This is a genomic window from Hydrocarboniphaga effusa AP103, assembly GCF_000271305.1.
Taxonomy (GTDB): domain Bacteria; phylum Pseudomonadota; class Gammaproteobacteria; order Nevskiales; family Nevskiaceae; genus Hydrocarboniphaga; species Hydrocarboniphaga effusa.
The window spans coordinates 452,679-568,021 of record NZ_AKGD01000004.1; the positions used below are offsets into that span (position 1 = coordinate 452,679).

The following is a 115,343-nucleotide window of genomic DNA, read 5'->3' on the forward strand; positions in this document are numbered from 1 at the left end:
CCAGCACCAGCCGGCTGCCGGCCGCGAGTCTGGCGCTGACGAAGCGCTCGCTCTTGAACGCGAGCTGCTGGCGTTCGCCGGCGCGCAGCATGTGGCGGTGCACGCGATCCTTCGCATAGCTCGCGCGGAATTCGTAGGGCTCGGCGAGCAGTCGGTATTCGCCGCCCGCGAGCTGCTCGAACAAGCTGAGGTTCAAGTCCACGTCCATCTTGTTGAGTTCGAAATCGAGCGTGCCCGACGGCAGGCCGTTGATCTCCACGGCTTGCGCCAACGGCTCGCCGACGAAGGCCAGCGCATGGCGCAGGCGCAGCTGCCTGCCGTCGGCGACCGTCGTCCACGGCCGTGCCGTATCGCGGCGGTCGGCGAGCTGCACGCTCTGCTCGATGTAGCCGTCACCGGGCGCGGCGGCATCGGTGAGCCGATGGCGCTCCGCGTTCTCGCCCGGGCTCAGATGCAGGCTCAGCTTCGACGTCGCGAGCGCTTCGATCGACGCCGCATGCCGCCAATCGCCGTTCGCATTGCCGCCGTCGAGCTGCACGTTGACGCGGTCCCTGATCGCCGACGGCTCGCCGGCGTTCTTGAACACGTGATCGAACCACTGCAACCGCAACTCGCTCTGGTCGAGGCTCTGGCTCGCGATCACGAGGCTGTGATCGGCATCGGGCCGGTAGCGGAGATGTTCGCCGAAGTAATAGAGCGCCGCGATGCCGTCGCCGCGCTCGCTCACCGAGCTCAGTACCGGTACGCCGATCTGGGCGAACTGCCTGGCGTACGGCAGGCGGTTCTGCCAGTAGCCGTCGTAGCTCGGATGCGTGATCCAGGTGCGGAACACGTCGCTGCGCAGCTTCGCGAGTCGATCGAAGACCCAGTACGAGCGGCCCTTCCGATACCAGTTCAACTCGATTTCGTCCCAGCGCGCGGGCTGCTGTGCGATCACCGCCGCCGGCTGCGTGTGCTCGATGATCCAGCGCAAGGCATCGGTGTGCGCGATGCGTCCCTGGGTCGGGAAATCGATGCCCGGCGCCATCGCGTCAGTCGTCGCGATCGCCTTGACCGCCGCCGGCAGCTTCTTGGCGACCGACCAGGCCGCGAAGCCCGAATAGCCGCTGCCGACGAGGCCGACGCGGCCATCGCTCCAGGGCTGCTGCGTGATCCAGTCGATCACCTTGCGCGCATCGGCGCCGTCGTGCTGGAACGGCACGACCTCGGCCGGCATCGCCTTCGCATCGGCAGGGCCTCCGCGTCCGCGCGTGTAGGCCACCACGCCGACATAGCCGCGCGCCGCGCGGGCACGCGCATCGTCGTAGCCCGGATCGAGCGTGAATTCGAGCAGGGCCGGCAAGGGCCTCTTCGGCGTCTTCGGGCGCACGAGCCGGGCGTAGATCGTCACGCCCGCCGCGCTCCTGATCGGCACCGAATCCTCGATCACATAACGCCGCGCATCGTCCTCGGCCATCAATGCCGGGGCCAGCGTGACGAAGCTGCGCTGCGAGTCGTAGGCCAGATAGAGGCGCACCAGGTCGATGGCCGTGGCCAGATCGAGCTCATGCTCCTTTCGCGTGCGGGCGAATGCATTCTCGAGATCGCTTCGGGGCGCGGTGAGCGGCGCTGCGATCCAATTGCCGAGCACGAAAGCATCGCGATCGCCGAGCGGGGCCGCCACTTCGCGATAGGCCTTCGAAAACGCTTCGTTGAACGCAGGCCTGTCGTCGACCTCCTTGGCTCTGGCGAGTGCATAGAGATCGAGCACCACACTACGCGCCATCGGTTTGCCGGCGTCGAGCTTGCGGCGACGATCGAGCAGCGCCTTGCGCGACTCGTAAGCCGCAGGATAGTTGGCCGCGACCAGTTGCAGCATCGAGATCGTCGACAGATAACGATCGATGCTTTTTTCCTGGTACACCGGCAGCACGCGTACCGCGAGGTCGCGCATGGTCTCGCGCAGCTTCGGGTCGGTGACACCGGACGGGGTCTGAAACTCGAAGCTCTGCGGCTGCGCGTTGAGCTGGGCCTGCATCTGCAAGCGCATCTGCTCCTGCGCCTGCTGTTGCTGCGATTGCATCTGCGACCACGTCGGCATCGCCAGCGCGAGCAGGCCCATGGCCAGCCCAGCCCTGGTCCGGGCGAGAGGCCCAAGGCTCACGGTGCTTCTTCCACGGTGATCGCCGGCCCCGGCATCTTGACCAGATGCAGGCTGCGATCGAACAGGGTCTCGTGCCCCTGCACGGAGCCGCCGATGTGGATCAGGCCGGTGGCCTTGAGCTCATTGCGCAGCACGTCGACCACGCGCGCGAGCGAATCTTCTTCGAGCACCGAGAACGCGTCGTCGATGAGCACCCAGGCCGGGGCCTGCAGCAGCATGCGTGCGAATGCCACGCAGAGTTGCTCGTCCTGGCCGAGTTCGCGGTCCCAGCGCCGCGATTCGTCGAGCAAAGGGACGAGCCGATCGAGCCCGAGCCGTTCGAGCGCCTGCGCATAGCGCTGAGCTTCGAAGCTCTGGGCGTCATCCGGATAGGCGAGCGCCTCGCGCAGGCTGCCGGCGGGCAGATACGGAGTGCCGCGCGGCACGTAGAAGATCGTCTCCACGCTCGGCATCTCGATGCGCCCGGAACCCCACGGCCAGAGCCCGGCGAGCGCGCGGAACAGCATGGTCTTGCTGGTACCCGGAGCGCTGATCACCATCACGCGCTGCCCCGCCTCGATGCGCACCGGGCTTTCCTCGACACGCTCGCGGCCGCTCTGCGCTTCGACCTGCAGGCTCTCGATGCGCAGGCTTTCATCCGTGCTTTGCGTATAGGCGATGCGCCGCTCGATCTGATCGAGCCCTTGCTCCGTCAGCAGCGCCTGGCGAAAGCTCGCCACGCGCAGCAGGCCCGCGCGCCAGTCCGCGATGGTGCTGAAGTTGTCGACGAACCAGCGCAGCGAGGACTGCGCCTGCGTGAACGCCGCAGCGGCCATCATCAGGCCGCCGAACGAAATCTTGCCGGTGAAGTACAGCGGCACCGCCACCAGCGTCGGCGCGATGTTGGTGATCCAGCCGAATCCAGAGGTCACCCAGGTCAGGTTGGTGTGCTCGGTCGCGAGTCTGCGCATCGATCGCAGCGTGTCGTCGAGATAGCGGTTGATGCGCCGGCCTTCGTCGGGCTCGCCGCGCGCGAGCGAAACCCCATCGAGATGTTCGTTGACGCGCACCAGCGCAAAGCGCAGATCGGCCTCGCGCGCATAGCGCTCGGCATTGCTGCCGATCAGGCTGCGGCCGACCCAGTAGCTCAGCAGCGAACCAATCAGTGCGTAGGCGATCGCGGCCCACAGCATGAAGCCCGGTACCGCGTAGTCGGCGTCGCCGATGCGGAACGAAAAGTCCGTCGACAAGCCCCAGAGCACGCCCGCGAAAGTCACGAACAGAATCGTCGCCTGCAGCAGACCCACGCCGAGATCGGCCGACAGCTCGGTGAACTTGCGCGCGTCTTCCTGCATGCGCTGATCGGGGTTGACGCCCATCGAACCCGAATTGGCAAGCCAGAACGCGCGTCGAGGCTGCATCCAGCGGTTGATCAGATCGCGCGTGAGCCCTTCGCGCAGGCGCAGTTTCAGGTGCTCGACGATCCAGCGCTGGATCACGTTGAGCACGAGCAGGCAGCCGACGATGATGAAGAACACGCCGAGCTGCGTCATGAAATCCTTGAGATCACGACGCGACAGCGCGTCGTAGAACGGCTGGTTCCAGCGGTTCAGATGCACTTGTCCATAAGCCGTCGCGAGCACGACGACGACCAGCGCGACGATCAGCCCGAGCAGAATCCTGGCAACCGCCGAACTGCGCAGCGCCTGCATGACCAGACCGATCTGCCTGCCGAGCCTGGTCTCGGCGACCGTGCCCATCTCGGCCGCGACGAGATCGTCGGCATCGTCCCTGGACTTTCGTTTGGCTTTCGCCATCAGCGGGCGGCCAGTGCGGCGCGGCGCGCGGCAACCGTCGAGATCAGCGCGGCATAGCTCCAGGCCAGATGCTTGGCCGAGGTCTGTTCGCCGCTGTTCTGATCGAACTGCTCGGAGAGTTCACCCTGCGCTCCGGTGTAGGCGCGGACCATCTGCAGAAAGGCATCGCCGCGCTCGATCCAGCCTTGCGCCTTGGGCGAGCCCCGCGCCGCCTTGAAGCAAAACTCGGCAGCGCCGAGCGTCGAAAAGAAATAGGCGCCGCCCGAATAGTAGACGTCGCCTTCGTAGCGGCCCATCGCCACGCCTTGCCCTGCGGGCCGCCCCCGATTGATCGCATAAAGCCGGTCGAACAAGGCTTCGAGCTGCGCGAACGTCGATTGCATGCGACCGTCGTGCACCGAATGCGCTTGCGCTCCGTCGGAGCCGTGAATAGCGGACAGGATGATCGCGATGTCGAGTTCCTTGTCCGATCGCCCTCCCGAACTCAGAACGCGCGAACGGAAGTGCTGCGCGTCTTCGAGCCAATAGCCGTCGAGCAGGGTTCGAATGGCCGCGCTCTCGGTTGCGCAGGCCAGCGCGAATTCATGCTCGTTGCGGCTGCGCAGCCAGGCCGCACCCTGCTCCAGCGCGGCGGCCGAGACGCGCAGCGTGTAGTAATGCAGGCCGCGCTCTTCCTCCCAGATGTCGTACGAGGGCGTGCGCCAGTGGCGCATCGTGAAATCGAGATCGCCGGTGATCAGCGCGGCGAGATCGGCCGCGAGCCTGTCGTCGAGACGGTGCGCGCTCACCCAGCCGAGCAGCGCGAGTGCGCGCAGCGGCGGACCATCGTGCTGCGGACGCGCCCACTTCGAAATATCGAGCGTGCCATCCGGATTCACGCGCGTTTCGCCGACCACGGCTTCGCCGTGCGCCTGCGCGAGGTCTTCGTCGTCGCGCAAGAACTTCACGAAATCGGCGGCGGCTTTGCCACGCCAGCTTTTATCGTCGACGAGCCTGCGTCCGTCGAGCGTGTTCAAAGACAGGTTGAAGGCGGCGAAATCGCGCAGATGCGCGATCGCCTCGTCGCCGATGCTGCCATCCTCGTACAACAGGCGCAGCGATTCGATCACGACGGCCGAATCGCGGAACCAGTGGAAGAAGTAGTCCGGATCGGGGTCGTAGGCACCGAGCACCGGCGAGGCGATGATCGAACCCTTCGCGGCACGAACCTGCGTGCCGAAGCCCGGCCGCGACTTGACCAGATCGATGGCCGAGAAGCTGCGCAGCATCGCGCTCGCCGAGTCGCGATACTGGCGCTCGATCCACCGCTCCAGAAAAGGTTCAGGCGATGCGCCGCTCATGCTCATGAGCCCCTCACGAACCCAGATGCGGGCTGCTGAAGCCGAGCCGGCGCAAACCGGTCTGCACTTCGGGCACGCTCATGAACAGCTTCCACAGCAGGCCCGTGCGATGGTTTTCCATCATCACCACGATCGGTCCCTGGTCGATCGCGAGGAAGGTGTCGGCGAACCAGTCGCGTCCTTCGTTGAACGCATCGACGAAGCCGTAGCGCTGCCAGACCTTGTCGCCGTGCTTGCTTAAAAAGCCGCGCAAGCTCTGCACGACTTCGGCCGGTGCGTACGGCAGGCTCGAGAGCGCGGCGGTCGGCGAGATCGTGCCGTTGTCGTTGTCGGGCGCATGCGCCGAATAGCCGTCCGGATCGTCGCTCGCCGTGAGGCCCCAGCAGTCCGCGCCGTAGCCCTTGAACTGCCCTGGGTTGATCACGCAGTGCTCGCGGTTGATGCGCACGTGGCGCGAGCACAAGTCCCAATAGTCCGCGTAGCGATCACGCAGGCCGTGCGGATCGAGCCCGCAGAACGAGTAATGCGCGAAGAACAGCGGGCCGCCATAAGGCTGTCCGAGCGGCAGCTGGATGCCATGGTAAGTCTTGCCGTTGACGAAATCGCGTCCGCTCGCATAGCCGCGGTGATAGACGACCGGGTCGATCGGATAACGATTCGAGCCCGCCGCGAGTACGTAGGCGATCAGGCATTCGTTCCAGCCGTGGATCTCGTGATCCATGCCCCAGCCGTTGTTGGGGCTCCAATGCCAGTACAGCAGCTTGCGGCCATCCTGCTGGTACCAGGTCCACTCCATATCGTCCCAGATCCAGTTGATGCGATTGCGGATCGAGGCTTCGGCCGGTATGTCCTGCGTGAAGTACTGGCGCGCGCACAGCAGGCCTTGCAGCAGCAGCGCGGTTTCAACGAGATCGCCGCCGTCGTCCTTGCGACTGAACGGGATCGTCGCGCCGGTCGCCCCATTCATGAAATGTGGATAGGCGCCGTGGTAGCAGGTGGCGCGCACGAGCACGTCGAGCATCGCATTGAGGCGCTGCACGGCCGCTTCGCGCGATATCCAATGACGCTCGACCGCAACGATGATCGCCATGACGCCGAAGCCCGAGCCGCCGATGGCCACCAGATCGTCGAAGGGCTCGCGACCATCCGCGGCGCGGATCCTGCGCCGGTCCGGCGCGAGGCCGCTCTGCGGATGCGAGCCCTCCCAGAAGAAGCGAAAGGTCTGCCTCTGCACCGCTTCGACGAGCGCTTCGTCGTCGAGTGCGAGCAAGCTTTCGACGCTGGTCTGCTGATCCGCTGGGCTCAATGGCTACTCCTTGTCGTTCGGTCAGCCGGCCCGCGGATGGCTCCGGGCGCGACTCGATTCGGCGAATATTAATGCAGAGCACATGATCTCTACGCGATCCTCATGAGCCTGGGCTGTCTGCACCACATGCAAATGACGACGGCCTATCATGGGCAAAACATCGGACGACACTCTCAAGGACGCTGCGCGCATGAGCCGAATCGAACAGTTGCTGAGCCAGATGACGCTGACCGAAAAACTCGGGCAGCTCACCATGACCGCCTCGGGTTATGCGGTCACCGGGCCGATCATCGTCGGTGACTCCACCGATTCGATCAAGGACGGCAGCGTCGGCAACCTGCTCAACATGGTCGGCCCCGGCCCGACGCACGAAATGCAGAAGATCGCGGTCGAGCAGACGCGGCTCGGCATTCCCTTGCTGATCGGGCTCGACATCATTCATGGCCATCGCATCCTGTTTCCGCTGCCGATCGCCGAAGCCGCGAGCTTCGATCCGCGGCTCTGGGAACGCACCGCACGCGAAGCCGCCAAGGAAGGCGCGGCCGACGGCCTGGCGATGACCTTCGCGCCGATGCTCGACGTCTCGCGCGATCCGCGTTGGGGTCGCACGGCCGAAGGCGGCGGCGAAGACGGCTGGCTCAATTCGCGCATCGCCGAGGCCAAGGTGCGCGGATTCCAGGGCGATGATCTGTCGTCCAAGGACGCGCTCGCGGCTTGTGCGAAGCACTTCGCCGCTTACGGCCCGGTCAACGCGGGCCGCGAGTACGCCCCGGTCGACATTTCCGAGCGCACGCTGCGCGAGGTGCACCTGCCTCCGTTCGAAGCGGCCGTGAAGGCCGGCGTCGAAACCATCATGCCCGCGTTCACCGATCTCAACGGCATTCCGATGACCGCGCACGTGCCCTTGCTGCGCGATTACCTGCGCAGCGAACTCGGCTTCGACGGCGTGCTCGTGAGCGACTACAACGCCATCGGCGAGCTGATCAAGCACGGCGTCGCCGCCGATCTCGTCGAAGCCGCGACGCTCGCGCTCAAGGCCGGCGTCGACATCGACATGATGGCCGACGCCTATCGCAAGGGCCTGCCGGTCGCGCTCGAACGCGGACTCGTGACGATGGACGAGATCGACGCCTGCGTGCGCCGCGTGCTCAGGCTCAAGGAAAAGCTCGGCCTGTTCGACGACCCGTATCGTCGCGGCTCGACGCCCGAAGCGCCGCAGGCACTCGTCGACCGGCGCGCGCTTGCGCGCGAGGTCGCCACGCGCTCGGTCGTGATGCTCAAGAACGAGCACGACACCCTGCCCTTGCCGGCTTCGACGCAGCGCATCGCGGTGATCGGCCCGCTCGCCGATGCGGCCTACGACATGTGCGGCTGCTGGTGGGCGGCCGGCGAGCATGAGCCGAACACGACAGTGCTCGCGGGCCTGCGCGCTGCGCTGCCAGCCGCGCAAATCGAACATGCGGCGGGCGTTCCGATCCTCGAAGACGAGCGCAGCGGCATCGCCGCCGCGGCGGCGCTCGTCGATAACGCGAACGCCGTCGTGCTCTGCATCGGCGAAGGCGTACGCCAGAGCGGCGAAGCCGCGAGCCGTGCGTATCCCGAGCTCGCCGCGCATCAGCGCGCGCTCGCGCAGGCCGTGTTCGAGCGTGCGAGCGCGCGCGGCGTGCCGGTCATCGTCGTGCTGTTCTCGGGCCGTCCGCTCGTGATTCCGGAACTCGACGCCAAGGCCGATGCGATCCTCGCGGCCTGGTTCCTCGGCACCGAGGCCGGCCATGCGATCGCCGACCTGATCAGCGGCAAGGCCTCGCCGAGCGGCCGCACGCCGATGACCTGGCCACGCGCGCTCGGCCAGGTGCCGATCTTCTTCGGCCAGCGCCCGAGTGGCCGGCCGATGAACGCCGACGATTTTTACACGAGCAAGTATCTCGACGTGAGCAACGAGCCGCTGTACGCGTTCGGACACGGGCTCGGATATGGACGCTTCGCTTACAGCGATCTGCGCGTGATCCCCGAGCGCGTCACAGAAAACGACACGATTCGCGTGACGGTCGATCTGGTTAACGAGGGCAAGCGCGCGGCGGAAGAGACGGTGTTCCTGTTCATGCGCGACAAGATCGCGAGCGTGGCGAGACCGCTGCTGGAGTTGCGTGGATTCACCAAGATCGCCCTGGCCGCACGCCGATGACCTGGCCACGCGCGCTCGGCCAGGTGCCGATCTTCTTCGGCCAGCGCCCGAGTGGCCGGCCGATGAACGCCGACGATTTTTACACGAGCAAGTATCTCGACGTGAGCAACGAGCCGCTGTACGCGTTCGGACACGGGCTCGGATATGGACGCTTCGCTTACAGCGATCTGCGCGTGATCCCCGAGCGCGTCACAGAAAACGACACGATTCGCGTGACGGTCGATCTGGTTAACGAGGGCAAGCGCGCGGCGGAAGAGACGGTGTTCCTGTTCATGCGCGACAAGATCGCGAGCGTGGCGAGACCGCTGCTGGAGTTGCGTGGATTCACCAAGATCGCCCTGCAACCCGGAGAACGCGGCAGCGTGGAAATCGAAGTGGCTGCAAGCGATCTGCGGTTTCTCGACGCGGGCTTGAAGCCGGTGTTCGAGAAGGGCGAAGTCGAGATTCTGGTGGGGCCGAGTGCGGAGCGGGAGAAGCTGTTGGTGCAGACGGTGCGGTTGGTTTAAGCGTTCGAGCAGTGCTCCCTCGCTACGCGAGGGACTCTCTCCCGCACGTGGGAGAGAGGAACATCAACAGCCGCCGGTAGCGCGTCTTGCCAGACGGTTTTTGAGCTGCCGTCAGCGGTCCCCTCTCCCGCGTGCGGGAGAGGGTGGTCCGAAGGACCGGGAGAGGGGAAGCCTGGAAAGTGTGCTCTCCCGTCGAGCAGCCCCTCTCTCCCCGCCTGCGGCGGGACTCTCTCCCGCAAGCGGGAGAGAGGAACATCAACAGCCCGCCGGTAAGCGCGTCTTGCCAGACGGTTTTTGAGCTGCCGTCAGCGGTCCCCTCTCCCGCGTGCGGGAGAGGGTGGCGCGACAGCGCCGGGTGAGGGAACGCCCCCGAGCGCAGCTTCCAGGCAGTGCTCCCTCACTCCCCTCGCTACGCGAGGGACTCTCTCCCGCACGCGGGAGAGAGGAACATCAACAACACGTCCGTGCCACCTTGAGTGCGCTGCTCTCAACCCGGCAAGGCATACGCGATCACATAGTCCCCGGCCGGCGTCTCCATGAAGTGATGGCCGGCTGCGACGATGACGAGGTATTGCTTGCCGCCGATCTCGTAGACCATCGGATTCGCCTGCCCGCCCGCCGGCAGCGCGTCCTGCCACACGGTTTCGCCGGTCTCGATATCGATCGCGCGAATCAGGTCGTCCGTCGCGGCGGCGATGAAGATCAGGCCGCCCGCGGTGACGACCGAGCCGCCATTGTTCGGCGTGCCGATTTCGATCGGCAATCCGGAGCGGATGCCGAACGGCCCGTTGCCGCGCGCGCTGCCGAAGGGCCGATCCCACAGCGTCTTGCCGGTCGCGAGATCGACCGCGCGAATGCCGCCGTAAGGCGGCTGCTTGCACAGCAGCTTGGTGAACTTGAGCCGCCAGCCCGCGTTGACGTCGATCGCGTACGGCGTGCCGGCCTGCGGATCACCCTGGCCTTCGGCGCCGCCGGTGTCCGGATGCGGCAGTTCCTCGCGCGGCTTCCAGCCGTTGCGATCGGCTTCTTCGCGCGGAACCAGGCGGTTGTAGTTCGGCATGTCGTTGTAGTTCGCGATCATCACGCCGCGGTTCGGATCGATCGCCACGCCGCCCCAGTCGGAGCCGCCGTTGTAGCCCGGATATTCGATCGAATGCCGATCGCTGGTCGGTGGCGTGTAGATGCCCTGGTAGCTCGCGCTGCGAAACTGGATGCGACATACCAGCTGATCGAGCGGCGTCATGCCCCACATGTCGGCTTCGCTCAAATCGCGTCGCGCGAGCGTGTGATAAGTCGAAAACGGCTGCGTCTTGCTGCGCTTCTCGGGCTCGACACCACCGCCCGGAACTGCGCGCTCTTCGACACCCACGAGCGGCTCGCCCGTGCGCCGATCGAGTATGTAGACATCACCCTGCTTGCTCGGCAGGAGCACCGCCGGCACCTTGCTGTCGTTGACCGGGAAATCGATCAGCGCGGGCTGCGAGCCGAGGTCGTAATCCCAGACATCGATATGCGTGGTCTGGAAATTCCACACGGGCTTGCCGGTGGTGACGTCGAGCGCGACGAGCGAGGTGGCGTACTGGCTTTCGGCCGGCGTGCGCGAACTGCTCCAGTAATCGCCCGCCGAATTGCCCATCGGCAGATAGACGTAGCCGAGCTGCTCGTCGGCCGATGCGATCGTCCACATGTTGGGCGTTCCGCGCGTATAGGTTTCGCCGGCCGGCGGCGCACCGGTCCAGTCCGGATGCGTCATGTCCCAGGCCCAGCGCAGCTCTCCCGTCACGGCATCGAAGCCCTTGATGACGCCCGACGGCGCATCGCGGCGCTGGCCATCGAGCACCTGATGGCCGGTCACGATCACACCGCGCACGATGGTCGGCGGCGAATTGATCGACACGTAGCCGGCCGGCGTGCTGCCCATGCCTTCCTTGATGTCGACCTGCCCGCCCTTGCCGAAGCCGGTGCATGGCAGGCCGGTCCTGGCATCGACTTCGATGATGCGTCCGTCGAGCGTGCCCGAGACGAGGCGGGTGGCGCAGGCTTCGCCGCTCGCTGCAAGCGAAGTCGCCGAAGCCGGCTGTGCTTCCTGCCCCGGCGCGGGAACGGGCGTCGCGAGCAGCATCGTGTTTTCGGCGCTGGGCCCTGTAGACGCTTCGCTCGTGTTCGTCGCCGCCTGCGCAGGCGGCGTGACGTAATACGACACACCGCGACAGGCCGCGGTGTACGGAATCGCGGACTCGGGCACCTTCGGGTCGTAGCGCCAGCGCTGTTTGCCGGTGCTCGCGTCGAGGCTGATCAGGATGTTGTGCGGCGTGCACAAATACACGCTGTCGCCGATCTTGAGCGGCGTGGTTTCCGCGCCCCAGCGATGTTCGGGAAGATCGCCGGTGCGATAAGTCCATGCGCGCCGCAACTGCTTGACGTTGTCCTTGGTGATCTGCGACAGCGGCGAATAGCGCGTGGCCTGATTGCTTCCGCCATAGGCGGCCCAATCCTGCGCTGCGGCCTGCGTCGCAGGCTGCGCGAATCCACCCGGCATCGCATCATCGCTGATCACCGATTGCCCCGCCGATGCACTCGGCACCACTTGGCCCTTGGTCACGCCGTAAGGCAGGAACGCAAGCCCGAACGCGGCGATGAACACGATGACGAAGACGCCCGCGAGCGGCCATGCGGAGCGCAGCCTCGGGCCGTTGCGCAGCCATGGAGCGAGCAAGGCCACGACGATGCCCAGGCCAAGCAGCAAGCCCAGGCGCGGAACCCAGCGCCAGTAATCCAGCCCCGATTCCCAAGCGCTCCAGACCGCCGTCGCCGCGAGTACGATCCAGTAGACCCAGGCACCGGCCCGATGCCGACGCATGAGCAGCACGCCGGAAACCATCAGTCCGAGGCCGGCCGGCAGGTAGTACGCGGAGCCTTCGAGCGCGAGCAGCCAGACTCCACCTACCCCCATCGCCAGACCTACGAGGAAGACGAGCAAACCCAGCACGAAATTCATGGCATGCAACTCCTGCAGTCCCTGCGCGAACGCTTGCGGTGATCAAGCGGTGGCGCTTGCCTGCGCCGAGGCGGCGAATGTTGGACCCGCAGCGTGAGCGATGGCTGAAGCCCTCGTTCAGCTCGTCATGTTCAGCTTGTCATGCGCACTCGATGGCAATTCGATAGCGACCTGCCACGCAACAAGGCCGCTCAGCCCGCGACGGGCGTGCGCATCGTCACGAATTCCTCGGCCGTGGTCGGATGGATGCCGATGGTGTCGTCGAAGATCGCCTTGGTGGCACCGGCCTTGAGCGCGACCGCGAGCCCTTGGATCACCTCTCCCGCATCGGGCCCGACCATGTGGCAGCCGAGCACGCGATCACTGCGCGCATCGACGACGAGCTTCAGGAAGGTGCTTTCCTTCGAATCGGTCAGCGTGAGCTTGAGCGGCTTGAAGCGGCTTTCGAAGACCCGCAGCTCGAAGCCCGCCTTGCGCGCCGCGGCCTCGGTGAGCCCCACCGTGCCGATGTTCGGCAGGCTGAAAACGGCCGTTGGAATCAGCGTGTAATCGAGCGGCCGATAATCTTCCGGCTTGAACAGCAAGCGCGCGAGCGCCATGCCTTCGGCGAGTGCGACGGGCGTGAGCTGCACACGGCCGATCACATCGCCGACCGCATGAATCGAAGGCTCGTGCGTGCGGAATCGCTCGTCGACGGCGATGAAGCCGCGCTCGTCGAGCTGCACGCGGGTGGCTTCGAGCCCGAGCCCGCCGAGCCGCGGGCGCCGGCCGGTCGCGAACAGCACGCAATCCGCGTCGAGCACACGGCCATCTTTCAGCTGCACCGCCAGACTCGAGTCGGCTCGCTTCTCGATGCGCACGATGTCGGCGTTGAATTGCAGGTCCAGGCCCTTGAGCGTGAGCTGCTCGCGCAGATGCCGGCGCACGCTGTCGTCGAAACCGCGCAGGAACAAATCACCGCGATACAGCTGGCTGACCCGCGCACCGAGTCCGTGAAAAACACCCGAGAACTCGGTGGCGATGTAACCGCCACCCGCGACGATCACGCGCTCGGGCAAGCGCGGCAGATGAAAGGCCTGATCGGAACTGATCGCATGCTCGATGCCCGGAATATCGGGCAGCTGCGGCTCGCAACCCGTCGCGATCAGGATATGTTCGGCGCTATAGCGTCGTGGCCCATCCGCGGTGTCGACTTCCACCGTATGCGCATCGAGCAGGCGCGCGGTTCCCTGCACGGTTCGCACGCCGGCCTTGTCGAGCAGTTCGCCGTAGACGCGATTGAGCCGCGCGATCTCGCGGTTCTTGTTGGCCAGCAGCGTGGGCCAATCGAAGCGCGGCTCAGTGGCCGACCAGCCATAGGCGCTCGCCTGCTCGAAGTCGTCCGCATACGAGGCCGAGTAAACGAGCATCTTCTTCGGCACGCAGCCGAGGTTCACGCAGGTGCCTCCGAGCTGCTGGTTCTCGGCCACCATCACGCGAGCGCCGAGCTGGGCCGCGATGCGCGATGCGCGCACCCCGCCCGAGCCCGCACCGATCACGAACAGGTCGACGTCGTAAGCCACGAGAAAGCTCCGGCCATGAATAACGCATTGTCACCGAAGACGAGGTCGACGGTGACAATGCGCTGATCCAGCTGCCGCTCTTCGAGCGGCTCAGAGGTTGGTCGGAGTTCCAGGTCCGGAGTCCGGCGGACCCGTCCGGCGCCCGGAGCCTACGAGCCCCGGTTGCCGAAGTCGATGTCGCGGCTGCGCTCGGCACGTTCGAGGCCGCTGCGGTCGCTGCTGCTGGTGCGCGTGAACCCGAAACTGTTTCGGTTGGAGCGGTCGATGTCGCGGCTGTCGCTGCCGTTTCCATCGATCTTGAGGCTGCTCTCGCCCGAGCTGTTCATCGCCAGGCGATTCTCGACCGAGCGGCTGCGCGGAGAGTCTTCGGTACGGCTTCGAACCTCACCGTTGCGCTCGAAATTCATCGAAGACGTGCGCTTGAAACTCGAGCGGGTGTCGCGCTGGGCGATCGCATTGTCGCCGGATTCGCGGCTGCCTTCGATGGTGTTCTCGATGTTGAGCGTGCGATCGAGCGAACGCTCACCCGAATTGCGATCCGAGGCGTCGGGACGCTTGGCTTCGACGACGTTGGTGAGCTTGAAATCCCCATTCTGACCTTCGACCTTGAGCGAGCGCGTGCGGGTATCGCCATCGCGATCGCTGTCCGTGCTCACCTTCGGAAGCCGGTCGCGCAGTGCACTCGCATCGGCCTGCTCGAGGCCCGGCAGGGATGCACGGCGATCCTGGACTCGATCGCGCAGCGCGCTGCCGTCGTTGTCGGCGGCATTCAGCAGCGCGATATCGCGGCCCACTGCGCGGCGGTCCTCGCGACGTTCTTCACGGCGCTCCTGCGCATTCTCGCGGCGGTCACGCGCGGCCTCGCGAACATTGTCGAGACGATCGCCATCGAACAGCTCACGCGCACGGCTGTTGTCCATGCGCTCTTCGCGCGCGTCGGCGCGGGCCTCGGCGCGATCGGTGATGCGTTCGCGCAGGTTGGCGCGTGCGCTCGTCAACGAATCGGCCCGCGATGCGCTGATCGCGGCCGCGCGGTTGGCGCGCAGCGCGCTCAAGTTGTTGTTGTCGCCGCTGCGCGAACCCAAGCCTTGAAGGCCGAGCGCGTTGTCGGCCTGGGCGCTGAACGCCGTCATCGAAGCGGCGATCAGCGGGGCGAGTAGAAACTTGCGATTCATGGTGAGCGTCTCCGTTCCTGAGTTGAACCTTGTTGGTCTCGAACCTTGTGGGTCCGCGACTCTTCGGTGTGTCGCTGGAAACGGATGCTGCGCGTTGCTGCCTGAATGCTCCCTAAAAATTCGTCATTGAAGTTCAACGAGTTAGACGAATTTCACGTTCATTGGCGGTCCAGATTCCGATGCTCGCGCACCTCGGTTTCGGATACCGGGCGACCGTGGTTGCCCCAACTCGCGCGAATGAAAGTCAGCACATCGGCGATCTCGTCGTCGCCGAGCCGGGTGCCGAACGGCGGCATGCCGAAAGGCCGTGGATTGCCTTCGGTGCCGGGCTCGTAGCCACCGAAACGAATGATGCGAATGCTGTTGACCGCCGAGCTCATCGACAGCGCACGATTGCCGGCCAGCGCCGGTGCGACCGGCGCATGGCCTTCGCCCGCATCGCCGTGGCAATCGGCGCAATGCCTGCGGTACAGATCGGCGCCGCGTTCCATCATCGGCTTGAGGCTGGCCTGCGGCACACGCACATAGGCTTTCTGCGGCGGCACGGGCTGCTTCGGCAGGGCGCGCAAGTAAGTCGCCATCGCCCGCAGATCGGCCTCGCTGGCGTGCTGCAGGCTCTCGAAGACGACTTCGGCCATCGGCCCCGATACGCTCGCGTCACGCGACTTTCCGGCGCCGAGCAATGCGATCACGTCTTGCTCGCTCCAGTCCGCCACACTGCCCTCTTCGACCGAATGCAGCGACGGCGCATACCACGACAGCACCAGGCCGCCCGATGGATTGTCCGACGAGCGCACGGCCCCGAGCGCGTTGCGCGCCTCGTGGCAGGCGCTGCAATGACCGAGCCCCTGCACGAGATACGCGCCGCGATTCCATAGCTCGCTTTGCCGATCGTCGGCCTCGAAAACGCCCGGGCGGAAGAACAGTCCACGCCAGGCGATCAGCAACGCGCGATACCGGTAAGGAAAGCGCAGCTCGTGCTCGCGAGCCGGAGCGCGCACCGCGGGCAGCGAACGCAGATACGCGAACAGCGCATCGGAATCGGCGCGCGTGATCTTGGTGTAGTTGGTGTACGGAAACACCGGGTACAGCAGCTTGCCGTTCTTCGAGCGGCCCTCATGCAGCGCCAGCCAGAAATCGTCCGCGCTCCAGTTGCCGAGCCCGGTTTCGGCGTCGGGTGTGAGGTTCGGCGAGTAGAAGGTTCCGAATGGCGTGGGCGTTCCGCGACCGCCCGCGTAGGCCTGGCCTCCGCGCAGCGTGTGGCAGGCCTGGCAATCGCCGAGCACGGCCAGATAGCGGCCGCGTTCGATCTGCGCGACCGCGTCGCTGGTCGGCTGCGAGGCGTGGACTTCGTCGTGACGCAAGCCGAGGTAAAAGAGCACTGCCGCCGCAACGAAGGTGAGCGCGACGACGACGGCGATCGCCAGCTTCGTCGAGCGCCTCATTGCAGGCTCACGCTGCCGCAGCGCTCGGGCAGCGCCTGGCTCTGCGTTTGGGGATGCGAGTCGGCCGGCACCGGCGTGGTGGCCAGAAACGCCGCCACGGCCGCGACATCGGCCTGCGTGAGGCTGTGCGTGATCGTGCTCATGCAATCGGGCGCGACGGTGCGGCGGCTGCTGGTCTGCCAGGCGCCGAACTGGGCAACCAGGTAGTCGTAAGGCAGGCCCACGAGCCCGGGCACATCGGGCGCGAGCCCGGTCAGGCGCTCGCCATGGCAGGCCTGACAGGACGGGATGTCGCGTGACGCGTCGCCTTCGCGCACGAGCTTGCGACCGCGTTCGAGCACGGCCGCATCGCGCTCGACATGCGTGGGAGCCGGATACGGCAATTCCTGCGCGGCGAAGTGATCGGCGAGTTCGCGCAGGAATTCTTCGCGCTGGAAATCGACCATGTAGGCCATCGCCGCGTTGTGCCGGCGACCATCGCGAAAGTTGAGCAGCTGGTTGAACAGATAACCCGCCGGCTTGCCCGCGATGCGCGGATACCAGCCATCCGGCGTCGCCCTGCCCTCGGGCCCATGGCAGGCCTCGCAGGGCTTGGCGCGCTGGGCGGTGCTGTCGAGCTGCAGGCTCTGCGCTTGCGCGACGCCCATGCAAAGCGCGAACAGGAGAACAGCGATCAGCTGGCGATGGCTAGGCATGGCCACATGATCGCAACTGCCGCTGCCCTGACTCAAGCTGAACGCCGCCGATGAGGACTACAGGCCTGTCCGCCTTGCGATGACTTCCCATATGGCGACGGCCTACCCATACTCGGGCGAAAGTGCGTAGCAGCACTGCAGCGACGCGCGAGCAAGGATGCTCCAGCGACTCGATTACCGATCGATCCGCACGCGCTGCCGGGAGGCCAGGAACTGGCGACCGATCGGCCACGGCCGACTCCCGCACAACGGAACATCTACCGGGAAAGGAGATCCGGATATGTCATGCCCAGGCCATCACGGCCGCCCAGGCGCCAGCAGCGCACAGGTCAAATCCGTCGCCACCGCTTCGGCTGCCGCTCTACTGCTCTCACTGCTGCCGCGTCATGCGCTCGCGCAGCTCGAAGCCCCGACTCCGCAAGCGCAGCCAGCGCCCGCTGCAACGCCGGCTGCCGAGCCGAGCTTGGAGGCGGATTCACAAGCGCAGCCTTCCGACGAATCGGCAACCGAAGCGCCTGTCGAAGCCGCGCAGCAGATCCTACGCGCGGGCGACGACGGCATCGCCGAAGTGGTCGTCACCGGCATTCGCGGAAGCCTCGGCCGCGCGATGGACATCAAGCGCGAGAACAAGCAGCTCGTCGATGCGATCGTCGCGGTCGACATCGGCAAGTTTCCTGACAACAACACGGTCGAGGCCCTGCAGCGCGTGACCGGCATCCAGGTCGGCGGTCGCGACAGCGGTGAAGCCAACAACGTCACCATCCGCGGGCTCAACGACATCAGCACCACGCTCAACGGACGCCAGGTGTTCACGGCCACCGATCGCTCGATTGCGCTGGCCGACATTCCGGCGAGCCTGCTCGGCGGCGTGAACGTCTACAAGACGCGCTCGCCCGACATGATCGAAGGCGGCGTCGCCGGCCAGATCGACGTGCGCACGCAGCGCCCGTTCGACTTCGACGGCAGCAAGCTCGTGCTGTCGGCGCGCGGCATCCACAGCGAGGAAGGCGACACCACCGATCCGACCGTCAGCGCACTACTGAGCGATCGCTGGAACACCGGCATCGGTGAAGTCGGTGCGCTGCTCAACGTGTCGTACCAGCGCCTGCGCTTTCGTGACCAGACCACGTGGGCGGGTTCGCTCGATCCCTACGACGCGGCGACGGGCGAGCGCATTCCGGAGTTCAACAACGACGGCACGCGCATCATCAACCGCGGCACCGCGCTATCGACCACGCCGGGATCGACGATCGACGTCGACGGCACGCCGACCGAGTACCTGCTGCTGCGCGACGCCATGGGCGGCTTCGACAAATACGGCGAGCGCGAACGCCCGGCCGGCAACATCGCGCTGCAATGGGCGCCGAACGAGAAGTCGAAGTATCTGCTCGAGGCCTTCTACTTCGGACTGCGCGGCAAGGACGCGAACTCGCAGCTGTTCGCGTTCACCAATGGCGATCGGTACCAGGACTTCGACACCTACGACGGCACCAACGTCGTCAGCCGCAACTATCTCGATGCACCGAACATCTACACCAACGTCAACGCCAGCAAGCCCAAGACCGACAACTATATGTACGCGCTCGGCGGCGAATGGCAGCTCGCCGAGACCTTCACGCTGAAATCCGAAACCATCTACCAGACGACCAAGTACACGCAGCTGTCGCAAGGCATGAATCTCGACGGCACACGGTATCGGGCCGACGTGGCCTTCAACGCCGACGGCAAAGGCACGCCTTCGCTCGAGTTCCTCGACGATCCCGCGACGGAAGGCATCGACGAATCCGACCTGAGCGATCCGAATCAATGGCGCTACACCTGGTACTACGACAGCATCACCAAAAACAAAGGCGATGCCTGGACCTGGACCGCCGACGGTGACTGGCGCGTCGACTACGGCGTGCTCGAAAAGATTCGCTTCGGCGTTCGCTACGATCGTCACGACGCGAAGTCGCGTATCGGCAATCAGCAGGCCAATTGCGAGGCCATCGCGGGCTGCGATACCTCGCTCGCATCGAATCCCGATCGCTACGAGACCACGCCCGGAAATTTCTTCTCCGGTGAAGCGACCTACCCTTCGCAATGGCTCACGGGCGACTACCGCTACCTGCTCGCCAACGTCGCCGCGAGCCGCGCCATGTACGGCTTCACCGGCGCACCGGCCTTCGATCCGGCGAACTACTTCGACATTCGCGAGAACACCTACGCGGGTTACGTGATGGGTGATTTCGACGTGCAGACCGACATCGGCGGCTTCGACGGCCAGGCCGGCGTTCGCGTGATCCGCGCCGAATCCGATCTGGGCTACAACACGCTGCAGCAGGACTGGGAGCCCAGTGAACTCAAGACCAGCCGCACCGATGCGCTGCCGAGCGCGGTGATTCGCTACAAGCCGCGCCCCGACGTGATCGCGCGACTGGCTTACGGCAAGACCATCGGCCGGCCCGGCTTCGCGCAGCTCAATCCGGCAATGGTGCTCAACCCGGCGACTTCCACGGGCGCGACTTTCGGTTATGCGGCGAGCGGCAATCCCGATCTCGACCCTGTCGAAGCGCAGACGCTGGACCTGAGCCTGGAGTGGTATTTCAGCAAGAGCTCGAGCATTTTCGGCACGCTGTTCTGGCGCGACGTGGACGGCTTCATCACCAACGTCAATCGCAGCATCCAGGTCAGCGATCGCACGCCCGAACTCAACGGCAACTACGTGCTGACGACGCCCGAGAACGCCGGCAAGGGCAAGCTCAACGGGGCCGAACTCGGATTCCAGTGGTTCCCGGATCGTCTGCCGAATGTGCTCAAGGGCTTCGGCGTGCAGGCCAACTACACCTGGATCGACAGCGAATCGCGCGATCCGGTCTACGGCAATCCCGACGACACCACCGAAGTCACCGGCACACGCAACAGCCGCGTCGCCGGCGTATCCGATTGGGCCTACAGCGTCACGCTTGCCTACGAGCGCTATGGCGTGAGCTCGCGGCTGTCGTGGGTCGATCGCGGCAAGTTCCTGACTGGCTACAACTACTGCTGCTCGATGCCGAGCGAAACCTATTCGTCGGGCGAAGCCTCGATGGACCTGCAGCTGGCCTACGACATCAACCCGAACTTCTCGGTCACCTTCGACGCGACCAACCTGACCAACGAAATCTATCGCACGTACTACGGCGACAGCCGGCTGTTCAACCAGGATTCGCAGCTCTACAGCCGGACTTTCGCGCTGGGGTTGCGGTATCGGCTGTAACCCGGAGTACGCCGCCCCGAACTCTGGCGTCGATGCTTGTTTGGCTTTTTATCTGATGCATCGCCCAGTGCTTTCTGCGAGAAGGTCTGCAGCGAAATGAAAAGGAGGTCAGCCACGTGCCAGAAGCGGCCGGTGAAATCCCTTTAAGTGATCGGGTTCTGTCAGTAAAGTGACTAGATGACTATTCCGGCACGGTCGAGTGTAAACATATCCGTCAAGAGCTTAGGGCAACCTCGCAGCTGTCTGACGTTGCCGAAGGCTGTCCGCCCAGGCCCCTAAGGCATCAATCTCTGCCATCAGTGCTTCTGGCCTCGGCAGAGGACGGTTCAACGCAGCGGCTGCGCTATGCAGCAGTTCGGAGCAGCGACCAAATCCGTCACGCATGACCTCGCAGTCGGGGACCGTGATCGCGGTCAGCTTGACCAAGCCTGGCGTCTTTACTTCGTTTGACAGTCGCCGGATGACGTGCCCAACAACTTCTTCAACCGCGATCTCCCACGTATCGCGCAATGTCGCGGCGATGGATTTGACGGACTTTCGCCACTCGTCTTGATTGCCTTGGTCGAAATGGTAGCGTTCCCCGGCAAGCTGATTGCTCAGACTTGTGGTGATGTCACTGACCCGACGCGCTTTGAATGGCGGCTCGCTGCGGCAGAAGCCTGCCTTGTCAGCCCCTCGGCTGATCGAGCTAATCGCCACCTGCGGCTTGGGCTGGGCATCATCCGCCGCGCGATTCAGCTCGAACAGGAACGCAAGATCATGCGTGAAGACGATGACCTGGCGATGCGCAGCCTCAGCCACCAGGCGCTTAGCTACGGCCTACCGGTGCATGTGGTCGAGTGAAGAAACGGGATCGTCAAAGACGATGCCGGACTTGTTTTCGGTAGTGGCGAGTTCGGCCATGAACGCGGCCAAGGCAACGCAGCGATGCTCGCCTTCGCTCAAGACCTGTCCCACCGTAGCCGTGGGCTTCCGTGTAAGTGCGACCTTGAAGCGAGGGACGCCCTGAACGCTGTTTTGCTGTCGAAGCTCCACAACGAGGCCGGCAATCTCGAAGCTCGCCACCTCGCGAGCAAATTGCGCACGTAGCGCGTCCGTCACTAAAGCCTGAGCGATCTCCGTGCTCTTTGTCGTAACGCGGTTGGTAGCGGTGTCCCGCTGAGCCGCCTCAAGCCGTGCAATTTTTTTCTGGCGTTCGATTTCGGCGAGAACATCGGCCTTGATACCACCAAGCCATTGCCGATCCGCAAGCTCGGCCTTCTCGGCAACCAAGGCGGCGCGAGCTGCAGAGCCAGCCTCCGCGACAAGGCCGTTCGCCCGAGCCTCAATGCCCGCAGCTTGATCGACCAGCGGCTGACGCGAATATTCCGGAACGGGCACGTCAATAGCAGCGCTTGGATTTGCATGGCGTCGCCGGATTTGGCGATGCCGCCACAGGGCGCGCAGGGTCGCACCCCTGATTTCCAGCGCCAAGGCGTCCTGACGCAGTTCGTCGCGGACGGTTGCCACAATGTTCGCAAGCTCGGCCAACGAAATAGCCTCCCCCTTGAACGTTGCCAGTGCCCGGTCGTAGGCGAGGCGCGCAGCCTCGGCACGTTGCTGGCTGTCGTCGCGCACAAAAGCCTCGAAGCGATTGAGACGATCAGCGGCGACGGGCGTCAATTCCTGCTGGCAAAGCACGCATACGCTGCCGAAATCTGTGACGGGGAAGCGCCGTTCGGGATAGGCCTCCGCGTCAGAGAATGCTCGGGCACTGGCCCATAGCGTCTGCCAAATCTCCGACCCGATCTGCGGCAACGGTTCGTCGCGGAAAAGCGCACTGGAAGCAGCTTCTGCCGCCCGGCGCGCGACATCGCTATCAACGGCAAGGCGGCGCAGGTTATTGGCGGTATCATCGCTTATTGAAGTAAATAGCCTATCCAGACGTGCAACGTTCGCGTCAACCTTGGTCTTCAACGCAACAAGCTGACGCGCCGCACGAGCCGGATCTCCAGCCAGGTCCGCCGTGAGCTGCGCCAATCGATCTTGCTCTGCTTGCGTGAGCGTGGCCAACGCTTCGACCGCCGCCGGCGCAGTGTTGGAGGCGAGCCGGGTCATGAGCTTGCCGACTGTTGTGTCCCTGCTGCATGCCGGCGTCCTGATCGCTTCGGGCGTTTGCTCCTTTATCTGCACAATCTCGGCTGCCAGCTTGTCCTTGACCGACTTGCAGAGCTGCGCCAGCGCTCCCAGCAATTTGAGCGGAAACGGCGTGTAAGCCACATCATTCGTGTCATCAACGTGGACGTTCGCGGTGCGGGAATCGAATACGCTAATGCCTGAAAGCGCAGTATCGGCAGCCTGTCCAAGCTGCCAAGCGCAAGTGCGGTTCTGGCCGTTGATCGCGTATTCAATCGTGGCGCTCGGCGTGCCTGGTGAAGCGTCATAGATGTCTGGGGCGATTTCCTCGGCTCGGCCAAGCATACGGGCGCGACACACCTTCTTGAGAATCCGCGCATAGCCGGATTTTCCCGATCCGTTATCGCCATAGATGATCGTCAAACCGACTCGATGGAGTGTCAACCGTTGATCGGGAGCCAAGGCATTGACATGCCGGACTCCATGCACCTGCCGCAGATAGACTTCCCCCTGATCGCGGTTTTGGCCACGAAGGTGCCCCGCTTCCAGCGGGACCGCCGGAATGTCACCCTTGCAGATAGACGCCAGTTCATCGATCTCGGCCGGCTCCAGAGCCACTTGCGTTGCAAGTCGGCGCAGCGCATCACGCTGCCAGCCGGGGCTATCAGCAGACCACGCAAAGATGTTGGCGAGCGCCTCGGCTTCCGTCGTCATACACCTTTCCTCCCAGCGTTCACCCTGGCCGGTGGCCAGGGCTGTTCATGTATTTGGTCTGCCCTATGCCTTCACCAGCTTCGCGGCGCTGGGATCGTAGATGTAGCCTGTGATGCTGCCATCCTTGATGCGTGCTACGGCCTCGTCGACGACGAACAGCGGAACGAGAAACCATTCCTCAGGCTGCACAGGATGACCGAAGCGGTCGTTGATGGTGATGTTCAACCGCGCGGGCGCGAACAGCCTATGAAACAGGTTCTCCATCCGGGTGCGGTTGATGCCGGCGAGCTTGTAGGTCGCCACCACTTCGACCTTCGCCAGCAGATAAGTAGAGTCGTGTTCGGCGTTGGCAATGCGCGTTTCAACCCTGCCGCCGGTCACGCCCATCTTGTGGATGATGTCGCGGTGCTTCACGACATAGGGATGATCGGAGAGGGAGCGCAGGACGTAGATTGTGCCGCTTTCGACATCATCAGCCTCAAGCTCTCCGCCGAAGGAGAGTTGTCCGCTCTCGGGCGAGGCCAGCCGCCGCGCGGCGGAGTCGTTGTAGAACGCGCGCTGGAGCGAGCGCAGCAGCAGATTGCTTTCGGTGCCGTTGGAGAAGATGAGGCGCAGGCGACGGTCCACTTCCCCGGCGGTGGTTTTCAGTGGTTCGCCGACCTCGGCAACGTAGAGCGTGATGCCATCGAGAACGAAAAAGTCCCCGGCCTCAATCGCGCGGCGGCCTGCCTCTATGGGCTGAGACTGGCGCAAGCCGGTCTTGATTTCCGCTTGCACGCGCTCGAACAAGGGCCGGAAGGTCTCGAAGTCCTCGCAGGGCTTGCGATCCGCGACCTCCTCGGCGACGCGCTTTTCGGCACTGGTACGGACATGGCGCAAGACCGTGATGTCGTCCGAGCCGGCAGCATCCGCCAGTTCGGCAGCCAGATCGTCGATGTCGATAGTTTCCTCCCCCGAAGCAGCAATGGTCGGCGCCCCAGCAAGCAAGCCCTGATGGTCTAGCGGCTCAAGCAAGACACGGCAGTCCGGGAGCGCGCGTAGACGGTCGAGCCGCACTGCATACAGGCGCTCGAATATGTCGCGGTCTTCGCCATGCTGCGGCGCACGGCCGTGCTGGTCGGTGAAGCGTTGGATTTCCTCGAAGCCAGCGATGACACGCTCCTCGCCGGCTGGTCGTCCATTTTTCTTTTCGGGCGGGGCGAACTCGGCCAGTTCCGCCGCCAGGTCGTCAAGATCAGAGTTACTCATAGCGCCCCTCCGCCCTGAAGCGCATGAAGGCGGCCGCGCCTTCGGCAAGGTGCTTTTCCCAAGCGTCCTGCGAGGTCACCGACGGAGCCCGGCCACGCTCGCGTTTGAACTCCACAGCGCGCTTGGCGATCACTTTGGCATCCTCAGGCGTGATCGCGGTGCGCTTGGCCGAGATGGCCGCCGCGACCTGCTTCAAGCTGTCCTCGCTCATGGTCTTGGCAAGGATGGCGTAGGCTTCGCCGAAGGGATTGATGCGGTCGATCAAGTCGATGTCCAACTCGCGCACGTCCATCGCGAAGCGGCGCACGCCGTCGATCAGCGCGGTGTTGGGCGACCCATCGCTCTCGCCTTCGGTGACAAGCCGCTTGGCCTGCTGCGTGAGGTTGAGGGCGGCGATGGCGTGCTGGCGCACGGCCTCCTGATCTTCAGCGTCGAGCTCGGGATACTTGTCCTTGATGATCTTGCCCATGCGAACCTGCGTCAGCTCCTCGGGCACCAACTCCTCATCAAACAGGCCACGCTCGATGGTGGGCTTGTCCTGCACGAAAGCCGCGATGACTTCGTTCAAGTCTTCCTGGCAGATACGCGCCGCCTCCTTGCTCTTGGGCTCGGCGATGCCCTTGATCTCGATTTGGTACGCCCCTGTCTGCTCATTGACACCGACATTGCAGCGGTCCGAGTCGTAGCCCCCCTCGCCGTAGTTAAATCCCGGCATCGGGCCGCTGTCGGGGTTCTTGGGCTTGAACTCGAAGCGCGGAGCAAGAACCTGCTCCATCAGCAGGCTCGCCGCGATGGCCTTTAACGTATCGTTAACGGCCTCGGTGACAGCTTCCTCGGCTGCGTCCGGCTCGGCGATCAGGTTGGTGAACCTCGCGCGGGTCTTACCTGGCGCGTCGCGGGTTGCACGGCCGATGATCTGAACGATCTCGGTCAGGCTGGCGCGGTAGCCGACGGTAAGGGCGTGTTCGCACCAAATCCAGTCGAAGCCCTCCTTCGCCATGCCCAACGCAATGATGATGTCCACATAGTCCCGGTTGTTCTTCTGCGCCGGGTCTTTGAGCGCGGCGGACACGCGGTCACGCTTGGCAGCATCATCATCTACAAGATCAGCGATCCGCAGCACGCGGCCATCGGGGCGTTTGACGAGCTGGAAGCCGGTGGCGGCGTCAATGCCCTGCCACTCCCCCAGCGCCTCGATGATGTGTTCCACTTCCCGCATCTTGTCCTTCGTGCTCTCGCGCGAATTGACATTCGGGATGTGGATGATGGTCTTCTCGGCGGGATCGAGGACATTGAGGATGTCATCGACGTAAGGCCCGCTATAGAAGAAGTAGCCGATGTCGAGTTGCTTGAGGTACTCGTAGCCGTTGAGCTGTTCGTAGTAGGTGTAGGTGACGGTATCGAACTTCGACTCATCCTGCGGTGCGAGCACGGCCTCGGCGTCGCCACGGAAGTAGGAGCCGGTCATGGCAACGATGTGCGTCTTGCCCCGCGCGAAGAACTGCCCCAGGTGCAAGCCGAGCTTGTTGTCCGGGTTGGCCGAAACGTGGTGGAACTCATCGACGGCGATCAGTCGGTCGTCGAACGCCTCCACGCCGTAGGCATCGACCGCGAAGCGAAAGGTTGCATGGGTGCAGACCAGCACCTTGTCGTCGCCTTCAAGGAATGCACCCAGCGACTTGACCTTCCCGCCGTTGTCGTTGCCTGGCGCATTGCACAGGTTCCACTTGGGTTCGACCTGCCAGTCGGACCAGAAGCCGTACTTAGACAGCGGCTCGTCGTTGAAGCTGGCACCGATGGACTTCTCCGGCACAACGATGATGGCCTGCTTCAAGCCTTGGTTCCTGAGCTTGTCGAGTGCCACGAACATCAGCGCACGACTCTTGCCCGATGCGGGCGGCGACTTGATGAGCAGGTATTGCTCGCCCCGCTTCTCGTAGGCCCGCTCCTGCATGGGCCGCATCCCAAGCGCATTGGCCTTGGTCGATGCGCCGTTGCGGGCGTAGGTGACGGAAACGGACGGTACGGACTTGATCTTGTCGCTCATGCGTTGGCTCCCGCCTTGCGCCTCTTGCCCTTAGCCGGTGCAACCGAAGCGGTCATCTTGGTATAGAGGTCAAGCAGCTTTTCCAGCCGCTCGGTGTCATTCTTGAAGCGACGGCCGATGTAGATGCGCTCCAGCACTTCGTCGTTGCGCTCATGCGCGGCGCGCAGGTCGGCCGGCATGCTCTCGGGATCGTAGAGGTCGGCGATGGTGGCTGGGAAGTGATGCTCCCGCGCTAGCAGGATGCCCTCGGCGCAGCACGTGAGATCGGCCTTGTTCTTCTCGGTAAGAGTTGGGAGCGGGAAGGAGTGCCAACCAAGGGTCGAAGAGTACCGAAGTCGCGTTTCTAACTTGCCACAAACTGTGGCGATCCACGCCATGTGCAACCTCGACGCCACAATGGCCAGCTCCCAAACAGAGGCACCATAGATTGCATATGCAGCATTGGTGATGATGTTGGTTGGGCCTAGCAGATCCGCCGGGATGTACTCGCGTTCCTCGGACGAAGTTGCAGCAACGATTATAGCTAGAGAGTCTCTATGCGCCCTCTGCGCAAACTTGTGGGGAATCGCGGCATATCCCCTAGTGGTCTTGGCTGACGAAGAGCTGCGAAACGCTCTGACCGCTTCAATTCGTTTAAGTACCTCTGGAATCTCGGTTGCAAACTTCAGATGGTCATCCTCGATCCACAGACATTTGCGATTGCGCACGTGAATTAGTTCTTGAGAACCGAGCAGACCGCGGAGCAGCTGCTCAGCAGCAGGTTGGCACTCGATCAGCCTCGCCGCTTCATCGACGGTAAGGATTAGGTTGCCGTCGTCGCGCGCCATGCTGCCCATGACCATCGGATGCAAGTCACGGGACAGCGGCACGTCCTCCGCGCGAACGTATCGTTCGGCTCCCGAAATCAGATACGGTGAAATTGAATCAACTTCCCGTTTGGTTTCGCCCTGATACAGGGCACATCGCGTGGGCTTTGCGGCCCCCACGCCAATTATCACGCATTGGACAACAGCATTATTCGCAGCATTGTTTCTCCACTTGAACCCTTGATGCGCAAATTGAATGTGAAGGCCGTAGCCATATAGCCGCGACCAAAGGTGTGCTACTTGTTCACCCTCGCAAACTGAGCTCGTGGATACAAAGGCGAAGGCGGCGTCGGTGTTTTTTACGTACTCCGCAGCCTTCAGATACCATGCCGTGACATAGTCGCAGTCTTTGAAATCATTACCCTGCTCGAAGACTAGAGCCATGTCTTGCTTCTGCGACTTCGACTGCTTTCGTGCACCTTTAAATTGCGGATTGCCGCAAATGTACGTTTCACCGCCTTCGTTCGCGAAGTCAATCTCGGCTTGATTGAGAGGCGTGCCGAACAGGTCATCCGATTGAACTTTGACACCTGTTCCTGTCGGTGGGCAGAGCTTCAGCCAATCAAGGCGAAGCGAATTGCCGCTGACGATCCAGTTCTCGTTGCGCAGGGGCAGGAACTCGGCCAAGGCCAGCTTCTGCCCCCGATAGAGTACGTCGCACTGGTACTCGGCGATAACCAGCGCAAGGCGCGCAATCTCCGCCGGGAAGTCGCGTAGCTCGATCCCGCGAAAGTTGGTGAGCGGGATTTCTGATGCGAGATCCGGCTCGCCGCGCCGCCGGTTGATCTCGGCCTCGATGGCGCGCATCTCCTTGTAGGCAATGACCAGGAAATTGCCCGAACCGCAGGCCGGATCGAAGACCCTGATCTTGGCGATGCGCTTGCGCAGGTTGAGCAGCATGCGAGGGTTGTCGCCCGCCTCTTCCAGCTTGGAACGCAGGTCGTCGAGGAACAGCGGGTTCAGCACCTTCAGGATGTTGGGGACACTGGTGTAGTGCATCCCCAGCTCGCCGCGCTCCTCGTCCTCGGCGACGGCCTGGATCATCGAGCCGAAGATGTCAGGGTTGATCTTGGTCCAGTCCAACCCGCCGACGTGTAACAGGTAGGACCGGGCGATCTTGCTGAATCGCGGCACCTCGTCGCCACCAGAGAACAACTGCCCGTTAACGTAGGGGAAGTCTTCGGCCCATCGGGGAATCTTGGTGGCGGCCCGGTCCTCGCGCTTGGTGTTCATGGCACGGAACAACGTGGTGATGACCTCGTGCGTGTTGGACGAGTCCTTCGCGCTCATCTGCGCGACGGTTTCGGTGAAGCGGCCCTTGCCGACAAAGATGTCGGTGTCCTCGGCAAAGAAGCAGAAGATCAGCCGCGCCATGAGGTTGTTCATGTCGTGGCGGCGCTCCGCCGTGCCCCATTCAGGGTTGTCTTTCAGCAGTTCGACGTACAGACGGTTCAGGCGGCTGGTGGCCCGAATGTCGAAGGCGTTTTCGCTGATCTGGCGGACGGTACTGATGCCCGCCAGCGGCAGGAAGAAGCCGAAGTGGTCGGGAAAGTCCTTGAAGGCACAGGCGACGGTCTCGCCGCTGGTCAGGTCTTCGGCCTCGAAGTCCGCGCCATCCGTGGCGAGGATGAACTTCGCCTTCGCCTTGGCCGTCGCTGGGCTGGCCTTGAGGGCGGCCAGCGTCTGGGTCACCCGCCCTGCGTCACAGGTCAGGATGTGGATGTTGCTGGTCTGAAGAACACCGCCAAGGTCGGACTTGTTCGACGCACCCGCGCGCAAGCGCTTGATGGTCGTCGCCTTGTTCCCGAAGGCCTCAAGGAAGGCGTATGGGAACTCAGCGGGGTCAAAGGGCCTCTCCGCGAGGAGTGTGATTGCTTGCTCGATTTCAACTGCGTTCAACTCTAGCCCCTCGGACCATCGGGTTTACCGCAAAATATCGAAGGTGAACGGTGATTTGGACATCGGTTCTTCCCAACCGATGTATTTCGCCTTCATGCGGAGGTCAATGATATCCGCGTCGCTGTATTGGGGGAGCCGAGCCAACGAAAGACCGCTTCCAGCTGTTATCGGTCGACTGAGGACCGCTAACAGCCAATCGCCTCGCTACCAAGCAAGCTCCGGCACTGGAATTGGCAACGCATTACCAAATACCTGCGCATCCGCGGGCGATCCGGTCATGTCCGCTGCCCGATTCCACTCAGGAGCTGCAAACTTTTCCGTAGAGCTCCCCACCTGCAGCGCTGCACTTTCCAGGTACCCCCATAGAGCTCGGGAACCGTATCGATGCACCATATAACTGCACGCTGGCAGGTCCTGACCTGTACGGCGAAGGTCCAGACCTCAGTGCTTGGAGCCCGAAACCTGTTCCACAACAGTTCTCAAGCTTCCAGCGTGCAGCTCAATGGGGCATAGCCAGAGCCCAGAGGGTCTGTCGTAAAGCTGATGTGCTCAACCGATTCAGCTCCGAGGTGCATGGAAACAGGTCCAGGACTCTGTCGCCGCGGTCAAGGCGCAGGCTGCGGGTGCAGCCCGGCTGCTCCCAAGCTACGATGCGCGCCCGTTTTTCACGCAGCTCCCATGCAACTCGCTCTCGCGCCGATGGAAGGCCTCGTCGACGACATTCTGCGCGACGTGCTCACGCAGGTTGGCGGCATCGACTGGTGCGTGACCGAGTTCGTGCGCGTGAACGAGCAGCTGCTGCCGCCTGCGGTGTTTCATCGCTTCGGACCCGAGCTCAAGCACGGCTCGCGCACGCGCGCCGGCACGCCGCTGCGCGTGCAGCTGCTCGGCAGCAATCCGAGCTGCCTCGGTGACAACGCGGCGCTCGCCTGCACGCTCGGCGCGCCGGTCATCGATCTCAATTTCGGCTGCCCGGCCAAGACCGTGAACAAGTCGCGCGGCGGCGCGGTGCTGCTCAAGGAGCCGGAACTGCTGCATGCGATCATGCGCGAGGTGCGGCGCAGCGTTCCGGCCGAAATCCCCGTTACCGCCAAGATGCGCCTCGGCTACGAAGACACCCGCCTGGCGCTCGACTGCGCGCATGCGCTCGCCGACGGCGGGGCCGCGCAGATCGTCGTGCATGCACGCACCAAGGCCGATGGCTACAAGCCGCCCGCGCATTGGGAGTGGGTCGCGCGCATCAGCGAGGCGATCGCGCGGCCGGTCTACGCCAATGGCGAAATCTGGAACCTGCATGACTGGCGACGCTGCCGGCAGGTGAGCGGCATGCAGGATTTCATGCTCGGCCGCGGGCTCGTCGCCTGCCCCGACCTCGCCCTGCAGATTCGTGCCGACCGCGAGGGCCGCGACTACGCGCCGATGCGCTGGAGCGAGCTGATTCCGCTGGTCCAGGACTTCTGGACGCAGCAGCGGCACAAGCTGCCGGCGGTGTATGCGCCCGGGCGCATCAAGCAGTGGCTCAACTGGCTGGCGCGCAATTACGTGGAGGCCGCCGAGCTGTTTGCGCGAGTGCGCCGCGAGACCGATTGCGTGGCGATCGATCGGATCGTGCTCGGCTTGGCTGATGGGATACGGGTGCGGGCGGCTTGAGAAAGGGCTCGTCTTTTCCAACCGAACCCTCTCTCCCCGCTACGCGGGACTCTCTCCCGCAAGCGGGAGAGAGGAAAGGCACAATTCCGGCTGCTTGTCCCCTCTCCCGCTCGCTTGTTTCCTCTCCCGCTTGCGGTGACGTCGTCTCGCGATGAAGTCGTCTTGCAGTGAGCTCGTCTTGAAGTGCTCATCTCGGGTGAGCTCATCTTGCGGTGAGGTCGTCAGAACCGGGGTGAGGGGCGGCCGGAAAGTGCGCATCCTCTTTCGAGTCACCCTCGGCTCCGTCTGCGCGGTCATCGATGGACGGCAATAACCCCCGGTTATGCGCCCCCGCTCGCATTTCATTTGCCGGTTATCGCCCCTCCCCCTATCTTCAAACTGGGATCAACGTGGCCTGACCGCGCGTCCAGGGAGGAAGCTTCGTAAGGGCTTGTGCGCCCACGAAAACTTGCTGACGACGCCGTAAGCTTTGTGTCAGGCCGAGGTCCATCGGGTTGCTTTACTTTTAGCCTCGCCGCAGCGTGCGGCGCCTCCTTCAGGATGAATCGATGACCGCCGCCCTGCGCAAGCGCTCCGTGTTGCTCGCCTGCGTGTTTCTCGCTCTGGCCGCTCTGGCATGGTGGTATTTCGGGGCCGGCAAGACCGAGCCCGCCGTCAAGCCGACCGTGATTCCGGTCGGGATCGAAACCGTGCAGCTGCGCGACGTTCCGCAATCAACCAGCGGCATCGGCTCGGTGCAGTCGCTGCACACCGTCACGCTGCGCTCGCAGGCCGAAGGCGTGCTCGCCGAAGTGCTGTTCCGCGAAGGCCAGATGGTCAAGCGTGGCGATCTGCTCGCCCGCATCGACGATCGCGAATACGCCGCCGCGCTGATGCAGGCCGAGGCCGAACTCGCGAGCAACCAGGCCCAGCTCAAGTCGGCCGAGCTTGATCAGGTGCGCTACGGCAACCTGCTCAAGGAAGAAGCGGTGTCGGTGCAGATCGTCGAGCAGCAGACCGCGACGGTCGAGCGCCTGCGCGCCGCCGTGCGCTCGAGCGAGGCCGCGGTCGCCACCGCCAGGGTGCAGCTCTCGTACACGCGCATCGTCTCGCCGATCGACGGCCGCGTGGGCCTGCGTCGCGTCGACGCCGGCAACCTGATTCGCGCCAACGATGCCGAAGGCCTGGTGACGGTGACCCAGATCACCCCGATCTCGGTCATCTTCAGCCTGCCGCAGGAGCTGCTGCCGACGCTGCGTCCGCTGCTCGAAGGCGCGGCCGCGCCGGTCAAGGCCTACACGCGCGAAGCCGGCACCCAGCTCGCCGAAGGCAGGCTCGCGACGGTCGACAACCAGGTCGACCCGACCACCGGCATGGTGCGCCTGCGCGCCGATTTCGCGAACACCGACGGCTCGCTGTGGCCGGGCCAGTTCGTCACCGTGCAGCTGCTCACGGGCCAGTTTCCGAAGGCGCTGGTGGTGCCGGTCCGCAGCGTGCGCCACGGCCTCAACGGCGCCTACGTGTTCCGCGTGAAGGACGGCAAGGCCGAGGTGGTTCCGGTGAAAACCTCGTTCCAGGACGACAGCATCGTCGTCGTCACCGAAGGGCTTGCGCAGGGCGATCGCATCGTCATCGACGGCTATTCGCGCATCAAGGCCGGCTCGCAGGTGCGCGAAGTCGAGGCGGCCGTGAACAAGGCGGCCGACTGAGGATGAGCCCAGACAATGAGTGATGCCCATCTGCAACCCAGCCGGGCTCAGCTGGGACTCACCAAGCCCGGTCTGTCGGGCTGGTTCATCGATCATCCGATCGCCACCGTGCTGCTCACGCTCGGCACGCTGTTTCTCGGCGTGCTGGCGTTTCCGCAGCTGCCGGTGGCCGCGGTGCCGGAGATCGATCTGCCGACGATCCAGATCAGCGCCAAGCTGCCCGGCGCGAGCCCGGAGACCATGGCCTCGTCGGTCGCCACGCCGCTGGAGGTAGAGCTGTCGGGCGTGCCGGGCATCACCGACATGACCTCGAGCAGCTCGCTCGGCAGCACCAGCATCACGCTGCAGTTCACGCTCGACAAAAGCATCGACGTGGCCGCGCAGGAAGTGCAGGCCGCCATCAACGCCGCCACCGCGCGACTGCCCGCCGAGCTGCCGAGCCTGCCGACCTGGAAGAAGGTCAATCCCAACGATGGCCCGATCCTGCTGCTGCGCATGCAATCCGAGCTGCTCACGCCGATCGAGCTGTCGGATCTCGCGGAGACGCTGATCGCGCGCCAGATCTCGCAGATCGAAGGCGTCGCCGTCGTGGATCTCAACGGCCTGCGCAAGCCGGCGCTGCGCATCCAGGCCGCGCCGGAGAAGCTCGCCGCCTTCGGCCTCACGCTGGCCGACGTGCGCACCGCCATCCGCAACGCGAGCGTCAACCAGGCCAAGGGCGCGCTGTACGGCTCGCAGCGCATCTCGACGATCGCCACCAACGACCAGATCTTCAAGCCCGACGACTACAAGGGCCTGGTCGTCACCTATCGCAACGGCGTACCGGTTTTCCTCGGCGACGTGGCGAAGGTCACCACGGGTTCGGAGGACGATTACCTCGCGGCCTGGATCAACGGCGAGCGCGGCGTGGGCGTGATCGTGCGCCGCCAGCCCGGCGCCAACCTGATCGAGACCGCCGACCGCATCATTGCCGAGCTGCCGCGCCTGCGCAGCCTGCTGCCGGCCGGCGTCGAGCTCGAACTGCTGTCCGATCGCACGCGCACCACGCGCGCCTCGCTGCACGAAGTCGAGCTCACGCTCGGCGTGACGATTGGCCTCGTGATCCTGGTCATGGGCCTGTTCCTGCGCCAGCTGTCGGCCACCGCGATCGTCGCCTCGGTGCTCAGCGTCGCGCTGGTGGCGACCGCCGCGGCGATGTACGCGCTGGGCTTTTCGCTCAACAACCTCACGCTCGTGGCGCTGATCGTCGGCGTGGGTTTCATCGTCGACGATGCGATCGTCGTCGTCGAAAACATTCATCGCCATCTCGAGGCCGGCGAGCCGATGCGCACGGCCGCGCTCAAGGGCGTGTCCGAGATCGGCTTCACGGTCGTCACGATCAGCTTTTCGCTGATCGCGGCGTTCATCCCGCTGCTGTTCATGGGCGGCACCATCGGCCGCCTGTTCCGCGAGTTCTCGCTGACCTTGACGGCCGCGATCCTCATCTCGGTAGTCGCCTCGCTGACGCTCGCGCCGATGCTCGCCTCGCGCTTCATGAAGTCGGCTCCGGAGCACAAGCCCGGCGGATTCTCCGAGCGCCTGATCGCGCTCTACGATCGCGGACTGGTGTGGACGCTCAATCACCAGCGCATCATGCTCGGCGTGTTCGCGATCACCGTCGGCATGGCGGTGGCGAGCTACGTGATGGTGCCCAAGGGCTTCTTCCCGATTCAGGACACCGGCTTCGTGCTCGGCACTTCGCAGGCCGCCGAAGACGTCTCCTACGAAGACATGCTCGTGAAGAACAAGATGCTCGAAGACATCCTGCTCGCCGACCCGGCCGTCGATGGCATGATCCAGGCGGTCGGCGCGGGCTTTTCGAGCACCTCGGTGTCCACCGGGCGCTTCTGGATTTCGCTCAAGAACATCAAGGACCGCGATGTGAATTCGGAAGAATTCATCGATCGCATTCGTCCGAAGGCCGCGCAGGTTCCGGGCATCCAGCTGTTCCTGCGCACCAACCAGGAAGTCAACGTCGGCAGCCGCGGCGGCCGCGCGCAGTTTCTCTACGCGCTCAAGGGCCCGGACAGCGACGGCCTCGCGCGCTGGGCCGACCTGCTCGTCGATCGCATGAAGTCCTCGCCGATGGTCCGCGATGTGTCGAGCGATCTGCAGCTCGGTGCCGCCGTCACCAAGCTCGTCATCGATCGCGCAGCGGCCGCTCGCTTCGGGCTGTCGACCGCCGATATCGACCAGGCGCTCTACGACGCCTTCGGCCAGCGCCAGATCAGCGAGTACCAGACCGAAACCAACCAGTACAAGGTCATCCTCGAAATCGATCCGGCGCTGCGCGGCCGCATCAACAGCCTCGACTACTTCCGCCTGCGCTCGCCGCTGACCGGCGAAATGGTGCCGCTGTCCGCGCTCGCGAGCGTGCAGCCCACCGCCGCAGGACCGCTGTCGATCGCGCACGACGGGCTGTTTCCGTCGGCGAACATCTCGTTCAACCTCGCGCCGGGTTATGCGCTCGGCGACGTCGTCAACATGGTGCAGGCGCTGCAGGCCGAGATCGGCATGCCGACCGAATACAGCGGCAGCTTCCGTGGCAATGCGCAGGCCTTCCAGGATTCGCTCGCCAGTCAGCCGGTGCTGATCCTCACGGCTTTGCTCGCGGTCTACATCATCCTCGGCGTTTTGTACGAGAGCTTCGTGCATCCGCTGACGATCCTGTCGACCTTGCCGTCCGCGGGCATCGGCGCGATCTGGATGCTGTCGGCCTTCGGCTTCGATTTCTCGATCATGGCGATGATCGGCATCGTGCTGCTGATCGGCATCGTCAAGAAGAACGGCATCCTGATGGTCGATTTCGCCCTGCATGCGCAGCGCGAGGAAGGTCTTTCGCCGCGCGAGGCCGTGCACAAGGCCTGCCTGGTGCGCTTCCGCCCGATCATGATGACCACGCTCGCCGCGCTGCTCGGCGCGGTGCCGCTGATGTTCAGCCTCGGCATGGGCTCGGAGCTGCGCCAGCCGCTCGGCTTCGCGATCGTCGGCGGCCTGCTGCTGAGCCAGCTGCTCACGCTGTTCACGACGCCGGTGGTCTACCTGGCACTCGACAGGCTGTTCCATCGCGAAACGCCCAGCACGCATGGCATCGCGACCCCCATGCCGGAGACCGCGCGATGAGCGCCGCGTACCATCGGCTTACGGGTGTCGTCCCTCTCGCCCTCCAGGGCACCGGTGGATCGGGGATGTCCGGAGCCGACGCACAGCCGCGCCTGCCCTGCCGCTCCTCTCTCCCGCTTGCGGGAGAGAGTCCCCGCACAGCGGGGGATACAGGGGGCGTCTCCACAGGGAGCGCAGTTTCCTGGCAGCCCCTCTCCCGGCCCTTCGGACCACCCTCTCCTACAAGTGGCAGAGAGGCTTGGGCAAGACTCCTGCAAAGCGGCCGGGGCAGCCGCTCTTCAAATCGATCGAACATGAAACTCCGTCGCTCCGCCTTGCTTTGCCTCGCCGCAGCCGCGGTACTGCTCGCGGGTTGCGCGAGCACGCCCAAGCCATTGCCGACCGCGGAGCTGCAAGCCTCGTGGAGCGAAGCTCCGGCCGGCGACGTCACGCAGCTCACCGCCGATGGCTCGGCCGCGTGGTGGACGCTGTTCGGCGATCCGGTGCTCGACGAGCTGATCAAGCGCGCCGAAGCGCGCAACCTCGATCTGCGCAGCGCCGAGGCCAGCGTGCAGGAGGCGCGCGCCTCGCGGGCCGGAGCGCGTTCCGCCCTGCTTCCGCAACTCAATCTCGACGCCGACTTCACGCGCGGCCGTCCGCTGCAGCTCGGCGGCAGCCTGCGCGAATCGGCCAGCATCGGCCCGACCGTGAACTGGGAGCTCGACCTGTTCGGTCGCCTGCGTTCGCAGCAGCGCGCCGAAGTAGCCAGCCTGCTCGCGAGCGAAGCCGATCGCGATGCGGTGCGCCTGACCGTGCTCGCCGAAGTGGCGCGCAGCTACCTCGAATACCGGCTCTTTCGCGTGCAGCAGTCGCTGGCCGAAAAGACCGTCGAAGCGCAGGCGCGCACCGCGCGCATCACCCAGGCCCGCTTCGGCCAGGGCATGGGCTCGCGGCTCGACGTGGAGCGCGCCAACTCCCTGCTCGCGACCATCCGCGCCGCGGTTCCGCAGGCGCACGAGCAGGCCGAATCGGCGTTTCATCGTCTGGTGCGACTGACCGCTTCGACGCCCGAGGCGCTCGAAGCCCTGCTGCCGCGCGAGGTGTCGTCCGACAGCCTGCCGACCACCGACGCGCTGTCGGTGCTGCTGACACCGACACAGGTGCTCGGCCAGCGTCCCGACGTGCGCGCGGCCGAACGCCGGCTCGTCGCGGCGGCGGCCACGCTCGATGCGACGCGCACGCTGCGCTATCCGCAGCTCACGCTGTCGTCGCTGATCGGCATCGGCGTGACCGACGCCAGCGACATCTTCAAGAGCTCGACCAACACCTGGTCGATCAGCGCCGGCCTGCTGACGCCGCTGTTCGATTTCGGCCGCATCCGCGCCGCGATCGACGTCGCCGATGCGCGCCAGGAGCAGGCCTACCTGGCCTACGAATCGTCGGTGCGCACCGCGCTGCAGGAAACGCAGACCGCGATCGTGCTGTACACGCAGGGCCAGCTGCGCCAGACCGAGCTCGGGCACGCGGCCGATGCGGCGCGCAAGGCGGCGGCGATCGCGCGCACGCAGTACGCGCAGGGCCTGCTGTCGATGATCGACGTGCTCGACGCCGAACGCAGCCTCTACGACGCCGAGCGCGACTGGTCGTCGGCCTCGGCCGATGTGTCGCTGCGGCTGGTGACGCTGTACCAGACCATGGGCGTGGTGCCGTCGCGCCCGCCGGCACAGTCCTGAGTCCAGGCATACTCGCAGGCGTATGAAGATCCTGATCGTCGAAGACGAACCCAAGACTTCCGCCTATTTGCAGCGCGGCCTGAGCGAGCAGGGTTACTCGGTCGATCTCGCCACCGACGGCGTCAGCGGCCTTCATCTGGCGATCGAGATCGATTACGACGTGATCGTGCTCGACGTCATGCTGCCGGGTCTGGACGGCCTGTCGGTGCTGCGCGAGCTGCGCCTGCGCAAACAGACGCCGGTGATCATGCTGACCGCACGCGATCGCATCGACGATCGCGTGCTCGGCCTGCAGGCCGGCGCCGACGACTACCTGGTCAAGCCGTTCTCGTTCCTCGAACTGATCGCGCGCCTGCAGGCGCTCACGCGGCGCGGTCGCCAGGCGGCGGTGTCGCAGCTGCGCATCGGCGACCTCGAGATCGACCTGTTCGCGCGCAAGGCCTGGCGCGCGGGGCAGCGGCTCGACCTGACCGCCAAGGAATTCGCCCTGCTCGCCGCGCTCGCGCGCCGCCAGGGCGAGATCATGTCCAAGACCGTCATCGCCGAGCTGGTCTGGGACGTCAATTTCGACAGCGACGCGAACGTCGTCGAAGTGGCGGTGCGCCGCCTGCGCGGCAAGCTCGACGATCCGTTCAAGCAGAAGCTGCTGCACACCATCCGCGGCATGGGCTACGTGCTCGAGGTTCGCGAGCCGCAGGAGCGGTCCGCGTGAGGCTGTCGATCTCGCGGCGCCTCGCGATCATGTTCGCGGCGACCGGCTTTCTGGTGTTCGTGCTGTTCGGCGTGGTGCTGCACGGCGTGCTGCAGCGCGAGCTCGATCGCAGCGAGCGCGCGGAGCTCACGCGGCGCATGGATCTCTACACCCCGCTCGTGCTACGCAACGGCGAGCCCGCGCGCTGGCATCTGGTGGTGACGCGGCTCGATGCGGTGACGCCCGACAACGGCAGCGCCCGCTACTGGGTGCTCGGCGACGATCCGGGCTTTCACTACGGCAGCCCCACGCCCGAGCTCATGGCAGTCGCGCGAAACGAAGGCTATGGCGAGATCCATCTCGAGGGCCACGAGGCGCCGCTGAGCATCCTCACGCGCAAACTCACGCTCGTCGACGGCAAGACGGTGGTGCGCTTCGTCTCGGCGGTCGACAAGGGCCGCTACATCGAGACGATGAACTCGTTCACCTATGCGCTGATCGGCGTGTCGATCGCCGGCATGCTGCTGGTGGCGGTGCTCGGTCACTGGATCGCGCATTTCTCGCTGCGTCCGCTCGAGCGCCTGGCGCAGGAGGCGCGAGGCCTGAGCCCGAGCAAGCTGTCGCAGCGCCTGCACAGCGCCGGTCTGCCACCCGAGCTGTCCGAGCTCACCGCTTCGTTCAACGGCGCGCTCGATCGTCTCGAATCGGCGTATCAGCAGCTCGAAGGCTTCAACGCCGATGCGGCGCACGAGTTGCGCACGCCGCTGACGAATCTGATCGGCCAGACCCAGGTCGCGCTGTCACGCGAGCGCGAGGCCGGCGATCTCGAAGAAACCCTGCAGTCGAACCTCGAGGAGCTCGAACGCCTGCGCGCCATCGTCAACGACATGCTGTTTCTCGCGCGCGCCGACCAGGGCCAGCGCGCGCGCGACCGCGTCCAGGTCTCGCTTGCGCAGGAGATCGCCAAGACCGTCGAGTATCTCGACTTCGTGCTCGACGATGCCGGCGTGCAGGTGCGCATCGACGGCGACGCGACCATCGCGGTCGAGACCGCCCTGCTCGGCCGGGCGATGACCAACCTGCTGATCAATGCGGTGCAGCACTCGGAGCGCAGCTCCGAGATCGTCGCCGAGATCGCCAGCGACGCCAACGGCGTACGCGTGGCCGTGCACAACTCCGGCCCGCGTATCGCCGACGATCACCTGGCGCGGCTGTTCGACCGCTTCTACCGCCTCGACAGCGCGCGCAGCGGCAGCCGCGACAACCATGGCCTCGGGCTCGCGATCGTGCGTGCGATCGCCAACATGCACGGCGGCTCGGTGTTCGCGCGCAGCGCGAGCGGCATCAACACCTTCGGCTTCACGCTCGCGGCGAGCTGATACCGGGCTTGGGCTCCAACAGCTCGCGGATGCGCGCGATCGTGCGCTCGCATTCGGCGCGCGCGACCGTCGCCGCGGCGCCGGCCTCCGAGAAGGCGCCCACGCTGTCGAGCCGCTGGTAATAGCCTTCGAGCTCGCGCGTCGAGGTGATGAGCCCGTTGCGCTGCAGCCATCGCAGCGGTACGCGCAGCAGCGCGTTGTGCTCGGCGAGCGCGTTCCATCCCGAGACGAAGCGGTAGCGCCAGTCGGGCTCGCGCGGCAGGCGGAACACTTCGACCGGCCTGGCGGTCGACAAGGCCTCGGCCACCATCAGCGCGCTGTCGCTGGTGACGATGAAGCGGTCGGCCCGGTCGAGCAGCGCCAGGTACGGGTTATCGTCGCGCTGCGGCTGGTAGACGTAATGCGGCCCGCGCAGGCGCCCGGCGATCAGCTGCGCGCAGGCTTCCGGCGTTCGCGGGCTGCGCAGGAACAGCAGGCTGCCGCCTTCGACCTGCGCGAGTTCGTTGGCGCGGTCGGCCAGCGCGCGCGCGACATCCGCTCCGAAGCGATACGGCCGGCTGTTGCCCCCGGCGAGCAGCACCGTCCATGGCCTCGGCAAGGCTTCGAGCCGTTCATGCAGCGCGCCCGGCAAGGCCGTGCGCTCGCGCTCGCGCAAAAACGGCAGCACGTTGCAGATGACGTTGGGCGCCGGTTCGAGCCCGTATTGCGCGGTGGTGACGACCAGGTCGAACCACTGCGCCCTTCCCCACGGCCGGCCGAAATGCACGAGCTTCGTGACTCCGCCCGAGCGCTTGCGAATCCAGCGCGCCACCGCGGGCGAGCGTCGGCCGATGCTGAGCACCAGGCGCGGCGAGCCGGCCGGAATCGCCTCGGGGTTCGCCAGCGAATGCAGGCTGGCTCCGAGCAGCACGTTCGGCAGCGCCGGCCCCTTGAACTTGAGCGAAATCATCTCGAACGGCAGGCCCAGGGCCAGCGCCGCCGCGATCAGCTGATTGTTGTCGCCGGTTCGGCGGCCGAGCAGCACCCAGACCGGGTGCGCGCTGGTGCCGCTCAAGCCGCCCCCTGGAGCGCCGGTTTTCGCCCGGCCTTGCGCACCAGTTCGAAAGCATCCGCGCGCACATGCTCGCGCTTGATCTCGGCTTCGAGCAGCGCAGGGCTGATGCTGCCGTTGTCCAGGCATTCGCCGAGCAGGCCGAAGAAGAAGCGCTCCTGCGCCGGGTCCGGGTGCGCCGAGTAATAGCCGGTCGGGCTGCCGCCCGTGATCGCGGCGAGCGCCTTGCGCGCCTTGATGCCGAGGCGCTTGCCGAAAGTGGTGCCGCGCGAGGTGAAATCGGCGCGCAGGCCGGTCTTCCACGGCTGCGTGCGGCGGTGCGTGTTGTGCAGCAGCTTGGTGTTCTGGTCCAGGTGGTCGAAGTCGTTCCACTCGTCGCCGAAGGTTCCGATCGAGCCCGCGGGCTGCGTGAGCAGCCACATCCAGTCGCGATAGTCGACCGTGCCGTCGAAAGTCTTCTGGAAATCGGCCTCGGCGTCCCAGTGCCTGAGCCGGGCGCAGTCGAGCAGCATGACGCTCGAGGCGTAATGCAGCGGACGCCGGCCGTCGGCCGCCATGCGGCGCGCGAGCAGCGAAGCCTGGCCCATGTCGGCATCGAGCAGCTCGTTGATGTCACCGACCGCGAAGATGTCGGGGTCCATGAGCACGGCGCGGCCCTGGTAGCCGCGCAGCGCCGGCACCGCGAAGCGCAACGGCGTGAACGACTGCAGGTCGTCGTTGGTCCAGATGACGCGCTTGCCTTCACGCAGATAGGTCTTGCCCTCCTGCCTGCGCAGGAACTCGAAATCCTCGGCCATGATGATTTCGACGTCGAAGCGCCCGGGCGCGGCGCTGTTGCGGCGCAAGGAATGCTGGGCCACCAGCGCGCCGATCAGCTGCTTGGCATTGCTGTGGATGTATACCGCGCGGTCGACCATGGGTCCGGTCCCTGAAGGCTAATCAAATCATTATAAATCCGGCCGCTACGGCGCCGCTGAGGGCCGGGCTCACGAGGCCGAAAGCTTTTCGTAAGCGAGTCGAAAGGGATTCGTCAGTCCGCGTTTCTAGCATCGCGGTCATGAACGACATCGGCTTCCTGCCCCCTCCGACCGCCCGCCGGCTCGTGCTGCGCCGCCACGGCCTGTACGCGGCCCAGCCCGCCCCATATGCGAGCCTGCAGTCGAGGCCCTGCCTGCTCGAGGACCATTACGCCGAACTCGCCGCAAGCTTTCCGCGGCTCGATCAGTTCGCTCCCGGCGCGGAGGCGCTCGACAACCGCGTGCTGCGCATCGCCTCCTCGCGCGTGATCGCGGAGCCGGGTTTCTCGGGGGCCTGGCGCTGGTTCGTGCAGCAGCACACCTCGCAGGCGTTCTGGGAGCAGATCGTGCGCGAATTCGGCGGGCAGATTCAGGCCCGCTATCCCGGACTCGAACAGCGCTTCGGCAAGCCCATGCAGGATTGGCGCGCGGTGCGACGCGGGTCGGGCGAGGTCGGCGAAGTGACGCTGGAATGCCAGATCGTCGTCAACACGCCGGTGCGCACGGCCTCGTCGGTGAAGGCTCCGCATGTCGACCACGTGCGCAAGCTCTGGACCGGGCTGCTGTATTTCCGCTCGCCCGAAGACGACACGCCGGGCGGCGAGCTGCAGCTGTTCTCGTCCCCGCCCGGCCTGCGCTTCGACGCGCACCAGGCCTCGCGGCGCGAGGTGACGCTGGACCGCAGCCTGGCGTATCAGCCCAACAGCTTCATCGGCTTCGTCAACGGCCCCGACGCGATTCACGCGGTCGCCCCGAGGCCGCCGACGCCGCAGGTGCGCCGCTATGTCGATTTCGTGGTCGAACTCGCCGAGCCGGTGTTCAAACTGCCGCAGATGAACCCGCTGCGCCGCGGCTGGTATCGCCTGCGCGAGCGCCAGGCGAGCCGCTGAGACGGGAGACGGGAGACGGGAGACGGGAGACGGGAGACGGGAGACGGGAGACGGGAGACGCAAAAGGAGAAATCCGGCCGGCTCGGCACGCAAGCGATTTCGCCGCAGCTGCCGCTTCTACGTCTCCCGTCTCCGGTTCCCCAGCTCCCGGCCCAAAAGCAGGCGCACGGTCAGGCCCTTGCCCCGCGGACCGTCTTCGAGAAGCAGCTCGCCGCCGTGCGCATGTGCGATCTCCTGCGCGATCGCCAGTCCCAGGCCGCTGCCTTCGCCCCGGGTTCCGCGCACGAAGCGGCGCAGCATGGTGTCGCGCTGATCGGCCTCAATACCCGGACCGTCATCCTCGACAAGGATCTCGGGCTGCGGTCGGCGCCGCAGAGCGAGTCTCAAGGTTCCCGGGCCCGGGTGATAGTTGATCGCGTTGTCGATCAAATTGTTGAGCGCATCGCGGATCAGATCGGCGTCGCCGTCGATCCACAGCGGCCGATGCTCGTCCTCGCAGGCGAACTGCATGTCGAGCCCACGCGCGAAGGCGCGCGGAGCCCAGTCGGCGCCGGTTTCCTGCACCAGGGCGACGAGGTCGATGCGCCGGAACGGCCGGTCGCCGCTGCTGTCGGGTTCGGCGCGGGCCAGCGAGAGCAGCTGGTTGGTCAGCCGCGCAGCGCGCTCGATCGAGGCACGCAGGGCGCCGAGCAGCGGCGCGATCTCGTCCTGCCGGCTTTCGCGAATCACCGCCTCGGCCTGCAGCTTGATCGCGGTCAGCGGGGTGCGCAGCTGGTGCGCCGCATGCGCGATGAAGCGCTGCTGCGCGGTCACCGCCGATTGCAGGCGCGCGAGCAGATCGTTGAGCGAGCGCGTGAGCGGCAGCACTTCTTCGGGCACGCCCTCGTCGGCGATCGGCGAGAGCTCGCGATGGCTGCGCGCCTCCAGCCGCTGCGCGAGGCTGTGCAAAGGCCGCAGGCCGCGGCGGATCGCGCGCCGCACGACCGCGGCGGTGACGCCGATCAGCAGCAGCTGCGGAAGCAGCGTGCTCGCCAGGATCGCGCTCGCCAGGCCGCTGCGCTTGCGCATGGTCTCGGCCACTTCGACATGCACGATTTCACCGTAGCGGCTCGCCGGAAGCTCGATGCGGGCGATGCGCACGGGCTCGTCGTCGATCTCGCCGTCGTAGAGCAAGGCGCCGTGGTAGTCGTCGACATCGCCGATGACGTCCGGCATCGGCTGTGTTCTGCCGGCGATGAGGCCCTTGCGTTCACCGCTGATGCGGAAGTACGTGGTATCGGTTTCGTCCCATTCGAACAGGCGCTGGGTCGGCGCCGGCAGATCGACGAAAGGCCCGTCGTCGGTGCGCTCCACTTCGAGCGCGAGCGCGCTGGCCGAATCGAACAGCCAGCCGTCGTAGACGCTGTCGGCGAAGTAGTTCGCGAGCCCGTAGGACACCGCGCCGCCGAGCACCAGCACGGCGCTCAGCGGGCCGACCAGCGCGAACAGCAGGCCCGAGCGCAGGCTGTGGCGAGGCTCAGGACGGCTCATCGACCTGCAGCAGATAACCGAAGCCGCGCAGCGTCTGGATGCCCGATCCGGATTGCTCGATCTTCTTGCGCACGCGATGCACGTAGAGCTCGACCGCGTTCTCGGACATGCCGCTGTCCCAGCCGTCCACCGATTCGAGCAGCTGGCGTTTGCTGACGACGCGACCGTGGCGCAGCATCAGGCATTCGAGAATCGCGAATTCGCGCGGTGAAAGCTCCACCGGATCGGCATCGATGAAGACCCGGCGCTCGACCATCGACAGCCGCAGCCGGCCGATCTCGACGTCGCCTCCACGCCGGGCCAGGCCGCGTCGGGTCACCGCGCGAATGCGCGCTTCGAGCTCGTCGAGATCGAAGGGCTTGACCACGTAGTCGTCGGCCCCGAGATCGAGCCCGAGCACGCGATCGGGCGGATCGTCTCGCGCGCTCAGGATCACCACCGGCGTGTGCTGGCGCTGCTTGCGCAGCCGGCGCAGCAGCTCGGTGCCATCGATGTCGGGCAGACCCAGATCGAGCACGATGCAGTCGTAACTGCCGTCGACGAGCGCGCCCAGCGCGGACTGGCCGTCGTGGCTCAGGTCGACGATGTTGCCGTCGCGCTGCAGCGCGCGCTGCAGGCTCAGGGCGATCGGCCGGTCATCTTCGACGACGAGCAGGCGCATGGGAGAACCATTGAAAGAAGACGGTATTTTCGACGCCGGGGCGGACGAACGCAAAAGCCCATAAAATCACGCCCTTCTCGTTCAGGCAGGTGCGGTCACGGTGCATTCGCTGCAGCAAAATTCGATCGGCGCGGCATCCGAGGCCGTGTCTCGTCCGGCCCATCGGCTCTCGGTCGCGCCGATGATGGACTGGACCGACACGCATTGCCGGTCATTCCATCGCCTGCTCGCCCCACATGCGCTGCTCTACACCGAAATGGTCACCACCGGCGCGCTGCTGCATGGCGATGTCGAGCGCCACCTGCGCTTCGACGCGAGCGAACATCCGCTCGCGCTGCAGCTCGGCGGTTCGGAGCCCGACGCGCTCGCCCGCTGTGCCGCACTCGCCGAGCAGTGGCAGTACGACGAGGTCAATCTCAATTGCGGCTGTCCGTCCGATCGCGTCCAGGAAGGCCGCTTCGGCGCCTGCCTGATGCGCGAGGCCGATCGTGTCGCCGATTGCGTACGCGCGATGCGCTCCGCGACCGACCTGCCGGTGACGGTCAAGCATCGCGTCGGTATCGATGACAGCGAGGATTACGCCTTCATGCGCGGCTTCGTCGAAACCGTCGCCGCAGCCGGCTGCACGACCTTCATCGTGCATGCGCGCAAGGCCTGGCTGCAGGGCTTGTCTCCGCGCGAGAACCGCGAGATCCCGCCGCTGACCTACGAGCACGTCTACCGGCTCAAGCAGGAGTTTCCGCAGCTGACCGTGCTGATCAACGGCGGCATCCGCACGCTCGATCAGTGCCGCCAGCACCTGCGATACGTCGATGGCGTGATGCTCGGTCGCGAGGCTTACGAAAACCCTTATGCGCTCGCCGGGCTCGATCGCGAGCTGTTCGAAACCGACGGCGACATACCGACACGCGAAGAGATCATGAACGCTTATCTGCCCTACGTGCAGCGCGAGCTCGACCGCGGCACCGCGCTCAACCGCATCACTCGCCATATCCTGGGGCTCTATCGCGGCCAGAACGGCGGACGTGCTTTCCGCCGCCATCTGTCCGAACACGCACACAAGCCCGGAGCCGGCCTGCGCGTCCTTCAGCAAGCGATCGGGCTCGCGAATCCGCGGCGCAATGCGGAGGCCGCCTGATGAGCCGCCTTGTCCGCAGGCTGTGCCTGTCGGCGCTGCTGAGCCTTTTCGCCTGCGGTGACGCGCTCGCGACCGAATATCCACGCGTGAAGCTCGAGACGACGATGGGCGACATCGTCTTCACGCTCGATGCTTCGAAGGCGCCCAAGACGGTTGCCAACTTCCTCGGCTACGTCAAGAGCGGCTATTACAACGGCATGGTGTTTCACCGCGTCGTTCCGGGCTACCTGATCCAGGGCGGCGGCTTCGACGCCAACATGAAGCGGCGCCCGTGGAAAGCGGCCATTTCGAACGAATCAAAGAACGGTTTGCATAATGTGGCCGGCAGCGTTGCAATGGCACGTGCCGAGGATCCGAACTCGGCCACCACCGAGTTCTTCATCAATCTGCGCGACAATCCCGAGTTCGATTATCCCAGCCACGACGGCTGGGGCTATGCGGTATTCGGCCAGGTGACCGAAGGCTTCGATACCGTTGGCAAGATCATGCGCAGCCCCAGAGGCGATCCTCAAAATCTCGTCCTCATCAACAAGGCGGTGATACTGAAACCCGCCACCCAAAACCCGCTAGAAGAGAGCACACCACAATGACCGATTCGACCCAGCCCGTGAAGGTTCTTCTCGAAACCTCGCTCGGCAACATCACGCTCGAACTCGACGCCGAGAAGGCGCCGAAGACCGTCGCCAATTTCGTCGACTACGTGAACAGCGGCCACTTCGACGGCCTGGTGTTCCACCGCGTGATTCGCGGCTTCATGATCCAGGGCGGCGGCTACGACGAGCAATACGCGCAGAAGCGCACCAAGGCGCCGATCGAGAACGAAGCCAAGAACGGCCTCAAGAACAAGCGCGGCAGCATCGCGATGGCGCGCACCAACGATCCGCATTCGGCGAGCTCGCAGTTCTTCATCAACCACGGCGACAACGATTTCCTCGACTACCCGGGCCAGGACGGCTGGGGCTACGCGGTATTCGGCAATGTGACCGAAGGCCTCGACGTGGTCGACAAGATCGCCGAGACGCCCACCGGCGCGATCCGTCCGTTCGGCCGCGACGTTCCGGTAACGCCGGTGGTCATCAAGTCGGCCAAGCTCGCTTAAGTCTTCGCTGTTGAAAGTCCTGTCACGGTGACGACGCTGCTGCTGTCGGATCTGCATCTGCCGGCAAGCGCGTCGACGCTGCGGCAGGACTTCCTGCGTTTTCTGCAAGGCCCGGCGCGCAAGGCCCGGGCCGTGTACCTGCTCGGCGATGTCTTCGAAGCCTGGATCGGTGACGAAGATGGCTTGGCGCATTACGGCGATGAGATCGCGGCGCTGCGCGCGCTGTCGGAAGCGGGCGTGCGCGTGTTCTTCCAGCACGGCAATCGCGACTTTCTCGTCGGCGAGCGCTTCGCCCAGGCCTCCGGCGCAAGCCTGCTGGCCGACCCGAGCGTGGTCGAGATCGAAGGCCGTCGCACGCTGCTCACGCATGGCGATCTGCTGTGTACCGACGATATCGGCTATCAGCGTTGGCGCCGTTTCTCGCGCAATGGCGTCGTGCAATGGCTGTTCATGCGCATTCCGGGTGGCCTCAAGCGTGCGATCGCCGATCGTCTGCGTCGCGGCAGCAAAAGCGCCAAGACGCGCAAGAGCATGGCGATCATGGACGTCAACGATACGGCCGTCAGCGCCTGCTTTCTGCGCCACGGTGTCGATCGCATCATCCACGGGCATACGCACAGGCCCGACGTGCATCACGAACTCATCGACGGGCGCACATGCGAACGCATCGTGCTCGCCGATTGGCGAGAACACAGCCGCGAGTATCTCGAAGTGACGCGCGAAGGCTGGAAGCGCGTCGACATCGCAGCGAGCTGAAACGCCTCAGAGCCCCGCGAGCAGTTCGGGCGGCAGTTCGTTGCGGCTGAAGCCGGCCGCCTGTCGCGCCGGCCAGTTCAAGGGCGGGCGAATTCGCGTATCGGATTCGGCGAGCAGCTTGCGGAAAGTCGCATCGGGTTCGAGCGAACGCTGCGCGCAAAGCCAGCGGAACCAATACGTGCCGATGGCGACGTGGCGCACTTCCTCATCGAGGATCACGCGCAGGATCGCGACGGTCTGCGCATCGCGCATTTCCGTGAGCCGATGGATCATGCCCGGTGTCACGTCGAGCCCGCGTGCTTCGAGTACGCGCGGAACCAGCGCCATGCGCGCGAGCACGTCGTACGCGGTTTTCTCGGCTGCCTCCCAAAGGCCGTTGTGTGCCGGAACATCGCCATAACGATGACCGAACGTGGCGAGCCGTTCGGCCAGCATCGTGAAATGACGCGCCTCGTCCTTGGCCACGCTGAGCCAATCTTCGTAGTACTGCGCCGGCATATCGGCGAAGCGCAGACAGGCATCGAGCGCGAGGTTGATCGCGTTGAACTCGATGTGCGCGATCGCATGCAGCAGGGCTGCGCGCCCCGCATCGCTGCCCAAACCGCGCACGGGTACCTCGCGCGGTGAAACCAGTTGCAGGCTTTGCGGACGCCCCGGCTGCCAGGTTTGCGGACGCGGCTGATGCGCGATATCCGCATCGAGCTTGCCGATGGCGCCGACCATCGCGCATTTGGCCTCGGGCTCGCGCTCGATCAGCGCAAGCCAGAGGGTTTCGATGGATGGCACATCGTTCATCGATCGGTCACGCGGCGAGTCGGTTCGAGCTCACTTTTCATACGGCGGGCAACAAAAAAGCGGACCTTGCGGCCCGCTTCAAAGACACCACGCTTACTTGGAAACGTGCTGGTTGACCAGTTTGGTCATCTCGAACATCGTCACCTGATCCTTGCCGCCGAAGATCGGCTTGAGCTTGGCATCGGCGTTGATCGCGCGACGGTTGGTGGCGTCCTGCAGGTTGTGCTTCTTGATGTATTCCCAAACCTTCTTGGTCAGGTCAGCGCGAGTGATCGGAGCGGAGCCGACGACCTCGGCGAGCTGGGCGCTCGGCGTCACGGTCTGCGAAATGCCACCACGAGGAGCAGCCTTCTTGGTGGCTTTGTCGTCGCCTTGCTTGGTGCTGGCCATTGAAATCTCCTTATTAGAGCGGGGTATCAAATTCTTGGGGGGGGGAACCGCGTAGCGGTGCGCAAGCTTACACGGGAGCGATGGCTTGCGCTAAAAAACACCCACTGGATAACGCATCCGGCCGCTTCCGCGCAAGTTTTTCAATGTTTCGCATACGCTCGAAGGGCGACAGCGGATCGCGGGTACGCAATATCCGATGCACAAATCCTTTTGCAAGGACAATGAGACTTCTCTTATCCGCCTTCGGCGCGCGAAAAAGCCCGCCGCAGATCGGCAATGAGGTCTTCGATGTCTTCGAGACCTACCGAGATACGGATCAAACCTTCGGTAATCCCCGCTTCTGTACGTTGCTGTTCGCTGATGCGTCCATGCGTGGTGGTCGCAGGATGCGTGATCGTGGTTCGCGCATCGCCGAGATTGCCCGTGATCGAGCAAAGCCGCGTTGCGTCGATCACGCTCCACGCCGCTTGGCGCCCGCCTCTGACTTCGAACGACACGATCGAACCAAAGCCACGTTGCTGGCGCTTTGCAAGTTCATGTTGCGGATGCGATGCGAGCGAAGGATGCAGGACACGGGACACGATCGGCTGCTGGCTGAGCCATTGAGCCAGCTGGCACGCACTCTGTTCGTGCGCCTTCATGCGCACCGACAGAGTCTCGAGGCCTTTCAGGAAAACCCAGGCGTTGAACGGCGAAAGGCAGGGCCCCGCCGTACGCATGAAACCGTAAACATCCTTGCCCACGCGTTGTGCATCGCCCACGATCGCGCCACCGAGGCAACGTCCCTGCCCGTCGATGAACTTGGTCGCCGAATGCACGACGTAATCGGCACCGAGCTTGAGCGGTTGCTGGAACACCGGCGTCAGAAAGCAGTTGTCGACCGCGAGCGCGGCGCCATGCTCGTGCGCGAGCGTCGCGAGCGCTTCGATATCGACGAGCTCGGTCAGCGGATTCGATGGCGTTTCGACGAAGACCAGCTTGGTGTTCGGCTTGAAACCGGCGCGCCAGGACTCAATGTCGCTCGGCGTCGCATAGCCGATCTCGATACCGAGCTTGGCGATGTAGTTGTTGAACAGATTGATTGTCGAGCCGAATAGACCCTTGGACGCGAGCAAATGATCGCCCGCCTTGAGCATGGTCAGCACCAGCGTGAGAATCGCCGCCATGCCACTCGCGGTGGCGACGCAGGCTTCGCCGCCTTCCATGCGTGCAAGCCGCTTTTCGAAGGCCTGTACGGTCGGATTCGTGAAGCGGCTGTAGACGTTGCCTTCGCGCTGGCCGAGGAACGTCGCCGCCGCTTCGGCGGCGCTGCGATAAACGTAGCTCGACGTCGGATAGATGGCCGGCGAATGTTCCATCTCGGGACTACGCAACTCCGCGTGGCGAATGCCGAGCGTGCCGAAGCCCCAGCTTTCACTGGGATCGATGGAGTCGATGGGGTCCTGATCGTCGATGCTCATGGCGGTTCTCTTCGCATGGGCACCGCAGTGCCCGCTGCTCAAAAAAGCAAAACGGGCCTGCTGTCCGTTTAGCCGAATTTATTCGCGATGAAGCTCTCTCGAACTTCGATCGCTGCGCCCGCAAGCAGGTTCAAATCGGCGCGAGGGTGAAGTCTAGGCCGCCCAAACTTAGGTCGCAACGGCTTCACTACGCTCCAGGGAAGTGCTGTCCAGGCGTAGCGAGCGACGGCAGGTCGGGTGAGGATGGAGCGCAGGAACCGGAGCGTGCGAGTAGTACGTGAGGATTCCGAGCACCGCCCGCGCCCGAGAGGCCGAGCGCAGTAGCCTGGACAGTGCTTCCTAGCCGACGCCCGCGTTCTGCAGCTCTATCACCGACTGCGGACCGCGCGAGCGCTTGAGCTTGGCCGCGTCGGAACGGAACAGTTCCAGCTGCGACAGGTATTCGGCGCTGATGTCCTGGGTGATGTATTCGCCCGTGAACACCGAGCAGTCGAAGCGCTCGATCTGCGAATGCTTGTGGCGCACCGCGTCGATGAGATCGTTCAGATCCTGGAAGATCAAACGATCGGCACCGAGCAGCTTTTCGAGCTCCGGCAGGGTGCGCCCGTGCGCGACCAGTTCACTCGCGGTCGGCATGTCGATGCCGTAGACATTCGGGTAACGAACGGGCGGCGAAGCCGAGGCGAAATAGACTTTCTTGGCGCCCGCATCGCGCGCCATCTGGATGATTTCCTGCGAGGTCGTGCCGCGCACGATCGAGTCGTCGACGAGCAGCACGTTCTTGCCGCGGAACTCGACGTCGACCGGATTGAGCTTCTGGCGCACGCCCTTCTTGCGCGCGGCCTGGCCCGGCATGATGAAGGTGCGGCCGATGTAGCGGTTCTTGATGAAGCCTTCGCGGTAATTCACACCGAGGCGCGCGGCCACTTCGGCACCGGCCACGCGCGAGGTGTCCGGAATCGGGATCACCACGTCGATATCGTGCTCGGGCCACTCGCGCAGGATCTTCTCGGCGAGCTTGATGCCCATGCGCAGGCGCGCTTTGTAGACGTAAATGTCGTCGATCACCGAGTCCGGACGTGCGAGATACACGTACTCGAAAATGCACGGCGAATAGATGGGGTTGTGCGAGCACTGGCGGCGATGCAGCTTGCCTTCCATGTCGATGTAGATCGCCTCGCCCGGCGCGATGTCGTCGAGGAAGTCGTAGCCGAGCGCATCGAGCGCGACCGACTCGGACGCGATCATGTATTCCTTGCCGTTGGGCGTGTCGCGCGAGCCGTAGCAGACCGGACGGATGCCGAAGGGATCGCGGAAGCCGACCAGGCCGTAGCCGCTGATCATTGCGACTACCGCATACGCGCCGCGGCAGCGACGATGCACGCCCGACACGGCGGCGAAGATGTCCTCGGCGGTGAGCTTCATGCGGCTCTGCACGAGCAGCTCGTGCGCGAACACGTTGAGCAGCACTTCGGAGTCGGATTCGGTGTTGAGGTGACGACGGTCCTCGGCGAACAGCTCCTGCTTGAGCTCTTCGGCGTTGGTCAGGTTGCCGTTGTGCGACAACGAAATGCCGAACGGCATGTTGGTGTAGAACGGCTGCGCCTCGGCGGAGCTGCTCGCGCCTGCGGTGGGATAGCGCACGTGGCCGATGCCCACCGGTCCGCGCAGCCGCATCATGTGCTCATCTTTGCTGAAGACGTCGCGCACCAGGCCGTTTTCCTTACGCAGGTGCAGGCGCGAGCCTTCGTTGGTGATGATGCCCGCCGCATCCTGACCGCGATGCTGGAGCATGGTCAGGGCGTCATAGAGTTCCTGATTGACGCTGTTGTGGCCGTAGATGCCGACGATGCCGCACATGATGACCTCGGGGATAAACCTAAAGGGATGTCGTACCGGAGACGGGCGCGCCCTCGCGCGAACCGTCCGTCTGCTCGTCCGGCAAGCCGGCGGGCAGTTCTGAATCTGTGGACTGAATCTGCAGAATCCAGCGCTCCGGAATCAGGGTCTGCAGGCCATCGGCGAGCCACGCGAAGCGCGGCATCAGCGTCGATTGCGACCACCAGGGATCCTGCTTGAGCGGGGTCAGCCCTCCGATCAGGATGAAGGCGCCGACGAGGAGCCCGCCGCGCAGCAGGCCGAAGCCGCCGCCGAGCGTGCGATCGATCGAGGAAATGCCGTCGTTGCTGCGCATCACCCGCACGATCAGGGCGGTGACGATGCCGCCGGCCAGCAGCCCGCCGAGGAACAGCAATGCGTAGGCGGTGATCTTGCGGACGGACGGAACACTGATGAAGGCTTCGAGCCAGTGCCCGAACGGGGCGGCGAAGCTCAGCGCGAGCCAGAACGCGAGTACCCAGGTCGCGAGCCCGAGAACCTCGCGGGCGAAGCCACGCACCAGCCCGACGATGACCGATACCAGCAACACCGCCAGGATGCCGTAATCCACCCAGATCATCACGCGTCCGACTTGCAGCGAAGACGCATTTTACACCGTGTTGAACTCAAACCGAGGTCACCGTCGCGAATCCGGCTCACACGGGCGTAGACAGCAACGCCGAAGCCCTGCCCTTCGGCGGCTGCCGAAGGGGCTGTGCGATTCGACATCGAAGCGAGTCCGTCGAAGGATCGGCGGCCGTGGGATCAGAGCAGCGGAGCCGTTCAGCCCAGGCGGGCGAGCAGGGCCTTTTCGACGGCCGAGCGTTCGGCCGGCACTTCGACCACGCCCTGGAGGCCGCCCTTGACGATGATGTCCGGGTCCTTGAGGCCGTTGCCGGTGAGCGTGCAGACCACAGTCGAGCCCGGCGCGATCCTGCCGGCCTTGATGTCGCGGATCGCGCCGCACAGCGAGGTCGCCGAGGCCGGCTCGCAGAACACGCCGTCGAGCTCGGCCAGGCGGCGCTGGACCGCGAGGATGTCAGCGTCGGCGCATTCGTCGAACCAGCCGCCCGACTCCTTCTGCACCGCCCAGGCCAGATCCCAGGACTGCGGATCGCCGATGCGGATCGCGGTGGCCACGGTTTCCGGATCGCGTACCGGCCCGCCGCGCATGAACGGGGCGCTGCCCGCGGCCTGATAGCCGACCATCTTCGGACGGTTGTCGACGAGCTTGCTGCGGTCGTAGCCGCGCAGCTCGGCGGTCAGCACATTGGCGGCGGTCTCGAAGCCGGAGACTTCGGAATAGCCGATCCAGTGCGCCGAGATGTTGCCGGCGTTGCCGACCGGGATGCAGTGGTAGTCCGGCGCGCGGCCGAGCGCTTCGACGATCTCGAAGGCGGCGGTCTTCTGGCCCTGCAGGCGGAACGGGTTGATCGAGTTGACAATGGCCACCGGCGAGGTTTCGGCCACTTCCTTGACCAGGCGCATGCCGTCGTCGAAGTTGCCGCGAATCTGCACGACCACCGCGCCGTGGACGACGGCCTGGGCGAGCTTGCCGAGCGCGATCTTGCCTTCCGGGATCAGCACGAACGCGGTGATGCCGGCGCGCGCGGCATAGGCCGCCGCGGCCGCCGAGGTGTTGCCGGTGGAGGCGCAGATGATGGCGCGGGCGCCCTCGTGCACGGCCTGCGTCACCGCCACGGTCATGCCGCGGTCCTTGAACGAGCCGGTGGGATTCAGGCCCTCGAACTTCACGTACAGCTCGCCCTCGAAGCCGATTTCCCTGGCCAGGTTCTCGAGCTTGATCAGTGGCGTACGCCCTTCGGCGAGGCTGATCGCGCGCGTGTCGGCGGTCAGCGGAAGGCGGGCACGGTAGTGTTCGACGAGGCCGCTGTAGCGGGTGATGGTGCGGGTCATGGGAGTTCTACTAGCAGACTGCTTGTTTTGAAAAACGAGGCCATGGATGGCCTCGGCTTGAACAGGAAGTTCAAAAATGCTCGACGCGAAAACGCGAAACGTCCTCGCGCACGAACGGCAGGCTGCGCACGCGCGCGACGGCCTGGTTGAAGCGCGATTCCGGAATCACCGAGGTGATGACGGCCACCGTTGCGTCTTCACCACCGCGCGGCTCCTTCTGCAGGATCGCTTCGATGCTGATGTCGAGTTCGGCGAGGATGGCGGTGATGGCCTTGAGCACGCCGGTTTCATCGGCGACGTTGATGCGCAGGTAATGCGCGCTCGCAACCTGGTCCAGCGGCAGCACCGGCAGCGCACGCACGGCATCGGGCTGGAAGGCCAGCGCCGGCACGAGGTGCCTGGCTTCGGCGCCGATCGAGCGCGCCACGTCGACGAGATCGGCGACCACGGCCGAAGCCGTCGCATCGCCTCCCGCGCCACGGCCGTAAAGCCCCATCTGGCCGACCGCATCGCCCTGCAGCAGCACGGTGTTGAGCACGCCGTCGACCTTGGCGATGAGCTTGTCTTCCGGAATCAGCGTCGCATGCACGCGCAGCTCCGCGCCGCTGTCGGTGCGCTTGGCGATGCCCAGATGCTTGATGCGATAGCCCAGCGCCTGCGCGATCTTGATGTCCTGCGGCGTCACCTTGGTGATGCCCTCGACCGCCACCGCATCGAAATTCAGCGGCATGCCGAAGGCGATGCTCGCGAGGATCGTCAGCTTGTGCGCGGCGTCGACGCCTTCGACGTCGAAGGTCGGATCGGCTTCGGCGTAGCCGAGGCGCTGCGCATCGGCGAGCGCATCGGCGAAGGCCTGACCCTTCTCGGTCATCTGCGTGAGGATGTAGTTGCAGGTGCCGTTGATGATGCCGGCGAGCGCTTCGATGCGATTGCCGGCAAGGCCTTCGCGTATGGCCTTGATGACCGGAATGCCGCCGGCCACCGCGGCTTCGAAGCCCACCAGCACGCCTTTTTCGCGCGCGGCGCTGAACACCGCGTTGCCTTCGAGCGCGAGCAGCGCCTTGTTGGCGGTGACCACCGGCTTGCCGCGCGCGATCGCGGCGAGCACGAGGTCGCGCGCATACGTGGTGCCGCCGATCAGTTCGACGACCACATCGACATCGGCCTTGGCCGCGATGTCCATCGGATCGGTGAGGATCGTGATGCCTTCGAGCGAGACCTCGCGCGCCTTGCTGGTATCGCGGGCCGAAGCGTGCGTGACGACGACCGGGCGACCGACGCGACGCGTGATTTCATCGGCGTTGCGCTGCAGGACGCGAATGACGCCCTGCCCGACCGTGCCCAGACCCAGCAGACCGACACGCAGCGGCGCAACGCTCACGAAGCTTTCTCCACGACAGGTTCAGCGGCGGGCGCCGGAGCCGGCGCGCCCTTCTGCAACAGTTTGCGAATGCCGCGCACGGCCTGGCGCGTGCGGTGCTCGTTCTCGATCAGCGCGAAGCGCACGTGGTCGTCGCCGTACTCGCCGAAGCCGATGCCCGGCGAAACCGCGACCTTGGCTTCGCTCAGCAGCAGCTTGGAGAATTCGATCGAGCCGAGATGGCGGAAAGCCTCCGGAATCTTGGCCCAGACGAACATCGTCGCCTTCGGGCGCTCGACCTGCCAGCCCGCCGCGTTGAGCGCATCGCAGAGCACGTCGCGGCGCTTGCGGTACATCTCGCAGATCTCGGCGACGCAATCCTGCGGGCCTTCGAGCGCGGCGATCGCGGCGACCTGGATCGGCGTGAACATGCCGTAGTCGAGGTAGCTCTTGATGCGGGCCAGTGCATTGACGAGCGTCGGGTTGCCGACCATGAAGCCGACGCGCCAGCCCGGCATGTTGTAGCTCTTGGACAGCGTGAAGAACTCCACGGCCACGTCCTTGGCACCCGGCACCTGCATCACCGACGGCGCCTTGTAGCCGTCGAACACGATGTCGGCGTACGCGAGGTCGTGCACGAGCCAGATTTCATGCTCGCGGCAGAACGCCACGGCCTTCTCGAAGAAGGCCAGGTCGACGCACTGGGCGGTCGGGTTGCCCGGGAAATTCAGGATCAGCATCTTCGGCGCCGGCCAGGTTTCCTTGACCGCGCGCTCGAGTTCTTCGAAGAAATCGACTTCGGGCGTGAAGCGCACGTGGCGCACATCGGCACCGGCGAGCACGACGCCGTACGGGTGGATCGGATACGCCGGATTCGGCACCAGTACGACGTCGCCCTGGGCCAGCGTGGCGAAGGCCAGGTGCGCGAGGCCCTCCTTGGAGCCGATCGTCGCGATGACCTCGGAATCCGGGTTCAGATCGACGTCGTAACGCGTCTTGTACCAGCGCGCCATCGCCCGGCGCAGGCGCGGAACGCCCTTGGACAGCGAATAGCGATGCGTGTGCGTGCCGTCCTCGTCGATGAGCTCGGGACGCACGTAGTCGCTGTCGGTGCCGCGCACCGAAGCTTCCACCAGCTTGTCGACGATGTGCTTGGGCGTCGGCTGGTCCGGATTACCCATCGAGAAATCGATGATGTCCTCGCCACGAGCTCGGGCTGCGGCCTTCAGTTCTCCAACGATATTGAAGACATAGGGCGGCAGACGCTGAATGCGTGGGAAGTTGGTTTTCACGGCCTTGGGTGGGTGGTGGGTGAACTGGCTGCGCTCTGGGTGATAACCCGGGGCGGAAAATGAGGGCGCGTATTATCGAGTCGAGCGCCGCTCCTTTCAAATCAATCTTTTCCACCCCAGCGCGAGCGCAGTGGCACCCCGCTTCACTTGCCGGTGTAGCGCACCCGCCAGATGCGGTTGCCGAGGTCGTCGGAGATCAGCAGCGAGCCATCCGGGGTCTGCAGCACGTCCGCCGGGCGACCGCTGACGGACTCGCTTCCGTTCTGGACCTGCAGCCAGCCCTCGACGAACGGCTCCTGGCTCACCACGCGATCGCCGTCCAGGTGCACGCGCTGCACGCGATAGCCGTTCTTCTGGCTGCGGTTCCACGAGCCATGCAGGGCGACGAAGACATCGCCGCGGTATTGCGCCGGAAACTGCGTGCCCGTGTAGAACTCCAGCCCGAGTGGCGCGACGTGCGGCCCGAGCAGCGCCACCGGCGCGGTCGCGGCCGAGCAGCTGCGATCCTTGCCGAAATCCGGATCGGACACCGCGCCCGCGTGACAGTACGGGAAGCCGAAATCCTCGCCGGTCTTGCCGACTTTATTGAGCTCGCAGGACGGGGTGTCGTCGCCGAGCATGTCGCGACCGTTGTCGGTGAACCAGAGCTGCCGGGTCTTCGGATGCCAGCCGAAGCCGACCGAATTGCGCACTCCGCGAGCCACCACCTCCCAGTTGCGTCCGTCCGCGTCCATGCGCGTGATCGAGGCGAATTCGAGCTTGTCCGGCCCGGCCATGAACGCCTCGGGCTTGCAGACATTGCACGGAGCGCCGATCGCCAGATAGAGCTTGCCGTCGGGCCCGAAGTCGATGAAGCGCCAGCCGTGGTGCGTCTTGTCGGGCAGGTCGGCGCGGATCATCACCGGTTTGGGCGGCTGATCGAGCCTGGATTCGATACCCGGCAGCTTCCAGAGCTTGTCGATCTCGGCCACGTACAGATCGCCATTGCGGAACGCCAGGCCGGTCGGCCGGTTGAGGCCCTCGGCGAGCACGATCCTGCGATCGGGCCGGCCGTCGCCGTCGGTGTCGCTCAGCGCATAGAGCTTGCCGGCCTCGCGGGAGCCGACGAACAGGGTGCCCTTGTCGCCGAGCGCCAGCGTGCGCGCATTGGGCACCTCGTCGATCCAGACCTCGATCGAGAATCCGGGCGGCAGCTTGAGGTCGGCGATCGGGTTCTGCGAGTTCGCCGTGGCCGCGGTCTCGCTCCACGAGAACGCCAGGCCCAGGACGACGCCGGCGATGGCGGCGAGCGAGGAAGTCTTGCGCAACAGATTCATGGCCAATCCTATGTCTTGCTGTTCGAGAAACTCGTGGTCGTCCGCGGAGGCCGAAAACACCTCGCCCCCGGGCGGCAGCGACTAGAATGCGGGTCGATCCGGCGGCAAGACCGTCCGCTCGCAACAGTAACCGTATTTGCGGCCGCCGCGCCCATTGCGTTCGCGCTCCAAGCCCCCACATTCCGCAACACTCAACAATCGAACAAAGAAAGGCAAAAAAGATGAGCCAGCATCATCGCCTGATCATTCTCGGGTCCGGTCCGGCCGGTTATACGGCCGCCGTCTACGCCGCTCGCGCCAACCTCAAACCCGCGCTGATCACCGGCCTGGAACAGGGCGGCCAGCTCATGACCACCACGGAGGTCGACAACTGGCCCGGCGACGTCGAAGGCCTGCTCGGCCCGGACCTGATGGCGCGCATGCAGAAGCATGCCGAGCGCTTCGATACCCAGTTCATCTACGACCACATTCATGAGGTCGACCTGGCGAGCAAGCCGCTGAAGCTGCGCGGCGACGCCGGCGAGTACACGGCCGATGCGCTGATCATCGCCACCGGCGCGAGCGCCAAGTATCTCGGCATTCCGTCGGAGCAGGAATTCCGCGGCAAGGGCGTGAGCGCCTGCGCGACCTGCGACGGCTTCTTCTACAAGAATCAGGACGTGGCCGTGATCGGCGGCGGCAACACCGCGGTCGAAGAGGCGCTCTACCTCGCCAACATCGCCAGGAAAGTCACGGTCGTGCACCGTCGCGACAAGTTCAAGGGCGAAAAAATCTTGCACGACAAGCTCAACAAGCGCGTCGAAGAGGGCAAGGTCGAGATCATCTGGAACTCGACGCTCGACGAAGTGCTCGGCGACAGCTCCGGCGTCACCGGCATGCGCGTGCGCAACGTGCAGAACAACGAGACGCGAGACGTGGCGCTGAGCGGCGTGTTCATCGCCATCGGCCATTCGCCGAACACCGGCATCTTCGAAGGCCAGCTGAGCATGAACGGCGGCTACATCAAGGTTCACAGCGGCAGCGAAGGCGATGCGACCGCGACGAGCGTGGCGGGCGTGTTCGCGGCAGGCGACGTCATGGACCACATCTACCGCCAGGCCATCACGAGCGCCGGAACCGGCTGCCAGGCCGCGCTCGATGCCGAGCGTTACCTCGACAAGCTCGACGTCAAGTAAGCCGCCGCACGGCACCCTAGACGCCCCGGATTTCCGGGGCGTTTTCCTTTGCGCGCGAAACAAGCCATCCGCGCTACGCCCAAAAGAAGGCTTGTCAAAAATGCGCGCGCCGGTCAGCCTTCGGCTTTCGCCTATCGGACTTAGCGCATGAAGATGAAGCTCTACTGCAGCCCGACGTCGCCGTATGCGCGCAAGGTCCGGGTCATCGCAGCAGAGCTTGGGCTCTCCGACCTGATCGAAGAGATTCACGTCGACCCGCACTCCTCGCCCGAGGAGCTGCTGGCCGTCAATCCCTTGTCGAAGATTCCGGTGCTCGTCACCGAGCGCAATGAAGTGCTGCCCGATTCGGCGCTGATCGCCGAATACCTGCTCACGCGCGGCCGCGGGCTCACGGGCCTGCCGCGTGGAAGCAAGCGCTGGGCGGCGTTGCGCTGCCAGGTCACGGCTGACGGCATCATGGATGCGAGCGTGGCCACGGTGATGGAAAAACGCCGGCCCGAGAGCATCGTCTACATGGCTTCGCTCGATCGCCAGGCCGCACTGATCAGCCGCGCTCTCGATCTGCTCGAGCAACAGACTTCGACGTTCGAGACCGAAGCGCCGAGCACGGTCGAAGTGAGCATCGGCGTCGCGCTGGCGTATATCGACTTTCGCCTGCCCTACATCGAGTGGAGAACCGGTCGCGATGCGCTCGCCGCCTGGTACGCGAACTTCGCTCAGCGCCCGTCGATGCTGCTCACCGCACCGCCGGCTTGATGCAGAAGACCGGATGCATCTGGCTCTGCATCGCACTGACGATGCTGCTGGCGGGCTGCGCGGGCTTCGGGGGCGACATTCCGGCGCAGATCAGCGACACGCGGCAAACCATCGTGTTCGAAGCCACGGGACAGATCGGGCGGCCATATCGCTACGGCGGAACCACGCCGGACGGCTTCGACTGCAGCGGGCTCACGCGCTACGTCTACGCACAGGCCGGCGTGAGCCTGCCGCGTTCGACGCGCGAGCAGCACGACGCCGGCAGGACCATCAAGATCAGCCAGGCCCAGCCGGGCGATCTGCTGTTCTACCGATTCGGCCGCAGCGGCGGAAACGTCGATCACGTCGCCATTTATCTCGGCAACGGCGAGGCGGTGCATGCACCGGCAACCGGACGCACCGTGATCGTCGCGAGCGTCGGCGATCCGTGGTGGGAGAAGCGCTTCGTCAATGCGGTTCGCGTAATCCCCTAAAACGAAACCCCGAAGCGCGAGACTGCGGCAACACCCTTCAGGATGCTGCCGCCGTTCGACGACGGCTAAAGTCGCCCGATAGCCAGGCTGCGCCCGGACCTCACCATACCGTCGCCGTGTGACTGGGCGTGGCCAGGCGAATGTCGCCGAATTCCGCCTTGCCCTCTCCACGGCCGAACACGCTGTTGGCGATGAGCCAGACGCGAACCACACGCTTGGGCGGAGGACCGCCGACGGCCTTGGCATAGTCCTTCAGCAGCGAGCGTTCCTCACTGAGCCAGCGGCCGAGTTCGGCTTCGCCGCTGCGCGCCACGATGTGGGTCTCGCGATCCGCCCAGGCCTCGAGCGGACAGGCGAAGTGGGTTCCCGCCGGCAATTTACGGCTCCACAGATAGGTGAGATCGCGACCGTTGTCGAACTCCACCGCGATGCTCAGGTAGTCGTGCGTGGCGGCCGTGTCTTCCGCGGCAAGCCCGGGCAGCATGTCGACCTTCCAGCGCCAGGACAGCTTGAGATCGTCCGTCAGCGCCTGGTCCGTGGGACGCTGAAGGATGGCGACGTCCGCTTGCGTGTGTACGTCCATGCGTCTGCGCGGGCCGCCGTCACCGTTGGCCGAACGCTCGTGGAAGATTTCCGCCGGACCCAGCTCCCACAGGTAGGACCAGCCCGCCGGCACGGTGGGCGGATGCGCCAGGCGTTCCCGCTCGGCCTGCACCCAGGGCGCCGAAGCCGCATCCAGCGTGGCCAGTGCCTGCACCGGATCGGCCTGCCGTGCCCAGCGGATCAGCCCCACGCTGACGGTTCCGCCGCCATCGGCGTTGAAGGGCTGGGGCTGCGGCAGGTAACGTCCGTCGCGGCTCAGCCAGCGCGTCGGGAAAGTCTTGAGTTGCAGTGTGCCACCACGATCGGCGGTGAACGTATCGGTATGGCGCGTTCCGTGGAAAACCGGTCCCCGCGCACCGATACGCGCCCAGGCCACCAGCGGCTGATCCAGGCCGAGCTGGTAGGCACGCGACAGCCATACCGTGCCGCCGACGACGATCGTGACGCGGTCGCCCGCGTCGAGGGCCATTCCGGTGTCGAGCCAGCCATCGACGTCGGCGCTCAGTTGCAGCACTTTCGCATCACGCACGGATTTGCCCGCCAGCGGCGCGACGGCCTGCCTGAACTGGGTATCGAATGCCTCGACCGTGGTCTTGCTCAAGGGCACCGCCGCCTGCGCCGAACCCGCAGCGACCGCCAGCCAAACCGCCAGCCAAACTGCCCGCAACCGGCCGTGCCTTCCTCCTGAAACGAATGTCATCGCCCGCTCCTCCGTCTTGTCTTGGTGTCGGCACGATAGTGATCGCCGCCCGAAGGCCGCTACCGAAAACTGACTCCCGCATGCCGGGCAATTTGCCCGCGTGAAACCGATGTCGCGGCGGACGCGACATCACATGAAACAATGGCGCCGGGCGAGCGGGATCGCTGCATAAGAGGAAGCAGACATGAGCCTGAAGTGGCATCTACTGATACGCATGACGTTGCTCGGGCTGCTGTGCTGGGCCGCGGTCAGCCTCGCCGTGATCGCCAGTGCCGCGAGCCGCACCCGCAGCGAACTCGAGCAGCGCGCGGACCGACTGGCACAGCACATGGAGCTCGACCTGGCCTGGCAGATGACCGCCGCGGCGGCCGGCGAGCGTTCCCCGGAGCTTTCGCGCATCGCCGCCGCCATGCCGGAGCCCTTGTGCATCCGCTATGTCGCGATGAACGGGCGCGAAGACGAACATGGCTGCGAAACCGAGCCGGCCACCCGCGCGCATCACCGCCTGCCGCGCTGGCTTGCCGGGCTGATCCCGGTCGCGCCCACGCTCGAACGGCCGGTACGGCTTTGGGGCCAGACCGCCGGCACCGCACGCTTCACGCCGGACCCGCAGCGCCTGTTCGACGCCGAGTGGAACACCGTGCGCAAGCTCTCCGGCCTGGCAGCACTCACCATCATCGCATTGGACGCGCTGGTGTTCTGGATGATCGGCCACGCGCTGAGCCCGACCCGCCAGATCGTCGCGGCACTGGATCGCCTCGCCGGTAGCGGCGTGCCCGCGCCGGAGCAGCTGCCGCGCTATCAGGTTCGCGAGTTCCGCGACATTTCCGACGGCGTACGGCAGCTGGCACTGCGGTTGAAGCAGGCCTCGGACCTGCGCGACCAGCTCACCTCCAAACTGATCCGCATCCAGGAGGACGAGCGCCGCGAACTGACCCACGCACTGCACGAGGAAGTCGGCCAGTCCGTCGCCGCTACCGCGGTGGCGGTCGCGCTGCTGCGCATGCGCATCGGCGACGGCGAGGCCATGGACGAAAACGATCTGGAAGAAATCGATCAGACGGTGGAGCAGACCCAGGTGGCCCTGCGCAGCCTGCTGCTGCGCGTCCGGCCGCCGCTGTTCGAACAGCAGGGACTGGTCTCGGCGCTCAACGATCTCGTCACCGGCTGGCGCGCGCGTCTGCGCGGGCGTCCGCAGCTGCACTTGGCCACTGCCGGCCATGATCTGGCGGGCATTGGCGGCGAACAGGCGCTTTGCCTGTACCGGGTGATGCAGGAATGCCTGAGCAACATCGCGCGCCATGCGGGCGACAGCCAGCGCGCCGAGATCGCGCTGCACTGCGGTCCCCGTGGCGTGGAAGCCCGTGTCAGCAACGATGTCCCTGGCGACCGAATCGTCAGCCGTGGCAGCGGCATGGGCCTGCAGCTGCTGGAAGAACGCCTGCGCTCGCTCGGCGGTTGCCTGGAGATCGAGGCGACGGCGTCACGATTCGACGTCTGCGCCCGCCTGCCCGCCGGGAACCCGGCATGAGCGGCCCCGGAACCCCGCAACCCTGGCGCGTCCTGCTGGCGGACGATCACGCGGTGGTCCGTGCCGGCTACCGGCATCTGCTGGAACGCCACGGAAAAGTCAGCGTGGTCGCCGAAGCCGATCATGCGGACGAAGCCTATCGCCTGTATCGCGAGCACCGTCCCGACCTGTTCATCACCGACATCACCATGCCGGGCGCCAGCGGCCTGGATGCCATCCGGCGCGTGCTGCTGATAGAACCTTCGGCGCGCGTACTGGTGTTCAGCATGCATGTATCGCCGGACTTCGCGCTCGCGGCGCTGCGCTCGGGAGCCTGGGGCTACGTCACCAAGAACAGCACGCCCGACGTGCTGCTGCGCGCCATCGGTGACGTGATGGGCGGGCGCCAGGTGTTGAGCCCGGATATCGCGCAGGCGCTGGCCCTTGCCAGCGTATGCGGTGGACGCTCGCCACTCGAAGAACTGACGCCGCGCGAATTCGACGTGTTGCTGCTGATGGTGGACCTGCACAGCGTGGAACGCATCGCCCAGGCGCTGCATTTGAGTACCAAGACCGTGCAGAACCTGCACTACCAGATCAAGCGCAAGCTGCAGGTGAGCAACGATATAGAACTGGCCCAGCTCGCCATGTCCTGCGGCCTGGGGAATGCGCCGGCGCGCCCGTCACCATGAAAGCTGCCGATACGCGATAAGCCAATCGAAGCCCCGCTGCGATAAAAAAACGGGCGCATGCAGCGCCCGTTTTCAGTTTCAGGCCAAGCCAATCAACCCAGCAGGATGCGACCGCCGCCCTGGCCGAGAATCAGCTTGTTGAGACGTTTGACGAAGCCGGCCGGATCGTCGAGCTGACCGCCTTCGGCGAGCACTGCCTGGCCATGCAGCACTTCGGCCAGATCGGCAAAACCCACCTCGTCGCTGAGTGCGTCCTTGAGCCTGGCGACGAGCGGATGCTCGGCGTTGAGCTCGAGAATCGGTTTGATGTCCGGCGCATCCTGGCCGGCCTGCTTGAGGATTTCGAGCAACTGGCGCGACATGCCGTGCTCGGGCGCGACAAGGCAGGACGGCGATTCGGTCAGTCGAGCCGACACGCGCGCGCTGGCGATGCGATGGCCGAGCGCCTCAGGCAATTTGGCGAGCACCTCCTTGAACTCGGCCTCTTGCTTGGCCTGATCCGCAGTGTCGATCTTGCCGGCCGCTTCGACATTGCCACGCGCGGCCGATTCGAGCTTCTTGTCCTGATATTCGGTCAGATTGCCGACGACCCACTCGTCGATACGGTCGGCCAGCAGCAGCACTTCGAAGCCGGCCTTGCGAAAGCCCTCGAGATGCGGGCTGTTGCGGATCGCGCCGAGCGACTCGCCCGTGAGATACAGGATCTTTTCCTGCGTCTCGGGCATGCGCGCAATGTAGTCCTCGAGGCCCACGCTGGGCTTGTCCAGCGCCGTGGTCGAGTTGAAGCGCAGCAGCTTGGCGATGCGCTCGCGATTGGCGTGGTCATCGATGATGCCTTCCTTGAGCACCTTGCCGAACTGCTCGTAGAACCTGGCGTAATCGTCGGGCCTGTTGGCCGCCAGATCGTCGAGCAGATCGAGCACGCGCTTGACCAGCGCGGAGCGAATCTTGTCGACCGTGCGATTGCCCTGCAGGATCTCGCGCGAGACGTTGAGCGGCAGATCGGCCGTGTCGACCAGGCCGCGCACGAAGCGCAGATAGGGCGGCAACAACTCCGCCGCGCGATCCATGATGAAGACGCGCTTCACGTAGAGCTTGACGCCGCGCTGCTGATCGCGATCCCACAGATCGAACGGAGCGCGCGCCGGGATGTAAAGCAGCGAGGTATATTCGAGGTTGCCTTCGACCTTGTGATGCGCCCAGGCCAGCGGCGCTTCGAAGTCGTGCGTCAGGTGCTCGTAGAAGCTCTTGTAGTCGTCCTCGCCGATCTCGGACTTGGGCCGCGTCCACAGCGCGCGTGCCTGGTTGATCGCCTCCGGCTCGCCTTCGGCCGGGCGCAGCTTGATCGGCAGGCCGATGTGATCGGAATACTTGCGAACGATGTCCTGCAGGCGATGCGCTTCGAGAAATTCCTTCTCGTCATCGCGCAAGTGCAGGATCACTTCGGTGCCGCGCTCGGTCTTGTCGCCTGCTTCGAGCGTGTAGTCGCCCTCGCCCGTCGACTCCCAAACCGTCGCTTCACCATCGGCGCGCCTGGTCTTGACCGTGACCTTGTCGGCAACCAGAAATGCCGAGTAGAAGCCCACGCCGAACTGGCCGATCAGCTGTGCATCCTTGGCCTGGTCGCCCGACAGCGATTCCATGAATTTCTTGGTGCCCGAGCGGGCGATGGTGCCGAGATTGTCGAGCACCTCATCGCGCGACATGCCGATGCCGTTGTCGCGAATCGTCAGCGTGCCGGCGAACTTGTCGGCCTGCAGCTCGACGAACAGCTCACCGTCGATCAGGTCCGGCTGCTGGATCGCCGCGAAGCGCAGCTTGTCGCAGGCGTCGCTGGCATTGCTGATGAGCTCTCTGAGGAAGATTTCCTTGTTCGAGTACAGCGAGTGAATCATCAGGCGCAGCAACGAGCGCGTTTCGGTCTGGAACTCGTGACGTTCGGCAGTCATGACAGCGGGGCCTCCTCGGGGATTGTGTTCGCCCCTTCTACTGGGGATCGAATGCACGACTTCAAGACGGCCGCATCCGAGGGATGCCAAACCGGCCTAAACGTACGCAACGCAAAAAGCCCGCGCCGGGAACCCGGGCGGGCTTCATGACTTCAGTGCGGGAACCGCCGGCTTTTAGGCCAGCTTTTCCTTGATGCGAGCAGCACGGCCCTGCAGGTTGCGCAGGTAGTACAGCTTCGCACGGGCGACGTCGCCGCGACGCTTCACGATGATTTCGGCCACCTGCGGGCTGTAGGTCTGGAACACGCGCTCCACGCCTTCGCCATGGGCGACCTTGCGGACCGTGAACGCGGAGTTGATGCCGCGCGAACGCTTGGCGATCACCACGCCTTCATAGGCCTGCAGACGCTCGCGGTCGCCTTCCTTGACCTTGACCTTGACCTCGACCGTATCACCGGGATTGAACTCGGGGATCTTCTTGTTCATCTGCTCGGCGTCGATCGCCGCAATGATCTTGCTCATGCTCATCTGTGTGCTCCGTCCTGCTCGTGCAACTGCTCTATGACGATCTCACGGAGCAGTTTGAGCTGTTCCGCATCCAACTTCAGTTCATTCAACAGGTCGGGGCGCCGCAACAGCGTCCGCTCCAACCCCTGCTTGAGGCGCCAGCGGCGAATCGCCGCGTGGTCACCGCTCATCAACACTTCCGGCACTGATTCGCCGCGCCAGACTTCCGGCCGCGAATAGTGCGGGTGATCCAGCAAGCCGTTCGAGAACGAGTCACTGGCCGCCGATCCTTCATGCCCCAGCACGCCGGGCAACAAGCGCGCAATGCTGTCAACGATCAGCATCGCGGGCAGTTCACCACCGGAGAGCACGAAATCACCCACCGACAGCTCGAGGTCGATCTGCGGTGCGACCCGCTCGTCGATGCCCTCGTAGCGCCCGCAGATCAGGATCAGCCCCGGCTCTGCGCTCAAGCGTTCCGCCCATCGCTGGTCGAAGCGCTCGCCCTGCGGCGACAGACTCACGACCTTCGCAGGCCCCTGCTGATCATTGATAGCGGCTCTCGCCGCTTCGATCGCCTGGGTCAGCGGCTCGGCCTGGATCACCATGCCCGGACCACCACCGAAGGTTCGCTCGTCGACGCGTCTCCAGCGATTTCCGCTGTAGTCGCGCAACTGCCGCGTACTCAACTGCATCGCCCCACGTTCGACTGCAACGCGCGGCATCCCAAACCTGGCGACCTGTTCCACCAGCTCCGGAAACAAGGTCAGAACCTCGATCTTCATCGAAGCCCTCAATAATCCAGCTGCCAATCGGCAACGATGAGGCGTTCACTCATGTCGACCGACTTGATGATCGGCCCCTTGACGTAAGGAATCAGCCTCTCGACTTCGCCTTGCGACAACACCAGCACGTCCTGAGCGCCGTTGCTGGTCAGGCTGTCGACGATACCGAGCTCGACGCCGTCTTCATTCACCACCTTGCAACCGACCAGATCGGCCCAGTAATGCTCGCCTTCGTCGGGCTCGGGCATTTCGTCCCGATCCACCAGAATCTCCGCGCCGATCAATGCGGCGGCGACATCTCGATCGGTGATCGGCTTGCCTTCGGCATCACCGATCCGGGCGATCAGGCCTTTGTTCTGCACCTGCCCTTCGAGCAGGGTCACCTCGGACTCCTTACCGTGCTGGGACAACGTCCAACGCGGGTAATCCAGCAGGTTTTCGATAGGGCGCGTGTAGGAATGCAGCTTCACCCATCCGCGAACCCCGAAAACCCCGGCGACGCGGCCCAGCGTCAGCCGGCGAACCACAGCCGAACTCAGGCCGCGGCCGGAGCCGGAGCGGTCTTGACGAGGTAAGCCACGCGCTCGGAAATCTGCGCGCCGCTCTTGCTCCAGTGATCAACGCGAGCCAAGTCGAGCACGAGCTTCTGCTCGCCGCCACGGGCGTTCGGGTTGTAGTAGCCCAGACGTTCGATGAAACGGCCGTCGCGCGAGCTGCGGCTCTCGGTCGCAACCACGTGATAGAACGGGCGCTTCTTGGCGCCGGCGCGAGCCAGACGAATCTTGACCATGCTTAATCCAGTGAGTCCAAAAACCAATTGAATGCGGATCAACCGACCCAGGCGGGCCGTTGAAGGGCGCGTATTGTAGCGACTTCTTTGTAAATGTGAAGCTTATGAAACACCTGCGTGACGACCGCCCGTCGGTCATGCCAAGCTTGCCGAACGGCGCCGTCCGGGATTACCCCCCAGATGCGGCAGGCCGATTTCCAGCCGGTCTCGCATGCCTGGCCCATGGCAGGAGCGTCATCATCGGCATGCCCTTGTCGGATTCGGCCCAACGTAGCGGGCGCCGTTGGTGGGCATCGTTCCGGCAACCGTTCAACTGCTCACCTGAGTCGTGCGTTGGCACTCAGCTCAGTTCGCTCGCTTGATCAATGCCAGAACGCGCGTCTTGAGTTCGGCCGTATAACCCTTGCCGTAACCGGCGTAGATCATCTGTACGCGCCCGTTGCGGTCGATCAGGTAGGTCGCCGGCAAGCGCCAGAGCTTGTAGGTCTGCGGCGCGATGCCGATCTGATCGGCGACGACCGGGAAATCCACTTTCACGTGCTGCAGGAAAGCGCGCGGCTTCGCCACTTCGGGATCGGTGGCGACCGACAGCACCTCGAAATCGTCGACGTAGCCCTCGCGGTGCAAAGCATTGCGCATCGCGTTGAGCTCCGGCATCGATTCGTTACAGGGACCGCACCAGGTCGCCCAGAAATCGACCAGCACGACTTTTCCCTTGAGCCTGCTGAGCTTGATGCCGGCCGGTCCCTGCAGAACGATGCCGGCCGCCTCGGGGGCGACATCGCCGATGCCCACGACGTACGGGACGGTACCGGCACTGGCGACCAGGGGCGTCAACACCAGCCCGAGCACCAGGCCTCGCCACCCGCGGAGACCGGAGACGCCTCGGCTCATCTGCGCGGCATCATCCCGGGCGGAAGGCGGCCGGCGAGCCCGCGCATGAGCTTGGCCATGCCACCGTTGGCGACCTTCTTCATCATGTCGCGCGTGGTGTCGAACTGGCGCAGCAGCTTGTTGACCTCCTGCACCTCGACGCCGCTGCCGGCCGCGATGCGGCGCTTGCGCGAGGCCTTGATCAGATCCGGGAACTTGCGCTCCTGCGGGGTCATCGAGTTGATGATCGCGACGACCTTGCCCATTTCCTTGCCGGCATTGACGTTCTTCATCTGCGCCTGGATCTGCGCACCGCCCGGCAGCTTCTCGATCAGCGACTCGATGCTGCCCATGTTCTGCACCTGCAGCATCTGCTCGCGGAAGTCCTCGAGATCGAAGCCCTTCTTGCTCTTGAGCTTCTGCGCGAGCTTGGCGGCCTTCTCGGCATCGACCTTCTTCGCCGTCTCTTCGATCAGCGAGAGCATGTCGCCCTGGCCGATGATGCGGTTGGCGATGCGATCGGGATGGAAGACTTCGAGCTTGTCGCTCTTCTCGCCGACGCCGAGGAACTTGATCGGCTTGCCGGTGACGTGGCGCACCGACAGCGCCGCGCCACCGCGCGAATCGCCGTCGATCTTGGTCAGCACCACGCCCGTGAGCGGCACCGCGTCGGCGAAGGCGCGCGCGGTCTTGGCGGCGTCCTGGCCCGTCATCGAGTCGACCACGAACAGGGTTTCGACCGGGTTGACCGCCGCGTGCAGCTGGGCAATCTCGGCCATCATCTCCTGGTCGACGGTCGTGCGGCCGGCGGTGTCGACGATCAGCACGTCGGCGTACTGCTTGCGCGCATGCGCGAGCGCCGCGGTGGCGATCGCGACGGGCGACTCGCCGACCGCCGACGGGAACCATTCGACGCCGACCTGGCCGGCGACGATGCGCAGCTGCTCGATCGCAGCCGGACGGTAGACGTCCGCCGAGACGACGATGACGTTCTTCTTGTCCTCGGTCTTGAGCTTGCGCGCGAGCTTGCCGGTGGTGGTGGTCTTGCCCGAGCCCTGCAAGCCGGCCATCAGGATCACCGCGGGCGGCTGGGCGCGCAGGTTGATCGGCTCGGCGGTACCGCCGAGCGTGGTCGTGAGCTCCTGCTGGACGATGCGCAGAAACGCCTGGCCCGGGGTCAGCGACTGGGTGATCTCGACGCCGAGCGCGCGCGCCTTGACCTTGTCGATGAAGTCCTTGATGACCGGCAGGGCGACGTCGGCTTCGAGCAGGGCCATGCGCAGTTCGCGCGCAGCGGCGGAAATCTGCTCTTCGGTCAGGCGGCCCTGGCCCCGAATCGAATCGAGCACGCGGGTCAGTCGGGATGTCAGGTTCTCGAACACGAAGCGGTCCGTTGCAGAAGGTGACGCCTAGTGTAGGACACAGTCGGCGACCGAGTCGGCCCGCCGGCACGGCCGCGGTTCAGAGCTCGAAGACTTCGCCGCGCCGCAGGTGCCGATAGCGCCAGCCCGCGAACAGCTGCCGGCACTGCTGCTCGATGCGCAGCTCGCTGCCGGGCTTGTGGTGCGTGAGCAGCAACTCGGGCCGATGGCGCAGGCCGGCGAGTTCGGCCGCGAGCCGGCTCGGGGTGAAATGGCGCGAGGCCTCGCCGAGCTCGGAATCCTCGTCCGGAAACGCGGCCTCGATCATCAGCAGGTCGAGCCGCGGCAGGCCGTTCAGATACTCGATGAAGTTCGATCCGGCTCCGGTATCACCGCTGAAGGCGAAGACGCCGGCGGGCGATTCGAGTGAATAGCCAACTGCCGGCACCGTATGCGCGACCTCGAACGCGGTCAGCATCAGGCCGTCATGCAGTGCTTGCGGCTGCCGGGACTGCAGCGGCAACTCGACCAGCATGGCCCGATCGACGCTCGGCAGCTGGAAGAAATCGGGCCAGATCACCCAGTTGAACAGGTGCCTGCGGATCGCGGCGAGCGTGGCTTCGAGCGCGCTGATCCGGATCGGACGATCGATCAGGCCGAACAGATTGTCGGCCATGAACGCCAGGCCGCAGATGTGATCCAGATGCGAGTGCGTCAGAAAGATGCGTTCGATGCGGCGCATCTGGGCCAGCGACAAGTCCTCGACACCGGAGCCCGCATCGATGAGCAGGCGATCGTCGATGAGCAGGCTGGTCGTGCGCAGACCGGGGCCCACTCCGCCGCTGCAGCCGAGGATCTGGATACGCATTCGCCTCCGATGCTTGCGGACGCCGCGCCGCAATCCGGCCGATGCTAGCACGGCGATTTTCGGCTTCCGCCGAGGCGCATCGCGCGCTCGTGACGCGCTTCGAAGCCGATGCGCAGGCAAGCAGTCGCGAAATCGGCGCCCCTGCGCCTCGCCATGCGAATGCTATTCTTTCTCAGCTATGTCCAACCCCAACCTTCTGGTCGCGATCGCAGCTCTGGTCAGCTATGCGGTCGCCGGCGTGCTCGCCTGGCGCAACCGCGCCGAGCTGCCATGGGTGGCGCTGGCCGCGATCGCCCTTCACGCGGGCTCGCTGTTCGCGCAGCTGTTCCAGGACGGCTCGCTGCGCATCGGCGTCACCGAGGCACTATCGCTGTTCGCCTGGCAATCGGCCTCGCTGTTGTGGATGTTCAGCTGGCGCGAGCCGGTGTCGATCAATGGCGTGGTGGTCTATCCGCTCGCCGGCGCCTTCGCGGTCTGGGCGGCGCTGTTCCCGGCCCCGATCACCGATGTCGATCCGCTCAAGTGGCAGGTGGGGCTGCATATCCTGATTTCGCTGCTGTCGGCCGGCGTGTTGACGCTCGCGGCCGTTCAGGCGGTGGCGCTCGCGATCCAGGACCGGCTGCTGCACCAGCATGCGGTGGCTTCGCTGTCGCGCCTGCCGCCGCTGCAACTCATGGAGCGACTGCTGTTCCAGATGGTGGCGATCGGCTTCGTGCTGCTGTCGCTGACGCTGCTGTCGGGCTTCTGGTTCATCGACAACTGGCTGGCCCAGCATCTGGCGCACAAGACGGTGCTCTCGATCGTCGCCTGGCTGGTGTTCGGCGTGCTGCTCTGGGGCCGCTGGAAATACGGCTGGCGTGGGCGCATCGCCATCCGCTGGGCGCTGTCGGGCTACGGAATCCTGCTGCTCGCCTATTTCGGCACCAAGCTGATTCTCGAGCTTGTGCTGCAAAAACATTGGGTTCCCTAGCGTTCTTGAAGCACGCCGGGTTGACAGGGTCGCATTCGCCCCCGTAACTAGGCTTCGACTTTGGGAACACCGTCCTTCGCTTGAACGATCTCCCGCTGGCCGTCCTGATCGCGGCCCTTCTGGTTTGCATGCTCGTCTCGGGTTTCTTCTCGGGCTCCGAAACCGGCTTGATGACCCTCAACCGCTACCGGCTGCGCCACCGCGCCCAGCAGGGCGAGCGCGGAGCCCGCATGGCGCAGGATCTGCTGCGCCGGCCGGACCGGCTGATCGGGCTGATCCTGCTGCTCAACAATGTGGCGCAGGCGCTGATCCCGATGCTGCTCATGGCGATCACCCTGCGCGCCACCGGCGACGCCGAGACCGCGATCATCGTCGCCACCGCCGCGACGGCCCTGCTGATCTTCGTGTTCTCGGAATCGATGCCCAAGACGCTCGGCGCCCTGCACCCGGAGCGCATCGCGATTCCGGCGGCTTATCTGTACTGGCCGCTGCTGCGCGTGCTGGGCTGGTTCATCGACATCGTCAACATCGTCGGCAACCGCGTGCTGCGGATGTTCGGGGTCACACCAGAAGATGCGGCCCAGCATTCGCTGTCGGTGGAGGAACTGCGAACGGTCGTCGCCGAAGCCGGGGCGATGATCCCGCAGCGCCACCAGAAGATGCTGCTGTCGATCCTCGATCTCGAACACAGCACGGTCGAGGACATCATGGTGCCGAGACAGGACATCGTCGGCCTCGACCTGTCGGAACCCTGGGCGCTCGTACGCGCGCAGATCATCGAGTCCGAGCACACCCAGCTGCCGGTCTACCACGGCTCGGTCGACGACCTGCTCGGCATCGTGCACCTGCGCCGGCTCATGCGCCTGGCCGCCGAGGACCAGCTCGATCAGCAGACCCTGCAGCAGTTCGTCCGCGAGCCCTATTTCGTGCCCGAAGGCACGCCGCTGAACCAGCAGTTGCTCAACTTCCAGAGCCAGCGCCAGCGCATGGGCTTCGTCGTCGACGAATACGGCGACATTCGTGGCCTGGTCACGCTCGACGACATCCTCGAGGAAGTGATCGGTGAGTTCACTTCCGGCAACGGCCAGCGTGCGATCAATGTGCACGCCGAGTCCGGCGGCAGCTACCGCGTCGGCGGCTCGGTGACCCTGCGCAGCCTCAATCGCAGCCTGGGCTGGACGCTGCCGCTCGACGGCCCCAAGACCGTCAACGGCCTGGTCATGGAGCGGCTCGAGCAGATTCCCCAACCGGGCCGGCAGCTCGAAATCGACGGCTATCTGTTCGAGATCACCGAGATGCAGGCCAACGCGATCAAGAACGCCCGCATCACGCCGTGTGGCGGTCCATCGGTTTCGCCGATCGCCGCGTAAGGCAGCACCGATCAGGTGGCGGCAGAACGCGACAGCTGTAGCGCCCCTCGACCTTCGGAGGCGTGAACTGGGGTGGTGATTGAATTATCATTGCGAGCTAAGTCACTGACCTGACTTGCTCGGAGCCAGCACCATCCCAGCACCATAGAAGGGCTTGCACCTGCCCAGTGCCGCCCTTCATCCGTTCTTCCCTACACCGGACAAACTGAGACCATGTTGCAAGCCTATCGCCAACACCTTGCCGAGCGCGCCGCTCTCGGCATTCCGCCGCTGTCGCTGTCTGCCCAGCAGACCGCCGAAGTGATCGAACTGATCAAGAATCCGCCGGCCGGCGAAGAGGCTTTCCTCGTGGATCTGCTCACGCACCGCGTTCCGCCGGGCGTGGACGACGCGGCCAAGGTCAAGGCCTCGTTCCTGACCGCGGTCGCCGACGGCGAGCTCAAGGTCAGCCTGATCTCGCGCGCCAAAGCCACCGAACTGCTCGGCACGATGGTCGGCGGCTACAACGTCAAGCCGCTGATCGACCTGCTCGGCGACGCCGAAGTGGGCACCGTCGCGGCCGAGGCGCTCAAGAAGACGCTGCTGATGTTCGACTTCTTCCACGATGTCGCCGAACTCGCCAAGGCCGGCAACGCCAACGCCAAGTCGGTCATCCAGTCCTGGGCCGACGCCGAGTGGTTCACGAGCCGCCCGAAAGTCGCCGACAAGATCACCGTCACCGTGTTCAAGGTCCCCGGCGAAACCAACACCGACGACCTGTCCCCCGCCCCGGATGCCTGGAGCCGCCCGGACATCCCCCTGCACTACCTCGCCATGCTCAAGAACCTGCGTTCCGACGCGGCGTTCCAGCCCGAGGAAGACGGCAAGCGCGGCCCGATCCAGTTCATCGAAGACCTCAAGAAGAAGGGCAACCTCGTCGCCTACGTCGGTGACGTGGTCGGCACCGGCTCCTCGCGCAAGTCCGCCACCAACTCGGTGATCTGGGCCACCGGCGAAGACATTCCGTTCGTGCCGAACAAGCGCTTCGGCGGCGTGACGCTCGGCGGCAAGATCGCCCCCATCTTCTTCAACACGCAGGAAGATTCCGGCTCGCTGCCGATCGAAGTCGACGTCTCCAACTTCGAAATGGGCGATGTCATCGACGTCTATCCGTACCAGGGCAAGATCGAGAAGAACGGCGCGGTCGCCGCCACCTTCGAACTCAAGAGTCAGGTGCTGCTCGACGAAGTGCAGGCCGGCGGCCGCATCAACCTCATCATCGGCCGCTCGCTGACCGGCAAGGCCCGCGAATTCCTCGGCCTGCCCGCCTCGACGCTGTTCCGCCTGCCGCAGTCGCCGGCGGCTTCGACCAAGGGCTTCACGCTCGCGCAGAAGATGGTCGGCCGCGCGGTCGGCCTGCCGGAAGGCCAGGGCGTGCGCCCGGGCACCTACTGCGAACCGAAGATGACCACGGTCGGCAGCCAGGACACCACCGGCCCGATGACGCGCGACGAACTCAAGGACCTGGCCTGCCTGGGCTTTTCGGCCGACCTCGTCATGCAGTCGTTCTGCCACACCGCCGCCTATCCCAAGCCCGTCGACGTCAAGACGCATCGCGAACTGCCCGCCTTCATCAGCAACCGCGGCGGCGTCGCCCTGCGTCCGGGCGATGGCGTGATCCACTCCTGGCTCAACCGCCTGCTGCTGCCCGACACCGTCGGCACCGGCGGCGACTCGCACACGCGCTTCCCGATCGGCATCAGCTTCCCGGCCGGCTCGGGCCTGGTCGCCTTCGGCGCCGCCACCGGCGTGATGCCGCTCGACATGCCCGAATCGGTGCTGGTTCGCTTCAAGGGCCAGATGCAGCCCGGCGTGACCCTGCGCGACCTCGTCCACGCGATCCCGCTTTATGCGATCAAGGCCGGTCTGCTGACCGTCGCCAAGGCCGGCAAGAAGAACATCTTCTCGGGCCGCGTCCTCGAAATCGAAGGTCTGCCGGATCTCAAGGTCGAACAGGCGTTCGAACTGTCCGACGCCTCGGCCGAGCGCTCCGCCGCCGGCTGCACGATCAAGCTCAACCAGGCTCCGGTGATCGAGTACATGAACTCGAACATCGTGCTCATGAAGAACATGATCGCCGACGGTTACAAGGATGCGCGCACGCTCGAGCGCCGCATCAAGGCGATGGAAGCCTGGCTCGCCGCGCCGAACCTCATGGAAGCCGACAAGGACGCCGAATACGCGGCCGTCATCGAGATCGATCTCGCCGACATCAAGGAGCCGATCGTCTGCTGCCCGAACGATCCGGACGACGCCAAGTTCCTGTCCGAAGTGGCCGGCACCAAGATCGACGAAGCCTTCATCGGCTCGTGCATGACCAACATCGGCCACTTCCGTGCCGCCGGCAAGGTGCTCGAAGGCAAGAAGGACATTCCGGTTCGCCTGTGGGTCGCTCCGCCGACCAAGATGGATGCGGCCGAACTCACCAAGGAAGGCGTCTACAACACCTTCGGCACGGCCGGTGCGCGCACCGAAATGCCGGGCTGCTCGCTGTGCATGGGCAACCAGGCGCAGATCAAGGAAGGCAGCACCGCCATTTCGACCTCGACCCGCAACTTCCCCAATCGCCTGGGCAAGAACACCAACGTGTTCCTGGGCTCGGCGGAACTCGCGGCGGTGGCCTCCAAGCTCGGTCGCCTGCCGACCGTCGAGGAGTATCTGGCCGAGACCGGCGTGATCACCAAGAACGCCGACAAGATCTACAAGTACCTCAACTTCAACCAGATCGAGGAATACGCCGAGACGGCGAAGTCGGTGTCGGTCGCTTAAAAGGCCTTCGCCGAAATGACACTCCACCGGCACCGCGCAGTTCAGGCCGTGTCGGGACGGTGGAGTCATCATGCAGCCCGCCGGCGCGAGCCGGCGGGCTTTTTTTTGCCCGCGAGGTCCAGCGCAAGCGAGCCACCTTGCTTGCGTTCAAGACAACCTCATCGTAATCGGGCCAGGATTCGCCCCGTTCCATCTGCCACCGCGCCTCGGGCCGTGCTCGCCGCGCCGCGGAAGCCACAAGGAGATTTGCCATGACGGACAGCTTCAAGACCAAGGCCCAGCTCAAGGTCGGTTCCAAGACCTACACGTACTACAACCTCAAGGCACTGGAGCCGCAGTTCAAGCTGTCGCGTCTGCCGTATTCGATCAAGGTGCTGCTCGAACAGCTGCTGCGCCACGAGGACGGCGTCAACACCACCAAGACCGACATCGAGGCGCTCGCCGGCGCCGACTTCAAGGCGCTGCCGAACAAGGACATCAATTTCACGCCCGCGCGCGTGGTGCTGCAGGACTTCACGGGCGTTCCATGCGTGGTCGATCTCGCGGCGATGCGCGATGCGATGAAGTCGCTCGGCGGCGACATGGGCAAGGTCAACCCGCTGTGCCCGGTCGAACTCGTGATCGACCACTCGGTCATGATCGACCACTACGGCAGCAAGGAAGCGCTCGACCTCAACGCCAAGATCGAATTCAAGCGCAACGAGGAACGCTACAACTTCCTGCGCTGGGGCCAGGAAGCGCTGCAGAACTTCAAGGCGGTGCCGCCCGACACGGGCATCGTCCATCAGGTCAACATCGAATATCTCGCGCGCGTCGTCTTCGAAAACGACGACGGCGTGCTCTACCCGGACAGCTGCTTCGGCACCGACAGCCACACGACGATGGTCAACGGCATCGGCGTGCTCGGCTGGGGCGTCGGCGGCATCGAAGCCGAGGCCGCGATGCTCGGCCAGCCCTCGTCGATGCTGATCCCCGAAGTGATCGGCGTACGCGTGACCGGCAAGCTCGCCGAAGGCGCGACCGCGACCGACCTCGTGCTGACCGTCACCGAGCTGCTGCGCAAGCGCGGCGTGGTCGAGAAGTTCGTCGAATTCTTCGGCCCGGCGATCGCGAACCTGTCGGCCTCCGACCGCAACACCATCGGCAACATGGCGCCCGAGTACGGCGCCACCTGCGGCATCTTCCCGATCGACGTCGAGACCCTGAACTACCTGCGCCTGACCGGCCGCAGCGAAGAGCACATCGCCGTCGTCGAGGCCTACGCCAAGGCGCAGGGCATGTGGTGGACGCCCGAGCAGCCCGAGGCCGAATACACCGACGTGCTGCACCTGGACCTCGGCAGCATCAAGCCCAGCCTCGCAGGACCGAAGCGGCCGCAGGACCGCGTGCTGCTGACCGACGTGAAGGCCAACTTCCGCAAGGCTTTCGAGGCCGAGCAGAAGGCGCGTCCGTCCAAGGGACCGGCCAAGGTCCACCACAAGGACCAGGACTTCGAGCTCAAGGACGGCGCGGTGGTGATCGCGGCGATCACGTCCTGCACCAACACGTCGAACCCGAACGTGCTGATCGGCGCCGGCCTGCTCGCCCAGAAGGCGCGCGCGCTGGGCCTGAAGAGCAAGCCCTGGGTCAAGACTTCGCTCGCCCCAGGCTCGCTCGCGGTGACCGAATACCTCAAGAAAGCCAATCTGCTCGAAGACCTCGAACACCTGGGCTTCTTCGTGAGCGCCTACGGCTGCACGACCTGCATCGGCAACTCGGGCCCGCTCGACGAGCCGATCGGCAAGGCGATCAACGACAACACGCTGAGCGTGTCGGCGGTGCTGTCGGGCAACCGCAACTTCGAAGGCCGCGTCCACCAGGACGTGCGCATGAACTACCTCGCCTCGCCGCCGCTGGTCGTCGCCTACGCGATCGCCGGCAGCACCGACATCGATCTCTCGTCCGAGCCGCTCGGCAAGGGCAGCAATGGCCAGGACGTGTTCCTCAAGGACATCTGGCCGAGCAACGCGGAGATCCAGGCGGTGGTCGCCAAGGCCGTCACGAGCGAGCTGTTCAAGAAGAGCTATGCCGACGTGCTCAAGGGCGACGAGCGCTGGCAGTCGATCCGCGTCACCCGGTCCGAGACCTACCCGTGGAATCCGAAGTCCACCTACATCGCCAACCCGCCCTACTTCGTCGGCATGACCAAGACGCCGCCGGGCATTCCGACCATCCAGGGGGCGCGCGTGCTCGCGGTGCTCGGCGACTCGATCACCACCGACCACATCAGCCCGGCCGGTGACATCAAGAAGGACGGCCCCGCCGGCAAGTTCCTCGAAGCGCACGGCGTCGCCAAGGCCGATTTCAACAGCTTCGGCAGCCGCCGCGGCAACCACGAGATCATGATGCGCGGGACCTTCGCCAATACCCGCATCAGGAACCAGATGACGCCCGGCGTGGAAGGCGGCGTCTCGAAGTACATCGGCAAGGACGGCCAGGCCGGCCCGGTCGAGCCGATCTACGACGTGGCGATGAAGCACGTCGCCGACGGTACGCCGCAGGTGGTGCTGGCCGGCAAGGAATACGGCACGGGCTCGTCGCGCGACTGGGCCGCCAAGGGCACCATCCTGCTTGGCGTCAAGGCGGTGATTTCGGAGAGCTTCGAGCGCATCCACCGCTCCAACCTGGTCGGCATGGGCGTACTGCCGCTGAACTTCGTCAACGGCGAATCGGCGCAGAGCCTGGGCCTGGACGGCACCGAAGTGTTCGATTTCGACGGTCTGGTCAATGGCGCCACCGAAGTCTCGGTCACCGCGACCAAGGCCGACGGCAGCAAGGTCCAGTTCAAGGCCAAGGTCCGCATCAACACGCCCAAGGAATGGGAGTACTACGAAAACGGCGGCGTGCTGCAGTACATGCTCAGGCAGATGGCAGCCTGAGCCCCCGACGAGGGGCGACGCGCGCGGGGATCGGAGGGATCAGCGAAGGCTGCCAGCGAGCGACCAAGCGAGTCTCTCCGATTCTCGCGAAATCATGGAGCGAGCGGCGCCTGCCGCGGATCGGCTTCACCTCGACGACCAGAAAAAAGCGGCTTAGGCCGCTTTTTTCTTGCCTGCTAGACTTCGCGCCATTCTGCCGTCATGCCGAGAGCCGCCTTGAACCGCCGACTCACCTGGACCCTTGCCTCGCTGGGCCTGTTGCTGGGACTCGCCATCGCGGGCTGCGCGAGCGAGCGCCCGTCCGTTCGTCCACCGCAGCTGACCATGGACCAGATCTCCGAGCTGTACATCAAACAGGCGCTCGCCCTCGGCGAGCACGATCCGAACCTCGTCGACGCCTACTACGGCCCGAAGGACTGGCAGGCGCAGGCCAAGACCCGCAAGCGCACGCTGATCGAGATTCGCAACGTGCTCGTGCGGCTCTACCAGGACATCGACTCGGCCCCGACCGACACGAGTGTGCAGCCCGAACTCTGGAACCTGCGCCGCCGCCACCTGCGCAACCAGATCGCGGCACTGGAGGCTCGCACGCGCATGCTCGAAGGCTGGAAGCCTTCGTTCGACGACGAATCGCTCGCCCTCTACGACATCTCGGCCCCGTTCTACGGCCAGGAAGACTTCAAGCCGATGCTTGCCTCGCTCGACCGGATGCTGCCGCGCGGCGGCGGCACGCTGACCGAGCGCTACAACCGCTATCTCGAACGCTTCACGGTGCCGCCCAACCGCGTCGAGGAAGTCATGCGCATCGCCATCGGCGCGGCGCGCGAGCGCACCCTGCAGTATTTCCGCCTGCCCGAGGGCGAGCGCTTCGAACTCGCGCTCGTCAAGGACAAGCCCTGGAGCGCCTACAACTGGTACCAGGGCGACTTCGTCAGCCGCATCGAGATCAACACCGACCAGCCGCTGACCGTCGCGCGCGCCCTCGAACTCGCGGCGCACGAGGGCTACCCGGGGCATCACGTCTTCAACGTGCTGATCGAAGACCAGCTCGTGCGCGGCCGCGGCTGGAAGGAATTCACCCTCTATCCGCTGTTTTCGCCGCAGTCGTTCATCGCCGAGGGCACCGCCGACTACGGCATCGAGCTCGCGTTTCCGAGAGCCGCGCGCGTCGCCCTGATCAAGAAGCTCATGGCGGTCTCGGGCCTCAATCCGGGCGAAGCCGAGACTTACGACGCCGTCGTGCAGGCGACCAAGCTCTCCGGCGCCGCGACCGTCGAGGCCGCGCGTCGCTATCGCGACGGCCAGGCCGATGCGGCGCAGACGCTCGACTGGCTGCAGACGTACGGCCTCGCAACGCCCGAACGCGCGCAGCAACGCCTCGAGTTCTTCGATCGCTACGGGGCCTACATCATCAATTACGCGTTCGGCGAGGCCGTGGTCGGCGGCTACGTGCAGCGCAGCGTGGGCGAGTCGGAGCCCGATTACGCGCGCTGGCGCGCGCTGTTCGACCTGCTGACGACGCCGCGCACCCCGCAGATGCTGATGGCGGAGTAGGTCGTGTTCGATTTCGGAGCGTCATGGGAGCGCGCCCGGGCCGGTGATGCCGAGGCCCGCGAGCTCGTCTACGGGCAGGTCTACACCGAGGCCCGGCGGCTCGCGCAGGCGCGCTGGTCGGTCGACGAGCTCATCACGCCCGAACAGAGCCGCGCGATCATCGACAAGGTCGGCGAGCGCGTCAGCGGCGAGCTCGCGCTCGAGGAGACGCTCGAGTTCATCGCCTACGCCGCCTCGGTCATGCGCGGCGTGATCTGCGATCTCAGCGAGACCCGCCGCAAGCTCAAGAAGCGCCGCGAATTCGGCGAGATGCGGCTGGCGACACCGCTGCTCGAAGTGGAGCCGGCGGCCGACGTCGAAGTGCTCGATCACCTGATCGATCAGCTGCAGGATCTCGATCCGCTCGCCCGCGCCATCGTCGAGATGCGGCTCTACGCCGACCTGTCCGTCGACGAGATCGCCGTCGCCCTGCACCAGCAGCCCGAACCCGTCGAGCGGCGCTGGACCGAGGCCCGCACGCTGCTGCAGGACGCGCTCGGCGCGGGCTGATCCGCCTCGTTTCAGCGCAGGATCAGAAAGCTCGCGTGTCCGCGGCTTGTCCCATGGCAGGCAAGTGACTAAACTCATACCGTACTGATTCGGTACTGATTCGCTTTCGTCCGCTTCGACTCGTCCACCATGCTCAAGCTCGCCAAACTGACCGACTACGCCACGGTGCTGATGACCGTGCTGGCGGCCGATCCCGCGAGATGGGCCAGTGCGCAGGAACTCGCCGACCGCTCGCACCTGTCGCTCGCCACCACCTCCAAGCTGCTCAAGCAGCTGGCCAAAGCCAGGCTCGTCGAGGCGGCACGCGGCGCTCATGGCGGCTACCGGCTGTTGCGCCCGGCGACCCAGATCACCGTCGCCGACGTGGTCGACGCCATCGAAGGCCCGATCGCGGTGACCGAATGCTCGATCCACGCGGGTGGCTGCAGCATCGAACGCAGCTGCGGCACGCGTGCGAACTGGCGCCTCATCAACACCGCCATCCGCGAAGCGCTCGAGGCAGTCACGCTCGCGCAGATGGCCGCTCCGCTGCGCCGCGGCGGCGTTGAGTCGCCGCTCACCTTTCACCCACGGTCCGCTTCCGCGCCACCTGCGCGGGAGTGAAGCCCAGGCAGACACCGGCAACCCTCATGGCAGCCCCAGCTCAGACCACCACCCAAGACCTCCAGGCGCTCGTCAAGGCGCGCAAGTACGAGGCCGGCTTCGTCACCGACGTCGAGTCGGAAAGTGCCCCGCCGGGGCTGTCCGAAGACACGATTCGCCTGATCTCCTCGCGCAAGCACGAGCCCGAATGGCTGCTCGACTTCCGCCTCAAGGCCTATGCGCGCTGGCTCAAGATGGACGAGCCGACCTGGGCGCACGTCAAATATCCCAAGGTCGATTTCCAGGCCATTTCGTACTGGTCGGCGCCGAAGTCGATGAAGGATCGCCCGAAGTCGCTCGACGAAGTCGACCCCAAGCTGCTCGAGACCTACAAGAAGCTCGGCATTCCGCTCAAGGAGCAGGAAATGCTCGCGGGCGTACAGAACGTGGCGGTCGACGTGGTGTTCGACTCGGTCTCGGTCGGCACCACGTTCAAGGAAACGCTCAAGAAGGCCGGCGTGATCTTCTGCTCGATCTCCGAAGCCGTGCGCGAGCACCCGGAGCTCGTCAAGCAATATCTCGGCACCGTGGTGCCGGCCGGCGACAACTACTACGCCGCGCTCAATTCGGCGGTGTTCACGGACGGCTCCTTCGTCTACATCCCCAAGGACACGCGCTGCCCGATGGAGCTGTCGACCTACTTCCGCATCAACGAGCGCAACACCGGGCAGTTCGAGCGCACCTTGATCGTCTGCGAATCGGGCGCTTCGGTTTCGTATCTCGAAGGTTGCACCGCTCCGCAGCGCGACGAAAACCAGCTGCACGCGGCCGTGGTGGAACTCGTCGCGCTCGACGATGCGACGATCAAGTATTCGACCGTGCAGAACTGGTACCCGGGCGACGAGGAAGGCCGCGGCGGCATCTACAACTTCGTCACCAAGCGCGGCGATTGCCGCGGTGCGCGCGCCAAGATCAGCTGGACGCAAGTCGAAACCGGCTCGGCGATCACCTGGAAATATCCGAGCTGCATCCTGCGCGGCGACGACAGCGTCGGCGAGTTCTACTCGGTCGCGCTGACCAACAATCTGCAGCAGGCCGACACCGGCACCAAGATGATCCACGTCGGCAAGCGCACGCGCTCGACCATCGTCGCCAAGGGCATTTCGGCCGGCAGGAGCGAGCAGAGCTACCGCGGCCTGGTGCGCGTATTGCCGGGCGCCGAAGGCGCGCGCAACTACACGCAGTGCGATTCCCTGCTGATCGGTTCGCAGTGCGGCGCGCACACCTTCCCGTACACCGAAATCCGCAACCCGACCGCGCAGCTCGAACACGAAGCGACGACGAGCAAGATCGGCGAAGACCAGCTCTATTACGCGCGCTCGCGCGGCCTGTCCGAAGAAGATGCGGTGTCGATGATCGTCAACGGCTTCTGCAAGGACGTGTTCAAGGAGCTGCCGATGGAATTCGCCGTCGAGGCGCAGAAGCTGCTGCAGGTTTCGCTCGAAGGTGCGGTTGGGTGAGCCGGGGGTTGTCGTCGATTGCCTTGAATGGCATCGACGCCGGCGAACGCCCGGATGGCCGGGCCGGGCACTGCGCCACGGACGGATTCAATAACGAGATATTTTTATGACGACACCCATGCTGACCATCGACAACCTGCACGCGAGCACCAGCGGCAAGGACATTCTCAAGGGCCTGAGCCTGACCGTGAACCCCGGCGAGGTGCACGCCATCATGGGCCCGAACGGCGCCGGCAAGTCCACGCTCGGCCACGTGCTCGCCGGCCGCGAAGGCTACGAGTGCACGCAGGGTTCGGTGACGTTCGATGGCAAGAACCTGCTCGAACTCGAAACCGAAGAGCGCGCCGCCGCCGGTATCTTCCTGGGCTTTCAGTACCCGGTCGAAATTCCGGGCGTGTCGAACATGTATTTCCTCAAGGCCGCGCTCAATGCACAGCGCAAGCATCGCGGCGAATCCGAAATCGAAGCCACCGATTTCCTCGCCTTCGTGCGCCAGCAGGCCAAGAAAGTGGGGCTCGAAACCTCGATGCTCCAGCGCGGCGTCAACGAAGGTTTCTCGGGCGGCGAAAAGAAGCGCAACGAAATTCTGCAGATGCTGGTGCTGCAGCCCAAGCTCATGGTGCTCGACGAAACCGACTCGGGCCTCGACATCGATGCGCTCAAGCTTGCGGCCGACGGCATCAACGCCATGCGCTCGCCCGAGCGCTCGGTGATTCTGGTCACGCACTATCAACGCCTGCTCGATTACGTGAAGCCCGATTTCGTGCACGTGCTCGCCAAGGGCCGCATCGTCAAATCCGGCGGCCCCGAATTCGCGCTCGAACTCGAAGAGCGCGGCTACGGCTGGCTGGAGGCCGCGTGAGCGCAGCTACGATCACGTACGCACAAGCCTTCGAACGCCTGCCGGCCGACCTGCGCGAAGCCCGCCGCGAAGCCTGGCAGCGCTTCGAGCAGCTGGGTTTTCCGACGCGCAAGCAGGAAGACTGGAAGTACACCGATCTGTCGGCGCTGAACGCCGCGAACTACGCGCTCGAAGCGAGCACCTCGTTCGATGCGGCCTCGCCCTCGCCCGCTCTGAGCGGCTGGGACGCGCTGCGTTTCATCAACGGCCGTCGCGAGAACGGCGAAGCCGCTCCGCCGAGCGCCAAGCTCATCGACGACAGCGTCAGCGCGCTCAATGCGGCGCTCGTGCGCGACGGACTCGATCTGCGCATCGGCCGCAATCAGCAAAGCAAGCCGCTGTTGCTGACGCTCGCCAGCGGCAGCGCCGGCATGAGCCATCTTCGCCATCGCCTGCATCTCGAGAGCGGAGCCGAAGCCACCGTGCTGCTCGATCTGCGCAGCGACGGCAGCGAATCGCTGTCGACTTCGGTGTTCGAGATCGAACTCGAGGCCAACAGCAAGCTGCGCCTGCTGCGCATTCAAGACCTCGGCGACAAGAACACCGACCTCACGCGCACCGAAGTGCACGTGCAGCGCGACGCGCACTTCGACTACGTCGGCCTCGATCTCGGCGGCGCGCTCGTGCGTCACGATCTCAACGTGTTCCTCGATGGTCCGGGCGCCGCGACCAACGTGCATGGTGTATTCGCGCCGGGCGGGCGCTCGCATTTCGACACGCATACGCGCATCCATCACGTCGCCCCGCACACGACGAGCCGCGAGATTTTTCGCGGCCTGGTGCGCGACAAGGCGAACGCGGTCTTCAACGGCAAGATCGTCGTCCACAAGGACGCGCAGAAGACCGATTCGGAGCAGAACGTCGCGACCCTGCTGCTCGCACCGGGCGCGCAGATCAACGCCAAGCCCGAGCTCGAAATCTACGCCGACGACGTCAAGTGCGCGCACGGCGCGACCTGCGGCCAGCTCGACGAAATGGCGGTTTATTACCTGCGCTCGCGCGGCCTCGATGTCGAGACCGCACGCAACGTGCTGCTCTATACCTTCGCGCACACCGTGCTCTCTCAAGTGAGCGACGAGCAGGCGCGCAATGAAATGCAGCGCCGCCTGCTGAGCCGCCTGCCCGGTGCGCGATCGCTGGAAGATCTCGCATGAGCTCAAGCGATCTTCGATTGGACCTCGCCGCGATCCGCGCCCAGTTTCCGATTCTGTCCGAGAGCATCCACGGCAAGCGCCTGGCCTATCTCGACAATGCGGCAACGGTGCAGAAGCCCGAAGCCGTGCTGCAGAAGCTCGACGGCTACTACCGCCATTCCAATGCCAACGTGCATCGCGCGGTGCACGAGCTCGCGGCGCGCGCGACCAATGCCTACGAAGGCGCGCGTGATCGCATCGCGCAGTTCTTCAACACGCATCGCGACCAGATCGTGTTCACGCGCGGCACCTCGGAATCGATCAACCTCGTCGCGCGCAGCTGGCTGCAGCCGCGCGTGCAGCCCGGCGACGAAGTACTCGTCACCGGCATGGAGCACCACTCCAACATCGTGCCCTGGCAACTCGCGGGCGCCAAGACGGTCGCCGCTCCGGTGCTCGACGACGGCAGCCTCGATTTCGACGGCTGGCTCGCCCGGCTCAACGAGCGCACGCGCCTGGTCGCGGTGGCCTACGTTTCGAACACGCTCGGCACCGTGAACCCGGTCGAGAAGATGATCGAGGCCGCGCACGCGCGCGGCATTCCGGTGCTCATCGACGGCGCCCAGGCGATCGCGCACCAGCGCGTCGATCTCGCCGCGCTCGATGCCGATTTCTTCGCCTGCTCCTCGCACAAGGCCTATGGCCCGACCGGCTTCGGCGTGCTCTGGGCCAGGGCCGAGCACTACGAGGCGATGGTGCCCTGGCAGGGCGGCGGCGACATGATCCGCACGGTGGCCTTCGAAGGCAGCACCTGGAACGACGTGCCGTACAAGTTCGAGGCCGGCACGCCCGACATGGCCGGAGCCATCGGCTTCGCCGCCGCGCTCGACTGGATCGACAGCGTCGGCATCGACGCGATTGCCGCTCAGGAACACGAGTTGCTCCTGTACGGAACCGAGCTGCTGCTAAGCATCGATGGCGTACGCCTGATCGGCACCGCGCCCGGCAAGGCCGGCATCCTGTCCTTCGTGATCGACGGCGCGCACCCTCACGACATCGGCTCGATTCTCGACCAGGACGGCGTCGCCGTGCGCACCGGGCACCACTGCACGATGCCGCTGATGGAAAGATTTCGGGTTCCGGCTACAGTTCGGGCGTCGCTTGCCGTTTATAACGGGAAGGACGATCTCGATCAGCTCGCTTCGGGGCTTGGCCGGGCTAAACGACTGCTTTTGTAAGCTTTACCAGCCGTTAGGCAAAAAAACGATTGTGCTGTGTAATGATGTCCACAACCAGGTTGTAGACCACCAGCTGCAATGAGCCGATCGCGACCCAGCACCGCAGCGATGCAGACCAATGCTCAGTCTCGGGCGTTGTCATGGCGTCAGAGCTTGCAGTTCAAGCTCGGTCTTGCACTGGGCCTGATCACGCTTGCGCTCGCCGGCCTCGCGTACTGGGCTGCGGACGAGCTCGTCCGCAGCAACCTCGTCGACGACCGCTACGCCTACGACAGTGAAAGCGCACTCCGCCTGGCCGAAAAGCTCGGCGCCGACACGCGCGACGTGCAAAGGCTCGCGAGCACGATCGCGCTGCTCGCCTTGCAGTCGTCCGGACCCTCGCGCACGACGGCGATGGCGTCGATCCCAAGCCTCATCGAGCACAGCCGAGCGGACAGCCTGATCGTCTCGGCTGGCGTCTGGCCCTTGCCCAAAACCCTCGATCCGCTCGCCGAACGCGCAAGTGAGTTCTGGCTGCGCGATGCCTCGGGCGCATTCCGGGCCCGAGGCGACTACAACGATCCGGCCGCGATCAGTTATCTGCAGGAAAGCTGGTTCACGCCGGCACGATACCTGCCGGCCGACACCTGTTTCTGGACGCCGGCGCATCGCGAGGCCCTGTCCAAGCAGGAGGTGGTCTCCTGTACCCTGGCGATGCGGGACGGCCGTGGCTTCGTCGGCGCCGTCACCGTCAACCTGTCGACCATCCGGCTCAACGAGCTGTTCGCGCGCTATTCTCAGGGCGGCAAGGGCTACAGCCTGCTGATCGGCCGCGACAACCGCCTGCTCGGCATTTCCGACGCGGCCGCGCTGGCCTTCGGTGCTCAGCCGCCGACCAACCTCGTCGAACTCGCGCAGAAGCTGCCCGCCTTCAATCCGCTGGCCCTGTTCATGCACCAGCAGAACGAAGCCTTCATTTCGGCCGCCGTGCAGTCTTCGCTCTACAACGCGGCGACGGTCTCCGCACTCAAGGACGCAAGCCGCGAAATGTCGCGGACCGAAGCCGAAGCCTCGCTCGCCGCGATCTGGAACGGCATGTCCAACAGCCAGCAGCAAGCCGTGGCCAGTCAGCAGCTCCAGTTCGACAGCGACGCGGTGCTCGGCGAACCCTCGTTCGCCAACATCATCGGCCTGCCCGGCACGCACTGGCGACTCGCACGCGTGGTGTCGACGCGCGACGGCCTGGCCGGTGTCGATTACCTGTTCTCGCGCACGCTGATGGTCATCGGAATCGGTCTGGCGCTCTCGATCCTGCTGATCTACGCGGGAGTGAACTGGCTGGTGCTGCGCCCGCTGCGGCGCATGACCGGCGAGCTCGCGCACGCCGAATCGGCCGAAGACGCGCTGCACCTGCAATTCAACGAAAACGCCGACAACGAGATCGGCGTGCTCTCGCACTGGCACAACGAGCGCGTGCGCCAGCTGCGCGAGCTGATGGAGCGCACGATCGCGACCAACTCGCAGCTGGTGGTCGAGTCCGACGAGCGCCGGACCGCGCAGGAGGCGCTGGTCAAGGCGCAGGAGCGCGCCACACTCGCGCTGCAGGCGGTCGCCGACGGCGTGATCATGACCAACGAGCGGGCCATCGTCGAAGAAGTGAACCCGATGGCCGAACAGCTCTCGGGCCTGGGCCATCGCGCGGCCCGCGGACGCTCGTTCGCCGACGTCTTCCGGGCACGCAGCTGCGATCCGGAGTCTGGGCAGTCGACACCGCTCGCCAACCTGGCCGAACTCTCGATCAGCCGCGGCGCCCGGCTCGAATACACCAGCGGCGTGTTCCTGCAGCGCGATGCGCTGCCTGACGCCGAGGTCTACGTATCGGTCACCCCGATCCGCACGCGCCTGAATCGGGTGATCGGGGCCATCGTCGTGTTTCGCGAAATCTCGGGCGCCATCACGGTCGGGGGCGAAAAGCCGCAGCCGGAACAACAAACGCGCGACGTCGTCACCGGCCTGCCGAATCGCGTCGCCTGCGATCGCGCCCTGCGCCTGTTGCTCGACAGCCAGCGCGCCCATCCGCGGCCGAGCGTGGTGCTGTCGCTCGACGTGGATCACCTCAAGCGCATCAACGACATCGCGGGCCAGCAGGCCGGCGACGAAGTGCTCGCACGGCTCGGCGAGTCGCTCGCCTCCAAGGTCGGCAACGCCGGCGAAGTGTTCCGCATGGGCGCGGACCAGTTCGTCGTGCTGCTGACCAACTTCGAGCCCGAGCGGGCCCGCATCTTCGCCGAGGCCTTGCGCGAGCTCGTCGCCAACACGCGCATCTATTGGGAATCGCAGCCGCTGTCGGTGACCGTGAGCATCGGCATGACGCCGATCACCGACGACATGCAGTCGCCGGTCGACGTGCTCGCACGCGCCGAGGACGCCTGCGCCGCCGCCAAGCGCGCCGGTCGCAACGCGGTGAAGCCCTACGATGCGAGCCTCGATCGCGCCGAAACCAGCATCGACGATTCGATCTGGGTACGTCGCATTCGCGCCGGACTCGAACAAAGCCTGTTCCACCTGACCACGCAGTGGATCATGCCGGCGCAGGCGCATCAGTCCGAAGGCCACGTCTACGAGATCCTGCTCGCACTCGAGGACGAGGAAGGCTTCTGGGCCTCGCACGGCGCCTTCATGCCGGTGGCCGAGCGCCATCACCTGGTCGCCGAAATGGACCGCTGGGTGCTGCGCTCCACGCTCGACCACCTGTCGCGCTATCCGGACACGCTCGAACGCCTGGCCTTCTGCGCGATCCAGCTGTCCGGCAGCACGCTGGCCGATCATTCGCTGATCGAGTTCCTGGCCGACCAGCTGCAGCTGCATCCGGACGTGCCGGCGCGCAAGCTCTGCCTCGAAGTGCACGAGAACGTGCTGTCGGAGTTCCCGAACCAGGCACAGACCTTCTGCGAGGCCATGCGCACGCTGGGTGTTCGCGTCGCGGTCGACCAGTTCTCGGGCCGCAGCTCGTCCGATGTCGCACTGATCCGGCGCCTGCACCTCGATTTCGTGAAGATCGATGCGCTGCAGTTCCGCAGCCTGTCGACCGACCCGGTCGAGCAGATGCTCGCCGAATCGGTGATCCGGCTGTCGCGCGCCCTGCGCAAACGCGTGGTGGTCGGCAACATCGCCGATGCCGGCGCGCTCGAAGCCTGGCGACGCCTCGGTGCGGACTATCTGCAAGGCGCCACGGTGGCGAAGCCCTCGCCGGTGGTGTTCTATGCGCCGGGCGGCTGAAGCATTGCCCAGGGGCTACTGCGCTCGCCAGATCGCGTCAGGACGGAGCGCAGGAACCGGAGCGTACCTAGACGTACGTGAGGATTCCGAGCACCGCCCTGACGCGATCTGACTTCGCTCGCTACGCCCCTGGGCAATGCTTGTTAAATCGGTTCGAGATATTCGAGCCGCAGATCGAGCGATTCGCGATCGCGGAAGCGATTCACCCCGACCGCGTACACCGCGCGCAGCCGGCCCTTGCGGCACAGGCGCTCGGCGCCGCCGAAATCGATCGCGCTGATCTCGAGCGTCGGCGGGCCGTCGATCAGGCGCAGCCGATACTTCGCGTGGCTGCCGTCGCTACCGACGATGCGGGCCTCGGCGACTTCGAAGCAGTTGTCGAAGCGCGGCTCTTCGAACCCGGTGCCCCAAGGGCCGCCACGCTCGATCGCGAGCGCGGTCTGCACGTTGAACTCCTCGTTCGCGAGCGGGCCGTCGGTTTCGATGCGGATCACGTTCCAGCCTTCGGGCAGGCCCACCCGGCAGGCTTCGTCGAAGGCCTGCTGGAACCTGCGGTAGTTCGCCTTGCGCAGGCTCAGTCCGGCTGCCATCGCGTGGCCGCCGAAGCGCTCGATCAGGCCCGGATGCCGCGCTTCGACGAGGGCGATCGCATCGCGAACGTTGAAGCCCGGGATCGAGCGCGCCGAACCCTTGAGCGTGTCGCCGCCCTGCCCCGGTGCGAACGCGATCACCGGGCGCTGCACGCGCTCCTTGATCTTCGACGCGACCGGTCCGACCACGCCTTCATGCCAGTCCGGGTCGAACACCGTGACGCCGGCCCGGTTCTCCTCGACGTCCTCGGCGATCTGCAAAACCGCGTCCTCGGTCATCGTGCGCTGGATCTCGCGGCGCTCGCGGTTGATGCGCTCGAGCGTCTCGGCCAGCGGCTGCGCCTGCTCGAGCGTCTCGGCCAGCAGGCATTCGATGCCGGTGCGGATGTCGGCGAGCCGGCCCGCCGCGTTGATGCGCGGGCCGAGCACGAAGCCGAGGTCGCTCGCCGTGAGGGTCGAAGGATCGCGGCCCGCGCCGGCCAGCATGGCGAGCAGGCCGGGCCGCCCGCGCCCGCTGCGCAAGCGGGCGATGCCCTGGGCGACGAGGATGCGGTTGTTGCGATCGAGCCGCGCGACATCGGCGACCGTGCCGACGGCAACCAGATCGAGCCAATCCGCGAGCTTGGGCTCGTTCGCAACCGTGAAATGGCCGCGCTGGCGCAGCCGGGCGCGCAAGGCCGCGAGCAGGTAGAACATCACGCCGACACCGGCCAGCGACTTGCTCGGAAACCCGCAGCCGGGCTGGTTCGGGTTGACGAGCGCATCGGCCAGCGGCAGCTCGGGGCCGGGCAAATGGTGGTCGGTGACGATCACGCGCATGCCCAGCCTGCGCGCGGCGGCCACCCCGGCGATGCTCGCGATGCCGTTGTCCACCGTGACGAGCAGCTGGGCGCCGAGCGCGGCGGCGGCTTCGGCGAGCGGCGGAGACAGGCCGTAGCCCATCGTCACGCGGTTCGGCACCACGTAATCGACCTGCGCCGCGCCCATCGCGCGCAGGCCCAGCACCGCGAGCGCGACGCCGGTGGCGCCGTCGGCGTCGTAGTCGCCGGCGATGACGATGCGCTCGCCGTTCTTGATCGCGGCTTCGAGCAGATCGACCGCGACTTCCAGGCCGAGCAGACCGGTCGGCACCAGCATGCGGGCGAACTCGAGCGCGAGCTCGTCCGCACTGCTCACTCCGCGTCCTGCATAGACGCGATGCAGCACAGCCGGAATCGAAGCGTCGAAGCGGTGATCGACCAGCGCACGCCGCGTCAGGCGCGGGCGCTGCGCCCAGTCATGGCCCATCGTTGACGACCTGTGCCGGCAGCTTGGAACCGGCGATGCGTCCGCGAGCCGCGTCGGCCGCCTCGCGCGTCGGAAACGGGCCGCAGCGCACGCGGTAGCGCGCCCCGCCGCTCGTGTCGATGACGGTGATGTTGCTCGGATAGCCGAGCGACTTGAGCTGCGCCTGGATCTGCCGCGCGTTGGCGATATCCGCATAGCTGCCGGCCTGCACGGCCCAGCGCACGGCACCCGGGGCGGCCGGAGTCACGGGCTTGGGCGCGGTGGCGGTGGCCTCGGGCTTCGGCGACGGCGGTGGCGTTGCATCCGGTTTGGCGACGGTCGCGGCTTCGGGCTTGGGCGTTGCCGGCACGGGAGTCGGTTTCGGAGCGTCCTTGATCGGCGCTGGAACAGCCGGCTTCGGCGCCTCGGTCTTGCGCGGCGGCTCCGCCGGCTTGGCTTGCGGATTCGGCGCCGGCTTTTCCGTGGGCTTCGTTGCGGGCTTCTCCGCCGGCTTCGAAGCGGGCGCCGGAACCGCGGGCTTGGGCCTGGATTCCGGAACCGGCTCTTCGGGCAGCTCTTCCATCTCGGGAGCCTGCTCGGCGACCGCGGGCTCGCTGCCGGACTCGGTGGGTGGGCGAATATCGGTCTCGCCGCTTGCGGCGAGTTCGACCGAGTCGGGCACATAGCGGCGTTCGTCGGTGCCGGCGCTCAGCGCTGGCCTGCCCTTGTCTTCGCGGCTGCGATCGCGCCCGTCGGCCAGCGGACGCTCGTCCGAGAACTGCTCGACCATCCGCCCCGATTCGTCGACCTGCACCTCGACGACCTTGAGACCCGCATCGAGCTCGGGCGGCTGATTCGGCTGCGGCAGCAGCAGGCTGACGATCAGCGCGCCCGCGGCGAGCACGCCGGCACCGACCAGTCGGCGAATCAGGGTCTCATTCATCGGCGGACATCATCGGTGGAATCGAACTGCAAGGCCTGCATGGCATGCGCGACGGTGAGGAACGAGCCGCAGACGACGGTGATGTCGCCCTGGCTCGAAGGCGCGCATTGTCGCACTGCCCGATCGAGACTCGCATGGCATTCGCCGCTCGGAGCGCTCAGCTGCAGAGGCTCGGCGCGCTGCCTGAGTTCGTCGGCCGAAAGCCCGCGCGGCGGCGGCAGGCTCACGAAATCGATCTGTCGCACCTGCTTGGACAGAATCCGCAGCACCGTTTCGACCGGCTTGTCGGACAGCATGCCGAGCAGCAGGCGCGGTCGGGTCGGGAGCCTCAGGGAGGCGAGATTGCGCGCGAGCACCTCGGCTGATTCGGCGTTGTGGGCGACGTCGAAAATCCAGTCGCCGATGCGCTCGAAACGGCCCCGGAGCCTCAGCGCCGGCAACGCCGCCCGGATGTCCGGCGCCTCGACCGGCAGCCGATCGCGCAGGGCTTGCAGCGCCGCGATGACGCCGGCCGCGTTCGCGAGCTGCGCCTCGCCCTGCAGGCCCGGCATCGGCAGCGCATCGAACTGCGATCCGGCGCCCGACCAACGCCACGACGACTCACTGTCCGTGCGATAGTCGTAGCCGGCCCCGAGCGCAAGCACGTGCGCGCCGATCTCGCTGGCCTTCGTGAACACGCTGCGCGGCGGATCGCGCTCGGCCACGATCGCGGGCCGGCCGCTCCGGAAGATGCCAGCCTTTTCGACGCCGATGGTTTCGCGATCCGGGCCAAGCCAGTCGAGGTGATCGAGCCCGATGTTGGTGACGATCGCCGCGTCGGCATCGACGATGTTGACCGCATCGAGCCGGCCGCCGAGACCGACTTCGAGCACCTGCACATCGACCTGCGCGCGCCTGAACAGCCACAAGGCGGCGAGCGTTCCGAACTCGAAATAGGTGAGCCCGATGTCGCCACGGGCGGCTTCGATGGCCTCGAAGGCTTCGACGATCCGCTCGTCCGCGGCTTCGGCGCCATCGATGACGATGCGCTCGTTGTAGCGCAGCAGATGCGGCGAGGTGTAGAGGCCAACGCGATAGCCCGCCTGCCGGTAGACCAGCGCGGCGAGCGTCGAACTGGAACCCTTGCCGTTGGTGCCGCCGACCGTCAGCGTGAGCGGCGGCGAATCGAACAGGCCAAGGCGCTGCGCAACCGCGCGCACACGGGTAAGCCCCAGCTCGATCGCCGAGGGATGCAGGCCTTCCTGGTAGGCCAGCCAATCGGCCAGAGGGACCGAAGGCGGCGGGGCTGGAACCGCGCTCAGACGAAGCCAGGCGCGGGAGTGATGCCGCAGCGCATCAGGCGCTCGGCGGCGGAGCCCAGTGCGTCATCATCGCGAGCAGGCGATGCAGCTTCTCACGCAGCTCGCGACGGTCGACGATCATGTCGATCGCGCCATGCTCGAACAGGAACTCGGCGCGCTGGAAACCTTCCGGCAGCTTCTGGCGCACGGTCTGCTCGATCACGCGCGGACCGGCGAAGCCGACCAGTGCGCGCGGCTCGGAGATGATGATGTCGCCGAGCATCGCAAGGCTTGCCGACACGCCGCCCATGGTCGGATGCGTGAGCACCGAGATGAATGGCAGGCCGCGTTCGGAGAGCTTGGCCAGCGCGGCCGAGGTCTTGGCCATCTGCATGAGCGAGAACAGCGACTCCTGCATGCGCGCGCCACCGGTCGCCGAGAAGCAGACGTACGGAATGCCCGCTTCGAGCGCCGCATTGGCACCATGCACGAACTTCTCGCCGACGACGCTGCCCATCGAGCCGCCCATGAAGCCGAACTCGAAAGCCGACACCACCAGCGGCAGGCCGATGATCTGGCCCTTCATGACCACCAGCGCGTCCTTCTCGCCGGTGTCGGCCTGCGCCTCTTTGACGCGGTCGGTGTACTTGCGCGAGTCCTTGAACTTGAGCGGATCGGCCGGAGCGAGGTCGATCGCGATCTCGACGCGCGGCTCCTTGTCGAGCAGCTGGTTCAGACGCGAGCGCGCCGTGATCGGGCGATGCGCCGAACACTTGGGGCACACCTCAAGGGTGCGCTCAAGCTCGGCGCGATAGAGCACCGAGCCACAGCCATCGCACTTGGTCCACAGACCTTCGGGAACGTTGTGCTTGCGAACGCCCGTGGTCAGCAACTGCGATCCGGAAATTTTGTCGAGCCAGCTCATGTCCGTGCACCCATTGCGTTAGTGATGACTACTCGATGACTCGTCCAATGCCACCCGCATCGCCTTGAGCTTGTCCCTGAGCAGACCCGGCAAGACGGCTGGCGTCGCCTGATGCTTTTCGATTTCGCCGACCAAGGCGCTACCGACGATAACGCCGTCGGACACCTCACCGACCCGGGCCGCCGATTCCGCATCGCGGATTCCGAAGCCGACGGCCAGAGGCAAATCGGTGAACTGGCGAATTTCGTCGAGCTTGGCCGCAACTTTGCCCACGTCCAGGTTCGCCGAACCGGTGACGCCTTTCACGGAAACATAATACAAATAACCACCGGCCTGCGAGGCCACGGCCCGGATTCGCTCGGCCGGGCTCGTTGGCGCGAGCAAAAAGATCAGATCGATACCGCGCGCCTTGAGCACCCTGGAGTACTCGGCCGATTCCTCGACCGCCAGATCGACAATCAGCACGCCGTCGACACCGGCCTCGGCCGCCGCATCGGCGAACGGCTCCAGACCCAGATGCTCGACGGGGTTCAGGTAACCCATCAGCACAATCGGTGTATTGGCATTGTTGCGCCGGAACTCCTTCACCATGCCGAGAATCTGCTTGAGGCTAGTGCCGTGCACAAGCGCGCGTTCGCAGGCGAGCTGGATCACCGGGCCATCAGCCATCGGATCCGAAAACGGAACCCCGAGCTCGACGATATCGGCTCCGCCTTCGACTAGCGCATTCATCAGACCCACGGTCTGATCCGGATGCGGATCGCCGGCGGTAATGAACGGGATCAGCGCCTTGCGCTGCTGCTGCTTGAGTTGAGTGAGTACCGCAGAGATACGACTCATGCGTCCTTACGAATTCTGCCGGTCATCGAGCGATGCCGTGATGAGTAATGCGACGATTCCAGAATGTCCATCCCGTGCGGGCAAGACTGAATCGGCCTTGAACAAGATGGCGACTTTACGGGATCGCCACTTCCACACTCAAGCGTACTGTTTTCGTATGGTTGGCTGGGAATGAACTAAAACTTACCAAAGAATAAGTCAAGCCTATCGGAGGAATTCGAACTGGCAATTGGGAATCTCTGAAGTTCACCCCTATCTTTGTTGCATCGCAGCATTCGCTATCTCTGAGCAAGGAGGCCGCCATGAAACGCTTGATTCCGAACTTCTCCGACTGGTTCGCAGCCTGGGTATCGGCGGGCCAGTACAGCTCTGTCGAAGAGCTCGAACTCGATACCGACGTGCTGCCTTCGAACAGGATTCGTCTGTTCCGCCCTTCGACCAGGGCCGGCGCTGCCGACAGGCCCCGGCCGAGCAGACAGCCGCGAGTTCGCTGGGGTTGATGAGCTGGGTCTGATGAAATCGGCGAGCCAAGCAAAAGGCCTCTCCAACTGATGTTGGAGAGGCCTTTTCTTATCTCGAGCGCTGCCAGATGGTGGGTCGTGATGGATTCGAACCATCGACCAATTGATTAAAAGTCAACTGCTCTACCGACTGAGCTAACGACCCATCCGGACAGCCTTACAAACAAAGCCCCCTGAGCGGGGGCCGCGCATCATACTGGAACCTGTCTTCGGGTTGAATAGTTTCAGGCCGATTGATAGCGAGTCGGGTCGGCCAGACCCGCCACTTCGAAGCCGGCGCGACGAAGACGGCAGGAGTCGCAGCGCCCGCACGCCGCGCCCGAGTCGTCAGCCTGATAGCAGGACACCGTCTGCGCGTAATCCACGCCGAGCCGAGTGCCCTCCGTCACGATCTGCGCCTTGCTCATCGCAATCAACGGCGTGTGAATGCGGAACCGCGCGCCCTCGACGCCCGCCTTGGTCGCCACATTCGCAAGCTTCTCGAAAGCTTCGATGAACTCGGGCCTGCAATCCGGATAGCCCGAGTAATCCACGGCGTTGACGCCAATGAACAGGTCGGTCGCTCCGACGACTTCGGCCCAGCCCAGGGCGAGCGACAGAAACAAGGTATTGCGCGCCGGGACGTACGTCACCGGAATACCGCTCGTGGGCGTCACCGGGACCGCAATCGACCGATCGGTGAGTGCAGAACCGCCGAGCTCGTCGAGATTCACGCGCATGACCTGGTGTCGCACCGAGCCCATGCTGGTCGCGACACGGACCGAGGCCTCGATCTCAGCCGAGTGACGCTGGCCATACGAAACGGCGAGCGTGTATGGCTCAAAGCCCTGCTCCACCGCCATCGCGAGCACGGTCGCCGAATCGAGCCCGCCGGACAGCAACACCACGGCTTTCCTGGCTTGACGGTTCATCGTCCCTGCTCCTCGCCCCACAACTGCTTGTGCAACTGGGTTTGAAAACGCACCGCGAGCCGATCTTCTACGATCCAGTCCGCGAGTTCGCGCGCCTTCACCTGGCCATGGCTGGGCGAAAACAGAACCGTGCAGCGTCCGGTCAGCGCGTGCTCTTCGATGATGCGCTTGGACCAGTCGTAATCGCTGCGTGAGCAGATCACGAACTTGACCTCGTCATGGCTCGTGAGCTGGGCCAGATTGCTCCAGAGATTGCGCTCGACCTCGCCCGAATCGGGTGTCTTCACATCGACGACGCGCATGACCCGTGTATCGACGGCCGAGACATCCAGCGCGCCGCTGGTCTCGAGCGAGACCGCGTAACCGGCATCACAAAGTCGTTTGAGCAACTCGACGACGTTCTTCTGCGCGAGCGGCTCTCCGCCCGTTACGCAGACATGGCGAGCGCCCAGGGCCGCCACCTCATCGAGAATCTGATCGAAACCCTTCCATTGCCCGCCGTGGAAGGCATACGCGGTATCGCAGTAGACGCACCGCAAGGGGCAACCCGTCAGCCGCACGAAAACCGTCGGCCAGCCCGAGTATGAGGATTCGCCTTGCAGCGAAAGAAAGATTTCGGTGAGCTTCAGCCGTTCGTCACGCGCCGGCGCCGGCTGCGCAACGGCAAAACCCATGGTGCTACTTACCCACCCAGTGTTTCCAGTCGCTGCCGCGCGATATTCGCGGCATTCGACGTGGGGAATTCGCGTGTCACGCGCTGCAGCGTAGCCTTGGCGTCGCTCGTGCGCTTGAGTTCGATCTGGCAAAGCCCGACTTTGACCAAACCATCAGCCAGCTTCGGGCTGGTCGGGAAACGATCGACAAGGGCCTGGAAGCTGCTCAACGCCCCGTTGTAATCGCGCTTGACGTAATAAGCCTCGCCCATCCAATACCACGAGTTATCCGCGTAGCGCCCCTGTGGCCATTGCTGCTGCATGGACTTGAAACCGCGGATGGCGTCGTCGTACTTGCCGTTCTTGAGCAGATCAAAGGTCGACAGGTATGCCGCTTCTTCCTCGGGAGACGCAACGGTAGGGCGCTGCGGCGTGGGTGCCGTAGCAATCGTGCCAGGCGTGGCGCCCGGAATGATGCCCGGAGCACTCGATACAGCGGGCGGCGCAGTGCCCTCTAAGCGCTGCAGTCGCGAATTGATGTCCTGATACAAATCCTTCGTCGTCCGATCGCGCTGGTCACTGTCGTAGCGAAGCTTTTCGACAGTACCGCGCAAATCGCGAAGATCCTCGCGCAAACGGCTCAGTTCCTGATCCGTAGCGCTGGAGTTGAGATTATCAAGACGGCGCGACATCGCCGCCGTCTTGTTCTCGAGATCCTGAAGCCGACGCTCTTCCGGGGAGAGTTGCCCCGAACCATTGATCGGCCCACCCATATCCGCGCAGCCACTGACAGCGAGAACCGACAGGAGCATTAACGCAGAACAGCGGTGGGCCGACATAAGGAGCCTCTTGGAATTCGAAGAACGTCAGGCGTCAGCTGATAGACTTACTGTTGCACGAACTCGACGCGGCGATTCAGCGACCAGGCCGACTCGTCGTGGCCCGGAGCGGCCGGGCGCTCTTCGCCGTAGCTGACGACGCTGATCTGGCTGGCCGAAGCGCCACCCGAGGTCAAAGCGGCCTGCACGGAGTTGGCGCGATTCTCGCCGAGCGCAATGTTGTATTCGCGGGTGCCGCGCTCGTCAGTGTTGCCTTCGAGACGAACACGAACGCTCGGGTTAGCCGCCAGATAGCGAGCCCACAGCGAAGCTGTGGCCTGCCCCTCGGAGGTGAGATCGGCGCTGTCGTAATCGAAGTAGATCACTTTCTTAGAAGCAACCTGCGAAGCCAGGTCACCCAGGCCCGAACCCGAAACGTTGCTGTCGGTGGCACCGTAGCCGGTCATCCCGCTATCGGTGTTCGAGACCGGCGGCGGAGCCGTGTTCTTCTTGCCTTTGCTGGCGCAACCCGTCACTGCGACGCTACCCACAACCACTGCCGCAACCAGAATCTGCTTCAACATTTCAAAGCTCCTGAAAGAAAGTCCCGTCATTGTCGGGTAAATAACTAAATTTTTGATTAACGCGATAAAGGCGACCATGCGGGCTCTCGAACATCACCGGGCTGCCGCAGGCGCTGCTTGACCCGACCATCTGTTGTGACAGTCGCCAGCTCGGCGGCCCCGGATTTCTGGGTCGCGTAGATGATGACTGCACCGTTGGGAGCGAAACTCGGGCTTTCATCCATGTTGCCGTCGCTGAGGATGCGAAGGTTGCCGGAAGCCAAGTCAAGTAGCGCGATACGATAACTGGAATTTTCGACATTGACCAGAGCTAGACTCTTGCCATCGGGGGCAAAACTGGCGCGCAGATTCTGCTTGCCCTGAAAGGTGATTCGCTGTGCATCGCCCCCTCCGACCGAGGTGCGATACAGCTGCGGCTGACCGCCACGATCGGACGTAAAAACGATGCTCTGACCGTCCGGGGCGAACGCCGGCTCGGTATCGATTCCGTAGTGGTCGGTGATCCGGCGCTTGCGTCCTGAGGCGACGTCGATGATGTAAATGTCCGGGTTGGTTTCGTACGACAGCGTGATGGCCAGCTGCGTGCCGTCCGGCGACCAGGCCGGCGATCCGTTGATGCCCTTTTCGGAGATCACGCGCTTGACCACGCCGGTGGCGATGTCGTGCACGTAGATGCCGGAGCGACCGCGCTCATAGGCCACATACGCGAGCTTCTTGCGATCCGGCGACCAGGCCGGCGACATCAGCGTCTCGCGCGAGCTTGCGATGGTGCGCGGGTTGAAGCCGTCCGCGTCGGCGATCAGCAGCTGGTAGGTCCGCGAGGGGCCGAAACCGCTCGAAGCCACGTACGCGATCTTGGTGTTGAAGATGCCCGGAATGCCGGTGAGCCGCTCGAAGATCAGGTCGGCGATCTGGTGCGCCACGTAGCGCAGCTGGTCGGGAGCGACCGGCGGCATGTCGTAGGCGATCAGCTGCTCACCGCGATAGACGTCGAGCAAAAAGAAACGCGTCGACATGCGATCGCTGCCGGGCTCGCGGTTCATGCGGCCGATGACGAGGCTCTCCATGTTGACCGCGCGCCAGTTGCGGAAATCGACCTGGCCGGGCTCGTTCGGACGCTCGAGCATGTCGCCGCGCGGCAGCGACTGGAACAGGCCGCTGCGGTTCAAGTCGGCCTCGATGATGCCGGCGACGTCGGTCTGCGCCGGATCATTGCCGGCGAACGGCACGATCGCGATCGGCTTGGCGCGAGTGTTGCCGCCGGTGACCGTGAATTCCAGATCGGCACGCGCGAGCCCCGGCACGATCAGCAATAGGACCAGTATCAGGCGTTTCATAGCATCCATGACTTACCTCGCATGACGAAATCCTCGTGTAACCAATTTCACTACTGCAGCATTTCGGGGGTGAAGATCGGTTTCAGGGTCCGATCGAAGGCCTTCGGGTCCGCGGGCAATGGCAGAGGGCTCGCCTTGAGCACGGCGGTACGGACGGAATCGTCGAACGCCGGCGAACCCGAGCTCTGGATCACGCGCACGTCGATCACCTGGCCGCTCGGCAGCAGGGTGATCGTGACCTGGCAGCGCAGGTTGTTCGGCAGGCCCGGAATGCGGTCCCAGTAGCGGCTGATGTGCTCGATGAGCTGCTGCTGCCAAGTGGCCTGCACGCCCTGGATGTACTCGCCTTCGGCGCGCGCGGCCTCCTCGGCCATCATCTTGCGCGCCATGTCCTCCTGCTGCTTGCGCGCGTTCTCTTCGCGACGGCGCTGCTCCTCGGCCGCCTTGCGAGCCGCCTCTTCGGCCTTCTTCTTTTCGGCTTCGGCCCGAGCGCGCGCCTCGTCTTCCTGGCGCTTCTTCTCGGCGGCTTCCGCTTCGGCTTTCTGGCGAGCGTCTTCGGCGGCCTTCTGCTTGGCGGCTTCTTCGGCCTTCTTTTTCTCGGCCGCCTCGGCGTCGGCCTTTTTCTTGGCCTCTTCCTCCTGAGCCTTGCGCAACGCGAGTTCGGCCTGCTTCTTTTTTTCGGCCTCGGCTTCGGCTTGTTTCTTCTTCTCGGCCTCGGCCTGGGTTTTCTTCTGCTCTTCGGCCTTGCGGGCTTCGAGCTGACGTTGCTGATCGGCCTTTTCCTGCTGCTGCGCCTTGAGCTTTTCTTCCTGCGCGCGCGCCTGCTTCTTGATCTCTTCCTGCCGCTGCTGCTCGCGCTTCTTGAGCTCTTCCTGGCGCTTGCCTTCCTCGGCCTTGCGCTGCTCGGCCATGTCGTCGGTCTTCTGCTCGGGCGTGACGCGCGGCGTATCGGTCGGCGTGTCCTGCTTGGCCGAAGGCTTGGGCACGACCATCGCCACCATGACCGGCGGCGGCTCGATCTTGGTCTGGCACTGCACGCCGAAGATCATTAGCAGGATCAAAGCGGCATGCGCGGCTGCCGCCAGCAGGAAATGGCGCTTCGAAACGGGCATGCAGCCTCAGTTCTTCTTGGGCGTCGTAACCACGGGGTCGGTCACGAAACCGATCTTCTGCACACCGGCGCTTTGCAGCACGGCCATGGCGCGGGCGACCGATTCGTAAGGCACTTTGGCGTCACCTTCGACCAGAAACATCTCCTGCGGCTTGTTGCGGACGATGGCACCGGCACGCGCGCGAACGTCTTCGTCCGACAGCGGCGAATCCTTGTTGTCGCCGACGTTGAGGAAGAACTCGCCGTTGCGATTGACCGACAGTGTGATCGGCTCGTCGCCCTGCGTCATCTGCTGGCCGTCGGTGGCCGGAAGCTCCACTTCGATGCCCTGCGTGAGCAGCGGCGCGGTGACCATGAAGATGATCAGCAGCACCAGCATGACGTCGATGTACGGCACCACGTTCATCTCGGCGTTCATGCGGCGCTTCTTGCCGCCGCGCGGACTGACGGAAGCGCCCATGCTCAGCTCTTCGCGCTGCGCAGCGCGCGTTCGATGATGCCGATCATTTCGTCGGAGAACGTCAGGTAACGGTTCTCCAGGCTCTCCACGCTACGCGTGAAGAAGTTGTAGGCGACGACTGCCGGAATTGCCGCGAACAGGCCGATGGCGGTGGCGATGAGCGCTTCGGCGATGCCCGGCGCGACCATCGCGAGCGAGGCCTGCTTGACGTTACCGATGGCGATGAAGGCGCTCATGATGCCCCAGACGGTGCCGAGCAGGCCCACATAGGGGCTCACCGAACCGATCGTCGCGAGCAGCGAAAGACCGCCTTCGAGACGCTCGACCTCACGCACCTGGGCGACGCGCATCTGGCGCTGCACCGCAGCCATGATGTCGTCCGGATCGATGCGGCCGCCTTGCTGCTGGCGCGTGTATTCCTCGAAGCCCGCCGAGAAGATCGGCACCAGGCCTTCGTCTTCCTTGTTGCGGCGGGTCGATTCGTAGAGATCGGTCAGCGCGCCGCCGGACCAGAAGCGGTTTTCGAAATCATCAGCAGCCTTGCGAGTCCGGGCCAGCAGATTGCGCTTTGCGAAGATCACCGCCCAGCTTCCCACCGATGCCGCCAACAACAACAGCATGATGAACTGGACCGGCAAGCTCGCCTGTGCAACGAGATGTGCCAGCGACAGATTGGCATTCATTCCCCGATGACCCTCCGAAACGTCTGGATAAACAACGATAGACGACGCCCGGGCGACGACAATGCCCGGAGCGTGACGCATGAGTCTGTGATTATATGCGCAACAATGTGGCGTCAGCGCATGAATTTGGAGTGAACCCGCTGCCTTTTTCAGGCTCTGAAACCGAGATCCGGCATGCGCCTCGGCGCAAACGTACGCGCATCCACGCAAGCCACCTGTACACGCGCCTGGCACAGGATGACAGCATCCTCGCCGCGGCGACTCAAGGCTTGTGCAAACGTCAGCGAGGCTTTCTTGAGTTCGGCGATGCGGGTGACGACCTCGAGTTCGTCGTCGAGCCGCGCGGGCCGCTTGTACTGGATCTCCAGATTGGCCACCGTGAACGCCACCCCGACTTCGCACATAAGCTTGTGCTGGTCGAAGCCCAGGGCGCGCAGCCATTCGCTGCGTCCGCGTTCGAACCAGCGCAGGTAGTTGGCGTGATAGACCACGCCGGAAGCGTCGGTGTCTTCCCAGTAGACGCGCACGGGCCAGTGGTGGCTGTCGCTCATTGCCCGAACTCAGTCGGAGCCGAACAGGTCAGGCGTCACGCGGGTTTCGAGCCCGGTCGGCGGCTTGAGCCCGTAGTGCTGATAGGCCAGGCGCCCGGCCACGCGACCGCGCGGCGTGCGCATCAGGTAGCCCTGCTGGATCAGATACGGCTCGATCACGTCTTCGATGGTGTCGCGCGATTCGCCGATCGCGGCCGCGAGATTGTCGACGCCGGCCGGGCCGCCATCGAAGCGCTCGATCAGGGTCAGCAGCAGCTTGCGGTCCATCAGGTCGAAGCCGTTGGAATCGACGTCGAGCAGCTTCATCGCCTCACCGGCGATCTGCTGGGTGATCACGCCCTGCCCGCGCACCTCCGCGTAATCGCGCACTCGGCGCAGCAGGCGGTTGGCGATGCGCGGGGTACCGCGCGAGCGGCGCGCGATCTCGTGCGCACCACCGGCTTCCATCGGCGCCCTGAGAATGCCGGCCGAGCGCTCGACGATGCTCGCGAGATCCTCGACCGAATAGAACTCGAGCCGCTGCACGATGCCGAAGCGATCGCGCAGCGGGCTCGTCAGCGCACCGGCGCGCGTGGTGGCGCCGACCAGCGTGAACGGCGGCAGATCGAGCCGGATCGAACGCGCTGCCGGGCCTTCGCCGATCATGATGTCGAGCTGGTAATCCTCCATCGCCGGATACAGCACTTCCTCGACGACCGGCGACAGCCGGTGGATTTCGTCGATGAACAACAGGTCGCGCGGCTCGAGGTTGGTCAGCAGCGCGGCCAGATCGCCGGCCCGTTCGAGCACCGGGCCCGAGGTCTGGCGCAGGTTCACGCCCATTTCCTCGGCGAGAATATGCGCGAGCGTGGTCTTGCCGAGGCCCGGCGGGCCGAAGATCAGCACGTGGTCGAGCGCCTCGCCGCGACGGCGTGCGGCCTCGATCGAAATACCCATCTGCTCGCGAACCACCGGCTGGCCGACGTAATCGGCGAGTCGGTGCGGGCGGATCGCGCGCTCGATGCGTTCCTCGTCCGAGCCGCCGACGCTCGCGGAAACGGCGCGGTCGGAGGTCGGCTTAGCGGACGGCACGGCGCAGCGCTTCCTGGATGATCTGTTCGGTGCTCATGCCGTCCTGGTGGACGGCATCGGTGAACCGCTGGATCTCGGCCGGCTTGTAGCCGAGCGCGACGAGCGCCGCCTTGGCTTCCTGCAACGGGCTGCTCGCCACGGCCGCCGAGGCGCCGGGCAGGCCGATACTGCCCGCGTCGCCGCCACCGGCCTTGTCGCGCATCTCGACGACGAGACGCTCGGCGGTCTTCTTGCCGACGCCCGGAACCTTGGTGAGCCGGGCCACTTCGCCGGCGCGCACGGTGCTCCAGAAATCTTCGACGCTGATGCCCGAGAGCAGCGACAGCGCGAGCTTGGGACCGACGCCTGAAATCTTGATGAGCTCGCGAAACAGCGCCTTCTCGACGCTGCTGCCGAAGCCGAACAGCAGGTGCGCGTCTTCACGCACGGTCAGGTGCGTCTGCAAGGTCACCGTTTCGCCGAGCGCCGGCAGCTTGTAGAAGGTCGACATCGGCGCCTCGATCTCGTAGCCGACGCCACCGACGTCGAGCACGAGCAAAGGCGGCTGTTTGACGACGAGTTTTCCGGTCAGGCGTCCGATCATGGCGGCAGTATTCGGGTTTGGCAGCGTGGGAACAAGCCGGATGGCGACGGCCCAGCCGCGAGGCGTCGAGCCCCCCGCGCTCAGCCCCAGGCCTTGCTGAGCGCGATGCCGGTCTTGACGCGCGTTCCGCGCACATGGGCGTGCGTGAGCGCGACCGCGAGCGCGTCGGAAGCATCGGGCGACAGCTTGTCCTGCAGGTTCAGCAGCACCTTGACCATGTGCTGGACCTGTTGCTTCTCGGCGCGGCCGTTGCCCGCGATCGCGACCTTGACCTGCGCAGCGGCATATTCGGCCATCGGCACGCCGGAGCCGGCGATCGCGCAGATCGCCGCGCCTCGCGCCTGGCCGAGCACGAGCGCGCTCGCCGCATTGGCGCGGTTGACGAAGGTTTCTTCGATCGCGACTTCCTCGGGCGCGTATTCCTCGATGATCTCGGAGAGCCCGCGCAGGATCTTGAGCAGGCGCGGGGCGAGTTCGCCATCGCCGAGCGACAGGCAGCCGTTGGCGACATGCACATTGCGATGGCCGCTCGACTCGATGATGCCGTAGCCGGTCTTGCGCGACCCCGGATCGATGCCGAGGATGCGGACTGTCGTGGCCACGGAACGCCTCGCCCGATCAGGCCGGCAGTTCGGCGTTGTGATAGACCTCTTGGGTATCGTCGAGCTCTTCGAGGCGATCGATGAGCTTCTGCAGCGTTTCCGCCGCCTCACCCTCGACCGCCACGCGATTCGACGGACGCTGCGTCACGCGCGCCTGCGCCGGCTCGAGCTTGGCATCGACGAGCGCCTTCCTGACCGTTTCGAACACATCGGGCTGGGTCACCACCTCGCACCAGCCGCCGTCGGTTTGCACATCGTCCGCCCCGGCTTCGAGCGCGATTTCGAGAATCTTCTCCTCGAGCTCGGGATTGGCGCTGACGTCGAACCAGAGCTGGCCGGCTTCGGCGAACTGGAAGGCCACCGAGCCGCTCGTGCCCATGTTGCCGCCGTGCTTGGAGAACGCGTGGCGCACGTCGGCGACCGTGCGCGTCGGGTTGTCGGTCACGCAGTCAACGATCACCGCGATGCCGCCCGGGCCGTAGCCTTCGTAGCGAACTTCCTGCTGGGCGTCGGCGCCTTCGCCGCTCGCGCGTTTGATCGCGGTCTCGATCTTGTCCTTGGTCATGTTGACGTCGAGCGCTCTCGACACCGCCAGACGCAGGCGCGGATTGCCGGCCGGGTCAGGCCCCGAGGCGCGGACCGCCAGACTGATCTCGCGAATCAGCTTGGTGAAGACCTTGGCTTTGACGGCATCGGCCGCATTCTTGCGGCCTTCGATACTCGGACCACGACCCATGAGAGGACTCTCGGAAGATTTTGCGCTGGAAGTTTAGAACTTGAAGCGGAACCCGAGGTGGAAGCCATCGTCCGCATCGAAGGCATGACCGTTGTCCGGGTCGATGCGCAACTGACGGTAGCCCACGTACACCGAGGCGTTGCGCAGCACCTGGTAGTCCGCCGATAGCGACCATTCGCTCTGGTCTTCGATGTCGCCGAAAGTCAGCACCTTGGGCGAATACCAGAAGTAACCCTGCAGACCCAGACGCTCGAATCCCGCGAGCCGGATGTCGAACTGGCCGCCGAGCGCCAGGCCGCCGCCGTCGCCGCCGTCCGCGTCCAGGTACTGGGCCCGAACACCGAGGCCGGCCGTTGCGCGCACTTCCTGGGCGCCGGTGTCACCGGTCGCGAGCAGGCCCGCGTGGATTTGCTTCAGATCGAGGTTCTCGTCGTCGCTGTAGAGAGCGCCCAGCTGGTACTGACCCTCGGCGTCGGTCGAAAACAGGCTCGACAGCGCGCCGCTGAACTCGCCACGCACCGCCTCGTCGTTGAGGTTCAAGTCGAGCGATGCGGCCTGGGCCGGCATGGCAGCACTGGCAAGCGCGAGGACCGGCAGCATTTTGAACAGCTTCATTCTCTCTCCTGATTGCCGCTTCCGAGCCCTTTGCGCCGAGCAGCGGCGCGCAAAGGACTTCCGTTTGTTGGAAAGCCGCGCTTACTTGCGCGGCTTGTTGATACCGTGAATCGCGCGGCCGTCGACCGACAGGATCGCGTCGTGGAAGGTTTCCGCGAGCGTCGGGTGGCCGTGCATGGTCAGCGCGAGATCTTCGACGGTCGCCGAATATTCGAGCGCCAGCACCGATTCGGCGATCAGCTCGGAGGCGAACGGGCCCACCATGTGCACGCCGAGGATGCGATCGGTCTTGACGTCCGCGATCACCTTGACGGTGCCGGCGGCCTGTTCCATCGCCTTGGCGCGGCCCGACGACACGAACGAGCCGGTGCCCGTCTTGACCTCGAAGCCGGCCGCCTTGGCCGCTTCCTCGGACAGACCGACCCAGGACACTTCCGGCGCCGTGTAGATGACCGACGGAATCGCGTTGTAGTTGACCTGCGTGTGGTGACCGGCGATCTGCTCGGCCAGGGCCACGCCCTCTTCGATCGCCTTGTGGGCCAGCATCGCGCCACCGATCACGTCGCCGATCGCGTAGACGCCCGACACGTTGGTCTTGTAGTGACCGTCGACCTTGACGAAGCCACGCTCGTCGAACGCGACGCCGATCTCCTTGGCGTTGACGCCGTCGGTGTAGGGCTTGCGGCCCACGGCGACGACGAGCTTGTCGAAGGTTTCGGTCTTCTTCTCGCCGCCCTGCTCGTATTCGACGACCACCGCATCGCCCTCGACCTTGGCTCCGGCCACCTTGGCGCCCAGGCGGATATCCAGGCCCTGCTTGGTCAGGTGCTTGAGAGTTTCCTTGGCGATGGCCTGATCGACCATCGGCAGGAAAGTCGGCAGCGCTTCGATGATGACGGTCTTGGCGCCGAGGCGGGCCCAGACGCTGCCGAGCTCGGTGCCGATCACGCCGGCACCGATCACGCCGAGGCGCTTGGGTACTTCGGTGAAATCGAGCGCGCCCCAGGAATCGACGATCTTGTCGTTGTCGAAGGCCGCGATCTTGAGGTTCACGGGCGCCGAACCCGTGGCGATGATGACGTGCTTGCCGACCAGCTCCTGGGTCTTGCCGTCGTGCCCCTTGAACTCGACCTTGCCATCGCCGAGCAGCTTGCCGAAGCCGAACAGGCCGGTGACCTTGTTGGCCTGGAACAGCGCCTTGATGCCGCCGGTGAGGTCACGCGAAATCTTGGTCTTGCGGGCCTGCATCTTGGCCAGGTCGAAGGCGACCTCGCCCGTGCTAATGCCATGCTTTTCGAACTCGTGTTGTGCACGATGCACGAGTTCGGACGATTCGAGCAACGCCTTGGACGGAATGCAGCCCGCGTTCAAGCAGGTGCCGCCGAAAGCGGGCGACTGATCCTTGTTGAGCCAGGCGTCGATGCACACCGTCTTGAGACCCAGCTGCGCAGCGCGAATCGCAGCGGGATAACCGGCCGGGCCGCCGCCAATCACGATTACATCGTAGTTTTCGCTCATCTTTCTCTCTCTCGGTGATACGAATATTGTAACCCCAGTGCAGGCCCGGGCGCAGGCTTCGAGCGCGCACGGAATTTGCGATCACGCGCATTCAAGAACCAGAACGGAGTCTGCAGAATGACGAACACCGACCGTCGTGTGAGTGAGCGCGCTTCTCTCGATAAACGAGATCTGCGCCGCTCCTTCCTCGACAACCTGCTCTACGTGCAGGGCAAGTTTCCCAAGCTGGCGAACAATGCCGACTATTATCTGGCCCTCGCCCACACGGTGCGCGATCGTCTGATGCAACGCTGGATCAGCACCGCGTCGGCGTACACCTCGCAGGCCTCGCGCACGGTCTGCTATCTGTCGGCCGAGTTCCTGATGGGCCCGCATCTGGGCAACAACCTGATCAACCTGGGCATCTACGACGAGACGGCGAAGATGGTCGCCGAGCTCGGGCTCGACCTCGAAGACCTGCTGTACCAGGAAGAAGAGCCCGGGCTCGGCAACGGCGGCCTGGGCCGGCTGGCGGCCTGCTTCATCGATTCGCTCGCCACGCTCGAAGTGCCGGCGCTCGGCTACGGGATCCGCTACGAATACGGCATTTTCCATCAGACCCTGGTCGACGGCTGGCAGGCCGAGAAGACCGACAAGTGGCTGCGCTACGGCAATCCCTGGGAAATCGCGCGGCCCGAATGGACCGTGGAAATCCGCTTCGGCGGCCACACCGAGCAGTATGTCGACGAGCAGCAGCGCTTGCGCGTGCGCTGGCTGCCGGCGCGCGTGGTGCTCGGCGTTCCGCACGACACTCCCATTCTCGGTTATCACGTCAACACCGCGAACACCCTGCGGCTCTGGAAGGCCGAGGCGGCCGAGTCGTTCGACTTCGGCCAGTTCAACCGCGGGGATTACGCCGGCGCGGTGACGCAGAAGATCGTCTCCGAAAATCTGTCGAAGGTGCTCTATCCGAACGACGAGCAGGAGGCCGGCAAGGAACTGCGCCTGCAGCAGCAGTACTTCTTCGTCTCCGCCTCGCTGCAGGACATGCTGCGCATCCTCAAGATCCAAGGCGTTCCGGTCGAGAATTTCCACGAGAAGTTCGCGGTACAGCTCAACGACACGCATCCGGCCATCGGCGTCGCCGAGCTCATGCGCCTGCTCGTCGACGAACATCTGCTGGTCTGGGATACGGCCTGGGATATCACCTGCAAGAGTTTTGGATATACCAACCATACGCTGATGCCCGAGGCGCTCGAGCGCTGGTCGCTGCCGCTGTTCCAGCGCGTACTGCCACGGCATCTCGAGATCATCTACGAAATCAACGCACGCTTTCTCGATCAGGTGCGCCTGCGCTTCTTCGGCGACGAACAGCGCCTGGCCCGCATGTCGCTGATCGACGAACACGGGCCGCGCTACGTGCGCATGGCCAATCTCGCCTGCGCGGGCAGCCACGCGATCAATGGTGTGGCCGATCTGCACACCGAGCTGCTCAAGCAGGACGTGCTCAAGGATTTCTACGAACTCTGGCCCGAGAAGTTCAGCAACAAGACCAACGGCGTCACGCCGCGCCGCTGGATCGTACTCGCCAACCCGCGGCTCACCGCGCTGATCAGCGAAACGCTCGGCGAAGGCTGGATCAAGGATCTGGGCCAGCTGCGCGGGCTCGAACGGCATGTCGAGAACGCGGACTTTCGCGCGCGCTGGGCCAAGGTCAAGCGCGACAACAAGGCCGATCTCGCGGCGCACATCACGCGCCGGCTCGGCATCTCGATCAACCCGGATTCGATCTTCGACGTACAGGTCAAGCGCATCCACGAATACAAGCGCCAGCATCTCGCGGCGTTGCACATCATCGCGCTGTATCTGCGCATCAAGGCCAACCCGAACATCGATCTGACGCCGCGCACTTTCATCTTCGGCGGCAAGGCGGCGCCGGGCTATTTCATGGCCAAGCTCATGATCAAGCTCATCACCGCGATCGGCGATGTGGTCAACGTCGATCCGGCCGTGCGCGATCGCTTGAAAGTCGTGTTCATGCCGAATTTCTCGGTGACCAACGGCCAGCGCATCTACCCGGCAGCCGATCTGTCCGAACAGATCAGCACCGCCGGCAAGGAAGCCTCGGGCACCGGCAACATGAAGTTCCAGATGAACGGCGCGCTGACCATCGGCACGATGGATGGCGCGAACATCGAGATCCAGCAGGAAGTCGGGGCCGAGAATTTCTTCCAGTTCGGCCTGTCGACACCGGAGGTCTACGCGCTCGGCGCGAGCGGCTATCGTCCGATGGAGTACTACCAGCGCAGCGATGCGCTGCGCGAAGTCATCGACCTGATCGCGAGCGGCTTCTTCTCGCGCGGAGATGCGAGCCTGTTCAAGCCGCTGGTCGACAACCTGCTCTATCACGACCCGTATTTCCTGCTCGCCGACTTCGATTCCTACGTCGCCTGTCAGGACGAGGTTGCGAGCGTCTATCGCGATGCCGACCGCTGGACGCGCATGGCCATCCTCAACAGCGCGCGCTCGGGCAAGTTCTCGTCCGATCGCACCATCTTGCAGTACTGCGATGAAATCTGGGGCGCCAAATCGGTGCCGATCCGCCTGCTCACGCAGGAGGACGTCGAGTCCGCATTCGAGCAGCAGTAGCGGCAGCGATACCAAGAGCTGGCTTCAAACGAAAAGGCCGCCGATGACTTCGGCGGCCTTTTCGTTGGCGGCGCCTGGTGGCGCCGCGCCGGCGACTACGTCATGGGTTTCGCAGTGCGCTTGCCTGCCGGGCCAGCTCGCTGATCTCGCTCCAGCGCTCACCGGCGACCAGATCGTTCGGCACGATCCATGAGCCGCCCACGCAGGCCACGTTGGGCAGCGCGAGAAACTGCGGCGCCGTCGCGGCGTCGATGCCGCCGGTCGGGCAGAAGCGCACGTCGGCAAAGACACTGCCAAGCGCCTTGAGCATGCCGATGCCGCCGGCCTGCTGGGCCGGAAACAACTTCATCGCCGTAAAGCCCGCATCGCGACGCAGCATCACGTCGGAGGGCGTCATCGCCCCGGGCAGGAACGGCAGGCCGCAATCCCGGATCGCGGACAGCAGCGACGGCGTCGCACCCGGGCTCACGCCGAACTGCGCGCCCGCGGCGATCGCCTTGCTCAAGTCATCGGGGTTGGTGATGGTGCCGGCGCCGACGATGGCCTCGGGAACCGCATCGCGCATCGCGCGCATCGCATCGAGCGCGGCGGGGGTTCGCATCGTCACCTCGAGCACGCGCACGCCGCCGTCGACGAGCGCCCGCGCCAGACCGATTGCACTTTCCAGGCGCTGGATCACGATCACCGGAATCACCGGGCCGGCCGCGAAGATCTCGTCGATGGTCATTGCTCGCGGTCCTCAAATGTGGGGATGGGCGGTGACGGAGGCTGGCACGCTCGTCGATGCATCGTCGTAAGGTGCGTACATCATCGCGCCCTGCTCCGCTCCGCCGGCGTGCAGGCGCGCGTTGAAGAACAGTTCGCGGCCGGTGCCGTACTGGTTGTGCGACAGGTCGACGGGCTCGATCTTGCGACTGTTCCACTCCTCGGGGGCGACGCGCACGAACAGCTCGCCGGTTTCGGCGTCGAGCCTCAGGATGTCGCCGTCGCGCACGCGCGCGAGCGGCCCGCCCGACAGGCATTCGGGCGTCACGTGGATCGCCGCGGGCACCTTGCCCGAGGCGCCCGACATGCGACCATCGGTTACGAGCGCGACGTGAAAGCCTTCGTCCTGCAGCACGCCGAGCGTCGGCGTGAGCTTGTGCAGCTCCGGCATGCCGTTCGCGCGCGGACCCTGATAGCGCACGACGGCAATGAAATCGCGCCGCAGTTCACCGCGCTTGAACGCGGCCTGCACTTCCTCCTGATCGTCGAAGACGATCGCGGGCGCCTCGACGATGCGATGCTCGGGCTTGACCGCCGACACCTTGATCACCGCGCGACCGAGATTGCCCGTGAGCAGACGCAAGCCGCCTTCGGGACTGAACGGATTCGCAGCCGGACGCAGCACGTTCTCGTCGAGGCTCTCGGCCGGCGCGTCCTGCCAGCCCAGCTGGCCGTCGACGAGCTTGGGCTCCCGCGCATAGTGGCGCAGGCCATGCCCGACCACGGTGTTGACGTCTTCGTGCAGCAGGCCGGCGTCGAGCAGCTGGCCGATCAGGTAGCCCATGCCGCCCGCCGCGTGAAAATGATTCACGTCGGCCTTGCCGTTCGGGTAGACCTTGGCGAGCAGCGGAATCACGGCCGACAGGTCGGCGAAGTCGTCCCAGTTGATCAGCACGCCGGCCGCGCGCGCCATCGCCACGAGATGGATCGTGTGATTGGTCGAACCACCCGTGGCATGCAGGCCGATGATGCCGTTGACGACGGCTTTCTCGTCGATCACCTCGCAGAGCGGCCGGTAGTCGCTGCCGAGCGCGGTGATGCTCGCCGCGTGCTTCGCGGCCTGGCGCGTGAGCGCCTCGCGCAGCGGCGTGTACGGATTGACGAAGGCGGTGCCCGGCAGATGCACGCCCATGATCTCCATGAGCATCTGGTTGGAATTCGCAGTGCCGTAGAAGGTGCAGGTTCCGGGGCCGTGATACGAGCGCGCCTCGGATTCGAGCAGGGCTTCGCGATCGACCTTGCCCTGCGCGAACAGCTGGCGAACCTTGGCTTTCTCTTCGTTCGAGATGCCCGAAGTCATCGGCCCGGCCGGCACGAAGATCACCGGCAGATGACCGAACGCGAGCGCCCCGATCAACAGGCCCGGCACGATCTTGTCGCAGACGCCCAGGCACAGCACCGCATCGAAACTGTTGTGCGACAGCGCGACACCGGTCGACATGGCGATGACGTCGCGCGAGAACAGCGATAGTTCCATGCCGGGCTCGCCCTGCGTCACGCCGTCGCACATCGCCGGAACGCCACCCGCGAACTGCGCCACCGCGCCGGCTTCGCGCGCGGCCTGCTTGATCAGCGCCGGAAAATGCTCGAGCGGCTGGTGCGCGGACAACATGTCGTTGTAGGCCGAGACGATGCCGATGCTCGGCCAGCGCGCCTGGCGCAAGGTCTGCTTGTCCGCATCGCCGAAGGCCGCGAACGCGTGCGCGAGATTGGTACACGGCATGTGCGAGCGCACCGTGCCTTTCTGTCGCGCAGCGCGCATGCGATCGAGATAAGCCTTGCGCGTGGCCTCGCTGCGCGCGCGGATGCGCTGCGTGACGGCCACGACCACCGGATGCAATTCAGAACGCTCCTCGGCATGCTTCATGACATCTCCCTGTCCGCATCGTCGGACTGGCAAAAGCTGAGCCAGCAAGCACCGGCTCGGGATCATCAGACGACCTGCAGCGCCGCAATTCGTTCACGCCGTGCTCGCATCATCGCGGGCCGGCACGGAAACTGTAGGCACGGAACCATCCATCGAGGACCGATTATGCAAGATACCAAGGTATCGGCCAGCGCCCTGCAGGAGTTTGACCTGATCTTCTTCGGCGGCACCGGCGATCTCGCCATGCGCAAGCTGCTGCCCGCGCTCTACAACCGCTTCCGTGACAGCCAGCACACGCAGGGCTGGCGCATCATCGGCGTCGCGCGCCAGGACTTGAGCCGCGAGCAGTATCTGAATCTCGTCAGCGAGAACTGCCGGCAGTTCATTCCGGGCGGCGACTTCGACGAACGGGCCTGGACCGCGTTCACCGCGCACTTGGAGTATCTGCGCCTCGACGGCACACAACCTGAAGGCTACGCCGAACTCGCCCGACGCTTGCAGAATTCAAACGATCGCGTGCGCGTGTTCTACCTGTCGACGGCTGCGAGCCTGTTCGCGCAGATCTGCACGAATCTGGCGGCCAACCAGCTCGTCACCCCGCAAACGCGCGTCGTGCTCGAAAAGCCGCTCGGCCGCGATCGCGCTTCGAGTTACGAGATCAACGAAGCCGTCGCCAAGATCTTCGAAGAGCGGCAGATTTATCGAATCGATCACTACCTCGGCAAGGAGACGGTGCAGAACCTCATCGCGCTGCGCTTCGGCAACGCGATCTTCGAGCCGCTGTGGAGGCGCTCGAACGTACAGGACGTGCAGATCACGCTGTCCGAGACGGTCGGCGTCGAAGGTCGCGGCGATTATTACGATCGCTACGGAGCGCTGCGCGACATGGTGCAGAACCACTTGTTGCAACTGCTCTGCATCCTCGCGATGGAGCCGCCTTCGAGCATCGACCCGGACGCGGTGCGCGACGAGAAGCTCAAGGTGCTGCGCGCCCTGCGCCCGATCACGCTCGACTGCATCAAGGCCAAGACCGTGCGCGGCCAATATCGCGCCGGCGCGATCGACGGTGCGGCCGTGCGCGGCTACCTCGAAGAAGCCGACATCCCGCCCGACAGCCACACCGAGACCTTCGTCGCGATCAAGGCCGAGCTCGACAACTGGCGCTGGTCCGGCGTGCCGTTCTATCTGCGCACCGGCAAGCGCATGCAGGAGCGCATGGCCGAGATCGTCGTGAATTTCCGACCGGTTCCGCATGCGATCCTGCCGACCTCGGCAAGCGAGGGAAACCGCCTCGTCATTCGCCTGCAGCCAGACGAAGAGGTGAGGCTCTACCTGATGGTGAAAGTGCCGGGCGCCGAAATGAAGGTGCGTCCGGTGGACTTGAACCTCGACTTCAAGCAGGAGTTCAAGACGCGCCAGTGGGACGCCTACGAGCGCCTGCTCATGGACGTGATTCTCGGCAAGCTCACGCTGTTCATGCGCCGCGACGAACTCGACGCCGCCTGGCGCTGGATCGATCCGATTCGCGACGGC

The 115,343-nt window shown here is 65.1% G+C and carries 90 protein-coding genes, 1 tRNA gene, 1 other RNA gene and 1 pseudogene (2 of these 93 cut by a window edge); 34 read left to right on the top strand and 59 right to left on the bottom strand.

The features are described 5' to 3' along the window. The 4 genes in view from WQQ_RS21385 to WQQ_RS21400 are tightly spaced (at most 38 nt apart) and all read right to left on the bottom strand, a layout consistent with a single transcriptional unit that may run on beyond the window. Positions 1-2,101: the 5' portion of a CocE/NonD family hydrolase gene (locus WQQ_RS21385; protein WP_007187360.1), read on the bottom strand. The gene continues 146 nt to the left of window position 1, outside the view; only the first 2,101 of its 2,247 coding nucleotides appear in the window; it begins with the start codon at positions 2,099-2,101; its stop codon lies off the left edge, out of view. Between the two features lie 38 nt (positions 2,102-2,139). After that, entirely contained in the window at positions 2,140-3,939 is a 1,800-nt protein-coding gene (locus tag WQQ_RS21390) for an ABC transporter ATP-binding protein/permease (protein WP_007187361.1), read from the bottom strand. Then, on the bottom strand, positions 3,939-5,285 hold the full coding sequence (locus WQQ_RS21395; protein WP_007187362.1) for a glycoside hydrolase family 15 protein: 1,347 nt from the start codon (positions 5,283-5,285) through the stop codon (positions 3,939-3,941). The genes WQQ_RS21390 and WQQ_RS21395 overlap by 1 nt, the downstream gene beginning before the upstream one ends. A 7-nt stretch (positions 5,286-5,292) precedes the next feature. Continuing rightward, on the bottom strand, positions 5,293-6,585 hold the full coding sequence (locus WQQ_RS21400) for a glucoamylase family protein (RefSeq protein ID WP_007187363.1): 1,293 nt from the start codon (positions 6,583-6,585) through the stop codon (positions 5,293-5,295). Positions 6,586-6,775: 190 nt separating this feature from the next. Between WQQ_RS21400 and WQQ_RS21405 the strand changes: the two genes are divergently transcribed. After that, positions 6,776-8,770, top strand: coding sequence for a glycoside hydrolase family 3 N-terminal domain-containing protein (locus WQQ_RS21405; RefSeq protein WP_083844692.1), 1,995 nt, complete (start codon positions 6,776-6,778; stop codon positions 8,768-8,770). Then, on the top strand, positions 8,767-9,276 hold the full coding sequence (locus tag WQQ_RS21410; RefSeq protein WP_007187365.1) for a fibronectin type III-like domain-contianing protein: 510 nt from the start codon (positions 8,767-8,769) through the stop codon (positions 9,274-9,276). The genes WQQ_RS21405 and WQQ_RS21410 overlap by 4 nt, the downstream gene beginning before the upstream one ends. 487 nt (positions 9,277-9,763) lie before the next feature. On the opposite strand, the gene WQQ_RS21415 is transcribed toward WQQ_RS21410, so the two are convergent. The 5 genes from WQQ_RS21415 to WQQ_RS21435 all read right to left on the bottom strand — a co-directional run bounded on the left by WQQ_RS21415 (position 9,764) and on the right by WQQ_RS21435 (position 17,151). Next, positions 9,764-12,274 (bottom strand): membrane-bound PQQ-dependent dehydrogenase, glucose/quinate/shikimate family, encoded by a 2,511-nt coding sequence (locus WQQ_RS21415; protein WP_007187366.1) that lies wholly within the window; start codon positions 12,272-12,274, stop codon positions 9,764-9,766. A gap of 191 nt (positions 12,275-12,465) precedes the next feature. Next, on the bottom strand, positions 12,466-13,836 hold the full coding sequence (gene gorA, locus WQQ_RS21420) for a glutathione-disulfide reductase (protein ID WP_007187367.1): 1,371 nt from the start codon (positions 13,834-13,836) through the stop codon (positions 12,466-12,468). Positions 13,837-13,985: 149 nt separating this feature from the next. Continuing rightward, complete coding sequence (locus WQQ_RS21425; RefSeq protein WP_007187368.1) at positions 13,986-15,011, bottom strand: hypothetical protein; 1,026 nt, start codon at positions 15,009-15,011, stop codon at positions 13,986-13,988. Positions 15,012-15,169: 158 nt separating this feature from the next. Beyond that, positions 15,170-16,456: a cytochrome c gene (locus WQQ_RS21430; protein WP_007187369.1), complete on the bottom strand. Its 1,287-nt coding sequence runs from the start codon at positions 16,454-16,456 to the stop codon at positions 15,170-15,172. Further along, positions 16,453-17,151: a c-type cytochrome gene (locus WQQ_RS21435; RefSeq protein WP_202800719.1), complete on the bottom strand. Its 699-nt coding sequence runs from the start codon at positions 17,149-17,151 to the stop codon at positions 16,453-16,455. Before WQQ_RS21435 ends, WQQ_RS21430 begins: the two co-directional genes overlap by 4 nt. 280 nt (positions 17,152-17,431) lie before the next feature. Here WQQ_RS21435 and WQQ_RS21440 point away from each other — a divergent pair, with 280 nt between their 5' ends. Continuing rightward, on the top strand, positions 17,432-20,389 hold the full coding sequence (locus WQQ_RS21440) for a TonB-dependent receptor (RefSeq protein ID WP_007187371.1): 2,958 nt from the start codon (positions 17,432-17,434) through the stop codon (positions 20,387-20,389). A 222-nt stretch (positions 20,390-20,611) separates the two neighbouring features. Here WQQ_RS21440 and WQQ_RS21445 read toward each other — a convergent pair. From WQQ_RS21445 to WQQ_RS21460, 4 genes and pseudogenes are all read right to left on the bottom strand, one after another. Further along, positions 20,612-23,218, bottom strand: a pseudogene (locus WQQ_RS21445) (AAA family ATPase). A gap of 63 nt (positions 23,219-23,281) precedes the next feature. Beyond that, positions 23,282-24,466, bottom strand: a complete 1,185-nt coding sequence (locus tag WQQ_RS21450) for a GIY-YIG nuclease family protein (protein WP_007187374.1) — start codon at positions 24,464-24,466, stop codon at positions 23,282-23,284. Next, positions 24,459-26,513 (bottom strand): DEAD/DEAH box helicase, encoded by a 2,055-nt coding sequence (locus WQQ_RS21455; protein WP_007187375.1) that lies wholly within the window; start codon positions 26,511-26,513, stop codon positions 24,459-24,461. The genes WQQ_RS21450 and WQQ_RS21455 overlap by 8 nt, the downstream gene beginning before the upstream one ends. Then, complete coding sequence (locus WQQ_RS21460; protein WP_040455295.1) at positions 26,510-29,278, bottom strand: class I SAM-dependent DNA methyltransferase; 2,769 nt, start codon at positions 29,276-29,278, stop codon at positions 26,510-26,512. The genes WQQ_RS21455 and WQQ_RS21460 overlap by 4 nt, the downstream gene beginning before the upstream one ends. A gap of 678 nt (positions 29,279-29,956) precedes the next feature. Here WQQ_RS21460 and WQQ_RS21465 point away from each other — a divergent pair. From WQQ_RS21465 to WQQ_RS21495, 6 genes are all read left to right on the top strand, one after another. Next, a complete protein-coding gene (locus WQQ_RS21465; RefSeq protein ID WP_007187377.1) occupies positions 29,957-30,928 on the top strand; it encodes a tRNA dihydrouridine synthase in 972 nt (323 codons plus the stop codon). Positions 30,929-31,476: 548 nt separating this feature from the next. After that, positions 31,477-32,616, top strand: coding sequence for an efflux RND transporter periplasmic adaptor subunit (locus WQQ_RS21475; RefSeq protein ID WP_007187378.1), 1,140 nt, complete (start codon positions 31,477-31,479; stop codon positions 32,614-32,616). 15 nt (positions 32,617-32,631) lie between these two features. Further along, positions 32,632-35,778 (top strand): efflux RND transporter permease subunit, encoded by a 3,147-nt coding sequence (locus tag WQQ_RS21480; RefSeq protein WP_007187379.1) that lies wholly within the window; start codon positions 32,632-32,634, stop codon positions 35,776-35,778. A 293-nt stretch (positions 35,779-36,071) separates the two neighbouring features. Then, positions 36,072-37,490, top strand: a complete 1,419-nt coding sequence (locus tag WQQ_RS21485) for an efflux transporter outer membrane subunit (protein ID WP_007187380.1) — start codon at positions 36,072-36,074, stop codon at positions 37,488-37,490. A 22-nt stretch (positions 37,491-37,512) separates the two neighbouring features. Continuing rightward, complete coding sequence (locus WQQ_RS21490) at positions 37,513-38,202, top strand: heavy metal response regulator transcription factor (RefSeq protein ID WP_007187381.1); 690 nt, start codon at positions 37,513-37,515, stop codon at positions 38,200-38,202. Next, on the top strand, positions 38,199-39,560 hold the full coding sequence (locus WQQ_RS21495; protein WP_007187382.1) for a heavy metal sensor histidine kinase: 1,362 nt from the start codon (positions 38,199-38,201) through the stop codon (positions 39,558-39,560). The genes WQQ_RS21490 and WQQ_RS21495 overlap by 4 nt, the downstream gene beginning before the upstream one ends. Here the strand turns inward: WQQ_RS21495 and WQQ_RS21500 are convergent. Continuing rightward, complete coding sequence (locus WQQ_RS21500; protein ID WP_007187383.1) at positions 39,541-40,614, bottom strand: ELM1/GtrOC1 family putative glycosyltransferase; 1,074 nt, start codon at positions 40,612-40,614, stop codon at positions 39,541-39,543. The genes WQQ_RS21495 and WQQ_RS21500 overlap by 20 nt on opposite strands. Continuing rightward, a complete protein-coding gene (locus WQQ_RS21505) occupies positions 40,611-41,528 on the bottom strand; it encodes a glycosyltransferase family protein (RefSeq protein ID WP_007187384.1) in 918 nt (305 codons plus the stop codon). Before WQQ_RS21505 ends, WQQ_RS21500 begins: the two co-directional genes overlap by 4 nt. A 140-nt stretch (positions 41,529-41,668) precedes the next feature. On the opposite strand from WQQ_RS21505, the gene WQQ_RS21510 reads away from it, so the two are divergent. Further along, on the top strand, positions 41,669-42,517 hold the full coding sequence (locus tag WQQ_RS21510; protein WP_007187385.1) for a hypothetical protein: 849 nt from the start codon (positions 41,669-41,671) through the stop codon (positions 42,515-42,517). Positions 42,518-42,634: 117 nt separating this feature from the next. Here the strand turns inward: WQQ_RS21510 and WQQ_RS21515 are convergent, their stop codons facing one another. Together WQQ_RS21515 and WQQ_RS21520 are read right to left on the bottom strand one after the other, a co-directional pair. Further along, the gene (locus WQQ_RS21515) at positions 42,635-44,047 is read right to left on the bottom strand and encodes a sensor histidine kinase (RefSeq protein WP_007187386.1); all 1,413 of its coding nucleotides are present in this window, start codon (positions 44,045-44,047) and stop codon (positions 42,635-42,637) included. Beyond that, entirely contained in the window at positions 44,034-44,708 is a 675-nt protein-coding gene (locus WQQ_RS21520; RefSeq protein ID WP_007187387.1) for a response regulator transcription factor, read from the bottom strand. Before WQQ_RS21520 ends, WQQ_RS21515 begins: the two co-directional genes overlap by 14 nt. Before the next feature lie 145 nt (positions 44,709-44,853). On the opposite strand from WQQ_RS21520, the gene dusA reads away from it, so the two are divergent. Genes dusA through WQQ_RS21540 form a run of 4 tightly spaced genes read left to right on the top strand, consistent with a single transcriptional unit; the run spans position 44,854 to position 47,701 of the window. After that, on the top strand, positions 44,854-45,846 hold the full coding sequence (gene dusA, locus WQQ_RS21525; protein WP_040455539.1) for a tRNA dihydrouridine(20/20a) synthase DusA: 993 nt from the start codon (positions 44,854-44,856) through the stop codon (positions 45,844-45,846). Next, the gene (locus WQQ_RS21530; RefSeq protein ID WP_007187389.1) at positions 45,846-46,436 is read left to right on the top strand and encodes a peptidylprolyl isomerase; all 591 of its coding nucleotides are present in this window, start codon (positions 45,846-45,848) and stop codon (positions 46,434-46,436) included. Before dusA ends, WQQ_RS21530 begins: the two co-directional genes overlap by 1 nt. Next, positions 46,433-46,945 (top strand): peptidylprolyl isomerase, encoded by a 513-nt coding sequence (locus tag WQQ_RS21535; RefSeq protein WP_007187390.1) that lies wholly within the window; start codon positions 46,433-46,435, stop codon positions 46,943-46,945. The genes WQQ_RS21530 and WQQ_RS21535 overlap by 4 nt, the downstream gene beginning before the upstream one ends. 27 nt (positions 46,946-46,972) lie before the next feature. After that, positions 46,973-47,701: a UDP-2,3-diacylglucosamine diphosphatase gene (locus WQQ_RS21540; protein WP_007187391.1), complete on the top strand. Its 729-nt coding sequence runs from the start codon at positions 46,973-46,975 to the stop codon at positions 47,699-47,701. A 6-nt stretch (positions 47,702-47,707) separates the two neighbouring features. Here WQQ_RS21540 and WQQ_RS21545 read toward each other — a convergent pair whose 3' ends face one another. The 10 genes from WQQ_RS21545 to WQQ_RS21585 form a co-directional block, all read right to left on the bottom strand. Then, positions 47,708-48,496, bottom strand: a complete 789-nt coding sequence (locus WQQ_RS21545; RefSeq protein WP_007187392.1) for a ferritin-like domain-containing protein — start codon at positions 48,494-48,496, stop codon at positions 47,708-47,710. Positions 48,497-48,589: 93 nt separating this feature from the next. Further along, on the bottom strand, positions 48,590-48,886 hold the full coding sequence (locus WQQ_RS21550; RefSeq protein ID WP_007187393.1) for an SWIB/MDM2 domain-containing protein: 297 nt from the start codon (positions 48,884-48,886) through the stop codon (positions 48,590-48,592). Between the two features lie 233 nt (positions 48,887-49,119). Beyond that, positions 49,120-50,346, bottom strand: coding sequence for an O-succinylhomoserine sulfhydrylase (locus WQQ_RS21555; protein WP_007187394.1), 1,227 nt, complete (start codon positions 50,344-50,346; stop codon positions 49,120-49,122). 203 nt (positions 50,347-50,549) lie between these two features. Next, positions 50,550-50,625, bottom strand: a non-coding RNA gene (locus WQQ_RS23980) — sX9 sRNA. A 60-nt stretch (positions 50,626-50,685) separates the two neighbouring features. Then, the gene (gene purF / locus WQQ_RS21560) at positions 50,686-52,206 is read right to left on the bottom strand and encodes an amidophosphoribosyltransferase (RefSeq protein WP_007187395.1); all 1,521 of its coding nucleotides are present in this window, start codon (positions 52,204-52,206) and stop codon (positions 50,686-50,688) included. A 19-nt stretch (positions 52,207-52,225) separates the two neighbouring features. After that, positions 52,226-52,804, bottom strand: a complete 579-nt coding sequence (locus tag WQQ_RS21565) for a CvpA family protein (protein ID WP_050997802.1) — start codon at positions 52,802-52,804, stop codon at positions 52,226-52,228. Positions 52,805-53,007: 203 nt separating this feature from the next. After that, the gene (gene thrC / locus WQQ_RS21570) at positions 53,008-54,141 is read right to left on the bottom strand and encodes a threonine synthase (protein WP_007187397.1); all 1,134 of its coding nucleotides are present in this window, start codon (positions 54,139-54,141) and stop codon (positions 53,008-53,010) included. 70 nt (positions 54,142-54,211) lie between these two features. Beyond that, the gene (locus tag WQQ_RS21575; protein WP_007187398.1) at positions 54,212-55,522 is read right to left on the bottom strand and encodes a homoserine dehydrogenase; all 1,311 of its coding nucleotides are present in this window, start codon (positions 55,520-55,522) and stop codon (positions 54,212-54,214) included. Beyond that, complete coding sequence (gene alaC / locus WQQ_RS21580; RefSeq protein ID WP_007187399.1) at positions 55,519-56,793, bottom strand: alanine transaminase; 1,275 nt, start codon at positions 56,791-56,793, stop codon at positions 55,519-55,521. The genes WQQ_RS21575 and alaC overlap by 4 nt, the downstream gene beginning before the upstream one ends. Before the next feature lie 143 nt (positions 56,794-56,936). After that, positions 56,937-58,109 (bottom strand): PQQ-dependent sugar dehydrogenase, encoded by a 1,173-nt coding sequence (locus tag WQQ_RS21585; protein WP_007187400.1) that lies wholly within the window; start codon positions 58,107-58,109, stop codon positions 56,937-56,939. Between the two features lie 221 nt (positions 58,110-58,330). On the opposite strand from WQQ_RS21585, the gene trxB reads away from it, so the two are divergent. The 3 genes from trxB to WQQ_RS21600 all read left to right on the top strand — a co-directional run bounded on the left by trxB (position 58,331) and on the right by WQQ_RS21600 (position 60,513). Continuing rightward, positions 58,331-59,284: a thioredoxin-disulfide reductase gene (trxB, locus tag WQQ_RS21590; protein ID WP_007187402.1), complete on the top strand. Its 954-nt coding sequence runs from the start codon at positions 58,331-58,333 to the stop codon at positions 59,282-59,284. Between the two features lie 147 nt (positions 59,285-59,431). Then, positions 59,432-60,040: a glutathione S-transferase N-terminal domain-containing protein gene (locus WQQ_RS21595; RefSeq protein WP_007187403.1), complete on the top strand. Its 609-nt coding sequence runs from the start codon at positions 59,432-59,434 to the stop codon at positions 60,038-60,040. Continuing rightward, positions 60,040-60,513 (top strand): C40 family peptidase, encoded by a 474-nt coding sequence (locus tag WQQ_RS21600; RefSeq protein ID WP_007187404.1) that lies wholly within the window; start codon positions 60,040-60,042, stop codon positions 60,511-60,513. The genes WQQ_RS21595 and WQQ_RS21600 overlap by 1 nt, the downstream gene beginning before the upstream one ends. A gap of 100 nt (positions 60,514-60,613) precedes the next feature. On the opposite strand, the gene WQQ_RS21605 is transcribed toward WQQ_RS21600, so the two are convergent. Next, positions 60,614-61,723: a DUF3047 domain-containing protein gene (locus WQQ_RS21605; RefSeq protein ID WP_366490380.1), complete on the bottom strand. Its 1,110-nt coding sequence runs from the start codon at positions 61,721-61,723 to the stop codon at positions 60,614-60,616. 277 nt (positions 61,724-62,000) lie between these two features. On the opposite strand from WQQ_RS21605, the gene WQQ_RS21610 reads away from it, so the two are divergent. Both WQQ_RS21610 and WQQ_RS21615 read left to right on the top strand, forming a co-directional pair. Beyond that, a complete protein-coding gene (locus tag WQQ_RS21610; RefSeq protein ID WP_007187406.1) occupies positions 62,001-63,347 on the top strand; it encodes a sensor histidine kinase in 1,347 nt (448 codons plus the stop codon). Continuing rightward, positions 63,344-64,018, top strand: coding sequence for a response regulator (locus WQQ_RS21615; protein ID WP_007187407.1), 675 nt, complete (start codon positions 63,344-63,346; stop codon positions 64,016-64,018). The genes WQQ_RS21610 and WQQ_RS21615 overlap by 4 nt, the downstream gene beginning before the upstream one ends. Positions 64,019-64,110: 92 nt before the next feature. On the opposite strand, the gene htpG is transcribed toward WQQ_RS21615, so the two are convergent. From htpG to WQQ_RS21655, 8 genes are all read right to left on the bottom strand, one after another. Then, the gene (gene htpG / locus WQQ_RS21620; RefSeq protein ID WP_007187409.1) at positions 64,111-65,967 is read right to left on the bottom strand and encodes a molecular chaperone HtpG; all 1,857 of its coding nucleotides are present in this window, start codon (positions 65,965-65,967) and stop codon (positions 64,111-64,113) included. 174 nt (positions 65,968-66,141) lie between these two features. Further along, positions 66,142-66,489 (bottom strand): 50S ribosomal protein L19, encoded by a 348-nt coding sequence (gene rplS / locus WQQ_RS21625; protein ID WP_040455298.1) that lies wholly within the window; start codon positions 66,487-66,489, stop codon positions 66,142-66,144. Between the two features lie 2 nt (positions 66,490-66,491). Beyond that, on the bottom strand, positions 66,492-67,259 hold the full coding sequence (gene trmD / locus WQQ_RS21630) for a tRNA (guanosine(37)-N1)-methyltransferase TrmD (RefSeq protein ID WP_007187411.1): 768 nt from the start codon (positions 67,257-67,259) through the stop codon (positions 66,492-66,494). An 8-nt stretch (positions 67,260-67,267) separates the two neighbouring features. Further along, a complete protein-coding gene (rimM, locus tag WQQ_RS21635; protein ID WP_050997803.1) occupies positions 67,268-67,786 on the bottom strand; it encodes a ribosome maturation factor RimM in 519 nt (172 codons plus the stop codon). 8 nt (positions 67,787-67,794) lie between these two features. Beyond that, positions 67,795-68,049: a 30S ribosomal protein S16 gene (gene rpsP, locus WQQ_RS21640; RefSeq protein ID WP_007187413.1), complete on the bottom strand. Its 255-nt coding sequence runs from the start codon at positions 68,047-68,049 to the stop codon at positions 67,795-67,797. Between the two features lie 345 nt (positions 68,050-68,394). Further along, entirely contained in the window at positions 68,395-68,889 is a 495-nt protein-coding gene (locus WQQ_RS21645; protein WP_157534834.1) for a TlpA family protein disulfide reductase, read from the bottom strand. 50 nt (positions 68,890-68,939) lie between these two features. Then, entirely contained in the window at positions 68,940-70,304 is a 1,365-nt protein-coding gene (gene ffh / locus WQQ_RS21650; RefSeq protein ID WP_007187415.1) for a signal recognition particle protein, read from the bottom strand. Between the two features lie 79 nt (positions 70,305-70,383). Beyond that, positions 70,384-71,151: a 3',5'-cyclic-nucleotide phosphodiesterase gene (locus tag WQQ_RS21655; RefSeq protein WP_007187416.1), complete on the bottom strand. Its 768-nt coding sequence runs from the start codon at positions 71,149-71,151 to the stop codon at positions 70,384-70,386. Positions 71,152-71,329: 178 nt separating this feature from the next. Here WQQ_RS21655 and WQQ_RS21660 point away from each other — a divergent pair, with 178 nt between their 5' ends. The 12 genes from WQQ_RS21660 to WQQ_RS21715 all read left to right on the top strand — a co-directional run bounded on the left by WQQ_RS21660 (position 71,330) and on the right by WQQ_RS21715 (position 89,952). After that, positions 71,330-72,121, top strand: coding sequence for a cytochrome C assembly family protein (locus tag WQQ_RS21660; protein ID WP_007187417.1), 792 nt, complete (start codon positions 71,330-71,332; stop codon positions 72,119-72,121). A gap of 80 nt (positions 72,122-72,201) precedes the next feature. Beyond that, positions 72,202-73,491 carry an HlyC/CorC family transporter gene (locus WQQ_RS21665; RefSeq protein WP_007187418.1) on the top strand — a complete coding sequence of 430 codons (1,290 nt, stop codon included), beginning with the start codon at positions 72,202-72,204 and terminating at the stop codon, positions 73,489-73,491. A 213-nt stretch (positions 73,492-73,704) separates the two neighbouring features. Further along, entirely contained in the window at positions 73,705-76,299 is a 2,595-nt protein-coding gene (acnB, locus tag WQQ_RS21670) for a bifunctional aconitate hydratase 2/2-methylisocitrate dehydratase (RefSeq protein WP_007187419.1), read from the top strand. Between the two features lie 251 nt (positions 76,300-76,550). After that, the gene (acnA, locus tag WQQ_RS21675) at positions 76,551-79,217 is read left to right on the top strand and encodes an aconitate hydratase AcnA (protein WP_007187420.1); all 2,667 of its coding nucleotides are present in this window, start codon (positions 76,551-76,553) and stop codon (positions 79,215-79,217) included. A gap of 216 nt (positions 79,218-79,433) precedes the next feature. Then, positions 79,434-80,771, top strand: coding sequence for a hypothetical protein (locus WQQ_RS21680; RefSeq protein ID WP_007187421.1), 1,338 nt, complete (start codon positions 79,434-79,436; stop codon positions 80,769-80,771). Between the two features lie 3 nt (positions 80,772-80,774). Next, entirely contained in the window at positions 80,775-81,320 is a 546-nt protein-coding gene (locus tag WQQ_RS21685; RefSeq protein WP_007187422.1) for an ECF-type sigma factor, read from the top strand. 129 nt (positions 81,321-81,449) lie between these two features. Next, positions 81,450-81,923 carry an SUF system Fe-S cluster assembly regulator gene (locus WQQ_RS21690; protein WP_007187423.1) on the top strand — a complete coding sequence of 158 codons (474 nt, stop codon included), beginning with the start codon at positions 81,450-81,452 and terminating at the stop codon, positions 81,921-81,923. Between the two features lie 26 nt (positions 81,924-81,949). After that, on the top strand, positions 81,950-83,422 hold the full coding sequence (sufB, locus tag WQQ_RS21695) for a Fe-S cluster assembly protein SufB (protein ID WP_007187424.1): 1,473 nt from the start codon (positions 81,950-81,952) through the stop codon (positions 83,420-83,422). Positions 83,423-83,540: 118 nt separating this feature from the next. Beyond that, entirely contained in the window at positions 83,541-84,284 is a 744-nt protein-coding gene (gene sufC / locus WQQ_RS21700) for a Fe-S cluster assembly ATPase SufC (RefSeq protein WP_040455303.1), read from the top strand. Further along, a complete protein-coding gene (gene sufD / locus WQQ_RS21705; RefSeq protein ID WP_007187427.1) occupies positions 84,281-85,477 on the top strand; it encodes a Fe-S cluster assembly protein SufD in 1,197 nt (398 codons plus the stop codon). The genes sufC and sufD overlap by 4 nt, the downstream gene beginning before the upstream one ends. Next, positions 85,474-86,694, top strand: coding sequence for a SufS family cysteine desulfurase (locus WQQ_RS21710; protein ID WP_007187428.1), 1,221 nt, complete (start codon positions 85,474-85,476; stop codon positions 86,692-86,694). Before sufD ends, WQQ_RS21710 begins: the two co-directional genes overlap by 4 nt. A gap of 153 nt (positions 86,695-86,847) precedes the next feature. Beyond that, a complete protein-coding gene (locus WQQ_RS21715) occupies positions 86,848-89,952 on the top strand; it encodes an EAL domain-containing protein (protein WP_007187430.1) in 3,105 nt (1,034 codons plus the stop codon). A 143-nt stretch (positions 89,953-90,095) separates the two neighbouring features. On the opposite strand, the gene recJ is transcribed toward WQQ_RS21715, so the two are convergent. From recJ to trpA, 5 genes are read right to left on the bottom strand one after another with little or no spacing between them, the layout of a single operon-like run. After that, a complete protein-coding gene (gene recJ / locus WQQ_RS21720; RefSeq protein WP_007187431.1) occupies positions 90,096-91,829 on the bottom strand; it encodes a single-stranded-DNA-specific exonuclease RecJ in 1,734 nt (577 codons plus the stop codon). Beyond that, positions 91,819-92,751 carry an SPOR domain-containing protein gene (locus WQQ_RS23400; RefSeq protein WP_007187432.1) on the bottom strand — a complete coding sequence of 311 codons (933 nt, stop codon included), beginning with the start codon at positions 92,749-92,751 and terminating at the stop codon, positions 91,819-91,821. Before WQQ_RS23400 ends, recJ begins: the two co-directional genes overlap by 11 nt. Then, positions 92,748-94,082 (bottom strand): bifunctional tetrahydrofolate synthase/dihydrofolate synthase, encoded by a 1,335-nt coding sequence (gene folC / locus WQQ_RS21730; RefSeq protein ID WP_366490383.1) that lies wholly within the window; start codon positions 94,080-94,082, stop codon positions 92,748-92,750. The genes WQQ_RS23400 and folC overlap by 4 nt, the downstream gene beginning before the upstream one ends. Before the next feature lie 4 nt (positions 94,083-94,086). Then, positions 94,087-94,956 (bottom strand): acetyl-CoA carboxylase, carboxyltransferase subunit beta, encoded by an 870-nt coding sequence (gene accD, locus WQQ_RS21735; RefSeq protein ID WP_007187434.1) that lies wholly within the window; start codon positions 94,954-94,956, stop codon positions 94,087-94,089. Positions 94,957-94,974: 18 nt separating this feature from the next. After that, positions 94,975-95,796 (bottom strand): tryptophan synthase subunit alpha, encoded by an 822-nt coding sequence (gene trpA / locus WQQ_RS21740; RefSeq protein WP_007187435.1) that lies wholly within the window; start codon positions 95,794-95,796, stop codon positions 94,975-94,977. Positions 95,797-96,098: 302 nt separating this feature from the next. Between trpA and WQQ_RS21745 the strand changes: the two genes are divergently transcribed. Then, the gene (locus tag WQQ_RS21745; RefSeq protein ID WP_007187436.1) at positions 96,099-96,296 is read left to right on the top strand and encodes a hypothetical protein; all 198 of its coding nucleotides are present in this window, start codon (positions 96,099-96,101) and stop codon (positions 96,294-96,296) included. A 90-nt stretch (positions 96,297-96,386) separates the two neighbouring features. Here WQQ_RS21745 and WQQ_RS21750 read toward each other — a convergent pair. The 16 genes from WQQ_RS21750 to lpdA form a co-directional block, all read right to left on the bottom strand. Continuing rightward, positions 96,387-96,462 (bottom strand) — tRNA-Lys (locus WQQ_RS21750). 79 nt (positions 96,463-96,541) lie between these two features. Further along, positions 96,542-97,228 (bottom strand): 7-cyano-7-deazaguanine synthase QueC, encoded by a 687-nt coding sequence (gene queC / locus WQQ_RS21755; protein ID WP_007187437.1) that lies wholly within the window; start codon positions 97,226-97,228, stop codon positions 96,542-96,544. After that, positions 97,225-97,902, bottom strand: coding sequence for a 7-carboxy-7-deazaguanine synthase QueE (queE, locus tag WQQ_RS21760; protein WP_007187438.1), 678 nt, complete (start codon positions 97,900-97,902; stop codon positions 97,225-97,227). The genes queC and queE overlap by 4 nt, the downstream gene beginning before the upstream one ends. Before the next feature lie 8 nt (positions 97,903-97,910). Further along, a complete protein-coding gene (gene ybgF / locus WQQ_RS21765) occupies positions 97,911-98,720 on the bottom strand; it encodes a tol-pal system protein YbgF (protein WP_050997805.1) in 810 nt (269 codons plus the stop codon). 47 nt (positions 98,721-98,767) lie between these two features. Next, positions 98,768-99,283, bottom strand: a complete 516-nt coding sequence (pal, locus tag WQQ_RS21770) for a peptidoglycan-associated lipoprotein Pal (RefSeq protein ID WP_007187440.1) — start codon at positions 99,281-99,283, stop codon at positions 98,768-98,770. 56 nt (positions 99,284-99,339) lie between these two features. Beyond that, positions 99,340-100,629 carry a Tol-Pal system beta propeller repeat protein TolB gene (tolB, locus tag WQQ_RS21775; RefSeq protein WP_040455307.1) on the bottom strand — a complete coding sequence of 430 codons (1,290 nt, stop codon included), beginning with the start codon at positions 100,627-100,629 and terminating at the stop codon, positions 99,340-99,342. A 41-nt stretch (positions 100,630-100,670) separates the two neighbouring features. After that, entirely contained in the window at positions 100,671-101,732 is a 1,062-nt protein-coding gene (tolA, locus tag WQQ_RS21780) for a cell envelope integrity protein TolA (RefSeq protein WP_007187442.1), read from the bottom strand. A gap of 6 nt (positions 101,733-101,738) precedes the next feature. After that, positions 101,739-102,191: a protein TolR gene (gene tolR / locus WQQ_RS21785; protein WP_007187443.1), complete on the bottom strand. Its 453-nt coding sequence runs from the start codon at positions 102,189-102,191 to the stop codon at positions 101,739-101,741. A gap of 2 nt (positions 102,192-102,193) precedes the next feature. Then, complete coding sequence (tolQ, locus tag WQQ_RS21790) at positions 102,194-102,874, bottom strand: protein TolQ (RefSeq protein WP_007187444.1); 681 nt, start codon at positions 102,872-102,874, stop codon at positions 102,194-102,196. 149 nt (positions 102,875-103,023) lie between these two features. Continuing rightward, positions 103,024-103,425, bottom strand: a complete 402-nt coding sequence (ybgC, locus tag WQQ_RS21795; RefSeq protein WP_007187445.1) for a tol-pal system-associated acyl-CoA thioesterase — start codon at positions 103,423-103,425, stop codon at positions 103,024-103,026. A gap of 9 nt (positions 103,426-103,434) precedes the next feature. Next, the gene (gene ruvB, locus WQQ_RS21800; protein ID WP_007187446.1) at positions 103,435-104,496 is read right to left on the bottom strand and encodes a Holliday junction branch migration DNA helicase RuvB; all 1,062 of its coding nucleotides are present in this window, start codon (positions 104,494-104,496) and stop codon (positions 103,435-103,437) included. After that, positions 104,483-105,079, bottom strand: a complete 597-nt coding sequence (gene ruvA / locus WQQ_RS21805; RefSeq protein ID WP_007187447.1) for a Holliday junction branch migration protein RuvA — start codon at positions 105,077-105,079, stop codon at positions 104,483-104,485. Before ruvA ends, ruvB begins: the two co-directional genes overlap by 14 nt. An 80-nt stretch (positions 105,080-105,159) precedes the next feature. Then, positions 105,160-105,681, bottom strand: a complete 522-nt coding sequence (gene ruvC, locus WQQ_RS21810; protein ID WP_007187448.1) for a crossover junction endodeoxyribonuclease RuvC — start codon at positions 105,679-105,681, stop codon at positions 105,160-105,162. Positions 105,682-105,697: 16 nt separating this feature from the next. After that, a complete protein-coding gene (locus tag WQQ_RS21815) occupies positions 105,698-106,417 on the bottom strand; it encodes a YebC/PmpR family DNA-binding transcriptional regulator (protein ID WP_007187449.1) in 720 nt (239 codons plus the stop codon). A 33-nt stretch (positions 106,418-106,450) separates the two neighbouring features. Next, the gene (locus tag WQQ_RS21820) at positions 106,451-107,032 is read right to left on the bottom strand and encodes a YfaZ family outer membrane protein (RefSeq protein WP_007187450.1); all 582 of its coding nucleotides are present in this window, start codon (positions 107,030-107,032) and stop codon (positions 106,451-106,453) included. A gap of 81 nt (positions 107,033-107,113) precedes the next feature. Further along, positions 107,114-108,550, bottom strand: coding sequence for a dihydrolipoyl dehydrogenase (lpdA, locus tag WQQ_RS21825; RefSeq protein ID WP_007187451.1), 1,437 nt, complete (start codon positions 108,548-108,550; stop codon positions 107,114-107,116). 117 nt (positions 108,551-108,667) lie between these two features. Between lpdA and WQQ_RS21830 the strand changes: the two genes are divergently transcribed. After that, the gene (locus tag WQQ_RS21830; protein ID WP_007187452.1) at positions 108,668-111,178 is read left to right on the top strand and encodes a glycogen/starch/alpha-glucan phosphorylase; all 2,511 of its coding nucleotides are present in this window, start codon (positions 108,668-108,670) and stop codon (positions 111,176-111,178) included. A gap of 100 nt (positions 111,179-111,278) precedes the next feature. Here WQQ_RS21830 and WQQ_RS21835 read toward each other — a convergent pair whose 3' ends face one another. Further along, entirely contained in the window at positions 111,279-111,905 is a 627-nt protein-coding gene (locus tag WQQ_RS21835; protein WP_007187453.1) for a bifunctional 4-hydroxy-2-oxoglutarate aldolase/2-dehydro-3-deoxy-phosphogluconate aldolase, read from the bottom strand. A 12-nt stretch (positions 111,906-111,917) separates the two neighbouring features. Then, entirely contained in the window at positions 111,918-113,810 is a 1,893-nt protein-coding gene (edd, locus tag WQQ_RS21840) for a phosphogluconate dehydratase (RefSeq protein ID WP_007187454.1), read from the bottom strand. Between the two features lie 165 nt (positions 113,811-113,975). Here edd and zwf point away from each other — a divergent pair, with 165 nt between their 5' ends. Continuing rightward, positions 113,976-115,343 carry the 5' portion of a glucose-6-phosphate dehydrogenase gene (gene zwf / locus WQQ_RS21845; RefSeq protein ID WP_007187455.1) on the top strand. The gene runs 117 nt beyond the window's last position, so only the first 1,368 of its 1,485 coding nucleotides appear in the window; it begins with the start codon at positions 113,976-113,978; its stop codon lies beyond the right edge, outside the window.

Excerpts from the sequence above, each read along its gene's own strand:
- WQQ_RS21390 (WP_007187361.1), bottom strand. The coding sequence starts at position 3,939 with ATGGCGAAAGCCAAACGAAAGTCCAGGGACGATGCCGACGATCTCGTC.
- WQQ_RS21395 (WP_007187362.1), bottom strand. The coding sequence starts at position 5,285 with ATGAGCATGAGCGGCGCATCGCCTGAACCTTTTCTGGAGCGGTGGATC.
- WQQ_RS21405 (WP_083844692.1), top strand. The coding sequence starts at position 6,776 with ATGAGCCGAATCGAACAGTTGCTGAGCCAGATGACGCTGACCGAAAAA.
- WQQ_RS21410 (WP_007187365.1), top strand. The coding sequence starts at position 8,767 with ATGACCTGGCCACGCGCGCTCGGCCAGGTGCCGATCTTCTTCGGCCAG.
- WQQ_RS21415 (WP_007187366.1), bottom strand. The coding sequence starts at position 12,274 with ATGAATTTCGTGCTGGGTTTGCTCGTCTTCCTCGTAGGTCTGGCGATG.
- WQQ_RS21425 (WP_007187368.1), bottom strand. The coding sequence starts at position 15,011 with ATGAATCGCAAGTTTCTACTCGCCCCGCTGATCGCCGCTTCGATGACG.
- WQQ_RS21430 (WP_007187369.1), bottom strand. The coding sequence starts at position 16,456 with ATGAGGCGCTCGACGAAGCTGGCGATCGCCGTCGTCGTCGCGCTCACC.
- WQQ_RS21435 (WP_202800719.1), bottom strand. The coding sequence starts at position 17,151 with ATGCCTAGCCATCGCCAGCTGATCGCTGTTCTCCTGTTCGCGCTTTGC.
- WQQ_RS21440 (WP_007187371.1), top strand. The coding sequence starts at position 17,432 with ATGTCATGCCCAGGCCATCACGGCCGCCCAGGCGCCAGCAGCGCACAG.
- WQQ_RS21450 (WP_007187374.1), bottom strand. The coding sequence starts at position 24,466 with ATGAGTAACTCTGATCTTGACGACCTGGCGGCGGAACTGGCCGAGTTC.
- WQQ_RS21455 (WP_007187375.1), bottom strand. The coding sequence starts at position 26,513 with ATGAGCGACAAGATCAAGTCCGTACCGTCCGTTTCCGTCACCTACGCC.
- WQQ_RS21465 (WP_007187377.1), top strand. The coding sequence starts at position 29,957 with ATGCAACTCGCTCTCGCGCCGATGGAAGGCCTCGTCGACGACATTCTG.
- WQQ_RS21475 (WP_007187378.1), top strand. The coding sequence starts at position 31,477 with ATGACCGCCGCCCTGCGCAAGCGCTCCGTGTTGCTCGCCTGCGTGTTT.
- WQQ_RS21480 (WP_007187379.1), top strand. The coding sequence starts at position 32,632 with ATGAGTGATGCCCATCTGCAACCCAGCCGGGCTCAGCTGGGACTCACC.
- WQQ_RS21485 (WP_007187380.1), top strand. The coding sequence starts at position 36,072 with ATGAAACTCCGTCGCTCCGCCTTGCTTTGCCTCGCCGCAGCCGCGGTA.
- WQQ_RS21490 (WP_007187381.1), top strand. The coding sequence starts at position 37,513 with ATGAAGATCCTGATCGTCGAAGACGAACCCAAGACTTCCGCCTATTTG.
- WQQ_RS21505 (WP_007187384.1), bottom strand. The coding sequence starts at position 41,528 with ATGGTCGACCGCGCGGTATACATCCACAGCAATGCCAAGCAGCTGATC.
- WQQ_RS21510 (WP_007187385.1), top strand. The coding sequence starts at position 41,669 with ATGAACGACATCGGCTTCCTGCCCCCTCCGACCGCCCGCCGGCTCGTG.
- WQQ_RS21515 (WP_007187386.1), bottom strand. The coding sequence starts at position 44,047 with ATGAGCCGTCCTGAGCCTCGCCACAGCCTGCGCTCGGGCCTGCTGTTC.
- WQQ_RS21520 (WP_007187387.1), bottom strand. The coding sequence starts at position 44,708 with ATGCGCCTGCTCGTCGTCGAAGATGACCGGCCGATCGCCCTGAGCCTG.
- WQQ_RS21530 (WP_007187389.1), top strand. The coding sequence starts at position 45,846 with ATGAGCCGCCTTGTCCGCAGGCTGTGCCTGTCGGCGCTGCTGAGCCTT.
- WQQ_RS21535 (WP_007187390.1), top strand. The coding sequence starts at position 46,433 with ATGACCGATTCGACCCAGCCCGTGAAGGTTCTTCTCGAAACCTCGCTC.
- WQQ_RS21545 (WP_007187392.1), bottom strand. The coding sequence starts at position 48,496 with ATGAACGATGTGCCATCCATCGAAACCCTCTGGCTTGCGCTGATCGAG.
- WQQ_RS21550 (WP_007187393.1), bottom strand. The coding sequence starts at position 48,886 with ATGGCCAGCACCAAGCAAGGCGACGACAAAGCCACCAAGAAGGCTGCT.
- WQQ_RS21555 (WP_007187394.1), bottom strand. The coding sequence starts at position 50,346 with ATGAGCATCGACGATCAGGACCCCATCGACTCCATCGATCCCAGTGAA.
- purF (WP_007187395.1), bottom strand. The coding sequence starts at position 52,206 with ATGTGCGGCATCGTCGGCATCTACGGCCACAACAGCGTCAATCAGGAA.
- WQQ_RS21565 (WP_050997802.1), bottom strand. The coding sequence starts at position 52,804 with ATGATCTGGGTGGATTACGGCATCCTGGCGGTGTTGCTGGTATCGGTC.
- thrC (WP_007187397.1), bottom strand. The coding sequence starts at position 54,141 with ATGACCCGCACCATCACCCGCTACAGCGGCCTCGTCGAACACTACCGT.
- WQQ_RS21585 (WP_007187400.1), bottom strand. The coding sequence starts at position 58,109 with ATGAATCTGTTGCGCAAGACTTCCTCGCTCGCCGCCATCGCCGGCGTC.
- trxB (WP_007187402.1), top strand. The coding sequence starts at position 58,331 with ATGAGCCAGCATCATCGCCTGATCATTCTCGGGTCCGGTCCGGCCGGT.
- WQQ_RS21595 (WP_007187403.1), top strand. The coding sequence starts at position 59,432 with ATGAAGATGAAGCTCTACTGCAGCCCGACGTCGCCGTATGCGCGCAAG.
- WQQ_RS21600 (WP_007187404.1), top strand. The coding sequence starts at position 60,040 with ATGCAGAAGACCGGATGCATCTGGCTCTGCATCGCACTGACGATGCTG.
- WQQ_RS21610 (WP_007187406.1), top strand. The coding sequence starts at position 62,001 with ATGAGCCTGAAGTGGCATCTACTGATACGCATGACGTTGCTCGGGCTG.
- WQQ_RS21615 (WP_007187407.1), top strand. The coding sequence starts at position 63,344 with ATGAGCGGCCCCGGAACCCCGCAACCCTGGCGCGTCCTGCTGGCGGAC.
- htpG (WP_007187409.1), bottom strand. The coding sequence starts at position 65,967 with ATGACTGCCGAACGTCACGAGTTCCAGACCGAAACGCGCTCGTTGCTG.
- rplS (WP_040455298.1), bottom strand. The coding sequence starts at position 66,489 with ATGAGCAAGATCATTGCGGCGATCGACGCCGAGCAGATGAACAAGAAG.
- trmD (WP_007187411.1), bottom strand. The coding sequence starts at position 67,259 with ATGAAGATCGAGGTTCTGACCTTGTTTCCGGAGCTGGTGGAACAGGTC.
- rpsP (WP_007187413.1), bottom strand. The coding sequence starts at position 68,049 with ATGGTCAAGATTCGTCTGGCTCGCGCCGGCGCCAAGAAGCGCCCGTTC.
- WQQ_RS21655 (WP_007187416.1), bottom strand. The coding sequence starts at position 71,151 with ATGCGTATCCAGATCCTCGGCTGCAGCGGCGGAGTGGGCCCCGGTCTG.
- WQQ_RS21660 (WP_007187417.1), top strand. The coding sequence starts at position 71,330 with ATGTCCAACCCCAACCTTCTGGTCGCGATCGCAGCTCTGGTCAGCTAT.
- acnB (WP_007187419.1), top strand. The coding sequence starts at position 73,705 with ATGTTGCAAGCCTATCGCCAACACCTTGCCGAGCGCGCCGCTCTCGGC.
- acnA (WP_007187420.1), top strand. The coding sequence starts at position 76,551 with ATGACGGACAGCTTCAAGACCAAGGCCCAGCTCAAGGTCGGTTCCAAG.
- WQQ_RS21690 (WP_007187423.1), top strand. The coding sequence starts at position 81,450 with ATGCTCAAGCTCGCCAAACTGACCGACTACGCCACGGTGCTGATGACC.
- sufB (WP_007187424.1), top strand. The coding sequence starts at position 81,950 with ATGGCAGCCCCAGCTCAGACCACCACCCAAGACCTCCAGGCGCTCGTC.
- sufC (WP_040455303.1), top strand. The coding sequence starts at position 83,541 with ATGCTGACCATCGACAACCTGCACGCGAGCACCAGCGGCAAGGACATT.
- WQQ_RS21710 (WP_007187428.1), top strand. The coding sequence starts at position 85,474 with ATGAGCTCAAGCGATCTTCGATTGGACCTCGCCGCGATCCGCGCCCAG.
- recJ (WP_007187431.1), bottom strand. The coding sequence starts at position 91,829 with ATGGGCCATGACTGGGCGCAGCGCCCGCGCCTGACGCGGCGTGCGCTG.
- WQQ_RS23400 (WP_007187432.1), bottom strand. The coding sequence starts at position 92,751 with ATGAATGAGACCCTGATTCGCCGACTGGTCGGTGCCGGCGTGCTCGCC.
- accD (WP_007187434.1), bottom strand. The coding sequence starts at position 94,956 with ATGAGCTGGCTCGACAAAATTTCCGGATCGCAGTTGCTGACCACGGGC.
- trpA (WP_007187435.1), bottom strand. The coding sequence starts at position 95,796 with ATGAGTCGTATCTCTGCGGTACTCACTCAACTCAAGCAGCAGCAGCGC.
- WQQ_RS21745 (WP_007187436.1), top strand. The coding sequence starts at position 96,099 with ATGAAACGCTTGATTCCGAACTTCTCCGACTGGTTCGCAGCCTGGGTA.
- queC (WP_007187437.1), bottom strand. The coding sequence starts at position 97,228 with ATGAACCGTCAAGCCAGGAAAGCCGTGGTGTTGCTGTCCGGCGGGCTC.
- queE (WP_007187438.1), bottom strand. The coding sequence starts at position 97,902 with ATGGGTTTTGCCGTTGCGCAGCCGGCGCCGGCGCGTGACGAACGGCTG.
- ybgF (WP_050997805.1), bottom strand. The coding sequence starts at position 98,720 with ATGTCGGCCCACCGCTGTTCTGCGTTAATGCTCCTGTCGGTTCTCGCT.
- pal (WP_007187440.1), bottom strand. The coding sequence starts at position 99,283 with ATGTTGAAGCAGATTCTGGTTGCGGCAGTGGTTGTGGGTAGCGTCGCA.
- tolB (WP_040455307.1), bottom strand. The coding sequence starts at position 100,629 with ATGGATGCTATGAAACGCCTGATACTGGTCCTATTGCTGATCGTGCCG.
- tolA (WP_007187442.1), bottom strand. The coding sequence starts at position 101,732 with ATGCCCGTTTCGAAGCGCCATTTCCTGCTGGCGGCAGCCGCGCATGCC.
- tolR (WP_007187443.1), bottom strand. The coding sequence starts at position 102,191 with ATGGGCGCTTCCGTCAGTCCGCGCGGCGGCAAGAAGCGCCGCATGAAC.
- tolQ (WP_007187444.1), bottom strand. The coding sequence starts at position 102,874 with ATGAATGCCAATCTGTCGCTGGCACATCTCGTTGCACAGGCGAGCTTG.
- ybgC (WP_007187445.1), bottom strand. The coding sequence starts at position 103,425 with ATGAGCGACAGCCACCACTGGCCCGTGCGCGTCTACTGGGAAGACACC.
- ruvA (WP_007187447.1), bottom strand. The coding sequence starts at position 105,079 with ATGATCGGACGCCTGACCGGAAAACTCGTCGTCAAACAGCCGCCTTTG.
- WQQ_RS21815 (WP_007187449.1), bottom strand. The coding sequence starts at position 106,417 with ATGGGTCGTGGTCCGAGTATCGAAGGCCGCAAGAATGCGGCCGATGCC.
- WQQ_RS21820 (WP_007187450.1), bottom strand. The coding sequence starts at position 107,032 with ATGAAGCTGTTCAAAATGCTGCCGGTCCTCGCGCTTGCCAGTGCTGCC.
- lpdA (WP_007187451.1), bottom strand. The coding sequence starts at position 108,550 with ATGAGCGAAAACTACGATGTAATCGTGATTGGCGGCGGCCCGGCCGGT.
- WQQ_RS21830 (WP_007187452.1), top strand. The coding sequence starts at position 108,668 with ATGACGAACACCGACCGTCGTGTGAGTGAGCGCGCTTCTCTCGATAAA.
- WQQ_RS21835 (WP_007187453.1), bottom strand. The coding sequence starts at position 111,905 with ATGACCATCGACGAGATCTTCGCGGCCGGCCCGGTGATTCCGGTGATC.
- edd (WP_007187454.1), bottom strand. The coding sequence starts at position 113,810 with ATGAAGCATGCCGAGGAGCGTTCTGAATTGCATCCGGTGGTCGTGGCC.